Here is a 115,343-nt window from a genome sequence, read left to right as displayed (position 1 = left end):
GCGCGGCCCGGGCTGGACCCTCGCCGAGGGCACCACCGGGCTGATCGCCGACCAGGACGGGTCGATGCCCGCCCTCTCCACGCTGGACGTCGGCGCCCTCGTCACCGACACCGAGCAGGGCCCGGAGCTCACCGCGCGCCTCGCCTTCCCCGCGGGCCTGCTCGCGAAGGAGGACGTGGAGGAGCTCGCCGAGCTCTGGAGCACCGCCCTCCAGGCCCTGGCCCGGCACGCCGCACGGCCCGCCGCGGGCGGTCTGACCCCCTCGGACGTGCCCCTGGTCCGGGTGACCCAGGGCGAGATCGAGGCCTGGGAGGAGAGCTACCCGGGCCTGGCCGACATCTGGCCGCTGACCACCATGCAGGACGGGCTGCTCTTCCACGCCCAGCTGGCCGGCTCCACCTTCGACGCGTACCAGATGCAGCTGGTCTTCCACCTCTCCGGGCAGGTCGAGCCCGCCCGGATGCGGGCCGCCGGCCAGGCGCTCCTGGACCGGTACGCCAACCTCCGCACCGCGTTCGTCTTCGACGCGGCGGGGGACCGGGTGCAGGTCGTACGGGACCGCGTGGAGCTGCCCTGGCAGTACCTCGACCTGAGCGGGTTCGGCGAGGAGGGCCGCGAGGAGGCGCTGGGGCGCTTCCTCGCCGAGGACCACGACTCCCACTTCGACCTGACCCGGGCCCCGCTCGTACGGATGTCGCTGGTGATGCTGGCCCCCGACCGCTGGGAGCTGGTCTTCACCGCGCACCACGTCCTCTTCGACGGCTGGTCGATCCCGGTCCTCATGCAGGACCTGCTGCGGCTCTACGGCTCCGAGGGCGACGCGTCCGCGCTGCCGCGCGTGCCCGGCTACCGCGACTTCCTGGTGTGGCAGGCCGGCCAGGACCGCGAGGCCTCGGCCCGCGCCTGGGCCGCGGAGCTCGCCGGAGTCGAGTCGCCGACCCTGATCGCACCCGACGCCGCCCTCGCGTCCGACCCGGCCGGCATCGGCCAGATCGACATCCCGCTGTCCGCGGACGACGCCCGCGAACTGGGCCGGCGCGCCGCCGAACTGGGCCTCACCCTCAACACCCTGGTCCAGGGCACCTGGGCGCTCGTCCTCGCCGGGCTCACCGGCCGCCAGGACGTGGTCTTCGGAGCGACCGTCTCCGGCCGTCCGCCCGTCGTGCCCGGCGTGGACGCGATGGTCGGCCTGTTCATCAACACCCTCCCGGTCCGGGTGGAGTGCGGTCCCGGCGCCACGCTGGGGGCACTCCTGCGCGACCTGCAGAACCGGCAGAGCGCCCTGCTCGACCACCACCACCACGGGCTGCTGGACATCCACCGCTCGGTCGGGCTGAACGTCCTGTTCGACACCCTCGTGGGCTTCGAGTCGTACCCGATCGACGGCGTCGCCATCAAGGAGGCGAACTCCGCCGCCGGCATCACGGTCACCGGTATCAGCCCGCTCAGCGGCGCCCACTACCCGCTGGTCGTGATGGCCTTCGCCGACCCGCACCTGCGCGTGGCGCTCCAGTACCAGCACCACCTCTTCGACCCGGCCGCCGTCGAGGGCATCGCCGTCCGCTTCGCGCGGATCCTCCGGCAGCTCGTGGCCGACCCGGACGCCCGCGTCGGTTCCGTGCACGTCCTGGAGTCCGCCGAACGCGAGCGGCTGCTCGGCGAGTTCAACGACACGGCCGTGCCCGCCCCGCGGCGGACCGTCCCGGCCCTGTTCGAGGAGCGGGCCGCACAGACCCCGGACGCCGTCGCCGTCGCCTTCGGCGACCGGACCCTGACCTACCGCGAGCTGGACGCCGACGCGAACCGGCTGGCCCACCTGCTCGCCGCGCGCGGCGTCGGCCAGGAGTCCGTCGTGGGCGTGGCCCTGCCGCGCTCGCCGGAACTGGTCGTGGCCCTGCTGGCGGTCCTGAAGGCCGGTGGCGCCTACCTGCCGGTGGACCCGGAGTACCCGGCCGAGCGCATCGGGTTCATGCTGCGCGACGCCGCCCCCACGTTGCTCCTGACGGACTCCGAGATCGTCGCCGGCCTGCCCGCCGGCACCTGCCCGTACGTGGTCCTGGACGACGCGGACACCGCCCCGGCCGTCGCGGCTTCCTCCGCCGAGGCCCTGCCGGCCGCCGCTCACGAGCGCGTGGACCAGCTCGCGTACGTCATGTACACCTCCGGCTCCACCGGTGTGCCCAAGGGCGTCGGCGTCACCCACCGGGCCGTCTCCGGCCTGGCGCTGGACCGCCGGTACCGCGGAGGCGCCCACGAGCGGGTCCTCGTCCACTCCGCCCAGTCCTTCGACGCCTCCACCTACGAGCTGTGGACGCCGCTGCTGGGCGGCGGCACCGCCGTGATCGCCCCCGTCGGCAAGCTGGACGCCGCGGCGCTGGCCGCGGTCATCGCCGAGCAGCGGGTCACCGCGCTGTGGCTGACCGCCGGTCTGTTCAAGGTGATCGCCGACGAGAACCCGGAGTGCTTCGCCGGCGTCCGCGAGGTGTGGACGGGCGGCGACGTCGTCTCCCCGGCCTCGGTGACCCGCGCCCTGCGGGCCTGCCCCGGCCTGGAGGTCGTCGACGGCTACGGCCCGACCGAGACCACCACCTTCGCCACCACCCACCCGATGCCCGACCCCGAGCGGGTCGGCGAGCCGATCCCGATCGGCCGCCCGATGGACAACATGCGCGTCTACGTCCTGGACGCGGCCCTGCGCCCGGTGCTCCCGGGCGTGGCGGGCGAGCTGTACATCGCGGGTGCCGGCCTGGCCCGCGGCTACGCCCACCGCTCCGCACTGACCTCCGAGCGCTTCGTGGCCTCCCCCTTCGGCGAGCCCGGCGAGCGCATGTACCGCACCGGCGACGTGGTCGCCTGGAACCCGGACGGCGAACTCGTCTTCCAGGGCCGCGTGGACACCCAGGTCAAGATCCGCGGCTTCCGCATCGAGCCCGCCGAGGTCGAGGCCGCCCTGGCCGGGCACCCCGGCGTGGCCCAGGCCGTGGTCACCTGGAACGAGGACCGGGCCGGCGAACGGCGGCTCGTCGGGTACGTGGTCCCGCGCGTGGACGGCTCCGACACCTCCGGTGCCGCGGAGCAGGTCGACGAGTGGGAGGAGATCTACGACGACCTCTACGCCGTGTCCCACGCCCGCTGGGGCGAGGACTTCACCGGCTGGAACTCCAGCTACACCGGCGGCCTGCCGATCGCGCTGGACGAGATGGCCGTATGGCGCGACGCCGCCGTGGAACAGATCACCAACTGGTCCCCGCGCCGCATCATGGAGATCGGCGTCGGCACCGGCCTGCTGATGTCGCAGACCCTCGGACAGGTCGAGGAGTACTGGGGCACCGACATGTCGGCCGCGGTCGTCGACCGGCTGCTCGTGCAGGTGGAGCAGACCGGCTTCGGCGACCGGGTGCACCTGCGGCACCAGAACGGCGACGACATCTCCGGTCTGCCGCGCGAGCACTTCGACCTCGTGGTCATCAACTCCGTCGTCCAGTACTTCCCCGACGCCGAGTACATGGACCTGGTCCTGGCGGGCGCCATGGAACTGCTGGCCCCCGGCGGCCGGATCCTGATCGGTGACGTCCGCAACGCCGCCACCCTGCGGCTCTTCCGCAGCGGGGTGCAGCGCGCCCTGCACCCCGAGGCCTCCGCCTCGGTGAGCCGCGCCGCGGTCGCCCGCGCCATCCTGATGGAGAAGGAACTCGTCCTCGACCCCGAGTGGTTCACCCGGTGGGCCGAGCGGCACGGTGCGGGCGGTGTGGACATCCGGCTGAAGGCCGGCCGGCCGCACAACGAGCTGACCCGCCACCGCTACGAGGTCCTGCTGCACAAGGCGCCCGTGGCCGCGCTCCCGCTGGGCGAGGTCCCGGCCGCGGCCTGGGGCCGCCAGGTCGAGGACTTCCTCGGCCTGGAGGAGCTCGTCCGCAGCCACGGCGAGCAGCCCGTGCGCGTCACCCGCATCCCCAACGCGCGTCTCGCCGACGAGGTCGAGGCCGCCGCCGCGATCGGTGTGATCTCCGCACCCGCCGCCGCCGTCCCGGTCCTCGACCCGCAGGACCTGCGCGAGTGGGCCGCCGAGCGAGGCTGGGGTGTCGTGCTCACCTGGTCGGCCGCCGCGGCCGAGTGCTTCGACGCGGTGATCCTCCCGGCCGGGCCCGTCACCGACCAGGTCCTGACCGGCGGGTTCACCCCGTCGGGCCGGGCCGACCGGCAGCTGGCCAACGAGCCGGCCGCCGCGGGCCGGATCGGGGCCCTGGTCGGCTCCCTGCGCGACTGGCTGGGGGACCGGCTGCCGGACCACCTGGTGCCGTCCTCCGTCGTCGCCATCGCCGAGGTTCCGCTGACCCCGAACGGGAAGCTCGACCAGCGGGCCCTGCCCGCGCCGGACTTCGCCGCGGCGGCCACCGGCCGGGCTCCGCGCACCCCGCAGGAAGAGGTCCTGTGCGGCCTGTTCGCCGCGGTGCTCGGCCTGGACCGGGTCGGCATCGACGACGACTTCTTCGCCCTGGGCGGGCACTCCCTGCTCGCCACCCGCCTGGTCAGCCGGATCCGCGAGGCCCTGGACGTCGAACTGCCCATCCGGGTCGTGTTCGAGGCGCCCACCGTCGTGGAACTGGCCCTGCACCTGGCGGCGGGCGCGCCGGTCCGGCCGCCGCTGCGCCGCACGATCGAGCGCCCGGAGTCCGTACCGCTGTCCTTCGCGCAGCGCCGGCTGTGGTTCATCGACCGCTTCGAGGGCCCCTCGGCGACGTACAACGCGCCCTTCCCGCTGCGCCTGACCGGCGAACTGGACCTGGCGGCGCTCGAGGCCGCGCTGCGCGACGTCGTGGCCCGCCACGAGAGCCTGCGCACGCTGATCGTCGAGGACGCCGACGGCGTCCCGGCCCAGCGCGTGCTGCCGGCCGACGAGGCCGAGCTGCACGTCCCGCTCGTGGAGGTGGCGCAGGGCGGTCTCGACGACGCCATGGCCGAGGCCTCGGCGTACCTCTTCGACCTGGCCACCGAGATCCCGGTACGGGCACCCGTGCTCCGGCTCGGCGACCGGGAGCACGTCCTGGTCCTGCTGATCCACCACATCGCGAGCGACGGGTCCTCCATGGCCCCGCTGGCCCGCGACCTCGCCACCGCGTACGCGGCCCGCAAGGAGGGCGGCGCCCCGCAGTGGGCGGACCTCCCGGTCCAGTACGTCGACTACACGCTGTGGCAGCGCGAGGTGCTCGGCGACGAGGAGGACCCGGCCAGCGCCCTCGCCGCGCAGGTGGGCTACTGGCGCCAGGAGCTGGCGGGCGTGCCGCAGCCGCTGCAGCTCGCCTCCGACCGGCCGCGCCCGGCCAAGGCCTCCCACCGCGGCGACGCCGTGGAGTTCGCCCTGGCCCCCGAGGTGGCGGCCGCGGTCGAGGAACTGGCGCGCCGGCACGGCGCGACCTCCTCGATGGTGCTCCAGGCCGCCCTGGCGGTCCTGCTGCACGGGCTCGGCGGCGGTGACGACCTGACGATCGGCTCCCCGATCGCCAACCGCACCGACGAGGCCCTCGCCGAACTGGTCGGCTTCTTCGTCAACACCTGGGTGCTGCGCGTCGACCTGTCGGGCAACCCGGCCTTCACGGAGCTGCTGGAGCGGGTCCGGGGCAAGTCCCTGGCCGCGTACGACAACCAGGACGTCCCCTTCGAGCGGCTGGTGGAGGTGCTGAACCCGGAGCGGTCCACCGCCTACTCCCCGCTCTTCCAGGTGATGTTCGCCTGGCAGAACTTCGCCCGGAAGGACTTCGCCCTGCCGGGTCTGCAGGTGGAGTTCGAGCGGGTCCGCACCGAGACCGCGAAGTTCGACCTGTTCTTCAACATGGCCGACCTGCCCGGCATGGGGGTGGTGGGCCTCCTGGAGTACGCCACCGACCTGTTCGACCGGGAGACGGCCCGGGCCGTCGCCGACCGCTTCGTCCGCGTGGTGGGCCTGCTGGCCGCCGCGCCCGAGCAGCGGGTGGCCGCGGTCGAGCTGGTGCGGCCGGACGAGCGCGAGCTCGTGCTGCACGGCTTCAACGCCACCGAGCGGCCCACCCCCGAGGTGAGCGTTCCCGCGCTCTTCGAGCTCCAGGCCGCCGAGCGGCCCGACGCGGTCGCGCTGGTCTGCGGCGAGGAGTCGCTGACCTACCGCGCACTGGACGAGCGCGCGAACCGGCTGGCGCGCGAGCTGGTGCGCCGCGGAGTCGGCCCGGAGACCGTGGTGGGCGTCGCCCTGCCCCGCACGGCGGACCTCGTCGCCGCGCTGCTCGCGGTACTCAAGGCCGGCGGCGCCTACCTGCCGATCGACCCGAAGTACCCGAGCCGGCGCCTGGAGCACATCCTGGCCGACGCCCGGCCGAAGCTGGTGCTGACGGACGCGGCCACCGCCGATGTCCTGCCGGACTCCGGGATCACCCGGCTGTACCTCGGTGACCTGGCCCTCGGCGGCTCCGCGGACGCCGGCGCCCCCTTCGGCGACGCCGACCGCCCGGCGGCCCTGCTGCCGGACCACGCGGCCTACGTCATGTACACCTCCGGCTCGACGGGCGTGCCCAAGGGCGTCACCGTCACCCACTCCAACGTGGTCAACGGCGTGCTGCGGCTCGCCTCCACGATCGGCGTGGACTCCGGCACCCGTACCCTCGCCGGCGCCTCCGTCAACTTCGACGTTTCCGTCTTCGAGGTCTTCACCACGCTGGCGGCGGGCGGCACGGTCGAACTGGCCCGTGACGTCCTGGTCATCGGCGAGCAGGGCGGCTGGACCGGCGGCGTGATCAGCACCGTCCCCTCGGTCCTCGCCGAACTCCTCGACCAGGTCAACGGCAAGATCACCGCGGATGCGGTGGTCTTCGCCGGTGAGGCGCTGCCCGCGTCCCTGGTCCGCCGGGTCCGCGAGGCCGTCCCCGGGGTCCGCGTCATCAACGCCTACGGCCAGACCGAGAGCTTCTACGCCAGCACCTTCGCCCTGCCGGCCGACGAGGAGTGGGACGGCACGCACACCGCCCCGATCGGCGCGCCGCTCGGCAACATGCGCGCGTACGTCCTGGGAGCGGGCCTCGGCCCGGTGCCCGTGGGCGCGGTGGGCGAGCTCTACGTGGCGGGCAACGTCTCCCGCGGCTACCACGGCCGCACCGCCCTGACCGCCGAGCGCTTCGTCGCCGACCCGTACGGTGCGCCCGGATCGCGGATGTACCGCACCGGCGACCTGGCCCGCTGGCGGGCCGACGGGCAGCTGGAGTACGTCGGCCGCGGCGACGCCCAGCTCAAGATCCGCGGGTTCCGCATCGAGCCCGGCGAGATCGAGGCCGCCCTGACGGCGCACCCCGGTGTGGAGCACGCCGTGGTGACCGGCCAGATCGGCCCCGACGGCGCCAAGCGCCTCGTCGGCTACGTCGTCAGCTCCCCGGACTCCGGCGGCCAGGTGGACGCGCAGGGCCGGTTCGAGGCCGACATGACCTCCGGCATCACCATGCGGGAGCTGCGCCGCTTCATCACCGGCCGGCTGCCGGAGTTCATGGTCCCGGCGGTGCTCGTGCCGCTGGACCGGCTGCCCCTGGCCCCCAACGGCAAGCTGGACCGGGCGGCCCTGCCCGAGCCGGACTTCGCCGGGGAGAGCTACCGGGCCCCGCGCAGCCGCACCGAGGAGGTGCTGGCCGGGGTCTACTCCGAGGTCCTCGGCCTCGAACGGGTCGGCATCGACGACGACTTCTTCGCCATCGGCGGCGACAGCATCCGGTCCATCCAGATCGTCTCCCGCGCCAAGGCGCACGGCGTCGTCGTCAACCCGCGGCAGATCTTCGAGCTGCGGACGGTGGCCGAGCTGGCCGCCGCCGCGGGCAGCCAGGACCTCGGCCCGGTCCTCGCGGAGCTGGAGGGCGGCGGCACCGGCTTCATGCCGCTGCCTCCCATCGCCAAGTACATGCTCGAACTCGGCAGCAGCTTCGACCGGTTCTCGATGTCCGCGGCGCTCGACCTGCCCGCCGGCATCGACGAGGACGGGCTGACGGCGGTCCTGACGGCGGTGCTCGACCACCACGACATCCTGCGCTCCCGTCTCGTCCTCGACGGCGACGGCAGCCTGGACATCGCCGCCCCCGGCACGGCCCCGGTGGCCGCGCTGGTCCGGCGCGTGGCCTGCGAGGGCACGTGGGACGAGGCCTGGCTGGAGACGGCCAGGGCCGAACTGGACGCCGCGACCGGCCGGCTGGACCCGGTGGCCGGCACCATGGCCCAGTTCGTCTGGTTCGCCCCGGAGCAGGGGGCCGGCCGACTGCTGGTGGTCCTGCACCACCTGGTCGTCGACGGCGTGTCCTGGCGCATCCTGCTCCCGGACTTCGCCACGGCGTGGGAGCAGATCGCCGCGGGCTCCGCCCCGGCCCTGCCCCCTGTCGGCACCTCCGCCCGCCGCTGGGCGCACGCGCTGCACCACGAGGCGTCCGACCCCGACCGCATCGCCGAACTGGCCCAGTGGTCCGAGATCGTGGACTGCAACGACCCGGTGCTCGGCTCGCGGGCCCTGAACCCCGCGGTGGACGTCATGTCCACCGTGGAGACGGTCTCCCTGGAGCTGTCGGAGCAGGTCTCCGAGGCCCTGCTGACGGCGGTGCCCACCGCCTTCCACGGCGGGGTCAACGACGGCCTGCTGGCCGCCCTCGCCCTCGCGGTGACCCAGTGGCGCGCCGACCGGGGCGTCGAGGAGTCCTCGACGCTGATCCGGCTGGAGGGCCACGGCCGTGAGGAGCAGGTCGTGCCCGGCGCCGACCTGTCCCGTACGGTCGGCTGGTTCACCAGCATGTTCCCCGTACGGCTCGACCTCGCCGGTCACGACGTACAGGAGGCCCTCGCCGGCGGCGCGGCCGCGGGCGCCGTCCTCAAGACGGTCAAGGAACAGCTCGTGTCCATCCCGGACAAGGGCGTCGGCTTCGGCCTCCTGCGCTACCTCAACCCGTCCACCGCGGCCGAGCTCGACTGGCGCGCGACCCCGCAGATCTCGTTCAACTACCTGGGACGGGTCGCCGCCGCGGACACCTCCGACGGACAGCGGGCCACCGGCTGGAGCCTGGCCGCCGACGCGCTGGGTCTCGCCGCCGACCTGGACGCGGACATGCCCGCGCTCGCCACGGTCGAGATCAGCGCCTACGTCACCGACACCGACCGGGGCCCGCGGTTCAACGCCCGCGTCTCCTACCCGGCGGGCGTGCTCGCGCAGGCCGAGGCCCAGGAACTGACCGACCTGTGGGTCCGTGCGCTGGAGGGCCTCGCCCACCACGTCACCACCCCCGCGGCCGGCGGCCTGACCCCCTCCGACCTCCCGCTGGTGCGCATGACGCAGGCCGAGATCGAGAACTGGGAGGCGCAGTACCCGGGCCTGGCCGACGTCTGGCCGCTGACCCCCCTCCAGTTCGGTCTGCTCTTCGAGACCATGCGCCTGGAGGAGAACGCCTTCGACCCGCACATCGTGCAGGTGGCCTTCCACGTCCAGGGCCGGGTCGACGCGGCCCGGATGCGGGTGGCGGCGCAGGCGCTCCTCGACCGGTACGCCAACCTGCGCACCGCCTTCGTCACCGACGCGAACGGGGACCTCACCCAGCTGGTCCTCGACCGGGTCGAACTGCCCTGGCGGGTCGCCGACCTGCGCGGGCTCGACGACGCGGCCCGCGAGGAGGGACTGGAGCGGATCCTCGCCGAGGACCACTACGCGCAGTTCGACCCGGCGAAGCCGCCGATGCTGCGCGCCTCGCTGGTCCAGCTGGCCGAGGAGACCTCCGAACTGGTGCTGACGGTGCACCACGCGCTGTTCGACGGCTGGTCGTTCCCGCTGCTCGTACGGGACCTCGCATACCTGTACGCCTCCGAGGGCGACGCCTCCCAGCAGCCGCGCGTGCCCGAGTACCGGGAGTTCCTGCGCTGGCTGTCCCGGCGGGACGACAAGGCGGCCGCCGCGGCCTGGGCCAAGGAGATGGAGGGCGTCAGCGAGCCCACCCTGCTCACCTCCGAGACCCCGGTGGACGCCGGCGAGGACGCCCGCGTCGGGCAGGTCGACATCCCGCTTCCGCTGGACGAGGCCCGCGCCCTGAAGAAGCGCGCCGCCGAACTGGGCGTGTCGATGGGCACCCTGGTCCAGGGTGTGTGGGCGCTGATGCTCGGGCAGCTCACCGGAAAGCGGGACGTGATCTTCGGAACCACCGTCTCCGGCCGCCCGGCCGAGGTGCCCGGCGTCGACCAGATGGTCGGCCTGTTCGTCAACTCCCTGCCGATCCGCGCCGAGTACGCGCCGAGCGAGACGCTCGGGCAGGTGCTGAAGAACCTCCAGGAGCGGCAGACCGCCCTGCTGGACCACCACCACTTCGGGCTCCACCGCATCCAGCGGGAGGCCGGTCTGAAGGAGCTCTTCAACACCATCGTGCTGTTCCAGTCCTTCCCGGTCGACAAGGAGGCACTGGGCGCGGCCAACACCGCGGCGGGCGTCTCGTTCACCGGGATCCGCCCCTCCGCCGGCGCCGCCTACACGGTGGGCCTGGCGGCCGACGCCGAGCCGTACCTGCGCATGATCCTGCAGTACCAGCGGCAGGCCATCGCCGCGGAGACGGTCGAGCGGATCGCGGAGCGGGTGCTGCACATCCTGCGGCAGCTGATCGCCGACCCGCAGATCCCGGTGGGCGCGCTGGACGTGCTGCACGAGGCCGAGCGCGACCGGCTCCTGTTCGACTTCAACCGGACGCGGACCGAGACCCCGTCGCTGACGCTGCCCGCGCTGTTCGAGCGGAAGGCGGCCGAGGCACCGGACGCGGTCGCGGTGCTCTTCGAGGACGAGAAGGTGACCTACGGGGAACTGGACGCGCGGGCCGACCGGCTGGCGCGGGTCCTCGTCGAGCGGGGCGTCGGACCGGAGACGGTCGTCGGCGTGGCCCTGCGGCGCTCGCCGCAGTGGCCGGTCGCGGTCCTCGCCGTCATGAAGGCGGGCGGCGCCTACCTGCCGCTGGACCCGGCCTACCCGGCCGACCGGCTCACGTACATGGTCGAGGACTCGGCGACCGGGCTGATCCTGACCGACGGCGCCACGGTGGACCGGCTGCCCGACCTGCCCTCGGACCTGCTGAACCTGGACGCCCCGGAGCTCGCCGCGGCCCTGACCGCCGCGGACGGCGCCCCGCTGTCCGACACCTCCGGGTTCCGGCCGGCGGCGGTGGCCAACACCGCCTACGTCATCTACACCTCGGGCTCCACCGGCCGCCCCAAGGGCGTGGCCGTCACGCACACCGGCTTCGCCAACATGGTCGCCGAGGTGACGGAGCTGCTCGGCATCACCGCCGACAGCCGGGTCCTGCAGTTCGCCTCGCCGAGCTTCGACATCTCCGTCGGCGAGATGTGCATGTCCCTCTTCGCGGGCGGCGCCCTGGTCATGGCCGACCCCGACCGGCTCGCCCCGGGAGCCCCGCTCGCCGAGACGGCCGACACGTTCGGGGTGACCCACGCGATCCTGACGCCCACGGTGCTGGCCGCCATGCCGGCGGGCTCGCTCTCCACCGTCGAGTCCCTGATGGTGGCCGGCGAGGCCACCGCACCGGAGCTGGTGGCCACCTGGTCGGCCGGCCGCCGGATGTTCAACGGCTACGGCCCGACGGAGACCACCGTCGGCGCCACGGTCAGCGAACTGCTCGCCGACGCCCCCGTGTCCATCGGACGCCCGATCCGCAACACCCGGGTCTACGTCCTGGACTCGGCGCTGCGACCGGTCCTGCCGGGCGTGCCCGGCGAGCTGTACATCGCCGGCGCGGGCCTCACCCGCGGCTACCTCGGCCGGCCGGAGCTGACCGCCCAGCGGTTCGTGGCCTGCCCGTTCGGCGAGCCCGGCGAGCGGATGTACCGCACCGGCGACCTGGTCGAGTGGACCGGGGACGGCGAGCTGGTCTTCCGCGGCCGCACCGACCACCAGATCAAGATCCGCGGGTTCCGCATCGAACTCGGCGAGATCGAGACCGCGCTGACGGCCCACCCGACCGTGGACCACGGCGTCGTGACCGCCCGGGACAACCTGGCCGGCGACAAGCAGCTCGTCGCCTACGTCATCCCCGCACCGGGCGAGAGCGTGGTGGCCGAGGACCTGCGCAAGCACCTCACCGGCCGGATGCCGGAGTACATGGTCCCGTCCGCCTTCGTCACGCTGGAGCAGCTGCCGCTCACCCCGAACGGCAAGCTGGACCGCGAGGCCCTGCCCGACCCGGAGTTCAAGGGCGGAGCCGACTACCGCGCACCGCGCAACCCGCTCGAGACCACCCTGGCGAAGCTGTTCGCCGAGGCGCTCGAACTCGAGAAGGTCGGCATCGACGACGACTTCTTCGACCTCGGCGGCCACTCGCTGCGCCTGACCCGCCTCATCAGCCGGATCCGCGCCGTCCTCGGGGCCAAGGTCCCGATCCGCGTGATGTTCGGCGCCACCACCGTGGCCAAGCTCGCCGAGTACCTGGAGGCCCAGGTCAAGACCAGCCGGGCGCCGGTCTTCGCCGACCCCTTCGCCGTGGTCCTCCCGATGCGCACCGAGGGCGCCAAGCCGCCCCTGTGGTTCATCCACCCGGGCGTCGGACTGTGCTGGTCCTACGTGGGCCTCGCCCAGCTCCTCGGTGACCGGCCGGTGTACGGCATCCAGGGCCGCGGGTTCGACGGAACGGGCCGGGCCGAGTCCACACAGGCCATGCTCGACGACTACCTGGAGCAGATCCTCGCGGTCCAGCCGGAGGGCCCGTACCACCTGGTGGGCCACTCCACGGGCGGCACCTACGCCCACGCCCTCGCCGCGGCACTGAAGCAGCGGGGACACGAGGTGGCGCTGCTCGCCCTCATGGACAGCCCGCCCAGCGCCTGGTTCCGGCACATCGAGGACCCGGTGAACATGCCGGAGGTCCGCGAGTTCTTCAAGGAGTTCTTCATCGGCTCCGGCGTGGACGAGGACCGCGAGGCGCTGGTGGAGAACGGCAGCCACCTCTTCAAGTCGCACGCCGAGATGCTCCTGGAGTGGGACTCGCCGGTCTACGACGGCGACGCCGTGTTCTTCAACGCCACCCAGAACCCGGACGAGTCCTACGCCGGCATCTGGGCCCCGCACATCGGCGGAACCGTCCGCGAGTACGACATCGACGCCACGCACATGGGCATGCCGAAGGCCGGGCCCGCGGCGGAGATCGCCCGCATCATCAACCTGCACCTCGAGGGGAACTGACCATGACCGGGACATCCGCCGACACGGACGGGACGGAAGCCGCGGCCTTCGTCGACGACCTGGGCATCAATCCGGAGTTCTTCTGGCTGCGGGGCCACCGGCCCGAGCACCCGGTCGAGGTCAACGACTACGGCATCGTCAACGTGTACGGGTACAAGGAGGTGCTGGAGGTCGTCGGCAATCCGGGGACGTACTCCAGCGACGTCGCCGAACTGATCGCCGGCGACGTGGAGATCGACCCGGAGTTCAGCGACGGCACCCTCCTGCAGTCCGACCCGCCGGACCACACCAAGCTGCGCAAGATCATCAGCAAGGCGTTCACCCGCGGCATGGTCGCGGCCCTGGAGCCGCGGATGGTCGAGATCACCCACGAGCTCCTCGACCAGGTCTCCGACCAGGACAGCATCGAGATGGTCGACGACCTGGCCTACCCGATGCCGATCATCGTCATCTCCGAGCTGCTCGGCGTCCCGCAGAGCGACCGCGACCTGTTCAAGACCTGGGTCGACCGGATGGCCCACAGCGCGGTCGCCCTCACCTCCGGCGACCGCGACCTGGACGACGACGTCGACGCCCAGGCCGCCATGCGCGTCGTCCCGGAGATGTTCCAGTACCTGCGCGAGCACGCCGCCGAGCGCCGGATCAAACCCCGCGAGGACCTCCTCACCAAGCTGGTCGAGGCGGAGGTCGACGGCGAACGCCTCAGCGACAACGCGGTGGTGAACTTCGCCAACGAGCTGCTCGTCGTCGGACACGCCACCACCAGCGCCCTGCTCGGCAACACCCTCCTGTGCCTGGACCGCTACCCGCAGCACCTGGCCGCGGTCCGCGGCAACCCGGGCCTGACCCCCGGCCTCGTCGAGGAGTCGCTTCGCTACCTGAGCCCGATCGCGACGGCCTACAAGGCCTGCGTCGCCGAGGGCGAGCTCGCCGGCGTCAAGGTGCACCCGGGGCAGCTGGTCGCCATCTCGCTCTCGGCGGCCAACCGGGACGAGCGCCAGTTCGCCCGCCCGCACCTGTTCGACCCGACCCGCGACCCCAATCCGCACATCGGCTTCGGCCGGGGCATCCACTTCTGCCTCGGCGCGCCGCTGGCCCGGATGGAGGGCCGGATCGCGACGGACATCCTGCTCGACCGCTTCCCGAAGCTGCGGACGGACCCGGACAACCCGCCTGCCTTCCTGCCGCTGCCCCACGTCATCTCGACCTCGGAGCTCCCGCTCCTCGTCCGATGAGGCCCCGACCCGAAGCCCGTGGCCGGGCCGCCGAAGGAGACCCCCGATGAGCACCACGACCAGTCCCGTCGAGAAGTGGGAGATGCACCCGCGGCACTTCTGGCTGCGCGGCATCCAGCCCGAGAAGCCGGTGGTGTACGACCCCGAGGTCGGGATGTGGCACGTCTACGGATACCCGGAGACCCTGGAGATCCTCAGCGATCCCGGGACCTACTCCTCCGCGGTGGCCGCGCGCTACGTCAGCCCCGAACAGGCCGCCGTCGCCTTCGACGGCAACCTGACCCAGGCGGACCCGCCCGAGCACCAGCAGCTGCGCAAGCTGGTCGGCCGCACCTTCACCCTGAAGATGGTGGCCGAGCTCGAGTCACGCATCACCGCCCTCACCCACGAGCTCCTCGACGAGATCGAGGGCGACACCTTCGACCTCGCCGAGGCGCTCGCCTACCCGCTGCCCGTGATCGTCATCTGCGACATGCTCGGGATCCCGCGCGAGGACCGCGACCTCCTCAAGGAGTGGGCGGACCAGTCCCTGATGGCGAGCGCCCAGCTCACCACCCACCAGGGCGACCAGGCACAGGAGGAGTCCCTCGACACCCAGGCCGAAGCGGCCATGGCGATGGGCTTCTACATCCTGGACCTGGTCACCCAACGGCGGGCCGAACCGCAGGACGACCTGCTGTCACGGCTCTGCGAGGCCGAGGTGGACGGGGAACGGCTGACCGACCGGCAGATCGTCAACTTCGCCAACCTGCTGATCTCGGCCGGCCACATCACCACCACCATGCTGCTGGGCAACACGATCCTGTGCCTGGACGCCTTCCCGGACGTCGACGAGCGGGTCCGCGAGGACCGCTCGCTCGTGCCCACCCTGCTGGAGGAGTCGCTGCGCTACCTGAGCCCGCTCGCGGCGGGCTACCGGGTCACCACGCGCGACGTCGAGATCGGCGGAGTGACAGTCCCCGAGGGCGACGTCCTGGAGGTGTGGTTCTCGGCCGCCAACCGCGACGCCCGGGTCTTCGACGACCCGGACGTCTTCGACCCGGCCCGCACACCCAACCCGCAGATCGGCTTCGGCCGGGGCATCCACTTCTGCCTCGGCGCCCCGCTGGCCCGGCTGGAGGGCCGGGTGGCCATGAACATCCTGTTCGACCGCTTCCCGAAGCTGCGCGTGGACCCGGACCAGAAGCCGACCTTCCTCACCTCCCCGGAGTTCACCGGGGTCTGGAAGCTGCCGATCCGCGTCGACTGAGCGGTCCCCGCACCACCCCTCGAACCCCGGCGGCCCGGACCCGGACCCCCCTCCGGATCCGGGCCGCCGGGCCCCGTCCCCCCCCACGCACACGCCACCCCGCGCAGGACAAGGAGCATCTCTTGACCCACTACGACGTGATTGTGGTCGGCGCGCGGTGCGCCGGGGCTCCGGCCGCGATGCTGCTCGCGCGCGCCGGCTACCGGGTGCTCATGGTCGAGCGCGGGACCTTCCCCAAGGACACCCTCTCCACGCTCTACATCCATCAGCCCGGAGTCGCCGCCCTCGCCCGCTGGGGCCTGCTGCCCGCCGTGGTGGCCACCGGCGCCCCCGCCCTCGACCACGTCCGCCACACCCACGGCGACATCCGGCTCGAGGGCTGCTCCTGGGCCGCCGACGGACAGGGCGCCGCCTACGCGCCGCGTCGCTACCTGCTCGACCCGATCCTCGCGCAGGGCGCCGTCGACGCGGGCGTCGAGTTCCGCGAGAACTGCTCGGTCAGCGACCTCGTCTTCGACGGCGACCGCGTCGTCGGCGTCCGGCTCGGCCCCTCCGCGGGCGGCGCCGTCGAGCGGGCCACCCTCGTCATCGGCGCCGACGGAATGCGCTCGACCGTGGCCGCGAAGGCCGGCGCCCCCCTCCTCGTCGAGGACCCGGCCGCCACCTGCGCCTACTACTCCTACTGGTCCGGACTCGAACCCGGCTTCCGGCTGTTCGACACGCCCGGCCACTGGGTCGGCACCGTACCGACCAACGACGGCGCGACTCTCGTGGCCGGCTACTTCCCGCAGGACCAGTTCCACAGCGTCCGCGGCGACGCCCTGAACGCCCTGCTCACGAACGTCGAGAAGACCGCTCCCGAGCTGCGGGAGGAAATGGCGGGCGGCGCCCGCCTGGAGCGCGTCTACGGCACCGGCGACCAGCGCAACTTCTTCCGGCAGGCCACCGGGGCGGGCTGGGCGCTCATCGGCGACGCCGGCCACCACAAGGACTCGATCACCGCACGCGGCATCACCGACGGCTTCCACCAGGCCCAGCTCCTCGCGGACTGCATCGGCGACGGGCTGCACGACCCCGAGCGGCTGCGCGTGGCCCTGGACACCTTCGCCGAGCAGCGGCTGGAAGACCTCCTGCCCCACTACCACGCCACCTTGAAGACGGCCCGCCTGGACCCGCCGCCCCACCACTTGGACCTGCTGCGCGCCATCGCCACCAGCCGGGACCTGACGGACCGCTACTTCTCCACGCTGTCCGGTGTCTGCCCGATCGACGAATTCGTCACCCCCGAACTGCTCGACCTGATGGAAGAGACGGAAATGAAAGGACTGAACGGATGACCGACGGGACGACCGACGGCAGGGCCCACGAGGCGGCCGGCGGCGACCGGCTGCCGCTCACCCTCGGGCAGGAGCTCATCCGGTCCGCCCACCGGCACGGGCCCGGACCCGCAGCGGCGCACACCCGCCACCCGGTCCTCGCCCTCCGGCTGACCGGCAGCCTCGACCGGGCCGAACTGACCTCGGCGCTGCGCCGGCTGGTGGCCCGGCACGAACCGCTGCGCACCACCTTCACCGAGACCGGCGGCGCCCCGGCACAGCACGTCTGGCCGGCCGGGCCGCTGGAGCTGGAGTTCACCGACCTCGAGCCGGTACCCGCCGACACCCGGCCGGAGCGGCTCGACGCCCGCATCGCCGAACTCGCCGCGAGACCCTACGACCTCACCTCCGGCCCGCTGCTGCGCTCGCTGTTGATCCGCCTCGGCGCCACCGAGCACGTACTGGTCCTCGCCGCCCACCGCATCGCCGTGGACACCCGCTCCGAGGCCATCCTCACCACCGAACTCGCCGAGCTGTACGCGGCGGCCGTCTCCGGCCGGCCCGCCCGGCTGCCCGAACTCCCGGTCCGCTACGCCCAGTACGCGGCCGAGCAGCGCGCCCGCGTCACCGACGCCGAACTCGCGGCCCAGCTCGACCACTGGCGCGGCCACCTCGCCGGCCTGCCCGCACTGCGGCTGCCCACCGACCGCGCCCGGTCCCGGGCGCGCGGCGCCGCCGCGGCCCGGCACACCTTCCGGGTACCGGAGCACACCGCGCGCGGGATCGCCGAGACGGCCGCCGCGCACGGCGGCACCCTGTTCGCGGGTCTGTTCACCGCCTGCCAGGTGCTGTTCTCCCGGCACACCGGCCAGGAGGACCTGGCCCTCGGCACCCGGGCGAGCGGCCGCACCCGGCCGGTGCTCGACACCCTGGTCGGTGCCTTCGACAACCCCCTCCTACTGCGCGCCCGCGTACGGCCCGAGGCACCCTTCACCGAACTCCTCGCCGGGACCTGCGCCACCCTCGCCGAGGGCCTCGCCCACCAGGACGTGCCCTTCGAACAGGTCCGCCGCACCCTGGGCGAGGGCAAGGACGCCGGCGACACCCCCGGCGTCCAGGTGATGGTCGTGCTGCGCGACGCCGCCGAGGCGGCCGAGCCCGCACAGACCCCCGCACTCGCCGTGCGCGCCTTCCCACCGCCCGGGGTGCCCGCGGAGTTCGACATCACCGTGGAGTTCACCCCAACCACCGCCGGCGACCTGGACGTCGTACTGGACTACGACAGCGCGCTGTTCGACGCCGTCACCGTGGAGGTGCTGGCCCGCCACCTGTCGGTGCTGCTCGGCGCCGCCGCGGCCGACCCCACCCGCTCCGTGGAGGACCTGCCGCTCGCCGACGCGGAAGAACTGCGCCTGCTCACCACCGAATGGGCGGTCAACCGGGCCGACTTTCCCTCGGACCGGTGCGTGCACGAGCTCGTCGCCGAACAGGCCCGGCTGCGCCCGGACGCGGTCGCCGTCACCGCGGGCCTGGAGACGCTCACCTACGCCGAACTGGACGCCCGCGCCAACCAGCTGGCCCACCTGCTCGTCGCCTACGGGGTCGCACCGGGCACCTTCATCGCCGTCTGCCTGCCCCGCGGCCCCGAACTCGTCACCGCGCTGCTCGCCGTCCTGAAGGCCGGCTGCGCCTACCTGCCGCTGAACCCCGACTACCCCGGGGACCGGCTCGGCTTCATGCTCTCCGACGCCGGGGTACCGCTGTGCCTCACCGAGTCCTGGCTGACCGGCAAACTCCCGGTCGCCGACACCCGGATGATCGCGCTGGACGAGCAGTACGCGGCCGTCGCCGAGCTGCCGACCGTGGCCCCGCGGGTCGCGGTCACCGCCGACGACCCCGCCTACATCATGTACACCTCGGGCTCCACCGGCACGCCCAAGGGCGCCGTGATCGGACACCGCTCGGTCGTCCGGCTGTTCTGCAACGCCGACTGGGTCTCGCTCGGCCCGGACGACGTCATGGCCCAGGGCTCCGACGTCACCTTCGACGCGGCCACTTTGGAGATCTGGGGACCCCTGCTCGCGGGCGGCCGGATGGTCGTCATCGACAAGGACACCCTCCTGGACCCGGCCGAGCTCACGGCCGCCCTGCGCCGGCACGGCGTCACCACCCTGTTCGTGACGACCGCCGTGTTCAACCAGATCGTCGCCGCCGACCCGTACGCCTTCGGCGCACTGCGCCACGTGCTCTTCGGCGGCGAGGCGGCCAACTCGGTGCGCGTGTCCGAAGTACTGGCGGCCGCCCCGCCGCAGCGGCTCGTGAACCTGTACGGACCGACCGAGACCGCGGTCCTCGGCACCTGGCACCTCATCCGCGAGGCCGACGAGAACCTGACCGTCCCCATCGGCCGGGCCGTCGCCAACACCACGGCCTACGTCCTCGACGACCGGCTCCGGCCGGCGCCGATCGGAGTGGCCGGCGAACTGTTCATCGCCGGCCCCGGAGTGGCCCAGGGCTACCTCAACCGACCCGAACTGACCGCCGACCGCTTCCTGGACAATCCGCACGGGGAGGCCCCGGACCACCGCATGTACCGCACCGGCGACCTGGTGCGCTGGACCAGCGCGGGAGTCATCGAGTACGTGGGCCGCGCCGACCACCAGGTCAAGGTCCGCGGCTACCGCATCGAGCCGGGCGAGATCGAGCTCGTGCTCCAGCAGCACCCCCGGGTCGGGGTCGCCCTGGTCGTGGCCCTCGCCGACGGCGAGCACAAGCGCCTCGTCGGCTACGTGACCCACGCCGTGCCCGGACAGCCCCCGCAGCCGGCAGAGCTGCGGGAGTTCGTCTCGGACCGGCTGCCCGTCCACATGGTGCCGTCCGCCCTGGTGTGCCTGGAGCAGTTCCCGCTCACCCCGAGCGGCAAGGTCGACCGCAAGGCCCTGCCCGCCCCCGAGCACGCCCCGGCGGCGCCCGCCAGCGCCCTGGAGCCCCGTACCGGCACCGAGCGGCTGCTCGTCCAGATCTGGTCCGACGTGCTCGGCATCCCGACCGTGTCGGTCACCGACAACTTCTACGAGCTGGGCGGGGACTCGATCCTCGGCATCCGGGTGGTGGCCAGGGCGAAGAAGGCCGGGCTGGTGATCTCCGCCAAGGACGTGTTCCGCAAGCAGACGATCGCCGAACTCGCCACCACCGCCGTGCCGGCCGAAGCCGCCGCCTGAGTACTCCGCCGCCGCCACCGCCCACGTCCCCGTCCCCGCCGACCTCCGTCGAAGACCCTTAACGCGCCGCGGGCCCCCGGGCCCGCGGCCCTGGAGGAGACACACCCATGACTGCCCCCACCCTTCCGGTGGCCGAACTCGCCGCCGCGGCCGACCCGGCGGCCCTCGACCTCACCGACCCGCAGACGTTCGACGACAACGACCCCCACGAGATGTGGCGGCCCTACCGCGCCCACAACCCGGTGTTCTGGCACGCCCCCAGGGGCGGCAACCCCGGCTTCTGGGTCTTCACCAAGTACGACGACATCATGGCCGCCTACCGCGACAACAAGCGGTACACCTCCGAGCAGGGCAATGTGCTCAGCACCCTGCTGCTCGGCGAGGACTCCGCCGCCGGGAAGATGCTCGCCGTCACCGACGGCCCGCGGCACCGCGAGATCCGCAACCTGATGATGAAGTCCTTCTCCCCGCGCGTCCTGACCCCCGTCGTGGAGAACGTCCAGAAGCTCACCGACCGGCTGATCTCAGAAGCCGTCGAGATCGGCGAACTGGACTTCGTCACCGCGGTCGCCGACCGGATCCCCATCCACACCATCGGCGACCTCATGGGCATCCCCGCCGAGGACCGCGAACAGCTCGTGGACTGGAACGCGCAGACCCTGTCCCGGTACAGCGCCGACGACGGCGAAGAAGTGTCGCTGATGGCGCGCAACGAGATCGTGCTCTACATCTCCGGCCTGATGGCGGAGCGCCGCCGCAACCCGGGCGAGGACGTCCTCAGCACACTGGCCACCGCCACCATCGACGGCGAACCGCTCAGCGAAGAGGAGATCATATACAACGCCTACAGCCTGATCCTGGGCGGCGACGAGTCGAGCAGGGCCACAGCCTCCGGCATCGTGCACGCCTTCAGCCAGCACGACGACCAGTGGCGCCGGCTGAAGAACGCCGAGGTCACCCTGGAGAGCGCCACCGAGGAGGTCATGCGGTGGACCACCCCCACCATGCACTTCGGCCGGTACGCCCTCGTCGACATCCCGATCCGCGACCACGTCGTCAAGGCCGGCGAGATCGTCACGCTGTGGAACAGCTCCGCCAACTTCGACGAGGACGCCTTCGTCGACCCGTACACCTTCGACCTGGGGCGCACGCCCAACAAGCACGTCAGCTTCGGCCACGGCCCGCACTTCTGCCTCGGCGCCTACCTGGGCCGCGTCCACATGATCTCCATGCTGGAGTCGCTGCGCACCCGGGTCGCCGACATCGAACTGCTGGCCCCGCCCACCCGCCTGTTCTCCAACTTCGCCAACGGCCACGCCACCTTGAAGGTCCGCCTCACCGGCGAGCGCTCCGCCTGACGGCCGTCCTGGCGACGATCGGTGCCTCGTGACGACAACTCTCCTCCGGCCGTTCACCGTTGACCCTGCAGCGCGTCGGCCCCTGCGGCGATGACCTCGGCGAGCCGGTTGGCGAAGGCCGCGTTGCAGCCTCCGAGGCGGACGAAGCCGTGGCCGGCCACCGGCCCGTCGTTGCTCAGGGAAGGAAGGGTGAGGTCTGCGAGGGCGAGCGCAGCCTGGAGGTTGGTGACGGCCTCTTCGCCGGCCCGGTAGGCGGAGTCCTGGCGCCGCTTGTACCTGGTTCGTTCGGCGTGGGTCATTTCGTGGGCCATGCTTGTGATCTCTCGTGATAGGCGTGTGAGGTGTCGGGAGCGGCCCGCGAGCGCTGCTGGGCATGCTCATGCCCAGCGGGGCGTCGTAAGGATGGGCCGCGGTGACCGGACGGCCGGGGGCGCGATGCGGTCTGACCTGCAGCGCGGCGAGCCGGTCCGGGATCGGGCCGCAACGGGAGACGGACATAGAACGTCAGGCTGAGTATGTGTCCGACCCGTGACTATCGGTTTGGATCTTCGTTTCAAAGGTGCAGGCGAGCACCCTTGTGAGGCGTGGGGAAGGAGTGGGGTGTCAAGGAAGCCAGTGGCTGTCACCACCCCACGCGTACGGCTGTCATGCGCCGTACCCGAATCCACGCCCCCCGGACGGAGAGCGGACGGCCTTCCGCTCCGCCGCGGCGTAGCCGGGAGGGACACCGTCCTGGCGGCGCCCGGCCGTGGTCGCGTGCCCGAGCACCGAGGCGGGCGCGTTGCGGTGCCGCGGCGCAGCCTGGCGGGGCGGCCGCGTGAGGGTGATCTGGCGTACCAGCTGCTGGAAGCAGGCCAGGGCGGCGACCGCGGGAAGCGCGGAGGACGTCCCGGCAGCGATCGTTCTGGGCGCCTGGGCCACGCACAGAAGCGTGGCCAGGGTGGAGAACAGCAGCACGATGGACCAGGAATGCAGCGCGCGGCGCTGGTGCAGCGCGGATCTGAGAATGGACAGGGAAGCGACCATCCAGGGGCCGTAGATCAGCAGGGGCCACCAGCCGACCACTGCGCGGGCCGTGTGGAGTCCGGCACTGTGGCGCAGGGTGTCACAGATGGCCAACCCGCTGAGGATGCTCACCACGGCGGCGATGACGGCGACCAGCACGGCTGTGAACAGGCTGCCCGTTCGCAGCAGGGTCACGACCGGTGCCTTCGACGGGCTCCGGCGGTGCCCGCCGGAGGCCTGTTTGGGCGGCCGGGCGGCAGGCGTGTGCTTCAGCCCCGTCACGAGGCCGAGGGTGCTCACCGTGTCACCGGCGTCGTCGTAGCCGCCGCGGCCGAAGGGCTCCGGCCGGCCGGGGGAAGCGCTCTCCTGGAGAAGGATGGCGAGCTCTTCCGCCGGATCCCACGGCCGGTCCGGCTCACCGTGCCCACCGAGCGGTTGTCCGGAGCGATGCTGTAGGTGGTCCGGCCGGCGCCGGAACGCGGTCGTGTCCGGCTGAGGGTGGGCGCCGTGGACGTCTGGGTATCCGTACGGCTCAAACACAGGAACTGCCGCGCGGCTGCTCGTCGACGGACGCCGCGGCCGGTGCGGTGCTCCCCGACCTACGGTCGAACTCGACCTGGATCATGCTCATCGTATGGAGGAAGTCCTCGAGGATCGAGGACGAGTAGCTGAGATCGATCTCCAGGCTCCCTTGTTCCAGCGTTGCGTTCCTGGCCTCGCCGCGCCCTGTGGCGCGCGGGGTGAAAGTCCACTTTCCGACCCGGGTGGCCCCGGCGTGAAAGCTGCCTCCCTGTCCGTCCTCTTCCTCAGGTCTGTGGAAGAGGACGGGGAGCTTTGCTGTTGTCATATTCCATAAACGCCGTCGGTGTTGGTCAGGGTGTGCGCCATCCGGGTGATGGTGGCAGATGAATAGGTGTTGCCTGCCGTTTATCGGTTCTGCAAACACGGCAAGAGTTCGGCACTCAGGTCCTGCCCCGCGGGGTCGCGCCGCAGCTCAAAGGGGCGATGGGCGGCGGGTCGGAGCCGGCTCCGAATCGGGCGGCCACTCGCCCCCCGGCATCCGCTCCGCCGCCCCCGGCCGCCGACCGATCATCAGTTGAAACCATGGGATGCCAGGGCCGTGCCGATTGCTGCGCATGGCTGCAATCGGCGTGGAGGGCGCAACCCTGCATATGCCCCTGCGTTATGCCCACCGATCGCCGGGGCTCCGGTCGTGTGGGCCCCTGGAACCATCAGCCTTCGAAAGGACCAGCTGTGGGAGACATCCTCCTGTGGATCGTGCTGATCTCCGCCGCGCTGGGTACAGGTTGCACCGCGTTGGTGTCATCAGGGACCGGGCGTCTGTGGCATGTGGATGCCCTCGAACTGCGGCGCCAGCAACGCTTCCGGCATGTCCTGTCCTGCCATGTGGATGCCATCCGGCTGTCCCGCCGGGAAGCCGCGGCGTCGGCCCATGAGCGGGTCTGCCGCCCTTCGCACGAGGCCCCTACGGCGGTGCCCCGCCCCCGGCCGACTCCTCAGTGAATTCCTCAAAAACCCCGGCAATCCGCACGCGTTCGGCGACATAAAAACCCCGGCAATTCGTACATTGCTGACTCGCCGTAATATCGGGGTGCGCTAAATTGATTGGCCGCGGCTCGTCCAAATTCCGTTCGATATACTTCTGTGCCCCTTGTTCGGGGAAATGGCGAGAACTGTCAAGAATAAAAGAAATATCATCCTTCTATCGCTGAGGGGTCTCCGGTCGCCAATTCGCAAGGGGGTGCCACCCTTCCCCGGGGCGCCCTCCGGCAGCAAGGTCTATCCGTCCCGCCCCGCGTACGACCACGAGAAAGGCTGCGTGAGCATGGCTTCCTGCGACGGTGACCGATCCGATCGAGGCCCCTGGGCGGCTGCCCGGCGCCGGGTCCGGCCGGCGGCAGTCCGGGTGGTGAGCGCAGTGCGGGCGGCGCTGATGCGGGTTTCACGCCGCCTCGCCGAGGCGGGCGCGGCCCGTGCGGTCGGCTCGGCCCGGACGAAAATACGCTCGTCCCAGGTGCTCCAGGACGAATATCGGGCGGGCTTCTCCCTGCCCCCGCCCCGTCCGGCGAGGGCAGGGAGCGACCTCCACGAATGTCCGTGGTGCCTGTCCCTCGGCACTCCAGGCACTCCCGGCACTCCCGACCCGGACGGCCCCGCCGAGCCCTGACCGGGGATCCGGGCCGGTACGGGCCGGCGGGTCAGCGGCCGCTGCCGACCAGGGAGGCCGCGGCGAAGGCACGCAGGTCCTCCGCCATCGCCCGGGCCACCTCCGGCTCCTGCGACTGCAGGTAGAAGTGGCCGCCCTCGAAGTACCGGACCCTGAACCCGGACGCCGTGTGCTCGCTCCACCGCTCCAGCCCGGCCCGCGGCACGTTGTGGTCCTGCGCGCCCGAGTAGGCGTACAGGGGGCAGGCCAGCCGGGTGCCCGCCGCGCCTCGGTAGCTCTCCGCCGCCTTGAAGTCGGCGCGCAGGGACGGCAGTACGGCCGACATCAGGTCCTTGTCGGCCAGCAGCTCCGGCGGGGTGCCGGACAGGTCGGAGATCGACGAGGCGAGGTCGTCGTCCCCCAGCAGGGACAGGCCCCGGCTCAGGTGGATGGCGGCCGCGGGGCGCCCCGAGACGATCACGCCGATCGGCGCGCGGTCCGGGTGCATGGCCTCCAGCCGCAGCGCCACCTCGTACGCGACGATCGAACCCAGGCTGTGCCCGAACAGGACCAGCGGCCCGTCCACCCGGGGGAGCAGGGCCTCGACGACCCGGTCGGCCATCTCCCCGATGTCGTCGACGCAGCGCTCGCCGAGCCGGTCCTGACGCCCCGGATACTGCACGTTGAGCACCTCGGCGCTGTCGGACAGCGCCGAGGACAGGGTGTAGTAGCCCGTCGCCGAGCCGCCCGCGTGGGGGAAGACCACCAGCGTCGGGGCACCGGCCGGCGGCCGGTGGTACTGCCGCAGCCAGCCCGTCGGGTCGGAGCCCGGCCCGTAGGTGCGCTTCATCGCCGTTCTCCGTTCTCCGGGGTCCCGCTGGACCCGGGGGCGTCCGAGGTGGTGCGCGCGAGGGGGTGCGTACCGTACGCACCCACGGGCTCGCGCGGGAAAAGCAGCCCGGGGCCGACGTCCGCGAGGGACGCGCAGCCGGTGAGGGCCAGGGCCAGGCCGAGGTCGGTGAGCAGGCAGCGCAGGACGTGCTCCACGCCGCGCCGGCCGTCGAGCGCGAGCCCGTACACGTACGGCCTGCCGTACAGGACGGCGTCCGCGCCGAGGGCCAGGGCCTTGACCACGTCACTGCCGGTACGGATCCCGGAGTCCAGCAGCACCGGTACGTCCGGGCCGACCGCGGCGCGCACCCCGGGCAGCGCCTCCAGGGCGGGCACGCCGCCGTCGAGCTGGCGGCCGCCGTGCGTGGAGACCACCACGCCGTCCGCGCCGTGCTCCAGCGCCAGCCGGGCGTCGTCCGGGTGCAGGATGCCCTTGACCAGCAGCGGCAGCCGGGTCAGCCGCCGCAGCCGGGCCAGGTCCGCCCAGGTGAGGGTGGGGTCGGTGGAGATCTGCGCCCAGCGCAGGACGGTCGCGGTGGCGTCCGCCGCGGCGGGCAGCGAGGCCCGGAAGGCGGGGTCGGCCGTGAAGTTCGCGATGCCGGTGCCGCGCAGGAACGGCGAGTAGCCGCGGTCGAGTTCCGCCGGGCGGAAGCCGAGATGGGTGGCGTCGACGGTGACGACGATCGCGCTGTAGCCGCTCGCCTCGGCGCGCCGTACCAGGGACTCGCCCACCGCCCGGTCCGAGGGCAGGTACAGCTGGAACCAGCGCGGCCCGTCCCCCGCCTCCGCGGCCACCTCCTCCAGGGTCCGGGAGGCGAAGGTCGACAGCACCATCGGCACCCCGGCGGCCGCGGCCGCCCGCGCCGTGGCCGTCTCGCCCTCGGGGTGCGCCACCTGCTGCGCGGCCAGCGGCGCCAGCAGGACGGGCACCGGCAGCCGCTGCCCGAACAGGGTCACCGAGGTGTCCGTGCGGCGCGTGCCGCGCAGCATCCGCGGGACGAGCCGCACCCGGTCGAAGGCCTCGCGGCCCGCGCGGCCGGTCGCGCCGGACCCGGCGGTGCCCGCCACGTAGGCGTAGGCGTCCGGGGACATCACCTCGCGGGCCGCGGCCTCCAGGGTGGTCAGGTCGGTGGACAGCTTCGGGGCGCGGCCTTCGAGACCGTCGAGCAGGATCTCCCGCACCAGGTCGGCCAGGGGTTCCTTCCGGGCCGACGCGTCCGCCGACGCGTCCGCCGGGGCGGGCACCTGCTCGGCCCGTGCCAGGTCCGCACGGATGTGGTGGGTGAGGATCGGCCCGCTCTCCCCGGGGCGTTCGACGAGCGAGAAGTGCCCGCCGGACAGCGTCACGAGGTCCTGCCCACCGGTGGTGTGCCGGGCCCAGTCGGCCATCTGCTCCAGGGAGTTCTTCGGGTCCGCCGCCGCGAGCAGCACGGTGACGGGGGCCGCCACGGCGGTCCCCTCCGGGCAGCGGTGGCGCAGCAGCGCCCGGTGGTCGGCCCGCAGCAGCCGCAGCACCTCGGCGACGATCTCCGGGTCCCGCAGCAGCGGTTCGGGGATGCCGCCGAGCTGCCGCAGCCCCGCCACCAGCTCCTCGTCACCGACGAGGGTCAGGTCGGGTTCCTCCCAGTCCTGCGCCGGCGGCCGGGCCGCCGACACGAACAGCCGTGCCACACGGCCGTGTTCCTCGAGGAGGCGGGCCGTCTCGAAGGCGACGAGGGCGCCCATGCTGTGGCCGAGGAGGAACAGCGGCCGGTCGGACCGGGAGGCGAGGGCCGCGGCCACTCCGGCGGCCAGCTCGGAGACGTCCTCGGCGCAGGGCTCGGCGCGCCGGTCCTGGCGGCCGGGGTACTGGACGGCGAGCAGCTCGATGTCCTCGGGCAGCCCCGCCGACAGCGCGGTGAAGGCGTTCGCCGCCCCGCCCGCGTGCGGGAAGCACACGAGGCGGGCGGTCGCGTCCGGCCGGGCGTGCGGGGTGCGGATCCACCCGGAGGTACGGCCGGCCGGCGCCGACGGGGCCGGCGGGGCCGTGGTGGTGTTGGTCATGCCCACGCGGACTGATCCTCCTTCGTAGAACCCAGTTCGGTCAGCAGCTCGCGCAGCCGCTCGCTGACGACGGCGCTCTGCGCGTCGCTCAGCGGCCGGTCGGCGACGGCCGCCTCCAGCCGGGCGATGTCGGCGAGCAGCGCCACGGTGCCGGCCCCGCCTTCCCCTCCGCCCTCGGCCCCGCTCGCTGCGGCCGTCTCCTGCGGGAGTTGGTCCCGCAGGTGGACCACCAGCTCGGCCGGGGTCGGCCAGTCGTAGATGAACGTGGCGGGCAGCCGGACACCGGTGGCGGCGGCGAGGCGGTTGCGCAGCTCCACCGCGGTCAGCGAGTCGAAGCCCAGCCGGTCGAAGGCTCCGTCCCGGTCCACGGCCGCACCGGAGGTGTGCCCGAGGACGGCCGCGACCTCGTGCAGCACCGCGTCCAGCAGCCGGTCGCCGGTCGGCGAGGCGTCGGCCGCCTCCGGCCGAACCGCCGCCCCGGGCGCGGACCGCGCCCCCGCGGCCGGCGCCGGGGCGGGCACCAGGCCGCGCAGCAGCGGCGGCACCGCCGCGCCCTGCGCGATCCGGGCCCGCAGCCCGTCGAGGTTCCAGCGCGCGGCCACGGCCACCGGGCGGTCCCGGCGCACCGCCGCGTCCAGCAGTTCCAGACCCTGCTGCGAGGTGAGCGGAGCCACGCCCACCCGGGCCATGCGGGCGACGTCCGCGTCGGTGAGCCCGGCGCCCATGCCGCCGGCCCCCTCCCACAGCCCCCACACCACGGACACTCCCGGGCGGCCCACCGAACGCCGGTACTCCATCAGCCCGTCGAGGAAGGCGTTGCCGGCCGCGTAGCCGGCCTGCCCCGGGGCACTGAGCGTGCCGGCGAGCGAGGAGAACGCCACGAAGGAGTCCAGGCCGAGGGGCTCCGTGAGCTCGTGCAGGTTCAGCGCCGCGTCCACCTTCGGGCGCAGCGTCCGTTCCAGGCTCTCGGCCGTCAGCGAGGTCAGCAGACCGTCGTCCAGGACGCCCGCCGCGTGCACCACCCCGCCGATGCGGACGCCGTCCCCGGCCAGCCCGGCGAGAGCTCCGGCCAGCGCGTCCCGGTCGGCCGCGTCGCAGGGCACCGTACGGACGTCCGCGCCCAGGCCGCGCAGCTCGGCGATGTCACGGGCGGCGTCCTCGCCCGGCAGCCCACGGCCCATCAGGACCAGCTGCCGCACGCCGTGTTCGGCCACCAGGTGCCGGGCGGCGAGGCGGCCCAGCCAGCCGAGACCGCCGGTGATCAGGACGGCCCTGGTGGTGTCCCAGCGCTCCGTCCCGTCCGCCAGGTCCAGGACCACCTTGCCGATGTGCCGGGCCTCGCTCAGGTGGCGGAAGGCCTCGGGGGCCCGCCGCAGGTCCCAGGCCGCCACCGGCGGCGCCTGGAGCGCACCCCGCTCGAACAGGTCGAGGAGCTCGGCGAAGATCTCCTGGATCCGGTCCGGCCCGGGGTCGCGCACGTCGTACGTCCGGTAGGTGACCCCGGGGTGAGCGGCGGCCACCTCGGCGGCGTCGCGCCGGTCGGTCTTGCCCATCTCCAGGAACCGCCCGCCGTGCGGCAGCAGCCGCAGCGAGGCGTCCGCGAACTCCCCGGCGAGGGAGTTCAGCACCACGTCGACGCCGTCGCCCCCGGTCCCGGAGAGGAAGGCCTCCGCGAAGTCCAGCGTGCGGGAGGAGGCGATCCGCCCGTCCGGGACCCCCGCGCCGCGCAGCGCGTCCCACTTGGCGGGGCTCGCCGTCGAGTACACCTCGGCGCCGAGGTGGCGGGCGATCTGGATCGCCGCCGTGCCGACGCCACCGGTGCCCGCGTGCACGAGCACCTTCTCGCCCGCGCGCAGGTCCGCCAGGTCCACCAGGCCGTAGTAGGCCGTCAGGTAGGTGACGGGAACCGCCGCCGCCTGCCGGAAGGACCAGCCCTGCGGGATCCGGGACACGAACCGCCGGTCGGTGACCGAGGTCGGACCGATGCCGTAGAACAGGCCCATCACCCGGTCGCCGGGCTCCAGGTCGTTGACCCCGGGGCCGACCTCCACGACGATGCCGGCGCCCTCGCCGCCCTGTCCGGAGCCGCCCGCGTGCCCGTCCACGGACGGCGGGATCACCCCGAGGGAGAGCAGCACGTCGCGGAAGTTCAGCCCCGCGACGCGCATCCGGACCCGTACCTGGCCCTCCTCCAGCGGGGCCGCCGCCTCCGGCCAGGGCTTCAGGGCCAGGTTCGCGAAGGTCCCCTTGGCCACGTAGTCGAGGTGCCAGTACGGGGTGTCCGCGGGCGGGGTCAGCAGGGTCTCGGTGTCCGTGGCGGTCAGCGAGGGCCGGTAGGCGGTGCCGCCGCGCAGGGCGAGCTGCGGTTCACCGGTGGCCAGTGCGGCCGCCAGTGCCCGCCGGGAGGTGGGGGTGCCGTCCTCGTCGACGACCGTGAAGCGGTCGGGGTGCTCGGCCTGCGCGGAGCGCAGCAGCCCCCATACGGCCCGGTGGGCGAGCTCGCCCGGGTGCTGCTCGCCGCCCAGGGTGACGGCGCCCCGGGTGAGGACCGCCAGCCGGGTGCCGGAGAGCCGCTCGTCCCCGACGAGGAGTGCGACCGTGTCCAGGACCTGGTGCAGGGCGGTGCGCACGGCCGCGGCGCCGGTGCCCGCCGGGAGCGCGCAGGGCAGCAGGAGCAGCGAGGGCGCGGCTGCGCCGGCGGCCAGCGCGTCGATCAGGGCCGCCGCGTCGGCCAGGGCGCCGCCGAGGCCCAGTTCGTGCTCGTGCGCGTGGGTGCCCAGCAGCGACCAGTGGTGCGTGGCGGGTGCGGCGGGCAGTTCGGGGAGCTCTTCCCACGTCGGCAGCAGCAGGCCGTCGCCAGGCCCGGCCGCCGCGTGCAAGGCCCCTGCCGGGAGCGGGCGCAGGACCAGGGAGCCGATCGATGCCACCGCCTGCCCGGAGGCGTTCGCGACGTCGATGCTCACCGCGTTCACCCCGGCCGGCGCGAGCCGGACCCGCAGCTCCGTCCCGGATCCGCCGTGCGTGCGGACGCCGGACCAGGCGTACGGCAGGAAGGTCCGCTCGTCCCCCTCGTCCCCCTCGTCGATCAGTCCGCCGAGCGCGATGGGGTGCAGCGCCGCGTCGAGCAGCGCCGGGTGCAGGCCGTAGAGGCCGGCGTCCCGCCGGCCCTCACCGGGCAGCGCCACCTCGGCGAAGACCTCCCGGCCGCGCCGCCACACGGCGCGCACGCCGCGGAAGACGGGACCGTAGGCGAGGCCCTTGACGCCGAGTGCCGCGTACAGGTCGGCCACCGGCGTGGTGTCCGGCTCGGCGCCCCGGGGCGGCCAGACCGAAGCCAGGTCGGCGCATTGCGCCCCGCCGGAGTCCTCCCGTACGACCGTGCCCTGGGCGTTGCGGGACCAGCCCCGCCCGTCGGCCGCGCCCTGGCCCGCGCCGGCGCCCGCGTCCGCGTCCTCGGGGCGGGAGTGGACGGAGACGGTGCGGCGGCCGGAGCCGTCCGGGGCGGCCAGGGACACCCGCAGCCGGACCTCCCCCTCCTCCGGGACGACCAGCGGCGCCTCCAGGACGAGTTCCTCCACCAGGGCGCAGCCCGCCTCGCGGGCGGCGCGCGTCACCAGGTCCAGCAGACCCGTGCCCGGCAGCAGCACCCGGCCGCCGACCCGGTGGTCGGCCAGCCAGGGGTGACGGGCCAGGGAGAGCCGTCCGGTCAGCAACAGGCCGTCGCTGTCCGGTAGTTCGGTGACCGCGCTCAGCAGCGGGTGGTCGACCGCGGTGAGCCCGGCCGACCGCACGTCCCCGGCTGCGGCCGCCGGCAGGTCGATCCAGTACGGACGGTGCTGGAAGGCGTACGTGGGCAGTTCCACCCGCCGCGCCCCCCGGCCCCCGAACACGGCGGCCCAGTCCACACCGCCCCCGACGGCGTGCACCCGCGAGACCGCCGTGAGCAGCGCGGTCACCTCCGGGAGGCGCCGCCGCAGCGAGGGGATCAGCGTGTGGCCCGCGGGGCGCCCGCCCTCCGCCGCCTCCAGCGCCTCCAGGCAGTCGGCCGCCATCGAGGTGAGATCGGTACCCGGCCCGACCTCCAGGTAGCGGCCGCAGCCCAGCTCCGCGAGGGCGCCCACGCCGTCCTGGAAGCGGACGGCGCTGCGCGCGTGCCGGACCCAGTACTCGGGGTCCGCGAGCTCCTCCGCGCCCGCGGGCCGGCCGGTCAGGTCCGAGACGAAGGTCAACTGCGGCTCGTGGAAGGTCAGCCGGGCGACGACGGACCGCAGCTCCGCCAGGGCCGGTTCCATCAGAGGGGAGTGGAAGGCGTGGCTGACGCGCAGCCGGGTGGCCTTGCCGCCGGCCGCCTCGAAGCCCTCGACGACGGCGGTCAGGGTGTCGCGGTCGCCGGAGAGCACGGTGGCGGCCGGGCCGTTCACCGCGGCCAGCGATATCCGCCCCTCGTGGCCCGCGAGCAGGGCCCGCGCCTCCTCCTCGGAGGCGCGCAGCGCCACCATCGCCCCGCCCGGGGGCAGTTGCTGCATGATCCGGCCGCGTACGGCGGCCAGCTCGGCGGCGTCCGCCAGCGACAGGGCGCCCGACGTGTGGACGGCCGCGAGGGCGCCGACCGAGTGCCCGAGCACGGCATCGGGCCGGATGCCCCACGACTCCAGCAGCCGGAACAGGGCCACCTCGAAGGCGAACAGCGCCGGCTGCGTGTACTGCGTCCGGTTCAGCAGCTCACCCTCGGGACGGTCGGCGGCCGCGAGGACCACCTCCCGCAGCGGCCGGTCCAGGTGCGGCTCCAGGGCCGCGCACACCGCGTCGAAGGCCGCCGCGAACACCGGGAAGCCCTCGTACAGCTCCTGGCCCATCCGGGCGCGCTGGGCGCCCTGACCGGCGAAGAGGAAGGCGGTCCGGCCCTCCCCGGCGGTGGCCCGGACCACGTCCGGCCCCGGCACGCCGTCGGCCAGCGCCCGCAGCCCGTCGAGCAGTTCGTCGCGGTCCTCGCAGAGCAGCACCGCCCGGTGTGCCAGGTGCCCGCGGGTGGTGGCCAGCGAGAAGCCGATGTCCAGCAGCCGCTCCCCGTCGGCCTCGGTCAGGTGCCGGTACAGCCGGTCGGCCTGCGCACGCAGCGCGGGCTCGCTGCTCGCCGACAGCACCGCCGGTACGGTCGCGGGTGCGGCGGCCGGCCGGTCGGCGGCGGCCGCCGGTTCCGGCGCGGGCGCCTGCTCCAGGATGACGTGCGCGTTCGTCCCGCTGATGCCGAAGGAGGACACCGCGGCCCGGCGCGGCCGGTCCTCCTGGTCGGGCCACGGGATCGTCTCGGTCAGCAGGGAGACGGCGCCGCTCGCCCAGTCCACGTGCGGAGTGGCCTCCTCCACGTGCAGGGTCTTCGGCAGCAGACCCTCCCGCAGCGCCATCGTCATCTTGATGACGCCGCCGACACCGGCGGCGGCCTGGGTGTGCCCGATGTTCGACTTCAGGGAACCCAGGTGGAGCGGCCGGTCCGCCGGGCGGCCCCGGCCGTAGGTGGCCAGCAGCGCCTGCGCCTCGATCGGGTCGCCCAGCGAGGTGCCCGTCCCGTGCGCCTCCACCGCGTCGACATCGGCGGCGCCGAGACCGGCGCCCGCCAGCGCGTCGCGGATCAACTGCTCCTGCGCCGGACCGTTGGGCGAGGTCAGACCGTTGCTCGCACCGTCCTGGTTGACGGCCGATCCGCGGACCACCGCCAGCACCGGGTGGCCTTTGCGGCGCGCGTCCGACAGCCGCTCGACCAGCAGCAGACCGGCGCCCTCGGCCCAGCCGGTGCCGTCCGCGGAGGCGGAGAAGGCCTTGCAGCGGCCGTCCGGGGAGAGCCCGCGCTGCCGGCTGAACTCCACGAAGGGCATCGGCGTCGCCATCACCGTGGCGCCGCCGACCAGTGCCATCGAGGACTCGCCGCGCCGCAGCGAGGCACAGGCCAGGTGGAGCGCCACGAGCGAGGAGGAGCACGCCGTGTCCACGGTGAGGGCCGGGCCCTCCAGCCCGAAGGTGTACGACAGCCGGCCGGAGGCCACGCTGCCGGCGCTACCGATGCTCAGGAAGCCCTCGTACTCCTCCGGCGCGGGCGACAGCCGCGACATGTAGTCGCCGTACATGGTGCCGACGAACACACCGGTGCGGCTGCCGCGCAGCGTGGCCGGGTCGATGCCCGCGTTCTCGAAGGCCTCCCACGCCGTCTCCAGCAGCAGCCGCTGCTGGGGGTCGATGCTGTGCGCCTCGCGGGGCGAGACACCGAAGAACTCGGCGTCGAACTGCGCCGCCCCGTACAGGAATCCGCCCTCGCGGGTGTACGAGGTGTGCGGCCGGTCCGGGTCGGCGTCGTACAGTCCCGCCAGGTCCCAGCCCCGGTCGGCCGGGAACGGGCCGACGGCGTCCACCTCGTCGGTGGCCAGTCGCCACAGGTCCTGCGGGGAACGGACCCCACCCGGGTAACGGCAGGCCATCGCCACGATCGCGATCGGCTCCTGCTCGCGTTCGCGGAGGTGGGCCCGGTCCGCCTTGAGCCGCTCGTTCTCCTTCAGCGCGGCCCGCAACGCCTCGACGACCTGCTGTTGGGTTGTGGAAGCCATCCTGTTCTCTCCGTACTTTCCCGTTGGGGTCTGGGTCTGGTGGTGGGTTGTGCGGCCGGGCCGGGCTAGTGGTCGCCCAGGGCCAGGCGGACCAGGTCGTCGGCGCTCATCGTGTCGAGCGCGCTCCCGCCGTCCGGCAGGTCCGTGCCGTCGGCGGCGTCCGTGCCGTCCGTGCCGTCGGTGCGGTCGGCGGCTTCCCCGGGGCTGTCCTGCGCCGGCAGGTCGGGTGCCAGTGCGGCCCGCAGCCGGTCCGCCAGGGCGCCCGGCGTCGGGTGGTCGAAGACGAGCGTGGGCGGCAGCTTGACGCCGGTCGCCGCCGTCAGCCGGTTGCGCAGCTCGACCGCGGTCAGCGAGTCGAAGCCCAGGTCCTGGAACCGGCGGTCGGCCGGCACCCGGCCCCGGCCCGAGTGGCCCAGGACGGCCGCCACTTCGGCCCGTACGGTCTCGAGCAGCAGGTGGTGGTGCTCCCGCCGGGGCGCCCGGGCCAGCCGGTCGCGCAGGGCGGCAGCCGTGTTCGCGGCCTTCGGCGCGGCGTCCTCGCGGCGGCGGGCCGGAGCCAGCCCCCGCAGTACGACCGCCACCGCGTCCGGATCCACCGTCCGCAGGTCCAGGTGCGCGGCCGTCAAGACGGCGGCGCCGGAGGCGACGGCCGCGTCGAACAGGTCCAGGCCCTCCTCCGCGGACAGCGCCCCGATCCCGGAGCGGGCCAGCCGGTTCAGGTCCGCCGCGCCCAGGTCGCCGGTCAGGGCGCTCTCCTGCGCCCACAGGCCCCAGGCCAGCGACAGGGCCGGCAGCCCTTCGCCGCGGCGCCGCTGCGCCAGGGCGTCCAGGAAGGCGTTGGCCGCCGCGTAGTTGCCCTGACCGGCCGAGCCCAGGGTGCCCGCCAGCGAGGAGAACAGCACGAAGGCCGTCAGGTCCAGGTCCCGGGTCAGTTCGTGCAGGTGGAGGGCCGCGTCGGCCTTGGGCCGCAGCACCCCTGCCATCCGCTGCGCGGTGAGCCCCGCCAGGACCGAGTCGTCGGTCACGCCCGCGGCGTGGACCACCGCCGTCAGCGGCCGGTCCGCCGGTACGGTCGCCAGCAGGGCGGCCAGCGCAGCCCGGTCGCCGGTGTCGCAGGCGGCCACGGTCACCTCGGCGCCCAGCGAGGCCAGTTCGGCGGTGAACTCCTGCGCCCCCGGTGTCGCCGCACCGCGGCGGCCGGTCAGCAGCAGCTTCCGTACCCCGTGCTGCTTCACCAGGTGCCGGGCCAGCAGCCGGCCCAGGGTGCCCAGACCGCCGGTGAGCAGGACGTGGCTGTCCGCGCCGAAGGCGACCCGGTCGGCCGCGGCGGATGCGGCGTCGCCGGCGCCGCCCGTGGCCGGCCGGTGCCCGCGCAGGGCCGGTGCCGACGCCCGTCCGGCGCGTACCGCGAGCTGCGGCTCCGCCGAGGCCAGGGCCGGGGCGAGGGCGCGTACGGACTCGGGCCGCCCGTCGGTGTCGACCAGGGTGAACCGGCCGGGCTGCTCCGACTGGGCGGAGCGGATCAGACCCCAGACCGCCGCCAGCGCGGGATCCGGTCGCTCGGTGTCCGCGGCCGCCACCGCGCCCTCGGTGAGGACGGCGAGCCGGGAGTCGGCGAACCGCTCGTCGGCCAGCCAGCGTTGGGCCAGCTCCAGGACGGCGAGCACCCCGGACCCGCCGGACACGGGAGCCAGCACCACGGACGGCACCGGAGCTCCGGCGTCGACCGCGGCGCGCAGCGCGTCGAGGCCCGCGTGGGTCCGTACCGCCACACCGGCGGCGCGCACGGCATCCGCGACGGCGGAGTCCGCGTCGTCCAGGACGGCCCACGGACCGGCCGGTACGGGAGCGGAGCGGCTCACGGGCGACCAGTGCAGGTCGAACAGGGCGGCCCCGTGCACCGGACCGGCGGCGGCCGCCGCGTCCGCCGGGAGCTCGCGCACCGCGAGGGCCTCGGCCTCGAACACCCGGGTGCCCGCCGGGTCCGTGATCAGCAGGGAGTAGCTGTCGCCGCCCGGGGCGCGACGCAGGCGGACCCGTAGCTCGGTGGCGCCGGTAGCGCCCGGGGTCAGGCCGCTCCACGCGAAGGGCACCAGGAGCCGGTCGCCGGCTCCGGCCCCGACGAGGGCGGTGTGCAGGGCGGCGTCCAGAGCGGCGGGGTGCAGGCCGAAGCCCGCGCCGTGCGGGCCGCCGGCGCTCTCGGGGAGGACGACCTCCGCGTACAGGTCGTGGCCGTGGCTCCAGACGGCCCGCAGGCCCTGGAAGGCGGGGCCGTACGCGTATCCGCGCTCGGCCAGCCGCGTATAGAGGTCGCCCACCGGGATCTCGGTGGCTCCGTCCGGAGGCCGGACGCCTTCGCCGGCCGGGTCGGCCGGGTCCGCCGGGTCCGCCGCCCGTACGGGAACCACCTCCTCGGCCAGCACACCGGAGGCGTGCCGCACCCACGCGGCGTCCGGCACCCCCTCGGGCCGTGCGTGCAGGGCGACCGTGCGCGTCCCGTCCCCGCCCGGGCCCACCATGAGCTGGACGGTGACGCGCCCGTCGAGCGGCAGCGGCTGTTCGAGGGTCAGCTCGGCGACCTGCGCCGCACCGGTCCGGCGCGCCGCGTACAGGGCGAGCTCGGCGACGGCCGCCCCGGGCAGCAGCGGCCGGCCCTGGATGGCGTGCTCCGCCAGCCACGGATGGACCTCGGCGTCGAGCGTGCCGGTGAACAACCAGCCCTGCCCGGCGGCGAGTTCGACGGCCCCGTCCAGCAGCGGATGCCCGCCGGCCGGCCTGGCGGCCACCGCGGCCGCGGGGGCGCTCAGCCAGTAGCTGTCCCGCTGGTAGGGGTACGTGGGCAGGGCGACGGCCCGGCCACCGGGCAGCAGCCCGTCCCACCGGACGTCCGCCCCGCTCACGTAGGCGTGGGCGAGCGCCGCCGCGAGGGTGTGCCCCTCGGGGTGCCCCGCGCGCAGCAGCGGGAGCGCGGTGAGCGGTGCCTCCGGCTCGCCGGAGCCCAGGATCGTCCGGACCATCGCGGTGAGGGTGGGGTCGGGGCCGAGTTCGATGTAGGTGGTGATGTTGTGGTGGTGGTGGAGGTGGTGGATGGCGTCGTTGAAGCGGACGGTGTGGCGGAGGTGTTGGACCCAGTAGTCGGGGTTGGTGAGTTGTTGGGTGGTGGCGGTGGTGCCGGTGAGGTTGGAGATGAGGGGGATGGTGGGGGTGTGGTAGGTGAGGGTGGTGGCGGTGGTGCGGAATTGGTTGAGGATGGGGTCCATGTGGGGGGAGTGGAAGGCGTGGCTGACGTTGAGTTGTTTGGTGCGTCGGCCGTTGCTGCGCCAGGTGGTGGCGAGTTGGTGGGCTGCGTCGTGGTCGCCGGTGATGACGGTGGAGTTGGGGGTGTTGATGGCGGCGATGTCGAGGTGGCCGTGGTGGGTGGGGAGGGTGTCGCGTATTTCGGTTTCGGTGGCTTCGATGGAGATCATGGCGCCGCCGGTGGGGGCGGTTTGCATGAGGCGTCCGCGTGCGGCGACGAGGGTGCAGGCGTCGTCGAGGGAGAAGACCCCGGCGACGTGCGCGGCGGCGAGCTCACCCACCGAGTGCCCGACGACGACGTCGGGGATGAGGCCGTAGTGCTCCACCAGCCGGAACAGCGCGACCTCGACGGCGAACAGGGCGGGCTGGGTGTACTGCGTCCGGTCGAGGAGCGCGGCCTGCTCGCTCCCCTCCTCGGCGAGGATCAGCTCCTTCAGTGACCGGCCCAGGTGTACGTCCATCCGCGCACACACGTCGTCGAGCGCCCGGGCGAAGACTGGGTGGGTCGCGTACAGCTCACGGCCCATGCCGGGACGCTGACTGCCCTGGCCCGTGAACAGGAACGCGATTCCGGGGGACGCGTTCGCCCGGCCCGGGTCACCGCTCACCAGCTGCGGCGCGGATTCGCCGCGCGCCAGGGCGTCCAGGCCCGCCACCAGAGCCGCCGGGTCCTCGGCGAGTACGACGGCACGGTCCGCGAGGGCTGCGCGGGTGGTGGCCAGCGAGTGGCCGATGTCCAGGTGCTCCGGGCCGAAGCCGCCCTCGGTGCCCGCCTCGGCGGCGAGCCGGCGCAGCTGTCCGGCCCGGGCGCGCAGCCCGTCCGTGCCGCGCCCGGAGACCACCCACGGCACGAGGCCGGCGGTCACCGGTTCGCGGGGTTCCGCGGGTTCGGTGGTGGGGGCTTGTTCCAGTACGACGTGGGCGTTGGTGCCGCTGATGCCGAAGGAGGACACGGCGGAGCGGCGCGGCCGGTCGGTCTCCGGCCAGGGAGTGGCCTCGGTGAGCAGGGACACGGCGCCGCTCGACCAGTCCACGTGCGGGCTCGGCGCATCCACGTGCAGGGTGCGGGGGAGGACTCCGTGTTGCATGGCCATGACCATTTTGATGACGCCGCCGACGCCGGCTGCGGCTTGGGAGTGGCCGATGTTGGATTTGAGTGAGCCGAGGTGGAGGGGGTGGTCGGGGGTTCGGTTCTGGCCGTAGGTGGCGAGGATGGCTTGGGCTTCGATGGGGTCGCCGAGGGTGGTTCCGGTGCCGTGGGCTTCGACGGCGTCGATGTCGGTGGGAGTGAGTCCGGAGGCGGTGAGGGCTTCGCGGATGACGCGTTCCTGGGAGGGTCCGTTGGGGGCGGTGAGGCCGTTGCTGGCGCCGTCCTGGTTGACGGCGGAGCCGCGGACGACCGCGAGGACCTGGTGCCCGTTGCGGCGGGCGTCGGAGAGCCGCTCCAAGAGCAGGATCCCGACACCCTCGCTCCACGTCGTACCGTCCGCGGAGGCGGAGAACGACTTCACCCGCCCGTCGGGTGCGAGCCCGCGCTGCCGGCTGAACTCCACGAAGGGCCGGGGCGTGGCCATGACGGTGGCACCACCGGCGACCGCCAGGGTGCATTCGCCCGTGCGCAGGGCCTGGGCGGCCAGGTGCAGGGCCACGAGCGAGGAGGAGCAGGCGGTGTCGACCGTGATCGCCGGACCCTCCAGCCCGAAGGTGTACGACAGCCGGCCGGAGGCGACACTGCCGGCGCTGCCGGTGCTCAGGTAGCCCTCGTACTCGACCGGTACGGAGGACAGGCGGGAGGCGTAGTCGTCGTACATGGTGCCGACGAACACGCCGGTGCGGCTGCCGCGCAGGGTGGCCGGGTCGATGCCCGCCTGCTCGAAACCTTCCCAGGTGGTCTCCAGCAACAGGCGCTGCTGCGGGTCGATCGCAAAGGCCTCGCGCGGCGAGACACCGAAGAATTCGGCGTCGAACCGGTCGGCGTCGTACAGGAAGCCGCCGTGCCGCGTGTAGCTCTTGCCGGCGCGGGTGGGGTCGGGGTCGTACAGGTTGTCGAGGTCCCAGTCGCGGTTGGTGGGGAAGGGGCCGATGGCGTCGACGCCGTCCGCCACGAGCTGCCACAGGTCGTCGGGGGAGCGGGTGCCGCCGGGGTAGCGGCAGGCCATGCCCACGATCACGATCGGATCGTCGTCCCGGGCGATGCCGGTGGTGGCCGCGGCAGCGGAGTCCGGCGAGGGGCGGGCAGCCGCCTCACCTGCGATCCGGGCGAGCTCGGCGAGTACGAAGTCGGTGAGCGCACCGGGCGTGGGGTGGTCGAAGACGGCCGTCGCGGGAACCGCGATGCCGGTGTCCGACGCCAGCCGGCGGCGGAGCTCCATGCCGGTGAGGGAGTCCATGCCCAGCTGGATGAACGGTCCGCCGTCGTTGACGGCGGCGGGTCCGGCCAGCCCGAGCACGGCCGCGACGGTGGCCCGTACGAGCTCACTCGCGGCGCGGCGGCGGTCGGCGGGGGGCAGGGCGGCGGTGCGTTCGGCCCACGAGGACCCGGTGGCGGCCGCGGCCCGGCGACGCGGGGCACGCACCAGCGTGCGCAGCAGGGCCGGGGCGGTCTGCTCCGGGGACCGCAGCGCCTTGAGGTCCAACTCGATGGGTACGAGACCCGGTTCGCCGGAGGCGAGCGCGGCGTCGAACAGCTCCATTCCGCGCTCGGGGGTCAGCGCGAGGATGCCCTTGGCCGCCCACCGCTTGATGTCGGCCTCCGAGAACTGGGCGGCCATGCTGCCCGTGCTCGTGTCCCAGAGTCCCCAGGCGAGGCTGGTGGCGGGGAGGTTGTGGTGGTGGCGGTGGTGGGCGAGGGCGTCGAGGTAGGTGTTGGCGGCGGCGTAGTTGGCCTGGCCGGGGTTTCCGATGAGTCCGGCGATGGAGGAGAAGAGGATGAAGGCCGACAGGTTCAGGTCGCGGGTGAGTTCGTGGAGGTGGTGGGCGGCGTCGGTCTTGGGGTGGAGGACTTGGGTGATGTGGTGGGGGGTGAGGTTGTGGAGGGTGGCGTCGTTGAGGGTGCCGGCGGCGTGGATGACGGCGGTGAGGGGGTGGGCGGCGGGGACGGCGTCGATGGCGTCGGCGAGCTCTGCGCGGTTGGAGGTGTCGCAGGCGGTGATGGTGATGTGGGCGCCTGCGGTGGTGAGTTCGGTGGTGAGTTCTTGGGCGCCGGGGGCGTTGGGTCCGCTGCGGCTGGTGAGGAGGAGGTGTTTGGCGCCGTGGTGGGTGACGAGGTGGCGGGCGAGGATGCGGCCGAGTCCGCCGGTGCCGCCGGTGATGAGGATGGTGCCTTCGGGGTCGAAGGGGACCGGTGCCGGGCCGGCGAGCGTGGTTTCGAGGCGGGGGGTGTGGAGTTGGCCGTCTCTGAGGGCGAGTTGGGTGTCGGGGGTGTGGGCTGCGGTGTGGGCTGCGGTGGTGAGGTGTTCGGTGGTGTCGATGTCGAGGAGGGTGATGCGGCCGGGGTGTTCGTTCTGGGCGGTGCGTATGAGGCCGGTGAGGGCTGCTGCGGGGAGGTTGAGGATGTCTTCGTCGGTCGTCAGGGCGGTGGCTCCGCGGGTGAGGACGACGATGGGGGTGGAGTCGAGTGTGGTGTCGGCCAGGAGCTGCTGGAGCGTGGCCAGGGTGCCCTGGACCGCCGAGTGCACCTCGGTGACGTCCTCGGACAGGCCGATGAACAGCGGCAGTTGAGCGCCCGCTGCGATCGCGGCCCGAAGCGCGGCGACGTCGGCGTACACATCCCCGGAGACGGCGGGGCCCAACCCGTGCGGGTCGGAGCCCAGCACCGCCCAGGGACCCGTAGCGGCATCGGCATCCGTGGTCGTCGGGAACGGCTTCCACACCATCCGGTACAGCCCGTCCTGCGTTCCGCCGCGGCCCCGGAGGTCACCGGCCGGGCGCAGGGCGATCTCGTCCACCGTCAGCACCGGTCGGCCGTCGGCGTCCGTGGCCGTCAGTGACGCGGAGCTCGTACCGTCCTTCGGCACCAGGCGCACCCGGAGCGCGGTCGCACCCGCCGCGTGCAGGGTGACCCCGTTGAAGGAGAACGGGACGTCCACCTCGTCGGAGTCCTCGATCAGCAGACCGTGGAGAGCGGCGTCCAGCGCGGCCGGGTGCAGGGCGAACGCGTCGCCGTCGATGCTCTCCGGCAGTGAGATCTCCGCGTACAGATCCGTACCGCGTCTCCACGCCCGCCGCAGGCCCTGGAAGGTGGGGCCGTACGTGTATCCGCGCTCGGCGAGCCGCGGGTAGAGGTCACCGACCGCCAGCTCCTTCGCACCCTCCGGCGGCCAGACGGCAGCGTCCGGCGCGGGGGCCGGACCGGCCTCGGCGAGGACACCGGAGGCGTTCCGGGTCCACTCCTCGTCCGCCCCGCCCTCGGCGCGGGAGTGGATGGTGACGGATCGGGTGCCCGACTCCTCGGCGCCGAGGGCCACCTGGAGGTGGATCCGACCGTCCTCGGGGACGATCAGCGGCGCCTCCAGGACCAGTTCCTGGAGCCGGTCGTAACCGAAGCGCTCGCCCGCCGCGACGGCCATCTCGACGAACGCCGTGCCCGGCAGCAGTACGGTCCCGGAGACCGCGTGCTCGGCGATCCACGGATGGGTGTTCCGCGAGACGCGGCCCGTGAACAGCAGTCCCTCCCCGCCGGCGAGGCTGGTCACCGCGCCGAGCAGCGGGTGCTCGGCCGGCGTCAGGCCCAGACTCGCCACGTCCTCCGCCGTGGCCGGGCTGTTCAGCCAGAACCGGGTGCCCTGGAAGGCGTACGTCGGCAGTACGGCCCGCCGCGCACCGGGGAAGAGGCGCTCGGCGTCCAGTGCCGCACCCCGCAGGGCCGCGTGGGCCAGGGCGACCGCCAGCGTCCGCACCTCGGGGCGGCCCTTGCGCAGCACGCCCACGGCCGTCACCGCACCCCGGGCGATGTCCTCCCCGAGGATGCTGGTGGTCATCGCGGTGAGGGTGGGGTCGGGGCCGAGTTCGATGTAGGTGGTGATGTTGTGGTGGTGGTGGAGGTGGTGGATGGCGTCGTTGAAGCGGACGGTGTGGCGGAGGTGTTGGACCCAGTAGTCGGGGTTGGTGAGTTGTTGGGTGGTGGCGGTGGTGCCGGTGAGGTTGGAGATGAGGGGGATGGTGGGGGTGTGGTAGGTGAGGGTGGTGGCGGTGGTGCGGAATTGGTTGAGGATGGGGTCCATGTGGGGGGAGTGGAAGGCGTGGCTGACGTTGAGTTGTTTGGTGCGTCGGCCGTTGCTGCGCCAGGTGGTGGCGAGTTGGTGGGCTGCGTCGTGGTCGCCGGTGATGACGGTGGAGTTGGGGGTGTTGATGGCGGCGATGTCGAGGTGGCCGTGGTGGGTGGGGAGGGTGTCGCGTATTTCGGTTTCGGTGGCTTCGATGGAGATCATGGCGCCGCCGGTGGGGGCGGTTTGCATGAGGCGTCCGCGTGCGGCGACGAGGGTGCAGGCGTCGTCCAGGGAGAAGACCCCGGCGACGTGCGCGGCGGCGAGCTCACCGAGGGAGTGCCCGACGACGACGTCGGGCGTGAGGCCGTGGTGTTCCAGCGTGCGGTAGAGCGCGACCTCGGTGGCGAAGAGTGCTGCTTGGGTCCACATGGTCTGGTGGAGGGGTGAGGCGGGGTCCTCGTCGGCGAGGATCAGGGTCTTGAGGGGGACGGCCTGCTCGAGGTGCCGGTCGAGGTGGGTGCAGACCTCGTCGAGGGTGGCGGCGTAGACGGGGTGGGTCGCGTACAGCTCACGGCCCATGCCGGGACGCTGACTGCCCTGACCCGTGAACAGGAACGCGGTCCTGCCACCGCCACGACCCGCCGGCGGGCCCGCGATCACATCGGCGGATTCCTCACCCGCGGCCAGCGCGGCCAGCCCCCGCAGGTAGCCGTCCCGGTCCTCCGCGACCACGGCCGCCGAATGCGCCAGCAGCCCCGGAACCTCGGCCAGCGTCCTGCCGATGTCGGCCAGCGAGACGGACGGCTCTCCCTGCGCGCTCTCCTCGTCCGATGTGGACGCGGAGACGAAGGCCAGCAGCCGGCCGGCCTGGGCCCGCAGGGCCGCCTCCGTGTGGCCCGACAGCAGCCACGGGCGGGCGGCCGGCAGGGCCGCGGGGGCTTCCGCCGTACGCTCCGCGGGTTCGGTGGTGGGGGCTTGTTCCAGTACGACGTGGGCGTTGGTGCCGCTGATGCCGAAGGAGGACACGGCGGAGCGGCGCGGCCGGTCGGTCTCCGGCCACGGGGTGGCCTCCGTCAGGAGGGACACCGAGCCCGTGCTCCAGTCGACGTGCGAGGTCGGCCGGTCCACGTGCAGGGTGCGGGGGAGGACTCCGTGTTGCATGGCCATGACCATTTTGATGACGCCGCCGACGCCGGCTGCGGCTTGGGAGTGGCCGATGTTGGATTTGAGTGAGCCGAGGTGGAGGGGGTGGTCGGGGGTTCGGTTCTGGCCGTAGGTGGCGAGGATGGCTTGGGCTTCGATGGGGTCGCCGAGGGTGGTTCCGGTGCCGTGGGCTTCGACGGCGTCGATGTCGGTGGGGGTGAGTCCGGAGGCGGTGAGGGCTTCGCGGATGACGCGTTCCTGGGAGGGTCCGTTGGGGGCGGTGAGGCCGTTGCTGGCGCCGTCCTGGTTGACGGCGGAACCGCGGACGACCGCGAGGACCTGGTGCCCGTTGCGCCGGGCGTCGGAGAGCCGCTCCAACAGCAGCATGCCGACACCCTCGCTCCAGGCGGTGCCGTCCGCCGCGTCCGCGAAGGACTTGCAGCGGCCGTCCGTCGCCAGCCCGCGCTGCCGGCTGAACTCCACGAACAGATCGGGCACGGCCATCACGGTCACGCCACCCGCCAGCGCCAGGGTGCATTCGCCCTGGCGCAGCGCCTGGGCGGCCAGGTGCAGGGCCACGAGCGAGGAGGAGCAGGCCGTGTCGACCGTGATCGCCGGACCCTGGAGGCCCAACGCGTACGAGACGCGCCCCGAGGCGACGCTGAGCGTGTTCCCGGTCGTACGGTAGGCCTCCACCGCCTCCGGCGCATTGCGCAGGTGGGAGGCGTACTCGCTGTACATGGCGCCGTTGAAGACACCGGTACGGCTGCCGCGCAGCGTGGCCGGGGCGATGCCCGCGTTCTCCACCGCCTCCCAACTGGCCTCCAGCAGCAGGCGCTGCTGCGGGTCCATGGCCGCCGCCTCGCGCGGGCTGATCCCGAAGAACTCCGCGTCGAAGCGGTCGGCATCGTGGAGGAAACCACCGTGGCGGGCGTACGAGTGGCCCGCCTGGTTCGGGTCGTCGTCGAACAGCCGGTCCAGCGCCCAGCCGCGGTTCGTGGGGAACGGGCCGATGGCGTCGACGCCGTCCGCCACGAGCTGCCACAGGTCGTCGGGGGAGCGGGTGCCGCCGGGATAGCGGCAGGCCATCCCCACGATGACGATCGGGTCCTCCGGGTCGGAGCCGCTGCGCGCCACGATCGGCTGCCCGGGCCGGACGACGACCTCGGTCTCACCGGCCAGCTTGGACAGCTCGCCCGCCAGGAAGCCGGCGAGGGCGTCCGGGGTGGGGTGGTCGAAGACGGCGGTCGCGGGCAGCGTGACACCGGTGACCGCGACGACCCGGCGCCGCAGCTCCAGGCCGGTCAGCGAGTCCATGCCGAGGGTCTTGAACGCCGCGTCGTCGTTGACGGCGTCGGGCCCGGCCAGCCCGAGTACGGCGGCGACGGTGGCCCGTACGAGCTCACCGACGGTACGCCGGCGGTCGGCCGGGGGAAGGGCGGCGGTGCGCTCGGCCCAGGAGGAATCCCCCTTCGCGGAGACGGCAGCGGCCGCGGCGCGGCGGCGGGGGGCGCGGACCAGCGTGCGCAGCAGCGCGGGCGCCGACCGGTCCGGGGAACGCAGGGTCGCCAGGTCCAGGTCGGCCGCGGCGAGCAGCGGCTCGGACGAGGCGAGGGCCGCGTCGAAGATCTCCATGCCGCGCTCGGCGGAGATCGGCCGGACACCCTTGCGGGCCCACCGCTTGATGTCGAGCTCGCTCAGTCCGCTCGTCATCGCACTGGAGGTGTCCCAGAGTCCCCAGGCGAGGCTGGTGGCGGGGAGGTTGTGGTGGTGGCGGTGGTGGGCGAGGGCGTCGAGGTAGGTGTTGGCGGCGGCGTAGTTGGCCTGGCCGGGGTTTCCGATGAGTCCGGCGATGGAGGAGAAGAGGATGAAGTGGGTGAGGGGGTGGTTCTGGGTGAGTTCGTGGAGGTGGTGGGCGGCGTCGGTCTTGGAGTGGAGGACTTGGGTGATGTGGTGGGGGGTGAGGTTGTGGAGGGTGGCGTCGTTGAGGGTGCCGGCGGCGTGGATGACGGCGGTGAGGGGGTGGGCGGCGGGGATGGTGTTCAGGAGTCGTGCGGTTGCTTCGCGGTTGGAGGTGTCGCAGGCGGTGATGGTGATGTGGGCGCCTGCGGTGGTGAGTTCGGTGGTGAGTTCTTGGGCGCCGGGGGCGTTGGGTCCGCTGCGGCTGGTGAGGAGGAGGTGTTTGGCGCCGTGGTGGGTGACGAGGTGGCGGGCGAGGATGCGGCCGAGTCCGCCGGTGCCGCCGGTGATGAGGATGGTGCCTTCGGGGTCGAAGGTTGTGTTCGTGGTGTTTGTGGTGGGGGTGGTTTCGAGGCGGGGGGTGTGGAGTTGGCCGTCGCGTAGGGCGAGTTGGGTGTCGGGGGTGTGGGCTGCGGTGTGGGCTGCGGTGGTGAGGTGTTCGGTGGTGTCGATGTCGAGGAGGGTGATGCGGCCGGGGTGTTCGTTCTGGGCGGTGCGTATGAGGCCGGTGAGGGCTGCGGCGGGGAGGTTGAGGATGTCTTCGTCGGTCGTCAGGGCGGTGGCTCCGCGGGTGAGGACGACGATGGGGGTGGAGTCGAGTGCGGTGTCGGCCAGGAGCTGCTGGAGCGTGGCCAGGGTGCCCTGGACCGCCGAGTGCACCTCGGTGACGTCCTCGGACAGGCCGATGAAGGAGGGAAGTTGTGCGCCGTCGCCCAGGGCGGTGCGCAGCTCGGCGGCATCCGCGTACGTGTCCCCGGAGACGGCCGCGGCCAGCCCGTGCGGGTCGGAACCCAGCACGGCCCAGAGCCCGGTCGTGCCCTGCACGCTCTGCGGGAGCGGCTTCCAGCCGATCCGGTGCAGGCCCGCCCGCTGCTTGCCGCCGCCGCGCGCCCGGAGGTCGCCGGCCGGGCGCAGCGTGATGGAGTCGATCGTCACGACGGGCTGCCCGTCGGGGTCCGTGGCCGTCAGTGAGGCGCTGTTGGCGTCGACGGGGATCACGTGCACCCGCAGCGCGGTCGCACCGGTGGCGTGCAGGGTGACCCCGTTGAAGGAGAACGGGATGGTCAGCCCGGTGCCGTCCCCGACGAGCATCGCGTGCAGGGCGGCGTCGAGGAGCGCCGGGTGCAGGGCGAACACCGCGGCGTCGGCGTGCTGCTCCTGGGGGAGGGAGACCTCCGCGAAGCGCTCGGCGAACGGCTCCGCGCCCGACTGCCAGACCCGGCCCAGGCCCTGGAACACCGGCCCGTACTCGTAACCGCGGTCGGCGAGACGGTCGTAGGCGTCGTCGAGGGCGACGGGCCGCGCTCCCTGCGGCGGCCAGGCCGTCGTCGCGGCAACCGGTACCGCCTGCTCGCCGGCGGTCAGCAGGCCGGAGGCGTGCAGGGTCCACTCCTCCTCGGCCCCGCCGGCCCCGTCCGCGCCGCCTTCCGGGCGGGAGTGGACGGTGACGGAGCGGGTGCCCGACTCCTCGGCGCCGAGGGTCACCTGGAGGTGGATGCCGCCGTCCTCGGGGACGATCAGCGGTGCCTCCAGGACCAGTTCCTGGAGCCGGTCGTGGCCGAAGCGCTCGCCCGCCGCGACGGCCATGTCGACGAGGGCGGTACCCGGCAGCAGGACCGTACCGACGACCGCGTGGTCGACGACCCAGGGGTGGGTGCGCCGGGAGACGCGGCCGGTGAAGAGCACGCCCTCACCACCGGCGAGGGTGGTCATCGCGCCGAGCAGCGGGTGCTCGGCCGGCGTCAGGCCCAGGCCGGACGGGTCCTCGGCGGTGACCGGGGTGTCGAGCCAGAAGCGGGTCCGCTGGAAGGCGTACGTCGGCAGCGGGACGCGGCGGGCGCCCGTACCGTCGAACACGGCGGACCAGTCGACGTCCACGCCGTGGCAGTGCGCCTCGCCGAGTGAGAGCAGCAGCCGGTTCGCCTCGTCCTCGTCGCGGCGCAGGGTGCCGAGGGCGGTGCCGCGCGTACCGGCCTCGTCGAGGGCGGCCTGCACCCCGATGGTCAGCACCGGATGCGGGCTGACCTCGATGAAGGTGTGGTGGCCGGCTGCGAGCAGTTCGCCGACGGCCGACTCGAACTGCACGGTCTCGCGCAGGTTCTGGTACCAGTACCCGGCGCTCATCACCTTGGCATCGGGCAGCAGCGCCCCGGTCAGTGAGGAGTAGACCGGGACATCGCCCGGACGGGCCTCGATGCCGTCGAGGATCCGAGCCAACTCGCCCTCGAGTTCCTCGACATGGGCGGAGTGGGAGGCGTAGTCCACGTCGACGAGTCGGGCCCTCGACCCGCCCTCCTTGCACTGGGCGAGGAACTCGCGGAGCGCGTCCGGGTCACCGGAGACCACGGTCTGCGCCGGGCCGTTGACCGCGGCGACGGAGATCCGGCCCCGCCAGGCCCCGATCCGCTCCCGTACCCATGCGGCCGGTTCGGCCACGGACATCATGCCGCCCCGGCCCGACAGCACGGTCAGGGCGCGACTGCGCAGCGCCACCACGCGGGCCGCGTCCTCGACGCTGAGCACGCCGGCCACGCAGGCCGCGGCGATCTCGCCCTGCGAGTGGCCGATCACGGCGGCCGGCTCGACGCCCAGCGAGCGCCAGACCTCGGCCAGGGACACCATCACGGACCACAGGACGGGCTGTACGACGTCCACGCGCTCGAAGCCGGGGGCTCCTTCCGCCCCGCGTACGACGTCGAGGAGCGACCAGTCCACCAGCGGCTCCAGGGCCGCCGCGCACTCGGCCATCCGGCGCGCGAACACGGCGGAGGACTCCAGCAGCCCGGCGGCCATGCCCACCCACTGCGCGCCCTGACCGGGGAAGACGAAGACGGGGCGGGTGGCGGGCCGGCTCTGCCCGGTCACCAGGCCGCGGTCGGTGGCGCCGTCGGCCAGGGCCCGCAGGCCCTGCTCCAGCCCTGCGAGGTCGTCGGCGACCACGGCGGCCCGCCGGTCGAAGTGGGCGCGGCCGAGCGCGAGGGAGTGGCCGATGTCCGCGAGCCGGACGCCGGGGTTCTCCCGGAGGTGGTCCAGGAGCCTGCCGGCCTGGGCCCGCAGCGCCCGGTCGCTCTTGGCGGAGAGCACGAAGGGGACGGAGGTCGCGGAGGCCATGGGGGCGGCAGCCCCGTCCGCATCGGACCCCGGCGTGGACACCGGCGGCGCGGACACGGGCCCGGACGCCTGTTCCAGCACCAGGTGGGCGTTGGTGCCGCTGACGCCGAAGGAGGACACGCCGGCCCGCCGGGGCCGGTCGGTCTCCGGCCACGGAGTGGCCTCGGTCAGCAGCGAGACCGCGCCGCTCGACCAGTCCACGTGCGAGGTCGGGGTGTCCACGTGCAGGGTGCGGGGCAGCAGGCCGTTGCGGATCGCCATGACCATCTTGATGACGCCGCCCGCTCCCGCGGCGGCCTGGGTGTGCCCGATGTTGGACTTCAGCGAGCCCAGGTACAGCGGCCGGTCGGCCGCGCGCCCCTGACCGTAGGTGGCCAGCAGGGCCTGCGCCTCGATGGGGTCGCCGAGCCGGGTGCCCGTACCGTGGGCCTCGACGGCGTCCACGTCCGCGGCCGACAGCCCGGATGCGGCGAGGGCCTCCCGGATGACCCGTTCCTGGGAAGGGCCGTTGGGGGCGCTGAGCCCGTTGCTCGCGCCGTCCTGGTTGACGGCCGATCCGCGGATCACGGCGAGCACCTCGTGCCCGGCCCGCTCCGCGTCGGAGAGCCGCTCCAGGAGCAGCATGCCGACGCCCTCGCCCCAGCCCGTGCCGTCGGCCGCCTCCGCGAAGGACTTGCAGCGCCCGTCCACGGACAGGCCGCGCTGACGGCTGAACTCCACGAACATGCCGGGGCTCGCCATCACGGTCACACCGCCCGCGAGGGCCAGGTCGCACTCCCCGGCCCGCAGCGCCTGCGCAGCCGTGTGCAGGGCCACGAGGGAGGCCGAGCACGCGGTGTCGACGGTGACCGCGGGGCCCTCCAGGCCGAGGGTGTAGGAGGCACGGCCGGAGACCACGCTGGTGTAGGTGCCGGTCAGCAGGTAGCCGCCGACGCCCTCACCGGCCTCGTGCAGGCGCGGGCCGTAGTCCTGGGCCATTGCGCCGACGTACACGCCGGTGCCGCTGCCGCGCAGGGCGGCCGGATCGATCCCGGCCCGCTCCACGGCCTCCCACACGGTTTCGAGCACCATGCGCTGCTGCGGGTCCATGGCGGTGGCCTCGCGCGGGCTGATCCCGAAGAACTCGGCGTCGAACCGGTCGACGTCGTGCAGGAACCCGCCCTGCCGGGTGTACGAGGTGCCCGCGCGGTCGGGGTCGCCGTCGAAGAGGGTCTCCAGGGCCCAGCCGCGGTTGCCGGGGAACTCGGAGACCGCGTCCCGCTCCTCCACGAGCAGCCGCCACAGGTCCTCGGGGGAGGCCACGCCCCCCGGGAAGCGGCAGGCCATGGAGACGATCGCGATGGGCTCGTCGGAGCCGGGGGTCCGGCGGGCGAGGGCCCGCGAGACGGGTTCGTGCGCGGCGACGACGCCCGACAGCTCGGCCAGCCGGGCCACGAGCTTCTCGGGGGTGGGCCGGTCGAACAGCAGGGTGGTCGGCAGCTTCAGGCCGGTCGCGGCGACCAGCCGGTTGCGCAGTTCCACGGCGGTCGCCGAGTCCAGGCCGAGATCGGTGAAGGAGCGGGTCGGGTCGATGTCGGCGCCCTTGCCGCGCCCGAGGACGAGGGCCACCTCGGAGCGCACCAGATCCATCAGGAACCCGGCCGTGCGCTCGGGGTCGCCGCCGTTCCCGAAGGGGGCCGGAGCGGCCTCGGGCGTGTCCCGCCCGAAGGGGTACGTCGGCAGGTCGACCACCGCGGCGTCCGCCGGGAAGGCGGGACTCCAGTCCACCGGGGCGCCGTGCGCGTACGCCTGCGCCACGGAGGTCAGGAACCGGTGCGGGCCGTCGGCGTCGCGGCGCAGCGAACCGACCACGAGGGCCGTGGAGTCGGTGGTCTCCAGGATCTGCTCGACGGGCAGGGTCATCACCGGGTGGGGGCTGATCTCCACGAAGAGGTCGTGATCGGCGAGGCAGCGGATCTCGTTCTCGAACAGCACGGCCTCGCGCAGGCTGCGGAACCAGTACGAGGCGTCCAGCGAACGGGTGTCGAGCTGTGCGCCCGTGAGACCGGAATAGAAGGGGATGCTCCCCTTTCGAGGGCGCAGCGGGGCGAGGACGGTGAGCAACTCCTCGTGGATCTCGTCCATGTGGGCGCTGTGCGGTGCGTAGTCGATGGCGACCCGCCGGGCCCGTACCCCTTCGGCGGTCAACTCCTCCTGGAGGCGCTCGATCGCGTCCACGTCGCCGGACACGGCGATCGACCGCGGACCGTTGATCCCGGCCACGGACAGCTTCCCGTCCCATGCCGCGAGGCGCGTCCGCACCTCGTCGAGGGGCAGCAGGACCGAGAGCATGGAGCCGCGGCCCGCGAGCCGGGCCTGCGCCCGGCCCCACAGCGCCGCGGCCCGCGCGCCGTCCTGCGGACTCAGCCCGCCCGCGACGACGGCCGCGGCGAGCTCGCCGATGCTGTGGCCGACCACGGCGGCGGGTTCGATGCCGAAGGAGCGCCAGAGGGCGGCGAGGCCGAGCGCGGTCGCGAACAGGGCCGGCTGGATGACGTCGATGCGGTCCAGCCCGGGCGCGCCGGGCACCTCGCGCAGGACGTCCTCCAGCGACCAGTCGACGTACGGGGCGAGCGCCTCGGCGGTGGCCCGGATGCTGGCGAGGAACACGTCGGAGGTGTCGAGCAGGTCCGCGGTCATACCGGCCCACTGCGAGCCGTGGCCGGGGAAGACGAAGACGGCCCGGTCGCGGGGGGTGGCCGTGCCGCTGATGCGGGCGGAGCCGCGGCGGCCCTCGGCGAGCGCGGTCAGCTCCTCGGCGAACTCCGCCTCGGTGGAGGCCAGCAGGACCGAGCGATGGGTGAAGGCGGTGCGCGAGGTGGCCAGGGAGTGGCCGATGTCGCCGGGGCGGGGGAGCGGGAACGGGCGTGCCGTGCCGTCGGCGTGCTCGGCGTGCTCGGCGTGCTCGGCGTGCTCGGGGTGTTCGGCGTTCGACGTGAGCTGCGCGAGGAGCCGCTGCGCCTGCGCGCGCTCGGCCGCGACGGTGTGGCCGGAGAGCACCCAGGGGAGCGTCCCGCCGCGGAAGGCGGCCGGGGCCGGGGCGCCGGATCGTTCCTGCCGGCTCGCGGTGTCCCCGGCGGCCACCCGGGCGGCGGCGGGGTCCAGAGCCTCGACCAGTGCGGCGAGCCCGGTGGGCGCGGCCGTACCGCCCTCGGGGAGGACGCCGCGCACGCGGTCGCCGTCGGCCAGGGCCCGCGCCAGGGTCTTGAGTACGAGAACGGCCCCGCCCGCGGGCGCCCGGCCGGTGCGGGTCCCGGTCCCGCCCGCGAGCGCGATCCCGCTCTGGCCGGTGCGCAGGCTCTCGCACGCCAGGCGTACGGCCGCGAGGGCGGACGCCGGGCCGTCGGCCACGGTCCGGCCCGGACCGCTCAGCCCCAGTACGGTACGGAGATCGCCGGCGGGACCTGCATCCTCCGTGGCCTCCGTGCTGTCCGCGCCGTCCGCGCCGAGGAAGACCCCGGTGTCGCCGCCGCGCAGTGCGGCCGGCACGATGCCGGCGTGTTCCAGCGCCTCCCAGCCCAGTTCCAGCAGGAGCCGCCGGGGTGCGTCCATCGACACGGCCGCGTCGGGCGCGATGCCGAAGAAGCCCGCGTCGAAGCCCTCGGCACCCTCGGCGCCCTCGCCGCCTTCGGCGTGCGCGTCCGGGAAGCGGCAGGACAGCCCGATGACGGCAACGGGCTCGGCATCGCGGCGGGTGGTCTCGACAGACATGCGGATCCTCACTCCAAGTCCAAAGGTGTTCCAGGAAGCAGCACTTCATGGGGGACGCCCGGAACACCCGGGAGGCGACCCGCCTGTACGACCGGCCTGCGCGGAGCCGCTACCACTCCACCAGCAGCCGGGACAGCCCGCGGGTACCGAGGCCGTCCTTCCAGACCACCGCCTCGGGGCCGGAGGCCAACCGCAGTGCCGGGAACCGCCGTACCAGGCGCTCCAGCACGATCCGCACCTGGAGGCGGGCCAGCGGCGCGCCGAGACAGCGGTGCACGCCGTGCCCGAACGTCAGGTGCGCGGCGTCGTGTCCCTGCGGGTCGAGCCCCTCAGGGTCCGTGAACGTCGTTCCGTCCCGGTTCCCGTGCAGCAGCGAGACGATCACGCCTTCCCCGGCCTGGACCGTGACACTGCCGAGCGGCACCGGCTCCACCGCGACGCGCGGGAAGCTGATGGGGGTGGAGGGGGTCAGCCGCAGCAGCTCCTCGACCGTCGGCGCCAGTTCCTCGGGCCGGTCGCGCAGGTCCGCGTACGCGGCGGGGTCGGACAGCAGTGCGTGCACCGACAGGCCGAGCTGCCCGACGACGGTCTCGTAGCCGGCCATCAGCAGGGTGAGTCCCATGGTGAGCAGTTCGCCCATGGACAGCTCGCCCTGCTCGTGCGCCTCGATCATGGAGGTGAGCAGGTCGTCCTCGGGCCGCCGGCGCTTCGCGTCGATCAGGTCGGCCATGTAGTCGATGAGTTCGAGGCGGCGGCGGGCCTTCTCCTGCGGGGTGCTGGCGGAGATGTCGAAGAGCACCTCGACCCAGTCGCGGAACCGGGTGCTGTCCTCGGGCGGGACCCCCAGCAGCGAGCACAGGACGGCCAGCGGCAGCGGCGCGGCAAGACCCTCGATCAGGTCGGTGCCCGGTCCCGATGCCTCCATGGCGTCCAGGTGCCGGTCGGCGAGCCGCTCGATGGCCGGTGCCATCGCCGTGGTCCTGCCGGTGGTGAACGCCTTGGTGACGACGCGGCGCAGCCGCGAGTGGTCGGCGCCGTCCATGCTCATCATCGAATTGGGCACGGGCTGGGCGTCGTTGAGCTTCGGGGCGTGCGCGGTGACCGCCTCGGCCCGGCTGAACCTCTTGTCGGTCAGGACCCGGCGCGCCAGCGCGTAGTCGCACACCAGCCACATCTTGTCCCCGGCGGGCGTGAAGAACGGGACGACGTCGATGCCGTCCGGAATGTGTCCCTCCGCGGCCACGTACTGCCCAAGGAACTCCGGAAGCGGGCCCAGCGGGCCGGCGCTGCGGTGCTTCATGCGTGTCCTCCCCCGTTGTGTTCGGCGGTCAGATTTCCGGACCTCCCGGTACGGCGGAATCGATACCGAATCAGCCGAATGGAGAGGTGGCGTGCTGCGGGTGTGCGGATGTGCGGGAAACAGAAAAGGAGCGGTGCCCCGGCCCGCTGTCCGCTTTATCTCCGACCGTCTCGTGAACAAGCCGAGTCGGCGGCGATTCGAGAATTCAGATGTGCCGCAGCGAAGAAACTCTGGCCGAGAATGAACATACCTCCCGCCCGGGAGGCGGAGAACAGAAAGACGCCGACAACGACCGGCGGCTGTTCAGTTGTTCGACGAGCTCTCCGGCGGTGTCCCGTCGACGGGACGGGCCGTGCGCCGGCGCGGCGCGGCGGCTGCCCGGAAAAGGGCTCCGACAGGGCTCTGACAGGGCTCCGACAGGGCTCCGCCGGGGCCGCTTTGGCCTGCCTTTAGCACGGGCTGCGAGCCTCCACACCTGTTCTGGAGGGACCCCTTCACATGGAGGCACGATGGCGATTCAGGCCGGCGACATCGAGGGATCGAGAATCGGGCAGATCCGTACGGGCCCGGACCTGGCGCCCCGGCAGCGCAGGCCCATGGGCGAGGATCCGCGCCGCGGGCAGGTGCTGACCACGAAGGTCGGTCTGCAGATGCCCGCCGGGATGTCCTTCGACGACTGGGAGAAGGCCGGACGCCAGCTGTCCGGAATTGTTGATTCCTCCTCGTGGTGGCTCGGCGACTGGCTCGTGTACGGCAAGGACCACTACACCGACCGCTACCAGCGCGGGATCCGCGCCGCCGGACTCCAGTACCAGACCCTGCGCAACTACGCCTGGGTCTCCAGGCGGTTCGACTTCAGCCGCCGACGGGGCGCCCTCAGCTTCCAGCACCACGCGGAGCTGGCCTCCCTGCCGCACGACGAGCAGGAGTCGTGGCTGGACCGCGCCGAAGCGCGGAAGTGGACCACCAAGCAGCTGCGCAGCGCCATCCGTGCCGCACGCGAGGACGAGGCGCAGGTCAGGCTGCCCGCCGAGCCGACGCGTCGGCTGGAGGTACCGGGCAGCCGGCTCCAGTGGTGGCACAAGGCGGCGGAGCGGGCCGGGGTCGACTTCGAGCGCTGGGTACTGGTGACCCTGGACAGCGCGGCCAAGCAGGCCCTGGCGGAGCTGGAGCGGCTGGGGGAACGCGAGGACCCGGGCGAACCCCGGGACGCGTCCGCGGAGCAGGGCGCGTCGGAAACGGATGAAGTGGGGGAGCCGGAGGCGGTCAAAGGGCCTTCGGACGCGGCCGGCGCCGGCCGGCGGCTGGCCATCGAGGCCTGATCCCGCGGCCGTCGGAGCCCCGCCGCCGTCGGAGGTTCTTTCAGGGCCCGCACTCCCTCCGGAGTGGGGCCCTGAAGTCCGTCGGGCGCCGCGCGCCGCCCGGCGGATCAGGCGGGCAGCTGGCGCATGAGGTCGGCCGTCTCGCGCTGCCGGGTGCACCCGCTCCCGGTGAACGAGTCCAGTACGCGGCCGCGTACCGCGCCGGGCTGCTCCTGGCTGAGCTTGAACATGCCCTCGGCCCCGGAGACGGTGACCCGGAAGGCGCCGACCGCGGGCACGATCTGCCGGAAGTAGCCGATCGACTCGCTCATGTCCCAGCCGGTGCCGAACTTCGAGCCCTCGAAGGCCGCGACGGTGGCCTGCACCACGCCCATGGTCTCCTCGATCGAGTCGATCTTCTCCACCACTCCGCGCACGTGCACGGAGGTGAAGTTCCAGGTCGGCGCGGCCGGCGACTTCTCGTACACCGTCGGCGAGACATAGGAATGCGGGCCGGTGAAGGTCAGCAGGATGACGCTGCCGTTCTCGATCGCAGCCCAGTGCGGATTGGCCCTGTTCATATGGCCGAGCAGTTTTCCTCCGGAGAGGTCGGGCGCCCATTCATCGGGGGCCTGCGGGTCCGTGATGACCGGCAGATGGGTCGCGAACGGGCCGTCCTCCGCCGTCCCGTTGATCACGGCCAGGGCCAGCGGATTATCGCGTATCAGATCGGTCATCCACGAACTGTCCGGTTCGCGGTAATTACTGGGGACGAACATCCGGAATTCACCCTTTCGGTCGGCGCGGAGCGCCAGGACATGGAAATCCGGACCGACCGTACCGCTGTCCTGTCGGCCGGACACCGATATTCACTCATCGGCCCGTACCGGGGTCGCTCGAATTGCCTTCCCGGCGCTTTCAGGTTGGCGCCGGGACGTTCTGCGGCGCAATACTGAATAAAGGTCTCCCGGATCACCGGTCGAGATTCCAAGACGCTAGCGGGAGAATTGTCTATGGGTACAACGGGTACGCATGAGCACGAGATATACGACGTGGTCGGCATCGGCTTCGGCCCGTCCAACCTGTCGCTCGCGATCGCACTGGAAGAGCACCGGGCCAATGTTCCGGAGCACCCGGTCAAGGCCGCGTTCTTCGAACGGCAGGCCTCGTTCGGCTGGCACCGCAACATGCTGCTGCCGTCGACGACCATGCAGATTTCGTTCCTGAAGGACCTGGCCACTTTCCGCAATCCGGTGTCCCGGTTCAGTTTCGTATCGTATCTGCACGCAGCGGGCCGACTGGTGCAGTTCGTCAACAACCAGGACTTCTTCCCGACGCGCCAGGAATTCCACCAGTACCTGGAATGGGCGGCGTCGAGCCTGACGGACCAGGTCTCCTACGGCTCCGAGGTCACCGCGATCCGGCGCGCGGAGGAAGCCGGCCCCGGAGCCACCGAGTGCCTGCAGCTCGACGTCCGTGAGGCCTCGGGCGGTGTCCGCCGGGTCGGGGCGCGCAACGTGGTCATCTCGACGGGGCTGGTTCCGCGCATGCCCACGGGCGTGGCCCGCGACGAACGGGTCTGGCACAGCTCCGAGTTCCTGGAGCGGTTCCGCGGCCTGGACCCGCACGAGCTCAAGAGCGTGGCGGTGGTCGGAGCCGGCCAGAGCGCGGCCGAGATCACCCGGTTCCTGTACGACATGCTCCCGCACGCGCGGGTCTCGGCGATCCTCCCCTCCTACGGGTACTCCGTCGCCGACGACACCCCCTTCGCCAACCAGGTGTTCGACCCGGCCGCGGTGGACGAGTACTACTTCGGCACCGACCAGGCGCGGGAGGCGTTCTGGCACTACCACCGGAACACCAACTACTCGGTGGTCGACGACGAGGTCATCCGCGACCTGCACCAGCGCTCGTACGACGACGAGGTGCGGGGCGCCAAGCGGCTGCACTTCCTCAACCTCACCCGGGTGGTCGACGTCGCCCGGACGGGCAACGAGACACGGCTGACCCTGGGCGCGATGCTCGACAGCGAGCCGCAGGAGCTCGACGTCGACGCGCTCGTCTTCGCCACCGGCTACGAGGGCATGGATCCGGCGCGTCTGCTCGGCGACTTCGACCGGGAGTTCCTGCGCGACGACACGGGCCGGCCCCGGGTGGAGCGCGACTACCGGCTCGTCAGCGCGTCCGGACTGTCCTGCGGCGTCTACCTCCAGGGAGGCACCGAGCACACCCACGGCCTGTCCTCGTCCCTGCTGTCGAACATCGCCGTCCGCAGCGGCGAGATCGCCGACTCGATCGTGCTGCGGCGGGCCGAGCGGGAGCTCGGCGGGGCGCGCAGCGTCCAGGTCGCGGGAGCCGCCGCCGGCCGGGCCTGACCCGGCTCCCCCCGGTCATGGCCGAAGGGTGGGCCCCGGTGCTGGACGAACAGCACCGGGGCCCACCCTTCGGCCTTCTTCGGTCATTCCGCGGAATGCCGCATTCACCTCACGCGGCGCCGGCGGAAACCCGGTCCGCGGCCATCGCGTCGCGCAGGCTCTTCGGCCGCAGGTCGGTCCAGTTGGCCTCGACGTGTTCCAGGCACTGCTGGCGGCTTTCCTCGCCGAATACGATGCGCCAGCCGGCGGGAATCTCGGCGAAGGACGGCCACAGCGAGTGCTGTTCCTCGTCGTTCACCAAGACGTAGAACCGGCCGTCAGCGTCGTCGAACGGGTTGCTGCTCATGAATCCACTCCAATTCAAGCCGTTCACGATCCGATTTCCGGACGGGAACCGGATCGTCATCCATTAGTGGGGATGGAGTTGGCGAGACCGCCGTGCCCGATCATGGCATCTTTCGGGCGCCCCGTGGAGACCGGTGTGCGGATGACGTGCTCCACCGGACGCCGATGTGCCTTCCCCCGCCGTCCTGTTGACGGGACAGCGCTCACACACTGCCCTGAATCTCCTGCGTTCTGCACCGAGTTCGCAGGAATGGCCTTCCGGTCCCGGCTTGCCGCACGCGATGCTGAACGGGCGACCGCGGCCCGTTCCGCGGCCCTTTCACGTTCCCGGGGAGTCCGGAGCCCTCCACAGAAGGAGTTGTGCCGATGAGCGTCACCAGCGCGGCCGGCGTTCTCTTCACCCTGCGCGCGAGGTTTTCATGACGACCCGTCAGCATCCCGCGATGGCCAAGGCGCAGTCCCTCGGCGACGCGCTGCCGTGGCTGACCCGCCACCAGGACCGGACCGTCGTCATCAAGCTCGGCGGACACGCGATGGTCGACGACCGGTTGACGGCCGCCTTCGCCCGCGACGTCGTCTTCCTGCGCTACGCCGGGCTGAAGCCCGTGGTCGTCCACGGAGGCGGCCCGCAGATCGGCGCCGAGCTGGAACGACGCGGCCTGGCCAGTGAGTTCAAGGCGGGCCTGCGGGTCACCTCGTCCCGCGCGATGGACGTGGTCCGGATGGTGCTGGCCGGCCAGGTGCAGCGCGAACTGGTCGGGCTGATCAACGCCTACGGCCCGCTCGCCGTCGGCATGACCGGCGAGGACGCCGACACCCTGACCGCGGTCCGACACGTGCCGTGGATCGACGGCGAACCGGTGGACATCGGCCGGGTCGGCGACATCACCCGGGTGAACACCGGCGCCATCGAGGGGCTGCTCGCCGACGGCCGCATTCCGGTGGTCTCCTCGATCGCCCGCAGCGCCGAGGACGGGCACGTCTACAACGTCAATGCCGACACCGCGGCCGCGGCGCTGGCCACGGCGCTGCAGGCCCAGGCGCTGGTCATGCTCACCGACGTCGAGGGCCTGTACGCGGGCTGGCCGCTGAGCGACGAGGTCATCGGCCGGCTCACGGCCCGCGAGCTGGAGAAGCTGCTGCCGGAGCTGGCCGACGGGATGGTCCCCAAGATGACCGGCTGCCTGCACGCGGTGCGGGGCGGCGTCGGAACGGCGCGGGTGATCGACGGGCGGGTGCCGCACGCGATCCTCCTGGAGATGTTCACCGACGAAGGGGTCGGCACGGTGATCGTGCCGGACCTCGACGAGGCGGACGTGCTCGCGTGAGCGGGTCCGCCGGGAGTGGCAGCTCGGCCCTGCCGGCGCCATGGTGGCGCCATGGGTGCCGCAGTGGCGCCGGGGTGGATGGCGGGATCTCATGAGGTGCCGCGACCGTCGAAGACGGCTTCCAGAAACCTGTACCGACCTTTGCGCGCACGGGGTTTCCGCGTCGTTTCCCGTGGTGGGCGCCTCGGTAGACCGCCCGTTCCGCACCCCGGCGGAATGCCTTGCCCCGCGTCGGGCGGACGGCATTTTTCGGCCGACCCGCCAATCTGGCCCCGATGTGGCGCGACAGTGGCGCCATATGTGTGCCATGATGGCGTCACGGACCTCGGCGGCGCCGCCCGCACCGCCGGGGGTGAGACGCCCACCGTCCCCACTGCCGACCGCCGGCCGTCCCGACCGGCAGCTCTGACCCGAATCACCCGCTCGTTCTGTACCGATTCACACAGGAGTTCTTTCGCTATGGCCACCTTCCTTTACAAAGTGGGGCGTCTCGCCTTCCGGCGACGAGGCCTGGTGTCACTGCTGTGGCTCGCCGTCCTCGTCGGGGTCGGGTTCGCCGCCTCCACCGCACCGCCTCCGCCCACCGACACGTTCTCGATGCCGGGCACGGAATCGCAGAAGGCATTCGACCTGCTGAAGGAGAAGTTCCCGACGATGAGCGTGGACGGTGCGACCGCCCGCGTGGTCGTCCGGGCGCCGGCCGGCGCAAAGCTCTCCGATCCCGCCGAGAAGGCCAAGGTCGAAACCCTCGTCGGCGCGCTCGGCAAGGCGCCGGACGTCGTCTCCGCCTCCGACCCCTTCAAAACCAACGCCCTGAGCCAGGACGGCACCACGGCGTACGCCGTTGCCACTTATAAGGTGTCCGCCCTCAAGGTGACCGACGAGGCGCACAAGGGCCTCGACAAGGTGCTCGAGGACGCCCGGACCACCGGGCTCGTCGTCGAGGCCGGCGGTGACGCGGTCAAGGTGGACGGAGCACCCGGCGGCGGCGCGGAGGGCATCGGCATCCTCGTGTCCGCCATCGTCCTGGTCCTCACCTTCGGCTCGATGATCGCCGCGGGCATGCCCCTGCTGACCGCCATCATGGGCGTCGCCATCGGCGGCGCGGCCATCACCGCACTCGGCAGCACCCTCGGCCTGTCCAGCACGACCTCCACCCTCGCGCTGATGATCGGCCTCGCGGTCGGCATCGACTACGCCCTGTTCATCGTCTCCCGCTACCGCTCCGAACTCGCCGAGGGCCGCGAGCGCCAGGACGCCGCGGGACGGGCCGTCGGCACGGCCGGCTCCGCCGTCGTCTTCGCCGGTCTCACCGTCATCGTCGCCCTCGCGGGCCTCAGCGTGGTGAACATCCCGATGCTCACCAAGATGGGCCTCGCCGCCGCCGGCACGGTCGCCGTCTCCGTCCTCATCGCGATCACCCTCGTCCCGGCCCTCCTCGGCTTCGCGCCGATCAAGGTCATGCCCCGCCGGGAGCGCAAGAAGTACTACGGCAAGCCGCTCACCGAGCGCCAGCAGCGCAAGGCCGACAAGCGGGCCGCACGCCAGAAGCCGAACCTTGGCACCCGCTGGGCGACCTTCGTCGTCCGCCGCCCGCTGGCCGTCCTGCTGCTCGGCGTCGTCGGCCTCGGCGTCGTCGCGGTACCCGCCGCCTCCCTCCAGCTCGGCCTGCCGGGCGAGGGCACCATGGCTCCGGACACCACGCAGCGCAAGGCGTACGACATGCTGTCCGAGTCCTTCGGGGCCGGCTTCAACGGGCCGCTGATGGTCACGGTCCAGGCCAAGGACGCGGCGAACGCCGCCGCCGCCGTCGGCAAGGAGCTCGGCAAGGTCGAGGGCGTCGCTGCGGTCACCCCCGCCACGCCCAACGACAAGGGCGACACCGCGGTCCTCACCCTCATCCCGAAGACCGGCCCCGCCGAGCACGAGACCGAGGAACTGGTCGGCGAGATCCGGGGCATCACCGGCGGCCTCGGGGCAGCCAACGGCGCCGAGATCCTGGTGACCGGTCAGACCGCCCTGTTCATCGACTTCTCCCAGACCCTCGACGACGCGATGCTGCCGTACCTGGGGCTGGTCGTCGGTCTCGCCTTCGTCCTGCTGGTGCTCGTCTTCCGCTCGCTGCTCGTCCCGCTCAAGGCGGCCCTCGGCTTCCTGCTCTCCGTCAGTGCGGCCCTCGGCGCGGTCGTGGCCGTCTTCCAGTGGGGCTGGCTCGCGGACGTCTTCGGCATCGACCAGCCCGGCCCGATCATGAGCACCCTGCCGATCTTCATGATCGGTGTGGTCTTCGGTCTCGCGATGGACTACGAGGTCTTCCTCGTGACCCGGATGCGGGAGGCCTACGTCCACGGCGCCCAGCCCGACGAAGCCGTGGTCACCGGATTCCGCTACGGCGGCCGTGTGGTCGGCGCCGCCGCGATCATCATGGTCAGCGTCTTCTCCGGCTTCATCATGGAGGTGAACGTCTTCGTCAAGATGGTCGGCTTCAGCCTCGCGATCGCCGTCCTCTTCGACGCCTTCATCGTCCGCATGGCCCTGGTTCCCGCCCTGTTCGCCCTGCTCGGCCGGTCGGCCTGGTGGCTGCCCCGCTGGCTCGACCGACTGCTGCCGAACATGGACGTCGAGGGCGAGAAGCTCAGCCGTACGACCGGCACCCCGGTCCTGCCCACCCAGCGGCGCCAGGAGCAGGAAGCCCACATCCCGGGCTGATGACCCCCGGGCGCACAGCCCGTACGCCGGCGGCCACGAGCCGCCGGCGTACGGGCCCTTTCGCTGCCGGGCTCAGGACGCGCCCGGGTCCGGACGTGCCGGGGCCCGTACGTGCCGGGGCCCGGCAGCGCCGGTGGTCCGCGCGCCAGTGGTCCGCGCGCCGGTGGTCCGCGTACGTCAGCGGAAGTCGACGGGCAGGCCCTGGGGTTCCTTGATGCGCTTCATGATGATCTGCGAGTTGACCTCGGTGATGCCGGTGAGGGCGGTCAGCTTCTCGATCCACAGGCGCTCGTACGCGCGCAGGTCGGCGACGGCGATCCGCAGCAGGCAGCCGGGGCTCCCGAAGAGGCGGTAGGCCTCGATGACGTCCGGGATGTCCTGGAGGGCCGCCTCGAAAGCCTCGACGGCCTCCCGGTCGCGGCGCACCTCGACCGAGACGAGCACCTCGAACCCCCGCCCGACCGCCTCGGGGGAGATCACGGCCCGGTAGCCCTGGATCACCCCGTCCTGCTCCAGCTGCCGCACCCGCCGCATGCAGGGGGAGGGGGTCAGTCCCACCCGCTGGGCGAGCTCCTGGTTGCTCAGGCGGCCGTCCGCCTGAAGCTCGCGCAAGATATCTCGGTCAATGGCGTCCATGGCGCAATTATCACCCAACGTTTGTGAACGGGCCTGGTGGAATACGCAATCACATTGCGCATAGATCGCTCTATCATTGCTGCTTTGAGCACATATGTACGAGTGACCTATGAGTGACACGAGTGAACACGAGTGAAGGGCGGCCACGGCCGATGGGACGGATCGTCGTCATCAGCACCGGCGGGACGATAGCCAGCCGCTGGCAGGGTTCAGGCTTCGCGGCGGACGCCGACGGGAACGAGGTGATCGCCACCGCACCGCTCCCCGAGGGCATCAGCGTCGAACTGGTCGACCTGTTCAGCGTGAACAGCCCGCGACTGACCACCGCGCACCAGCTCACGCTGCTGCGCACCGTGCACGAGGTACTCGCAGACCCCGGCGTGGACGGCATCGTCGTCACGCACGGCACCGACACCCTCGAGGAGTCGGCCTTCCTCCTCGACCTGCACCACCACGACCCGCGCTCCGTGGTCTTCACCGGCTCGCAGCGCCCCATGGGCACCGCCGACGGGGACGGCCCGGGGAACCTCTACGACGCCCTGCTCACCGCCGCGAACACGCGCGGGCTCGGCGTGCTGATCGCCTTCGCCGGACGGGTCCACGCCGCCCGCGGCACCGTGAAGACGCAGGCCGTGGAGCTGGACGCGTTCGCCGACCCCTCGAAGGAACTCTTCGGGAAGATCGGCTTCGGCAAGGTCACCATCCTGCGCACCCCGCAGCGCCCGGCGGCCCTCCCGCTGCCCGCGATGCCGCAGATCCCCCCGCGCGTGGACGTGGTCGTGCACCACGCCGACGGCGACCCGGTCCTGCTGAACGCCGCCGTCGAGGCCGGCGCGCGCGGCGTCGTCCTCGTCGGGACCGGCGCGGGCAACGCCACACCGGAGATCGTGGACGCCGTCCGGGCCGCCGTCGCCCGCGGCGTACTGGTCGCGCTGACCACCCGGGTCATGGCCGGACCCGTCACCGAGATCTACACGCACGGCGGCGCGGTGGACCTCGTGGCCGCCGGAGCCGTCCCGACCGGCACCCTGCGCGCCGGCCAGGCCCGTATCGCCGTCCTGTCCGCGCTGCTCGCCACCGACAACAAGGTCGAGCAGACCCGCATCCTGCGCGAGGCGCTGGGCGCCGGCGGCCCGGTACTCGTCGGGGCGTAACCCTCCGGTGCAGCGTGTGCGGCCGCTACGATCCGGGTAACGGTCGCTACGCTGCGGGGGGTTGCATGGAGCCCGGGACCATCGGCATCCGGCTGGCCTCGGCGGCCATCGGGCCCCTCGTCAAGAAACTGTTCGTCACCGAGGGCGCCGGGGCAGGCCTCGTCGACAAGCCGATCCGCATCTCGGGCCACGTTTCCTTCACGGGCGAGAAGCGCTCGCTCACGGAAACCGACCTCCGGACGCTCGCCGCCAAGCTGGTGCAACAGGCCCTGCGCACCGGCGAGCGCCCGATCACCGCGGACGAACAGCAGGCCGTCACCGACGCCCTCGCGCAGACCCTGCGCGGCCTCGGCGAGCTGACGATCACCGACCTGGACGCCGTCCGGCTCGGCTCCGCGGCCTTCGCCCGGGAACTGCGCGCCGTGAGCGGCCGCCCCGAGCGGGAACTCAGCGCCGACGCCACGTACTTCTACGAACGGCTCGTCGACGCCGCGTCCCTGCACATCCTGCAGTTCTTCACGCAGCGCTCGACGTTCGTGGCGCACGCCCTGGTGCAGCAGACCCGGGGGATCGCCGAGCTGACGGCCAAGGTCGACGAACTGATCCGCCGCGATCCGCTGCCCGGAGCCGAGGACGCGGCGTTCGAGCAGCTGTACCTCCCGTACGTGGAGAAGAAGCACGGCAGGCTGACCATCTACGGCATCGACCTCAGCAACACCCCGACCCGGTGGCCCCTGGACGCGGCGTACCTGAGCCTGGAGGCGACGTCGGCCCCGCTTGCGCAGCGGCTGACGGACCGGCAGGACCAGGACCGCCCGGCCGCTGCGCCGAGGGCGGAGCGCGCGGCGGTCCTGCAGAACATGTCCGCCTTCTTCTTCGAGCACGGGATCAGCCGGTCGGTGGCGCCCGCACCCGCCGATCAGGCGCTGGCCGGCAGCCCCCGGGTGCTGCTCCGGGGCGAAGCGGGCTCCGGGAAGTCCACCCTGGTGCAGTGGCTGGCCGTGACCGCCGCCCGCCAGGACCTCGCGCCGCAGATGGACTACCTCTACGACCGCATCCCCTTCGTCCTGCCCCTGCGCACGCTCACCCGCCACGGGGAACGGCTGCCCGCTGCCGCGGAGTTCCTGGCCTCCTCCGGCTGCCCGCTCGCCGCCGAGCAGCCCCACGGCTGGGCGCACCGCGTCCTGACGACCGGCCGCGGCCTGATCCTGATCGACGGCATCGACGAGATCCCCGACCAGGAGCGGGAGCGGGCCCGTGGATGGCTGCGGGACCTGATGGACACCTACGGCGGCGACAACCGCTGGCTCGTCACCTCCCGCCCCTCCGCCGTCGGGGCAGACTGGCTCGCGGAGGAGGACTTCACCGAGCTGACCCTGTCCGCCATGGGCCCCGCGAACATCGCCACCTTCATCAAGCGGTGGCACGGCGCGGCTCGCGACGGCGGGGACGAGGACCAGGGCCTGCGCACGTACGAGACCCAACTGCTCACCGCCGTGCGGATCAAACCCGATCTCGGGCTCCTCGCCACCAACCCCCTGATGTGCGGACTGATCTGCGCCCTCCACCGGGACCGGCACGGCTACCTCCCGCAGGGCCGCAAGGACCTCTACGAGGCGGCGCTCTCCATGCTGCTCAGCCGCCGGGACCGCGAGCGGGACATGAAGGTCCCGCAACTGCGGGAGGAGCCACAGCTCGACCTCCTGCAACGCCTCGCGTACTGGCTGATCAAGAACGGCCGTACCGAGATGGACCGGACCCGTGCCGAGGACATCATCGCCCGGGCCCTGCCGTCGGTCCCGGAAGCGGCCGTCCTGGGTCAGGCACCCGCGGTCTTCGAGCACTTCCTCCAGCGCAGCGGGCTCCTCCAGGAACCGGCTCCCGACACGGTGGTCTTCATCCACCGCACCTTCCAGGACTTCCTCGGCGCGCGGGCCGCCGTGGAGGAGGGTGACTTCGGCCTGCTCGTCTCCCGTGCCGACGACGACCAGTGGGAGGACGTCATCCGCATGGCGGTCGCCCTCGCACGGCCCGCCGAGCGCGTCACCCTGCTGCGGGACCTGCTCGCCCTGGGAGACGATGCGTCCGACCCGCGCACCCGCGCCCGCGTCTACCTGCTGGCCACCGCCTGCCTGGAGCACGCGACGACCCTCGACCCCGACACGCGGGCGGCCGTCGAGGAACGCACGGCCACCCTCATCCCGCCGTCGAGCCCCACCCAGGCGCGCGCTCTCGCGGAGGTCGGTCCGCTGATCCTGGGCCTGCTCCCGGGACCGGAGAAGCTCGACCACGCGCAAGCGGTCCTCGTGGTCGTCGCAGCCTCCCACGTCACGTCGGACGCCGCGATCAGGTTCCTCGCCCAGTTCGCCACGCACCCCTCGCTCGAAGTCCGGTCCCAGCTCCTGTGGTCCTGGTCGCGCTTCGACTGCACCGACTACGCCGACGAGGTGATTGCGCAGCTCGATCCGTCGGACCTCAGGTACTCGATCCGTTCGGACGAGCAACTGCACCAACTGGAACGCCCCGGACTCCGGCCGACCAGTCTGGACGTCAGGAGCGAGGTGTCACTGGAAGCCCTGGCCGGCTACATCGGCCGGTACGGCCTCACCGAGCTGATCCTCGCGCATCCCACGGTGTCCGACCTGGGCTTCCTGAGGGGGCAGTCCGCCCTGCGGGACCTCGGCCTCAACCACTGCCCGGAACTGGCCGACCTCTCCGGCATCGACGGCCTGCCGATCAGGCGGCTGGGCGTCAAGAGCTTCCGGCCGGACGTCGGCCTGGAGGTGGTGGCCCGGCTCGGGGAGCTGGAGGAGTTCGCGTTGAGCGGCCCCGCGGGGATGACCTGGTCGCCGCAGTTGCTGCCGTCCCACGCCCCGCTGGGTGTGCTGATGGTGACCGGGGCGGTGGCTCCCGCCGCGGGCCTCGGGGGGCTCGGCGCGTTCTCCACGCTGCGCGAGCTACGCCTCAACGCGGCGTCCAGCCCGGCCTCCGAGGCCGACTGGTGCGAGATCCGCGACCTGCGCTCACTCGTCCATCTGACGGTGTCGGCCGCGTCCTTCGCGTTCCTGCCGGCCGGCGCCACCCTGCCCACCGTGACCGCCCTGACCCTCGTGGGCGCGGAGGGGGACGGCGCGATGTCCGAGGCGATCGAGCGCCTGGGCGCGGTGTTCCCCCGGCTGACCGCGTGGGACGACGCGCAGGAGTGGGACTTCTCCACAGACTGACCGGCCGGCGGCGGCGCCGGAAGGCGCACCGCCGGCCCGCCGTCAGTTCCCGGGGTTCCCGAAGGCCGCCAGGATGCGGTCCGCCGCCGATGTCGGCGTGACCGTGCCCGCCCGGACCGCGGACTCCAGGCCCGGCGCGAGGTCCCGTACCGCCGGGTTCGCCCGCAGGCGTTCCAGCAGTTCGTCGCGGACCATCGACCAGGTCCACTCCACCTGCTGGTCCGCCCGCTTCGCCGCCAGCCGGCCCCCCGCGTCCAGCAGGGTCCGGTGCTGTTCGAGGCGGTTCCACACCTCGTCCAGCCCGGTCGACTCCCGCGCGCTGCACGTCAGCACCGGCGGGGTCCAGGCCGCGTCCACCGGGTGCATCAGCCGCAGCGCGCCCGAGAGTTCCCTGGCCGCGGCCTTCGCGTCCCGCTCGTGCGGGCCGTCCGCCTTGTTCACCGCCAGGACGTCCGCCAGCTCCAGGACGCCCTTCTTGATGCCCTGCAACTGGTCGCCCGTACGGGCCAGGGAGAGCAGCAGGAAGGAGTCGACCATTCCCGCCACCGTGGTCTCCGACTGGCCCACGCCGACGGTTTCGACGAGGACCACGTCGTAGCCCGCCGCCTCCATCACGATCATCGACTCGCGGGTGGCCTTGGCGACCCCGCCCAGCGTGCCCGCCGAGGGCGATGGCCGCACGAACGCCGCCGGGTCCACCGACAGCCGCTCCATCCGGGTCTTGTCGCCCAGGATGGAGCCGCCCGTGCGCGTCGACGACGGGTCCACCGCGAGCACCGCCACCCGGTGGCCGAGCCCCGTCAGCATCGTGCCGAAGGCGTCGATGAAGGTGGACTTGCCCACCCCCGGCACACCGCTGATGCCGATCCGACGGGCCCGCCCCGCATGCGGCAGCAGCTCTGTCAACAGGCCCTGCGCCAGCACCCGGTGAGCGGGCAGGGTGGACTCGACCAGAGTGATCGCGCGCGCGATGAACGCGCGCTTCCCGTCGAGGACCCCCTTCGCATAGGCCTCGATGTCGATCCTCGCCATCGCGGCCGGCCTACAGCTCGTGGCCCAGGTCCGCGGCCAGCCGCGTCACCAGGTCGTGGGCCGCGTCCGGGATCACCGTGCCGGGCGGGAAGACCGCCGTCGCGCCCATCTCCAGCAGCGTCGGGACATCCGCGGGCGGGATCACCCCACCCACGACGATCATGATGTCCTCGCGGCCCTCCTCCGCCAGCTGCTCGCGCAGCGCCGGTACGAGGGTCAGGTGGCCGGCCGCCAGCGACGAGACGCCCACCACGTGGACGTCCGCCTCGACGGCCTGGCGGGCCACCTCCGCCGGGGTCTGGAACAGCGGGCCGACGTCCACGTCGAAGCCCAGGTCGGCGAAGGCGGTCGCGATCACCTTCTGCCCGCGGTCGTGCCCGTCCTGGCCCATCTTCGCGACCAGGATGCGCGGACGACGGCCCTCCGCCTCCTCGAACCGGTCGACGAGCGCACGGGTGCGCTCCACGGACGGGGACTCGCCTGCCTCGTTTCGGTACACGCCCGCGATCGTACGGATCTGGCTGGCGTGCCGTCCGTACACCTTCTCCAGTGCGTCCGAGATCTCACCCACGGTGGCCTTGGCGCGCGCCGCGTCCACCGCCAGGGCGAGGAGGTTGCCGTCGCCGCGCTCGGCGGCGTTCGTCAGCGCCCGCAGGGTGTCCTGGGTGACCGCCTCGTCGCGCTCCTCGCGCAGCCGCCGCAGCTTGGCGATCTGCTGGCTGCGCACCGAGGAGTTGTCGACCTTGAGGACGTCGATCGCCTCGTCGTTCTCCACGCGGTACTTGTTGACGCCGATCACCGGCTGGCGGCCCGAGTCGATCCGCGCCTGCGTCCGGGCGGCGGCCTCCTCCACGCGCAGCTTCGGGATGCCCGCGTCGATGGCCTGCGCCATGCCGCCGGCCGCCTCGACCTCCTCGATGTGCTGCCAGGCACGGCGCGCCAGGTCGTACGTCAGCTTCTCGACGTACGCGCTGCCGCCCCACGGGTCGATCGACCGGCAGGTCCCCGACTCCTGCTGGAGCAGCAGCTGCGTGTTGCGGGCGATGCGCGCCGAGAAGTCCGTCGGCAGCGCGAGGGCCTCGTCGAGGGCATTGGTGTGCAGCGACTGGGTGTGGCCCTGGGTCGCGGCCATCGCCTCGATACAGGTCCGCGTCACGTTGTTGAAGACGTCCTGAGCCGTCAGCGACCAGCCCGAGGTCTGCGAATGCGTGCGCAGCGACAGCGACTTGGCGTTCTTCGGGTCGAACTGCTTGACCAGGCGCGCCCACAGCAGGCGGGCCGCGCGCAGCTTCGCGACCTCCATGAAGAAGTTCATGCCGATCGCCCAGAAGAACGACAGGCGCGGCGCGAACGCGTCCACGTCCAGCCCGACCGCCTGACCCGCCCGCAGGTACTCCACGCCGTCGGCGAGGGTGTACGCCAGCTCCAGGTCGGCCGTGGCCCCGGCCTCCTGGATGTGGTAGCCGGAGATGGAGATCGAGTTGTACCGCGGCATCTTCTGCGAGGTGAACGAGAAGATGTCGGAGATGATCCGCATCGAGGGCTTGGGCGGGTAGATGTAGGTGTTGCGGACCATGAACTCCTTGAGGATGTCGTTCTGGATGGTCCCGGCGAGCTTGTCGGGGGAGACGCCCTGCTCCTCCGCCGCCACGATGTACAGCGCGAGGACCGGCAGCACCGCGCCGTTCATCGTCATCGACACCGACATCTTGTCCAGCGGGATCCCGTCGAACAGCTGCCGCATGTCGTAGATCGAGTCGATCGCCACGCCCGCCATGCCCACGTCGCCGGTGACCCGCGGGTGGTCGCTGTCGTAGCCGCGGTGCGTCGGCAGGTCGAAGGCCACGGACAGGCCCTTCTGGCCGGACGCCAGATTGCGCCGGTAGAAGGCGTTCGACTCCTCGGCCGTGGAGAAGCCGGCGTACTGCCGGATCGTCCAGGGCTGGTTGACGTACATCGTCGGGTACGGGCCGCGCAGGTACGGGGCCACGCCCGGGTACGTCCGCAGGAAGTCCAGGCCCTCCAGGTCCCGCCCGGTGTACAGCGGCTTGACGCCGATGCCCTCGGGGGTCTCCCACAGCAGGTCGGCGGCCGCGGTGCCGGTGGACTCCTTCACCGCGGAGCGCCACTGCTCCTCGGAGACCCCTGCGACGGCGGTGGGGTCGAGCGCCAGCTCGGAGAAATCGGGGATGCTCAAGACGGCACTCCCATCCGGTCGAGTACGGAGGACAGCACGGCGACGGCGTCACAGCCGGCGAAGACGTACTCGTCCACGGAAGCCTCTGCGGTGCCCGGCCGGCCGGCGAGGAAGACGGTCGTGGCGCCCGCCGCGCGCAGCGCCCCGGACACCGCCGCGGCCTGCTCCTCGTACAGCGCGTCGCTGGAGCAGAGCACGGCCATGCCGTCCGCGCCGCTCGCCGCGTAGGCCGCGGCGGCCGTCGCCGGGTCCACCGACACCGGATCGTGCACCGGTTCGATGCCGCCCGCCTGGAACAGGTTCGAGGCGAAGGTGGCGCGCGCGGTGTGCGCGGCCGCCGGGCCCAGCGCGGCGAGGAAGATCCTCGGCCGGGCCCCGGTCGCCGCCAGGTGCGCGTCGCTGCGGGCGCGCAGCGCCTCGTACGCCTCGTCGCGCCGCACGCGCGGCAGTCCGCCGGTGGGTCCGGCGGGCGCGGGCTCGCGCACGACCGGCTTCTCCGAGAGCAGCGGGAACTCGCTGACGCCCGTGATCGGCTCGCGGCGCTTGGCCAGCTTCTTGGAGCGCTCGGCCCAGGTGGCGGCGAGCCGGTCGGCGACCAGCCCGGAGCGCAGGGCGGCGGCCTGGCCGCCGGCCTTCTCCAGGGTCCGGAAGAACTCCCAGGCCGCGTGCGCGAGTTCGTCGGTGAGGCGCTCCACGTAGTACGAGCCGCCGGCCGGGTCGATCACCCGGGCCAAGTGCGACTCCTCCAGCAGGATGGTGGAGGTGTTGCGGGAGATCCGGCGCGCGAAGGCGTCCGGCAGGCCCAGCTCGTTGTCGAAGGGGAGCACCGTCACCGAGTCCGCGCCGCCCACTCCCGCGGCCATGCAGGCCACGGTGGTGCGCAGCATGTTCACCCACGGGTCGCGGCGGGTCATCATCACCGGCGAGGTCACCGCGTGCTGGAGCTGGGCACCCGCCTCCGGGGCCCCCGAGGCCTCGGCGATACGGGCCCACAGCCGGCGCGCGGCGCGCAGCTTGGCGATGGTCAGGAACTGGTCCGCGGTGGCGGCGTAGCGGAACTCCAGCTGCCCGAGGGCGGCCGCCGTGCTCAGCCCGGCCTCGGTGAGCGCACGCAGGTAGGCGACGCCGGTGGCCAGGGACAGGCCCAGCTCCTCGGCGGCGCTGCCGCCGGCCTCGTGGTACGGCAGCGCGTCCACGGTCAGGGCGCGCACCCCGGGCCACTCGGCGGCGACGTCCCGGGCCAGCCGGGCGGCGCCGGCCACGTCCAGTGCCTCGCCCGTGCGGGCCTCGTGGCCCAGCGGGTCGGCGCCCAGCGAGGCCCGAGCGGCCTCGGGGGCCACCGCGCGCTCGGTGAACAGGCGCAGCAACGCGTCCGCGGCTTCGGCGTATTGGGCTCCGGCGTCCAGGGCGACGGGGGCGAGGTCCAGGTAGACCCCCTCCAGCGCCCGGGCGAGGCCCTCGACCGGGAGACCGCCCCCGCCCACCGTGAGCCAGAGGGAGGTGACCCCGTTCTCCAGGTCGGCGAGGGCCGCCTCGTTCAGCCGGACCGGATCGGCGCCCGCCAGGCGCTGGCGCACGTCCCAGCCGTTCGCGGTGGTGCCCTCCGGCCTGCCCCCGCGGACGAACGGGGCGAAGCCGGGGAAACCGGTGTCGGGAGCCGTCCCGTCGGGCGGCGCGGTGTACAGCGGGCGCGTGGTGAGCCCGTCCTCGATAGGGGTGGACAACGCGTCTTCTGCGGCCTCGCCGGAGACTTCCTTGCCCGACTTGCGCAGTACGCCTTCTACAAGGCGCTGCCACTGCTCATGCGTCGCGTCAGGGAACTCGGCGGCCAGGGAGAGCCCGTCGTCAGGCAGGACCGTCATGGCTCGAATGTAGGGGAGGGCGCTCAGGTGGCACCATACCGGTGGGTGTGATCTCGCCCTCTCGGGCCATGCCGAAGGGATCCTGGAACACCTGGCTGAGCAGCACGGTTGCCGCCGCCTCCGGAAGGACGGCCGGACCCGCGTGCGGGCCGACGATCCGCTCGGGGTCGTCGCACACGTGCGAGAGCTCCATCGCGGCGGCCCGGATCTCCTGGAGGTATCCCTCGTCCAGGACGCTCGCCAGCTCGGTCACGACCATGACCGCCGGATTGAAGACATCCAACAGAAGGGCCGCCGCCCGGCCCACCGCGCGGGCGCGCTCGCGCAGCAGCCGGTCGGCGCGCGGGTCGCCGGTGGCGGCCGCGTCCACCAGCAGGTTGACGGAGGGGTCCGGCACGATGCCCCGGCGCACCGCCTCGGCGCCGAGCGCCGTGTCGGACGCGGTCGCCTCCAGGCAGCCGGTACGCCCGCACGCGCACGCGGCCGTCGACCGCGGCACCGGCAGATGGGCCACATCGCCGGCGGCCGCGCCCGGACCCTGGTGCACGGTCCCCTCGATCCCGAAGGCGGCGTCGACGACCCGGCCGATGAACAGGTGCACGAGGCTGCGCCGGGCCGCAGGGCGGCCGAAGAGGATCTCGGCCCGTGCGACGGCCCGGGCGTGGTTGTCCACCCGTACCGGCAGTCCGAGCGCGGTCGACAGCTCGGCGGCGAGCGGCTTGCCGCTCCAGCCCAGCGCGGGGTGCCGTACGACGATCCCGTCGTCGGGGCTGACCCAGCCGCCCAGGGCGGCGCCGACGCCGAGGAGCGGCCGCCCGGAGTCGAACGCGTCGAGGAAGCGGCGGAGTTCGGCGGTGATGGCCGGGGAGAGGCCGGCGCCGGGCACTCCCTCGTGCGGGAAGGCCCGGCGGGCGAGCAGCTGCCCCCGCAGGTCGACGAGGCTGAAGGTCGAATGCGGCACCCCGATGTGCAGCCCGGCGGCGACGGGCCCGCCGACGGCCCCGGTGTGCAGGTCCACCGGGATCCGCGGCCGCCCCACGCCGCCGCCGGGCCCGGGCAGCTCGCGCAGCAGCCCGCCGCGGAGCAGCCCGGTGGTCTGCCGGGACACGGCGGCGGGGCTCAGCCCGGACAGCGGGGCGATCCCGCTGCGGGCCACCGGGCCGTGGTCGAGCACCGTCCGCAACACGGTCGCGGCATTGGCGGAGGCCCGGCTGTCGCCGGCCATACGCGTCACGCGGTCTCCTCGGGGGTGGGGTGTGTGTCCCCCGATCATGCCGGGTCCGCCCGGGCGGACCCGTACCCCGGCGAACGCGTGGCGGCCGCGTTGCGGGGGCGTGAAATCAGGCCACGGTTTTCGGCCGGGGGACAGGGGTGGCGGGCGGTGCGGGGTACGGGCGAAAGCGCAGGTCGTAGGGGGTGTGCGGGGTGGGCCGGGGGCCCGGGTGCGGGAGGGTTCGGCGGCTGCGGACGGGGGTTGACCGGGGGTCGGGGCCGCTGACAGGCTCCGGGACATGACCGCGAACGCATTCCTCGCCCCGCGGCTCCACACCCCCGGCCTCTGTACCGAGCCGGGCGAGTGTCCGGGCCGCTGTCCGGCCCCCGGCCACCTCTGACCCACTGATCCCGTCCGGGAGTCGCCGCGCCCCGCGGATGCCCTGCGGGCGGGCCCCTTCACGGAGGACGTTCCACGGCCGCCCACCGACGCTCCTTGCGGAGCCGTCGCCTCCCGGGGGACGCTCCACCGGGTTCTTGCGGGGGCGACCCCCGGCGCGGAGACGCTCCACGGGCGCCCACCGGCAACCCCTACGGAGCGTCGCCCCGCCCTTCGCCGGTGCGTCCCGGGTAGACCCACGGGGCAACGCCTGCGGGGCCCCTCCGGGGGACTGCCATCGGGCGGTTCCGTCCGGTCAGCCGGACCGGCGCACCTGCCGGGGTTCCCGCGGGGACTGCCTCTGGGTGATTCCGCCCGGGGTGCTGCCCACCGGTTCCCCGGACGGAATGCCTGCCCGGGTCGCACCTGAGGGTGGCCCGCGGGGCACTCCTCCGGGAGAGATCCTCGCGGGGACTGCCGCTGGGCGGTTCCGTCCGGGGAGCCGGGGCGGCGCACCCGCCGGGGTTCCTGCGGGGGCTGCCTCTGGGTGGTTCCGTCCGGGGAACCGGGGTGCGGGGTTCCGCCTGGGGTGCTGCTCACCGGTTCCCCGGACGGAATGCCTGCGCGGGTCGCACCTGGGGGTGACCTGCCGGGCGCTCCTCCCGGAGGGATCCCCGCGGGGGGCGCCTCCGGAGGTAGCCCGTAAGGCCCGCCGGCGGTACGCACGCCGCCGCTGGGAGCACCGCTCTCCGGGATCCCCGGCCACCCGAGGGGCCTCCGCGCCCTCGGGAGGTCCGGTGCCCGCACCGTCGCCCGACCCCGCACGACCCTGTACCCGTACCGCACGCCCGAGCCCGCATCAACCTCGTACCCGCACCGCACAGCTGAACCGCACCGCCGGCGCAGCGAACCCGCAGCGAAGCCGCGGCGCTTCGTACGTCCATTTCTTCCGCTGCGGAAATAATCCCGCCGCAGCCCCGACCAGGGAGTCCTCATGGCCACTGCCACCGCTACTGCTACTGCCACTGCCGTCACCGTCACCAAGATCGGCGGCCGTATCGGCGCCGAGATCGGGGGCGTACAGCTCGGCGGCGAGCTGCCCGACGGCACCGTCGCCGAGATCCGGGCCGCCCTCCTCGCCCACAAGGTCGTCTTCTTCCGCGGGCAGGACCACCTCGACGAGGCCGGGCACGAGGCCTTCGCCCAGTTGCTCGGTGCGCCCGTCGCGCACCCCACCGTCCCCTCCGCCGACGGCCGTTACGCCCTCGGCATCGACTCCCACCACGGCGCCCGCGCCAACCAGTGGCACACCGACGTCACCTTCGTCCCCGCCTACCCCGCCTTCTCCATCCTCCGCGCCGTCACCCTCCCCCCGTACGGCGGCAACACCCTCTGGGCCAACACCGCCACCGCCTACAGCCACCTCCCGGAGCCGCTCCGCGCCCTCGCCGACAGCCTGCGCGCCGTCCACTCCAACGAGTACGACTACGCCGCCCTCAAGCCCGACGCCCTCCCCGAGGCGCTGGCCCAGTACCGCGAGGTGTTCACCTCCACCAAGTTCCTCACCGAGCACCCGGTGGTCCGCGTCCACCCCGAGACCGGCGAACGCACCCTGCTCCTCGGCAACTTCGTGCAGCGGATCAGCGGCCTCACCGGCCGCGACTCCCGCGCCCTGCAGGACCTCTTCCAGTCGCACATCGAGAGCCCCGAGAACACCGTCCGCTGGCAGTGGCGGGCCGGCGACGTCGCGATCTGGGACAACCGGGCCACCCAGCACTACGGCGTGGACGACTCCGACGACCACGAGCGCACCCTGCGCCGCGTCACCGTCGACGGCGATGTCCCGGTCGGCCCCGACGGCGAGCCGTCCCGGCTGATCAGCCCGGAGGCCGTCCCGGACCCCTCCTTCGGCATCGCCTCCGGAGCCTCCACCTCCACCTCCGCCTCCGCCGAAGCCGCCGCAGCCCCCGCCCCCACCGCCACCGCCTGACCTCGAAGGAGCGCCCCGTGCCCCGCCTGCTCGCCATCACCGGCAGCCCCTCCGCCCACTCCCGCACCGCCGTCGTCGCCGACCACGTGCTGCGCCGCCTGTCCCACTCCGGCTTCGAGACCGCCCACCTGTCCGTGCGCGATCTCCCCGCCGCCGACCTCCTCGCCGCCCGCCGCGGCGAGCCCGAGATCCGCCGGGCGCTCGAAGCCGTCGCCGAGGCCGACGGCCTGGTCATCGCGACCCCGGTCTACAAGGCCTCGTACACCGGACTGCTCAAGGCCTTCCTCGACCTGCTCCCGCAGGACGGCCTCGACGGCAAGACCGTCCTGCCGCTGGCCACCGGCGGCAGCCTCGCCCACGTCCTGACCATCGATTACGCGCTGCGCCCCGTGCTCGCCGCCCTCGGCGCCCGCCACGTCACCGCCGGCCGGTTCGTCCTGGACTCCTCCGTCGAGCGCGGTTCGGGCCCCGACCGGCTGCGGCCCGAGGCCGAACTGGACCTCTACCAGGCCGTCGACGAGTTCGCCGCCGCCCTGCGCTCCGCCCCCGTGGCCGCGGCGCCCGCGGCCCTCACCACCGCCCCGTAGCTCCGCCGCCACCCGGCACCCGCACCCCGCACCGACAAGGACCCGTCATGCCCGCAGCCTTCACCTCGACCACCACCTCCCGACGCCAGTTCCTCGCCCTGCTCGGCATCTCGGCGGCCGCGGTGAGCTGCGGCACGGCCACCGCGCGCGGCGGCGGTTCCGGCGCCCAGGTCAAGACCCTGAAGTACCAGGGCTCGGTCGGCGCCGTCACGCTCCCGGAGCTCGCCGCCGACCTCGGATACCTGGGCGACCTCAAGCTGGAGTGGGTCGGCAACACCATCAGCGGTCCGCAGGACATCCAGTCCGCCGCGACCGGCCAGACCCACTTCGGCGGCGCCTTCAACGGAGCGATCGTCAAACTCGCCTCCAGCAAGGCCCCCATCAAGGCCGTCATCTCCTACTACGGCGTCGACGAGCACGCGTACAGCGGTTACTACGTCCTGGAGGACAGCCCGATCCGCTCCGCCCGCGACCTGCTCGGCAAGAAGGTCGGCATGAACACCCTGGGCGCGCACTCCCAGGCCGTCCTCGACATCTACCTCAGCCGCAACGGCCTCGCCAAGGCCGACTCGTCCAAGGTGGAGTCGCTCGTCGTACCGCCCGTCAACACCGACCAGGTGCTGCGCCAGAAGCAGATCGACGTGGGCGTGCTGGGCGGCGTCCTGCGCGACAAGGCCGTAGCGGCCGGCGGGATCAGACCGCTGTTCAGCGACTTCGACCTGCTCGGCAAGTTCAGCGCCGGCTCCTACATCATGACCGACCGGTTCATCAAGGAGAACCCGGACACCGTACGGACCTTCGTGACCGGCGTGGCCAAGGCCATCGAGTGGGCCCGCACCACCCCGCGCGAGGAGGTCATCGCCCGGCAGACGGAGATCGTCAAGAAGCGCGGCCGCAACGAGGACACCACGACCCTCCAGTACTGGCGCTCGTACGGCGTCGCCGAGACGGGCGGCCGGATCGAGGACAAGGAGTTCCAGCTCTGGCTGGACTGGCTCGGCGAGCGCGGCGACATCAAGAAGGGGCAGCTCAAGGCCGCCGACCTCTACACGAACGAGTTCAACGGCTTCGGGAAGGGCTGACCGGCATGGCGAAGATCGTGTTCGAGGAAGTGACCAAGACCTTCCCGACCAAGGACAGGAAGAACAGGAGGAACAGGGAGGAGTTCACCGCGCTCGACGGCATCGACCTGGAGATCGGGGCGGGGGAGTTCGTGGTGGTCGTGGGCCCCAGCGGCTGCGGCAAGTCCACCCTCCTGGACCTGCTCGGCGGTCTGACCCGGCCGACGTCCGGGCGCATCCTGCTCGACGGGAAGCCCATCACCGGGCCGGGCCTGGACCGGGGCATCGTCTTCCAGCAGTACGCCCTGCTGCCGTGGCGGACGGCGCTCGGCAACGTCGAGTTCGGCCTGGAGGCGACCGGCGTGCCGCGCCGCGAACGCAAGGACCGGGCCCGGGAGTTCCTGGACCTCGTCGGGCTCACCGGCTTCGAGGACCGGCATCCGCACGAACTCTCCGGCGGGATGCGCCAGCGCGTCGCGATCGCCCGCTCGCTCGCCTACGACCCGGACGTGCTGCTGATGGACGAGCCGTTCGCCGCCCTCGACGCGCAGACCCGCGAGTCCCTCCAGGACGAGCTGCGGCGCATCTGGCAGCGCACCGGCAAGACCGTCGTCTTCATCACGCACGGCATCGAGGAGGCGGTCTACCTCGGCCAGAAGGTGGCCGTCATGACCTCCCGCCCCGGCCGCGTCAAGGAGATCGTCCCGGTCTCCTTCGGGGCCCGCGGCGCCGGCCTCCAGGGCGAGGACCTGCGCTCCAGCCCCGAGTTCGCCCGCTACCGCCACGAGATCTGGACCCTGCTCCACGACGAGGTGGCCCGTGCCCAGCAACTGGAGAAGGAGGAGGCCACCGTATGACCACGCACATCACCACCCCCGCCACCGATGCCCCGGCCGAGCAGGAGACCGTACGGGAGGCCCCCGCACCCGCCCTTCCGGCCGCACCCGCAGCCCCCGCCGCCCCTGCCGCACCCGCGGCCGACGCTCCCGCGACCGGCCCGGCGGCCGGGCCCGCACCGAAAACCGGCTCCGCCCCGTCCCCCCTCGGGAGGGCCGCCCGCGGCCTCGGCCGTCGGCTGCGCGCCCTCGCCGTGCGCTCCGCGGCCCTCGTCGCCCTGCTCGCCCTCTGGGAGACGGCCCCCCGCCTCGGCCTGGTCGACGCCACCTTCCTGCCCCCGGTCAGCGAGGTCGCCACGGCCTGGTGGGAGCTCCTGGGCAACGGCCAGCTCGGCCAGCACACCCGGGCCAGCCTCGCCCGCTCCTTCGGCGGCTTCGGCATCGCCGTCGCCGTCGCGGTCCCGCTCGGCCTGCTCATCGGCTGGTACCGGCCCGTCGCCGCGCTGCTCGGCCCGCTGCTGGAGGTGTTCCGCAACACCGCAGCGCTGGCCCTGCTGCCGGTCTTCGTGCTGCTGCTCGGCATCGGCGAGACCTCGAAGGTCTCGATCGTCGTGTACGCCTGCGTGTGGCCGGTCCTGCTGAACACCATCAGCGCGGTCGGCAACGCCGACCCCACCCTCGTCAGACTGGCCCGCTCGATGGACCTGTCCACCCCGAGGCTCTTCCAGAAGGTGATCCTGCCGTCCTCCGTGCCGGCCATCTTCACCGGCATCCGGCTGGCAGGCGCCGTCTCCATCCTGGTCCTGGTGGCCGCCGAGATGATCGGCGCCAAGGCGGGCCTCGGCTACCTGATCAACGCCTCGCAGTACAACTTCGCGATCCCGCAGATGTACGCGGGGATCATCACCATCTCCGCCATCGGTGTGGCCTTCAACCAGCTGCTGGTCACGATCGAACGCCGCCTCAGCACCTGGCGCGTCCCCGCCTGACCCGCGCGCAGCGCCCCCCGCCGCACCGCCACCGAACACGAGGAACAGCCATGACCGCGAACCGGACCCTCCACCTCAACGCCTTCCTGATGAACGCCGGTCACCACGACGCGGCCTGGCGTCACCCCGACAGCCGGCCCGACCTGATCACCGACGTGCGGTACTTCCAGGACCTGGCCCGCACCGCCGAGCGCGGCCTGCTCGACTCCATCTTCTTCGCCGACGGGGTCGCCCTGTGGGGCAAGGCCCGCCACAACGCGCTCGGCGGATTCGAGCCGCTCACCCTGCTCTCCGCCATCGCCGCCGTCACGGAGCACATCGGGCTGATCGCCACCGTCTCCACCACCTTCAACGAGCCCTACAACCTGGCCCGCAAGTTCGCCTCGCTCGACCACATCAGCGGCGGCCGGGCCGGCTGGAACATCGTCACCTCGGGCACCGTCGACGAGGCCCGCAACTTCAACCGCGACGAGCACCTCGAACACCACCTGCGCTACGAGCGCGCCCGCGAGTTCCTCGACGTCGCCACCAAGCTCTGGGACAGCTGGGAGGACGACGCGATCGTCCTCGACCGGGAGCGCGGCATCTACGCCGACACCGACAAGCTGCACCCCGCCGCCCACCGCGGCGAGTACTTCGGGGTGGCGGGACCGCTCAACGTGCCGCGCTCCCCCCAGGGCCACCCGCTGCTCGTGCAGGCCGGTTCCTCCGAGGACGGCAAGGAGTTCGCCGCCCAGTACGCCGAGGCCGTCTTCACCGCCCAGCAGACCCTCGCCGACGGCCAGACCTTCTACAAGGACCTCAAGTCCCGCCTCGCCAAGTACGGCCGCGCCGAGGGCGACCTGCTCGTCCTGCCCGGCATCGCCCCCGTCATCGGGTCCACCGAGGCCGAGGCGAAGGCCCTGGAGCAGGAGCTCACCGACCTCCAGGTGCCGGAGTACGGGCTCGCCCAGCTCTCCGGGATGCTGAACGTGGACCTCACCGGGCTGCCCCTGGACGGCCCGCTCCCGGACCTGCCCGAGGAGCGGGACATCAACGGCAACAAGAGCCGCTTCACCCTCGTCGCCGAGCTGGCCCGCCGCGACGGGCTCACACTGCGGCAGCTGATCGCCCGCCTCGGCGCGGGCCGCGGCCACCGCGTCTTCGCCGGCACCCCCGAGCAGATCGCCGACCAGCTCCAGGAGTGGTTCACCGAGGGCGCCGCCGACGGCTTCAACATCATGGCGCCGGTCCTGCCCACGGGCCTGACCGCCTTCGTCGACCACGTCGTGCCGATCCTCCAGCGGCGCGGTCTCTTCCGCACCGAGTACACCGGTGCCACCCTCCGCGAGAACTACGGCCTGGCCCGCCCGGCCAACCGGTACACCCGGGAGAGTTCATGACCGAGTACGCCACCGACGTCCTCGTGGTCGGCGGTGGACCGGCCGCCACCTGGGCCGCCCTCAAGGCCGCCGAGGCGGGAGCCCGGGTCGTCCTCGCCGACAAGGGGTACTGCGGGACGAGCGGGGCCACGGCCGCCGGCGGTACCGGTGTCTGGTACGTCCCGCCCGAACCCGCCGCCCGGGAGGCCGCCATGGCCTCCCGGGAGGGACTCGGCGGGTACCTCGCCGACCGCCGCTGGATGGCCCGGGTCCTCGACGAGACCTACGACCGGATGAACGAGCTCGCCGTGCAAGGCCGTTACCCGTTCCCCAGCGGCCCGGACGGGCAGCCGCTGCGCGGCGGCCTGCAAGGCCCCGAGTACATGCGGCGGATGCGCATCCGGATCCGCCGGGCCGGGGTCCGCGTCCTCGACCACAGCCCGGTCACCGAACTGCTCACCGACGCGGACGGGGCCGTAGCGGGCGCCGCCGGCTACCGCCGCCAGGTGCGCGAGTCCTACCGGGTACGGGCCGGCGCCGTCGTCCTCGCCACCGGCGGCTGCGCCTTCCTCAGCGGAGCGCTCGGCACCAACACCAACACCGGGGACGGCGCGCTCTTCGCCGCCGAGGCCGGGGCGGAGCTCTCCGGGATGGAGTTCTCCAACGCCTACGGGATCGCCCCCGAGGGCACCTCGGTCACCAAGACCGCCTTCTACTCCTTCGCCACCTTCTACCGGGAGGACGGCGAGGTCCTTCAGGGCGCGGCCAGCCAGGGCGGCCGCTCGGTGATCGCCCGCGAACTCCTCACGGGCGCCAAGGTGTACGCGCGCCTCGACCGCGCCGACGAGCCCGCCCGGGCCGCGATGCGCCTCGCGCAGCCCAACTTCTTCCTCACCTTCGACCGGCTCGGCATCGACCCCTTCACCGACCGCTTCGCCGTCACCCTGCTCGCCGAGGGCACCGTCCGCGGCACCGGCGGCATCCGCATCACCGGCGACGACTGCGCCACCGGCGTCCCCGGCCTGTACGCGGCCGGGGACGCGGCCACCCGCGAGGAGATCTGCGGCGGCTTCACCGGAGGCGGCAGCCACAACGCCGCCTGGGCCATCTCGTCGGGCAGCTGGGCCGGCCGGGGCGCCGCCGGACACGCCCTGTCCACGGGCTCCCGCCACGCCGCCCACCGCACCGTCACCGGGGCGGGCGGGGCGGGGCTGCGCCCTACGGGGCACCGGGCCCGTCCCGGCGGGCACCGGGCGGCCGTGGAACTCGTACAGGCGCAGGTCCTCCCGTACGACAAGAACTACCTGCGCCGCGGTGAGGTCCTGGCGGCTTCGCTGCGGGTCCTCGACGCGGCCTGGTCCGAGCTGCGGGCCACCCTCCACGGCGAGGGGGCCGAGCTGGTGCGGGCCCGGCAGGCGGCGGCGATGACGGCGCACGCGCGGTGGATGTACGCGGCCGCCCTCGCCCGGACCGAGAGCCGGGGGATGGCCAGGCGCCTGGACCACCCGCACCAGGACCCGGGGCAGCACCACCGGATCCTGGTGGGCGGCCTGGACCGGGTGTGGACCCGGCCCGCGGCCCCGGCAGCAGCGGGGGCCACCGGATGATCGAACTGATCTCGGACGCCCGGTGCATCGCCTGCGACAAGTGCATCGAGGTGTGCCCGACGGACGTGTTCGAGCGGGGACCGGAAGGGATCCCGCGGCTCGCCCGGCACGAGGACTGCCAGACCTGCTTCCTGTGCGAGGCCAACTGCCCGGTGGACGCGCTGTACGTGTCCCCGCTGACCCGGCCGCTGCCGCAGGACCCGGCCGTTCGGGACGAGGCGGGGCTGGTGGGGCGCGGGCTGCTCGGCAGCTACCGGCGGGAGATCGGCTGGGGCGAGGGGCGGACGCCCGGTGCGCTGCGCGCGGTCGGACCGGCACTGGCGCCGGCGGCGCCGCCGATCACCTCCTGACTGCGGGGGCTCGGGGGCTCGGGGGCTCGGGGGCTCGGGGGAGGCGGGGGAGGCGGGCCGGCCGGGACCGGGCCGGCCCGCCCCTCCGCACGTGCCTGCTCAGACCGTCAGGACGATCTTGCCCCGGGTGCGGCCCGAGGCGCTCAGCTCCCAGGCCCTGGCGGCCTCGGCGAGCGGCACCGCGTGCTCCACGTTGACCGTGAGCTTCCCCGCCTCGGCCAGTTCCGCCAGGAACGTGAGGTCGGTGGTGTCGGGGCGCACCCACAGCTGGTGGGCGCCCTTGGCGGCCGCCTCGTAGTCGGCGATGGAGACCACCCGGTGGCGCTCCTTGACCAGGGACTGGAGCGTCTCGATGACGCCGTCGCCGTAGAAGTCGAGGCCCGCGTCGACCCCTTCGGGCGCCAGCTCGCGGATCCGGTCCGCGAGGCCCTCCCCGTACAGCACGGGCTCCGCGCCGAGGGAACGCAGGTAGTCGTGGTTGTGCGCGCCCGCCGTGCCGATGACCCGCAGGCCGAGTGCGACCGCGATCTGCACGCCGAAGGACCCGGTGCCGCCGGCCGCGGAGTGGATGACGACGGTCTCGCCGGCCTTGAGGCCCGCCCGCTTGAGCGACTGGTAGGCGGTGAGTCCGGCCAGCGGGATGCCCGCGGCCTGCTCGAAGGTCAGCCCGCCGGGCTTGCGGGCGAGGGTGCGCACGGGGGCGGACACCAGCTCGGCGTACGTGCCGAGTTCGACCCATTCCTTGCGGACGTAGCCGTAGACCTCGTCGCCGACGGAGTAGTCGAAGGTGTCCTCGCCGACCGCTTCGACGACTCCGGCCACGTCCCAGCCGGGTATGACCGGGTGGCGGACCTCCAGGATCGGGTCGAGGTATCCGGCGGCGAGCTTCCAGTCCACCGGGTTGACGCCGGCGGCCTTGACGCGGACGAGGACCTCGCCCGGGCCGACTTTGGGCTTCGGTACATCAACGAGCGTGAGGGTGGCGGGAGTTCCGTATGCGCTGTATGTGATGGCCTTCATGATCATCCCCAACGCGGGGCCACGGCCGGGTATTCCGGCCCGTCAGGCCGGCAGGGTGTTGCGGTGCGAGTTCCGCCGGGCCGCGCTGAAGAGCGCCTGGATCTGCGCGCCCGCCTGCTCGACGTCGTCGAGGGGTGAGGGGAAGGGCAGCCGTACGTCGCGGTGGCCGCGGCGCTCCTCCAGCCGCAGGGTGATCCCGTACCGGTCCATGGCGACCGGCAGCGCGCGCAGCACGGCGGCGGTGGGCAGCGGCCGGACCAGCCGCAGCAGGAGGGTGACCAGGTCGTGGTGGTCGTCGAGCAGGTGCGTGAGCATGCCCGCCTCGTACGGGGCCAGCGGGTCGGGGCAGGCCGCGTCGAGCTCTTCGAGGCCGACGTGCGAGCGGCCCTCCGGGGTCTCCAGGACGGCCCGGTCGAATTCCATGCAGGTGGAGTTGACGCCGGAGTCGTCGGCGAGGTCGGAGTAGGGGGTGAGCAGGCGGCCCAGCACGGTGACGCGGGCGCGCACCCGGTCCCGTACGGGAGTGGGGGCCACGTCGGTGAACTCCAGCCGGATCGCGGGCCGGTACTCGGACTCGCCGCCGGGTTCGGCGGGGTGCAGGTGCAGCCGCCCCATCGGGTCGCTTCCGTCGAGGTGGCGGACCTCCGACCGCAGCCCGTCGGTGACCACGTTCATGGAGTGGGCGGCCGTCAGGATCGACCGGATCCGCTCGGCATCGGTGGGCCGGGCGGCCGGGGTGGCGGGGGCACCGAACAGGCGCATGCGGATCTCTCCATCGTCCAGGTGACTTAGGTATGCCTAACCTAACCTATCTGGCTCTCCGGGAGTACCCGGCACGCTCGTGTCGTTGTTGGGCTGAACGGGTGAAACGCGAGAGGATGGGGGGATGCACATGAAGCGCACGGCCGAGGCGGCCCGGTGAGCAGGTACGACGTCACCGACGAACAGTGGGAGGGGCTCGCGCAGGTGGTCCCCCTGCGCAGTCGCAACGAATGGCCCTCCCGGGTGGACCACCGCACGATTCCCACGGCGCCCGGGGCGTCGGCGGCGGAGCAGCGGCGCTTCGTGGTGATCAGAGTCCAGATCTTCGCGGACGCGCGGGAGGTGGCGGAGTACCTGATCGCGCAGATCCCGGTGCTGCTCGACCTCACCGGCGCGGACAGCGAAGTGGCCAAGCGGATCCTCGACTTCAGCAGCGGCGTGGTCTTCGGCCTGGGCAGCGGCATGCACCGCGTGGACCGGAACGTCTTCCTGCTCGCCCCGGTGGGGACCGAGGTCGAGGGGATCGCGGCCGCCGCCGTCCCCCGATCGTAGGAAGGTCCGCGCGAGGGAACGGTTCGCCGGAGCCGCGGGGGGTCCGGCGGGCCGTACCGTCCCGCGCATGGACGCCACTTCGGACGCGACGGCGGTGGGCACCGCCGCCGCCGTCGCGTTAGCCGACACCCGAACCGATCCCTCGGGAGCAGGACCGGCCGGTGCCACGGGAGGCCCGCCCACCCCGGCGCCCCCGCCCCCGACGGGCCCGCCCGGCACGCCGACCGCTTCCGCGGGTCCGGCCACGGCTCCGGCGGGCACGCCGACTGCTTCCGCGGACCCGGCTCAGGCCCCGGTTCCGGCGGGGTCGGCCGGTACGCCGACCGCTTCCGCGGCCACGGCTCCGGCGGGCCCGCCCGCCACCGCGCCCCCGGCTCCAGTGGGCCCTCCGGCCCCGGCGCCGGGCGGGCCTCCCGGGGCGGCGGCCCGGACCGCGCCCGACCCGGTCGTGCCGGGGCAGGCGGGGCCCCGGGACGCCGGTCGCCCTGCCGAGCCCGCGCAGCGGTATCCGCGGCCCGTGGTCACCGAGCTGCGGCTCTCCGCCTTCGGACCGCACCGCTCGGCGCTCTTCCCGCTGGGCCCCCTCACCCTCTTCGCCGGACCGAGCGGCAGCGGCAAGTCCCAGGCCCTGGAGGCCTACGCGGCCCTGGCCGGGCTGGCTTCCGGGGCCACGCTGGAGGAGGCCTTCCCGGACCCGTGCGCCCGCATCCCCGACCGCGCCGTCCCCGACGCGCAACGGCGCCGCGGATTCCGCCTCGGCGTCACCGTCGAGGGCCCCGCCGGCGCGGTCCGGCTCGACCTCGCGGTCCAGGCCGAGCCCACGCTGCGGATCGTCGGCGAACGGCTTTCGCAGGGCGGGCAGATCCTGCTCGCCACCGCCCTGCGCGATCCCGGCCGGCGCTCGGTCCAGGCCGCCTGGCTGACCGGCGGGGCCATCGGCGTCACCCGGGCCCCGCTGCCCGACGACCGGCTCGGCACGGCCCTGCTCCCGCTGCGCGTCGCCGGGTCCACGGCCGGCCAGCGCCAGGTCCTGGCCGCCGCCGAGCAGGTGGTCGTGGCCCTGCGCGCGGTCTTCCCCTGCGACCCCCGCCCGGACCGGATGCGCGCGGCCGTCCCGCCGGGCGAGGGCCGGCTGCTGGGCGACTGCGCCAACCTGGCCGACGTACTGCGCCGCACGCGCAGCGAGTGCGGCACCCGCCACGCGCTGCTGGCGGAGGCGGCCCGTACCGGCTGTGCGGGGCCCGTCCTGGGGCTGGACGTACGGGCCCCCTCGGGCGGCGGCCCCGTCGCGGCGGTCCTGGACCGCGGCCCGGACCGGCCCGCCACGGAACTGGCCCGGCTGGCCGCGGGCGAACTCCGCTTCCTGGCGCTGGCGCTGGTCCTGCTCACCGGGCCGGGGGTGCTGGCCATGGACCCGGCCGCAGAGCTGCTCTCCGCGCGGCAGGCCCTGACGGTGCTGGCCGACGACTTCGACCGCGGCCTGGACCGGCGCCAGAGCGCCGAACTGCTGCGGCTCGCCCTGCTGTCCTGCGGCCGGGGCCACATCAGGCTGGTGGCGGCGGTGGGGGAGGGGACCGCGGCCGCCGCCCGCGACCTCGAGGGGGTCGCGGTGGTAGACCTGGGGGCATGAACGAGACGCAGGAGCCGCCCCGGTCGCCCGAGCGGCGGCCGGAGGAACGGCTGGACCGACTGCAGCGCCGGCTCGCGCAGTTCGCGGCGGCGCGCGGCTGGGAGCCGTACCACACGCCCAAGAACCTGGCCGTGGCGCTGAGCGTGGAGGCGTCCGAACTGGTCGAGATCTTCCAGTGGCTGACCCCCGAACAGTCGGCGAAGGTCATGGAGAAGCCGGAATCCGCCCATCGCGTGGCCGATGAGGTGGCCGACGTGCTGGCGTATCTGCTGCAGTTCTGTGAGGTTCTCGGGGTGGATGTGCTCGATGCGCTCGCCGCGAAGATCGAGAGGAACGAACTCCGCTTCCCCGTTCCGGGCCCATCGAGGCCGAATCGTCACTCTTCGGAGTGATGGACTCATCCACAATCACGTTTCTGTCCACATTTTCCGAATACCCCTGGCTTTACTGACTCGTTGCCCTCACTCTGGGTAGTGGTGAGGATGGCGGATGTCGTGCGGACGGGGGACGGCATATGGATGCGGTACGGCTCATCGCGGCCGGCCGGCACGCGCTGGCACAGAGTGGGGCTGCGTGGGACATCGTGGGCGAGGCCTGGCAGGCGCAGGCGCTCGCACAAGGCGTAGGGAGCTATCTGGCGGTCACCGGGCCGCCGGAGCTGAGATCGGAGGCACGGGGACTGGGGGAAGCGGGAGGAAGAGGCTGCGGGGTGCTCGACCGGGCGGCCCTGCGCGGAGAGGGCAGCGCGCCCGAGTATCCGCCGCGGGCAGCGCAGTTGAGCGAGGTGTCGGACATCCGGCAGGCACTGCTCGGACTCCAGGCGCTGCTGGGCGAAGTGGGGATAGCCCTGGTCGGGGTGGCCTGCGGGACGGACGACGAGTCCTTGTACTGGCAGTGCATAGAGTCGATCGACGCGGCGGACGAATCGAGCGACCGGGTGCGGGCGATCCTGCGCCGCATGACGGTCCGCGAGCGGGGGTCGGCCTCGGGCGTGGCCTGAGCGGCGGCACAGGTGGGGTCCCGCCGTGCGCGGCGGGACCCGTACGGTCAGGACGACCGGGAGGACGGCCGCTCGCCCTCGGGGGTGCGGTCCGTGGAGGCCTGGAGATCGGCGTCGAGCTGTGACAGGTCGGCGTTCAGCGCCGCCATCAGTTCTTCCATCTGCTGCAGCAGGCCCTGCGGAGCGGCGCCGCCCTGAGCGGGTACCGCGGGCTCCTGACCTGCTTCGTCGTGTGCTGCCTGTCCGGTCGGTCCGGTGTGTCGGCGGGTCTCCGGCACGGCCTCGTGGGACATGGCGGCCTCCTCGGCCCTGGCCCTTCCAAGGCGGAAGGGGGCGGTGGACGCACCGGCGGGACGCCGCCGGCGCGCGGGCCGGGCGGTCCGGCTCCGTCCGAGCAAACGATCCCCGTCCGGGCCGGTCACTGGCGCGCCCGGGGGTGGACCGTCCGGTTGACGGAGATTCACCCTGCCGGGGCGGGAGGGCAGGATGGGGGTATGGATCTCCGCATTTTCACCGAGCCCCAGCAGGGCGCGAGCTACGACACCCTCCTGACCGTCGCGAAGGCCACCGAGGACCTGGGCTTCGATGCGTTCTTCCGATCCGACCACTATCTGCGGATGGGCTCCGCCGACGGCCTGCCCGGACCCACCGACGCCTGGATCACCCTCGCGGGCCTGGCCCGGGAGACCAAGCGGATCCGCCTCGGCACGCTGATGACGGCCGGCACCTTCCGGCTGCCCGGCGTCCTCGCCATCCAGGTGGCCCAGGTCGACCGGATGTCCGGCGGCCGCGTCGAACTGGGCCTCGGCGCGGGCTGGTTCGAGGACGAGCACAAGGCGTACGGCATCCCCTTCCCGGCGGACCGGATGTCCCGGCTGGAGGAGCAGCTGGCCGTCATCACCGGTCTGTGGGCCACCGAGCCCGGTGCCACCTTCGACTACGCGGGCAAGCACTACCGGGTGGAGAACTCGCCCGCGCTCCCCAAGCCCGCCCAGACCAAGGTGCCCGTCCTCATCGGCGGCCACGGCGCCCGGCGCACCCCGCGGCTCGCCGCGCAGTACGCGGACGAGTTCAACATGCCCTTCGCGTCGATCGCGGACAGCGAGCGGCAGTTCGGCCGGGTCCGGGAGGCCGCCGAGGAAGCCGGCCGCAAGGCCGACGACCTGCGCTGCTCCAACGCCCTCGTCGTGTGCGTGGGCAAGGACGACGCCGAGGTGGCCCGCCGGGCCGCCGCCATCGGCCGCGACGTGGACGAGCTCAAGGCCAACGGCCTGGCCGGCTCCCCGGCCGAGGTCGTGGAGAAGATCGGCGCCTACGGCGCCATCGGCTCCTCCCGCATCTACCTCCAGCTGCTCGACCTGGACGACCTGGACCACCTGGAGCTGATCTCCGCCCACGTGCTCGCCCAGCTCCGCTAGGCCGTGCCGATCGGGCCGGGCTCGCGGGGCGCGGCACCGCGCCTCGCCGCGCTGTCCTCGGTCGGCGATGCTCCGCATCGACTCCCTCGTCCGCCTTGCGATCCTTCCCCTCGGCCCTGGCGGGCCCGGGGAGACCCCATGGCTCCGGACCCCGCTCCCTGATCCGGCCCGATCGGCACGACACCCCCAGGAGGCAGCAGTGCCCCGCGCATCCGGCCCGCTCGCCCGGGCCCTGGCCCACCGGGCCTTGCTCCTGGACGGCGGGCTCAGCAACCAGCTCGCCGCCCAGGGCTGCGACCTGTCCGGCGGCCTCTGGTCGGGCCGGGTGCTCGCCGAGCGCCCGGACCAGGTGGAGGCCGCCCACACGGCCTACGCCCGGGCCGGCGCCGAGGTACTGATCACCGCCAGCTACCAGGTCGGTTACGAGGCCTTCGCGGCCCACGGCCACGACCGCGCCGAGACCACCGCCCTGCTGCACCGCAGCGTGCACCTCGCCGCCCGGGCCGCCGAGGCCGCCGACCACGAGGTGTGGGTGGCCGCCTCCGTGGGCCCGTACGGTGCGGTGCTCGCGGACGGCTCCGAGTACCGCGGCCGGTACGGCCTGAGCGTGCGGCGGCTCGCCGCCTTCCACCGGCCCCGCATCGAAGCCCTGCTCGCCGCCGGCCCCGACGTCCTGGCCGTGGAGACGATCCCCGACACCGACGAGGCCGAGGCGCTGCTCACGGTCCTCGCGGAGACCGGCGCCCCCGCCTGGCTCTCGTACACGGTGGCCGCCGGCCGCACACGGGCCGGCAACCCCCTCCCGGAGGCCTTCGCCCTCGCCGCCGCCTCCCCCCAGGTCATCGCGGTCGGCGTCAACTGCTGCGACCCCGCCGATGTGCTGCCCGCCCTCCGCGCGGCGGCCGCCGTCACCGCCGGACCGCTGCTGGCCTACCCCAACGACGGCTCGGTCTGGGACGCCGCCACCGGGACCTGGCACACCCCCGAAGCCCCCGCCCCCTGGCCCCTGCAGGCCTGGCGCGCCGCCGGCGCCCGCCTCGTCGGCGGCTGCTGCCGCATCGGACCGGAACACATCGCCGCCCTCGGAGCCCTCCTGCCGGACCGGCGGCCGTAGGGCCGGGCCGGGCCGGAGGGAGCCGAAAAAGCAGAGGCAGGCGGGGCGGTTGACCAGCCACAATCGGTCGTGTGTTCCTGACGATCTCCACCACCGGCTCCCCCGAACGACCCGCGACCGACCTGGGCCATGTGCTGCACAAGCACCCCGGGAAGACGCAGGCGTTCTCCACCTCCCACGGCACCGCCCACGTGTTCTACCCCGAGGCCTCGGTCCAGCGGTGCACGGCGGCCCTCCTGCTGGAGGTCGACCCCGTCGCGCTCGTGCGGCGCGGCCGGGGCAAGGGCCGTGGCGGGGCGCCGGACGCCGCGCTCGCGCAGTACGTGAACGACCGGCCGTACGCCGCGTCCTCGCTGCTCGCCGTCGCGCTCGGCGGAGTGTTCCGCACCGCCCTCCAGGGCCGGTGCGCCGCCCGCCCGGAGCTCGCGGAGCAGGCCCGGCCGCTGCGCATCGAGGTCCCGGTCCTGCCCGCCCGCGGAGGCGCGCAGCTGGTGCACCGGCTGTTCGAGCCGCTCGGCTGGGACCTCGTACAGGCCGAGGCCGTACCGCTCGACGAGCAGTTCCCCGAGTGGGGCGACTCCCGCTACGTACGGCTCGTCCTGGAGGGCGAACTGCGCCTGGCCGACGCCCTGCGGCAGCTCTACGTGCTGCTGCCGGTGCTCGACGACGCCAAGCACTACTGGATCTCCCCGGACGAGGTGGACAAGCTGCTGCGCGCCGGGGACGGCTGGCTCGCCGCCCACCCCGAGAACGGGCTGATCACCTCCCGCTACCTGGCCCGCCACAAGCGGCTGACCCAGGAGGCCATCGAGCGCCTGGAACTGGTCCGCCTCGCCGAGGCCGACGGCAGCGAGGTCGAGGAGCTCGACAACGCCGTGGACGAGAACCGCGACACGGAGGAGCGGCCCGTGCCGCTCGCCGTGCAGCGGCGCGAGGCGATCCTCGCCGCGCTGCGCGCCGCCGGCGCCCAGCGGGTGCTGGACCTCGGCTGCGGCCAGGGACAGCTGCTCCAGGCACTGTTGAAGGACCCGGCCCACACCGAGATCGTCGGTATGGACGTGTCCGTGCGGGCGCTGAACATCGCGGCCCGGCGGCTGCGGCTGGATCGGATGGGCGAGCGCCAGAGCTCGCGCCTCACGCTCCTGCAAGGCTCGCTCGCCTACACCGACAAGCGGCTGGCCGGCTACGACGCGGCCGTGCTCAGCGAGGTCATCGAGCACCTGGACCCGGAGCGGCTGCCCGCGCTGGAGTACGCGGTGTTCGGCTCGGCCCGCCCCCGGACGGTGCTCGTCACCACCCCGAACGTCGAGTACAACGTGCGCTGGGAGACGCTGCCCGCCGGGCACGTCCGCCACGGCGACCACCGCTTCGAGTGGACCCGCGAGGAGTTCCGCGCCTGGGCCGACGAGGTCGCGCGGCGCCACGGCTACGGGGTGCGGTACGTGCCCGTCGGCGACGACGACCCCGAGGTGGGGCCGCCGACGCAGATGGCCGTCTTCACCCAGCACGACACCAGCGACACCACCGAATCCGCCGAATCCACCGACGCCGCGGGCTCCGCCGCAGGCACCGGCACCGATACCCCGAAGGAGGGCGAGGCAGCATGACCAGCACCGAGACCCCCCGTACGCGCACCCTTCCCGTCACCGACCTGTCCCTCGTCGTCCTGATCGGAGCCACCGGATCGGGCAAGTCCACCTTCGCCCGCAAGCACTTCAAGCCCACCGAGGTCATCTCCTCCGACTACTGCCGGGGCCTGGTCAGCGACGACGAGAACGACCAGAGCGCCAGCCGGGACGCCTTCGACGTCCTGCACTACATCGCGGGCAAGCGCCTCGCCGCCGGCCGCCTCACCGTCGTCGACGCCACCAGCGTCCAGGCCGACGCCCGCCGGCAGCTGATCCGGCTCGCCCGCGAGCACGACGTCCTGCCGATCGCCATCGTCCTGGACATGCCCGAGCAGGTCTGCGCCGAGCGCAACGCCGGCCGCCCCGACCGCGCCGGCCTGCCCCGCGCGGTCATCCAGCGGCACCGCCGCGACCTGCGGCGCTCGCTGCGCGGTCTGGAGCGCGAGGGCTTCCGCAAGGTCCACGTGCTGCGCTCGGTCGAGGAGGCCGAGACCGCGGAGGTCGTCCTGGAGAAGCGGTTCAACGACCTCACCCACCTCACCGGCCCCTTCGACATCGTCGGCGACATCCACGGCTGTTCCTCCGAACTGGAGACCCTGCTCGCAAAGCTCGGCTACGAGGACGGCGTCCACCCCGCGGGCCGCACCGCCGTCTTCGTCGGCGACCTCGTCGACCGGGGCCCCGACAGCCCCGGCGTCCTGCGCCGCGTGATGGGCATGGTCAAGTCCGGCAACGCCCTGTGCGTGCCGGGGAACCACGAGAACAAGCTCGGCCGTTACCTGAAGGGCTCCAAGGTCCAGCGGACCCACGGCCTCGCCGAGACCATCGAGCAGCTGGAGGGGGAGCCGGAGGAGTTCGTCCAGGAGGTACGGGAGTTCATCCGCGGCCTCGTCAGCCACTACGTCCTCGACGGCGGCAGGCTGGTGGTCTGCCACGCCGGTCTGCCGGAGAAGTACCACGGCCGCACCTCCGGCCGGGTCCGCTCGCACGCCCTGTACGGAGAGACCACCGGCGAGACCGACGAGTTCGGCCTGCCCGTGCGCTACCCGTGGGCCGAGGACTACCGCGGCAAGGCCGCCGTGGTCTACGGTCACACCCCGGTCCCGGACACGACCTGGATCAACAACACCATCTGCCTCGACACCGGCGCCGTCTTCGGCGGCCGGATGACCGCCCTGCGCTGGCCCGAGCGCGAACTGGTCGACGTACCGGCCGAGAAGGTCTGGTACGAGCCGGTCAAGCCGCTCGCCGCCGAGGCGCCCGGCGGGCACGACGGACGGCCGCTCGACCTGGCCGACGTGCACGGCCGCCGGGTCGTGGAGACCCGGCACCTGGGCAACGTCACCGTGCGCGAGGAGAACGCCGCGGCGGCCCTGGAGGTCATGAGCCGCTTCGCCGTGGACCCCCGCCTCGTCCCGTACCTGCCGCCGACCATGGCGCCGACCGCGACCTCGCGGGAGGACGGCTACTTGGAGCACCCGGCCGAGGCCTTCGCGCAGTACCGCGCGGACGGCATCGCCCAGGTGGTGTGCGAGGAGAAGCACATGGGCTCCCGCGCCACCGTCCTGGTCTGCAAGGACGCCGACGCGGCCCGCAACCGCTTCGGGGTCGACGGCCCGACCGGATCGGTCCACACCCGCACCGGGCGGCCGTTCTTCAAGGAGCCCGAGGTCACCGAGGAGGTCCTGACCCGGCTGCGCTCGGCGATCACCGATGCAGGCCTGTGGGAGGAGCTCGGCACCGACTGGCTGCTGCTCGACGGGGAGATCCTGCCCTGGTCCCTGAAGTCCGCCGGCCTGCTGCGCAACCAGTACGCCGCCGTCGGCGCGGCCTCCGGCGCCGTCTTCCCCGGCGCCCTCGCCGCTCTGGAGGCGGCCGCCGCCCGGGGCGTCGACACCGGCGACCTGCTGGAGCGCCAGCGGGGCCGGGCCACCGACGCGGCCGCCTTCACCGAGGCCTACCGCCGCTACTGCTGGACCACCGACGGGCTGGACGGCGTACGCTTCGCGCCGTTCCAGCTGCTGGCGGTGGCCGGGCGGTCGCTGGCCGCCGTGCCCCACGACGAGCAGCTGTTCTGGCTGGACCGCCTGGTGGCCGCCGACGAGGCGGCCGGCACCGGACTGCTGCGCCGCACCGGCCGGATCCTGGTGGACACCGCGGACGAGGACTCCGTACGGGCCGGCACCGACTGGTGGCTGGAGCTGACGGCCGCCGGCGGCGAGGGCATGGTCGTCAAGCCGCTCCAGGCGTACGCCCGGGACGGCAAGGGCCGGCTGGTCCAGCCCGGGGTGAAGGTGCGCGGGCGCGAGTACCTGCGGATCATCTACGGCCCGGAGTACACCCGTCCCGACCAGCTGGAGCGGCTGCGCGACCGGTTCCTCGGGCACAAGCGCTCGCTCGCCCTGCGCGAGTACGCGCTCGGGCTGGAGGCGCTGGACCGGCTGGCGGCCGAGGAGCCGCTGTGGCGGGTCCACGAGGCGGTGTTCGCGGTGCTCGCGCTGGAGTCGGAGCCGGTCGACCCGCGCCTGTGAGCCGGTATCGGCGCCGGTGCGGCCGCGGTCCGCGGGCCGCGCGTCAGCACAGTCCGTAAAGGAGGGGCCCCCGTACGGCTGCTAATTAGGTCGTATGGGGGAACTTTCGCGGAGAACGCCGGGAAAACCACCGGCGGGATCGTTCATCCAGGGCAGCGGAATGTCCGCGACCCTGGAAGGACGGAACGTCACCTATGAAGATGACCGCGCGCGGAAGCATTGCGGCACTCATGACCTGTATGGCCGCGGCCGGCGCGGCCACCCCGGCCGTGGCCCAGTCGGTGCCGGTCGGTGTCCCGCTCGACGCCGTGAAGACCACGCTGGGCGTGGACACCCCGCGCGTGGGCACCGGCGTGCCGGTGCCGGTCGTGGGAGCGCCCGAGGCGCCCCGCTTCCACAAGGGGAACATGCTCCCGACGCCCCTGCTCCCGTCGGTCCCGCTCGGCACCGAGCTCGGCAGCACCCTCGTCACCTCCCCGGTGCCGAACCTGCTGGGCAAGCCGGAGACGGACGGCGAGGGTTCCGTCGAGGCGCCGGCCACCGACCTGCTCGCCCGGACCCCCGGGCTGGTCGCCGGCGGCCTGCTGACGATGCCGGACGCCTCCAACTCCGGTGTGCCGAACCTGGTCGCGCCCGAACTGGGCCTGACCGCCCCGGAACTCACCGGCGCCCCCTCGGCACTTCTCGGCCTCGCCACCCCCCGCTGAGCGGACGCCGGGTCAAAAAGCCGTTCGGTCTGGGAATGTGTACGTCATGGGATTCCATGTCGACTCCGAGACCGGGCGGCTCCGCCGCGTCATCCTCCACCGGCCCGACCTGGAGCTGAAGCGGCTCACACCGAGCAACAAGGACGCGCTCCTCTTCGACGACGTGCTGTGGGTGCGCCGGGCCCGCCAGGAGCACGACGGATTCGCGGACGTGCTGCGGGACCGGGGCGTGGAGGTCCACCTCTTCGGGGACCTCCTGTGCGAGGCCCTCGACATCCCGGAGGCGAGACACCTCGTCCTGGACCGGGTCTTCGACGAGAAGGAGTACGGGCCGCTCGCCACCGACCACCTGCGGTCGGTCTTCGACGGGCTGTCCTCGGCCGATCTGGCGGAGGCGCTGGTCGGCGGGATGACCAAGCGGGAGTTCCTGGAACGGCACGCCGAGCCGGTGTCCGTGCGCTTCCACGCGCTGGACCTGGACGGCTTCCTGCTGGGCCCGCTGCCCAACCACCTCTTCACCCGGGACACCTCCGCCTGGATCTACGACGGGGTGTCCATCAACGCGATGCGCTGGCCCGCCCGGCAGCGCGAGACGGTCCACTTCGAGGCGATCTACAAGCACCACCCGCTCTTCACCACCTCCGGCGCCTTCCACTACTGGTCGCAGGGGCAGGCGGACTACCCCTCGACCATCGAGGGCGGGGACGTGCTGGTCATCGGCAACGGCGCCGTGCTGATCGGGATGAGCGAACGGACCACCCCGCAGGCGGTGGAGATGCTGGCCCGGGGCCTGTTCGCGGCCGGTTCGGCGAAGACCATCGTGGCGCTCGACATGCCGAAGTCGCGGGCGTTCATGCACCTGGACACGGTGATGACGATGGTCGACGGAGATACGTTTACTCAGTACGCGGGGCTCGGCATGCTCCCCTCCTACACGATCGAGCCCGGCGGCGGCCCGCACGAGCTGAAGGTCACCGACCACCCCGAGGACCACATGCACCGGGCCATCGCGGGGGCGCTCGGCCTGGACTCGATCCGGGTGCTGACCGCGACGCAGGACGTGCACTCGGCGGAGCGCGAGCAGTGGGACGACGGGTGCAACGTGCTGGCCGTGGAGCCGGGAGTGGTGGTGGCGTACGAGCGGAACGTGACGACGAACACGCACCTGCGCAAGATGGGCATCGAGGTCATCGAGATCCCGGGCAGCGAGCTGGGGCGGGGCCGGGGAGGACCGCGCTGCATGAGCTGCCCCGTCGAGCGGGACGCCGTCTGACGCGGGCCGGGTCCGGGGGCGGGGCCCCGGGCCCGGGAGGGCCGACGGGGCCCGGAGCGGTTTCTGGGCAGGCCCGGTCTGTATATCAATACAGAGGATCGTATAGACTTCCAGCATCCCCTGTCACCGTGACGCTGGAGCGACCCCATGGCCACCGACCTCGCAGGCCGCAGTTTTCTCAAGGAGCTGGACTTCACGGCCGCCGAGTTCCGCAGCCTGATCGCGCTCGCCGCCGACCTGAAGGCGGCCAAGAAGGCCGGGGTCGAGCAGCGTCTGCTCCGGGGCAGGAACATCGCCCTGATCTTCGAGAAGACCTCGACGCGGACCCGCTGCGCCTTCGAGGTCGCCGCCGCGGACCAGGGCGCGCACACCACGTACCTCGACCCCGCAGGCTCCCAGATGGGTCACAAGGAGTCGGTCAAGGACACCGCGCGCGTGCTGGGCCGGATGTTCGACGGGATCGAGTACCGGGGTGACAGCCAGCAGGCCGTCGAGGAGCTCGCCGCCCACTCGGGCGTCCCCGTCTTCAACGGCCTCACCGACGACTGGCACCCGACCCAGATGCTGGCCGACCTGCTCACCATGACCGAGCACACCACCAAGCCGCTGGAGCGGATCGCCTTCGCCTACCTCGGCGACGCCCGCTTCAACATGGGCAACTCCTACCTCGTGACCGGTGCGCTGCTGGGCATGGACGTACGGATCGTCGCGCCCCGCTCCTACTGGCCCGCCGAGTCGGTGGTGGCCGCGGCGCGGGAGCTCGCGGCGGAGAGCGGCGCGCGGATCACCCTGACCGAGGAGGTCGCCGAGGGGGTCGCCGGGGCGGACTTCGTCGTGACCGACATCTGGGTGTCCATGGGGGAGCCCAAGGAGGTCTGGGACGAGCGGATCGCGGCCCTGTCGCCGTACGCGGTGACCATGGACGTGCTGCGCGCCACCGGGAACCCGGACGTGAAGTTCATGCACTGCCTGCCGGCCTTTCACGACCTCGGCACCAAGGTGGCCCGGGAGATCCACGAGCGGCACGGGCTCGAATCCCTGGAGGTGACGGACGAGGTGTTCGAGTCGGAGCACTCCGTCGTCTTCGACGAGGCCGAGAACCGGCTGCACACCATCAAGGCCGTACTCGTCGCCACGCTCGGCCGGCCCGGCCGCAGTGACGCATAGTCATACGCAGGGTCGGCTCCGCGGCGTGCTCCGGGTCATGCCCCGGCGGGGCCGGTCCGCTGTGCGGGCAGGGTGAACCACACGGCCTTGCCGTGCGGGGTCGGGCGGTGCCCGCAGTCGGAGCTCAGGCTCCGGATCAGCAGCAGTCCGCGGCCGTGCTCCTGCCAGGGGTCGGGCCGGTCCGCTCCCGGGCGTGCCGACAGGCCGCCGGGCGGGTTCGGATCGCCGTCGTGGACCTCGACCTGACAGCCGTTCGCCAGCAGTTCCACGACCAGCTCGATCGGGGCGCCGGAGCGGGTGTGCGCCACGGCGTTGGCGACCAGCTCCGCCGTCAGGAGCTCCGCGGTGTCCCGGTCGGCGGGTGCGTCGGTGTCGGCCAGCGCCGTACGGACGAGGGCGCGGGCGAGGGGTACGGCGGCCGCCGTGTGGGGCAGGGCGATCCGCCAGGCGGAGGTGTCGGGCAAGGAGGACCATCCGTTCCGGGTCGGGTGTCGTTCGGGGTCGAGGCCGGGGTCTTGGTCGGGTCGGTCGGCGGGGGAAGTGAACTACCGGTTTCAACGATACGAAGTCGAATTCTGATCCCGTGCGGCACCCCGGCAGCACCGCGACGGCCGACCGGACGAATATGTCGCGCTTCTGTGACGGCAGTCACGATCTGGTGATACCTTCGGTGGTGTGAGCCCCTTCACCGGTTCCACTCCAGCGACCGAACGGTGGCACCACCTCCGGGTCACCCGGCAGGACGGCGTCGCCACCGTCACCTTCGACCGCCCCCAGAAGCTGAACGCGCTCACCTTCGGCGCCTACGCCGACCTGCGCGATCTGCTCGGCGAACTGTCCCGCGAGCGATCCGTGCGCGCCCTCGTCCTGGGCGGCGAGGGACGCGGCTTCTGCTCCGGAGGGGACGTGGACGAGATCATCGGCGCCACCCTCGCCATGGACACGGCCCAGCTCCTCGACTTCAACCGGATGACCGGCCAGGTCGTGCGCGCCATCCGCGAATGCCCCTTCCCGGTGATCGCCGCCGTACACGGGGTGGCCGCCGGAGCCGGCGCCGTCCTCGCGCTCGCCGCGGATTTCCGGATCGCCGACCCCACCGCCCGCTTCGCCTTCCTCTTCACCCGCGTCGGCCTCTCCGGCGGGGACATGGGCGCCGCCTACCTGCTGCCCCGCGTCGTCGGCCTCGGCCACGCCACCCGGCTGCTGATGCTCGGAGAGCCCGTACGCGCCGCCGAGGCCGAGCGGATCGGCCTGCTCAGCGAGCTCACCGAGGAGGGCAAGGCCCACGTACGGGCCGCCGAACTCGCCGCGCACCTGGCCGCGGGACCCGCCCTCGCCCACGCACAGACCAAGGCGCTGCTCACCGCCGAGCTCGACATGCCGCTGGCCGCGTCCGTGGAACTGGACGCCAACACGCAGGCCCTGCTCATGCACGGCCAGGACTACGCGGAGTTCCACGCGGCCTTCACCGGGAAGCGGGCGCCGGAGTGGAAGGGCAGGTAGCCACATGACTCCTGGTGCCATGCGGGTCGCCGTCGTCGGCGGGGGACCGGGAGGGCTGTACGCCGCCGCGCTGCTGGCCCGCCAGGGCCACCGGGTGGAGGTCTGGGAGCGCAACGCCCCGGACGACACCTTCGGCTTCGGCGTGGTCCTCTCCGACGAGACCCTCGGCGGCATCGAGCGGGCCGACACCGTCGTCCACACGGCCCTGAGCGCGGAGTTCGTGCGCTGGGACGACGTGGACATCGTGCACCGGGGGCGGCTGCTGACCTCCGGCGGCCACGGCTTCGCGGCCATCGGGCGGCGCCGGCTGCTGGAGATCCTGCACGAGCGCTGCGCCGGGCTCGGCGTCCGGCTCCGCTTCCGCTCCGCGGCCCCGGCCGCCGCCGAACTCGCGGCCTCCTACGACCTGGTGGTCGCGGCCGACGGGGTGCACAGCGCCATCCGGGAGGCGGACGCGGCGCACTACGGCCCGACGCTGACGAGCGGACGCTGCCGCTACATCTGGCTCGCCGCCGACTTCGCCTTCGACGCCTTCCGCTTCGAGATCGCGGAGACCGAGCACGGGGTCATGCAGCTGCACGCCTACCCCTACTCGGCCGACGCCTCCACGGTGATCGTCGAGATGCGCGACGAGGTGTGGCGGGCCGCCGGCTTCGACCTGTGCGACGAGAACGAGTCGGCGGCCCGCTGCGCCAAGATCTTCAGCGAGGCCCTGCGCGGCCGCCCGCTGCACGGCAACCGCTCCACCTGGACCCGGTTCCGTACCGTCGTCAACACGCGCTGGTCCCACGGAAATGTCGCGCTCCTCGGCGACGCGGCGCACACCGCCCACTTCTCCATCGGGTCCGGGACCAAACTGGCCGTGGAGGACGCGCTCGCCCTCGCCGAGGCCGTGGGCGCCGCACCGGGCGATGTCCCGGCGGCCCTCGCCGCGTACGAGGCCGCACGCCGCCCGGCGGTCGCCAGCACCCAGCGGGCGGCGGCCGCGAGCCGGCACTGGTTCGAGGAGATCGCCGGATACGTGGACCAGCCCGCCCGGCAGTTCGCCTTCAACCTCCTCACCCGCAGCCGCCGGGTCACGCACGACAACCTGCGGCTGCGCGACGAGCGGTTCACCCGGGCCGTCGAACGGGACTTCGGCTGCCCCGCGGACGAGCCGGACGAGCCGGACGGGGCGCGGACCCCGCCGATGTTCACCCCCTTCACCCTGCGCGGGCTGACCCTGCGCAACCGGGTCGTCGTCTCGCCGATGGACATGTACTCGGCCGAGGAGGGCGTACCGGGCGACTTCCACCTCGTGCACCTGGGCGGGCGGGCCCTCGGCGGGGCCGGCCTGGTGATGACGGAGATGGTCTGCGTGTCCGCCGAGGGCCGGATCACCCCCGGCTGCACCGGCCTCTACACCCAGGAGCAGGCGGCGGCCTGGAAGCGGATCGCCGACTTCGTCCACACCTCCGCGCCCGGCACGGCCCTCGGCGTCCAGCTCGGCCACGCCGGCCGCAAGGGCTCGACACGGGTGATGTGGGAGGGCATGGACGACCCGCTGCCGGAAGGGAACTGGCCGCTGGTGGCCGCCTCCGCGCTGCCCTACCGGCCCGGCGTCTCGGCGCTCCCGCGCGCCCTCGGGCGCGAGGACCTGACGGCGCTGCGCTCCGAGTTCGCGGCCGCCGCCGTCCGCGCCGCCGACTGCGGATTCGACCTGCTCGAACTGCACTGCGCCCACGGCTACCTGCTCTCCGGCTTCCTGTCCCCCCTGACCAACCACCGCACGGACGAGTACGGCGGCTCCCTGGAGAACCGGCTGCGCTTCCCGCTGGAGGTCTTCGACGCGGTCCGCGCGGTGTGGCCCGAGGACCGCCCGATGACGGTCCGCCTCTCGGCCACCGACTGGGCGCCCGGCGGCACCTCGCCCGAGGAGGCGGTGCGGATCGCGGCCGCCTTCGCCGACCGCGGCGCGGACGCCATCGACGTCTCGACGGGCCAGGTCGTCGCGGACGAGGCCCCCGAGTACGGGCGCTCGTACCAGACCCCGTACGCAGACCGGATCCGCAACGCGCTCGGCGTCCCCGTCATCGCCGTCGGAGCCATCTCCTCCTGGGACGACGTGAACTCCCTGCTGCTGGCCGGCCGGGCCGACCTCTGCGCGCTGGGCCGCCCGCACCTCTACGACCCCCACTGGACCCTGCACGCCGCCGCGGAGCAGTCCTACGCCGGACCGGCCGCGCCCTGGCCGGCCCCCTACCGCGCGGGCAGCCGCACCCCACCCACGGGCCGCGGCTAGGCCGCCCGCTCCCGCACGCACTAGCCCTTTCGGACCTGGGTGTTCTGGCAGACGGTCAGGAGCCAGCGGCCGTCGTCCTGCTTGGTCATCACGTACGTCGGGACGCCCTCGTCCCCGGGGCCGTCGGCCGAGAGGTAGACCTGGCTGACCTTGACCGCGGCCACGTCCGGGCGCAGGAACTGGAGGTGGGTGACGGTGTAGCTCACCCGGCCGTCCCAGCTCGCGCCGGGCAGGACCGCGCGGGTGAACTCGGAGATGGCGTCGAGGCCGATGAGGACCTTGCCGGCGCCGGTGGTCCACAGGGCGTCGGGGTGGAACAGGGAGAGGAAGGCATCGGGGTCCTTGGCCTGCTGGGACGCCTCGACGGCGGCCACCACCTGGTGGATGGCCTCGATGTCGGCGGTCCGGGCTGCGCTCTGTGTCGTCATGCGGAACACGATCCGACCTCAAGCGCCCTTGAGGTCAAGACCCGGCTCGTGACCGGGCGCCGGGCCCCGCCGGGCCCGGGCCGTCACACCGGGATGATCTCGGCGCGGTCCTCGACCGGGGCGTAACCCAGGCGCAGGTAGATGCCGTTGCTCGTGGGGTTGGCCAGGTCCGTGAACAGCAGCACCTCCGTGGCGCCGGCCGCGTACGCCGCTTCGCTCGCCGCGTGCGTGATCCCGGCGGCGTAGCCGCGCCCGCGGTGCTCGGGCGGGGTGTAGACCGGGCCGACGCGGGAGGCCGAGCCGATCGTGCGGGAGAAGGCGGCCAGGGAGACGGGAGCGCCGGCGTGCTCCCAGAGCAGGAAACCGCCGTAGGAGATCCGGTCGCGGAGGAAGGTCTCGGAGGCCTTGCCCGGAACACCTGCCTCCGCGTTGAAGGCCGTGATCCACTCCAGCAGCAGCGGCAGGTCCGCCTCGGTGGCGGGCCGCGCCCTCCCGGCCGGGGCGGGGTCAGGGGCGACCAGGCCGGCCAGCCGGTACAGGCGCAGCTCCTCGGCGACCCGGGTGGGCCGCCCCCAGGCCTCGGCCAGCGTCTGCGCGTCCGGGCGGAGGGCGTTGAACCCGTGGGCCGCGGCGAGCAGCGGCTCGGTGGCGAGCGCGGCCCCCAGCGCACGGACCGCCTCCTCGGGCAGCACGGCGAGGACCACCGGGTAGGGCGGGGTGCACAGCAGGCCGCCGGCGACCGTGCCGTCGGGCCCGGTCCACCAGCCGAAGAAGGGGGTGTCGTCGCCGTAGGCGCCGGATCCGCGCCGCAGCAGGGAGTCCGTCACCGTCAGCATCAGGGTGTTGGAGACGGGCCGTGCGGCCACGGCCGGTCCCGCGGCGCTCACGTAGGCCGCCAGGTCGGTGGTGAAGGTCCAGGTCATGGCCCATCCTGGCCCGGCGTGCGGAGCCCCCGCACCCCGTTTTCCACCGCCCGCCCGGCGGCCGGGCCGTCCGCCGGCCGGTCACGGTCGCGCGAACAGGGCCCCGTTCCGGCGCAGCCGCTCGTGCAGCTCGGAGAAGACGGCCGCCGCCCGGTCGCCCGGCCAGCCCGCCGGGAGCAGCTTGCGCGGCAGGCCAGGGTCGGCGTACGGCAGCCGGCGCCAGGTGTCCAGCGCGAGCAGGTAGCCGCGGTAGGCCTCCTCCGGGCTCGGCTCCGGGCCCGACTGCAGGGCGCGCAGGACCGGTTCGTGCGCGTCGAGGAACTCCTCGTGCTGCTTGGCCAGGGCCGCCAGGTCCCACCAGCGGGCCACCGCCTCGGGGGTCGGGGCGAAACCGAGGTGGGCCCCGCGGAACAGCTCCACGTACGGGGTCAGGTGCAGCCGCTCCAGGGTGTGCACGGTCTCCTGGTACAGCCGGGCCGGGGCGATCCACACGCCCGGTGCCACCGCGCCGAAGCCGAGCCGGCCCAGCCGCGAGCGCAGCAGATGCCGTTTGCTGCGCTCCTGCTCCGGGACGGAGAACACCGCCACCAGCCACTCCTCCGACAGCTGCGGGCTGCCGTAGATCCGCCGGTCACCGTCGTCCAGCAGCTGCCGCGCCTCCTCGGAGAGCCCGTACGCCGCGGAGCCGTCCGCCGCGCGGCCGGGCACCAGGAAGCCGCGCCGCTTCAGCCGGGACACCGACGAGCGGACCGACGGGGCGTCCACGCCGGCCGCGCCCAGCAGGCGGATCAGCGCGGACACCGGGACCGGGCCCTCGAAGGCCCGCCCGTAGGCTCCGTAGAACGTGACGATCAGGGATCGCGGGGTGTGCTGCTCGACCACGGGTTCACTCTAGGCCGTCTCTTGCGGATCTTGCCGGGCGCCGGGATCGCGCAGCCGGAAGCGCTGCAGTTTGCCCGTCGCGGTGCGGGGGAGCGCGGGCAGGAGGACGAAGGACCGGGGGCACTTGTGCGGGGCCAGCTCCGCCCGCATGAAGGTGCGCAGGATCTCGTCCGTCAGCACCGCACCGTCGCGTGCCACGGCGTACGCCACCACGATCTGCCCGCGCCGTTCGTCCGGGAGGCCCACCACGGCCGCCTCCGCCACGTCCGGGTGGCGCAGCAGGGCCTCCTCCACCTCGGGGCCCGCGATGTTGTAGCCCGCGGAGATGATCATGTCGTCGGCCCGGGCGACGTAGCGGAAGTAGCCCTCCGGATCGCGTACGTACGTGTCACCGGTCAGGTTCCACCCGTCCTGTACGTACTCCCGCTGCCGCGGATCGGCCAGGTAGCGGCAGCCCACCGGGCCGCGCACGGCCAGCAGCCCCGGCTCGTTGTCCGGGACCGGCCGGCCGGCCCGGTCCACCACCCTGGCCTCCCAGCCCGGGACCACCCGGCCCGTCGTACCGGGCCGGATGTCCTCGTCGGCGGCGGAGATGAAGATGTGCAGCAGCTCGGTCGCCCCGATGCCGTTGATGATGCGCAGCCCGGTGCGCTCGTACCAGGCCTGCCAGGTGGCGGCGGGCAGGTTCTCGCCGGCCGAGACGCAGCGCCGCAGCGCCGACAGGTCGTACATGCCCACGTCGTACGGGCCCAGGGCGTCCAGCATCGTGCGGTAGGCGGTGGGCGCGGTGAACAGCACCGTCACCCGGTGCTCCGCGAGCGCGGGCAGCAGCCGGCGCGGGACCGCCTCCTCCAGCAGCAGTGCCGAGGCCCCGGCCCGCAGCGGGAAGACGACCAGCCCGCCCAGGCCGAAGGTGAACCCGAGCGGCGGGCTGCCCGCGAAGACGTCGTCCGGGCGGGGCCGCAGCACGGTGCGGGAGAAGGTGTCGGCGACGGCGAGCAGGTCCCGGTGGAAGTGCATGCAGCCCTTGGGCCGTCCGGTGGTCCCGGAGGTGAAGGCGATCAGGGCGACGTCGTCCGCGGAGGTCGGGGCGGCCGGGAACGGCTGCGGATGTCTCTCGGCCAGCCGGAGCAGATCGTCCGGGGAGCTGCCCCCGTACACGGTGATCCGCAGCCCCGGCACCTCCGCCTTGACCAGGTCGTCCAGTACGTCGGCGTGGCACAGCGCGTGCCCCACCCGGGCCATCGCGCACACCGTGGCCAGCTCCTGCGCGCGCTGCTGGGGCAGTACGGTGACCGCCACCGCGCCCGCCTTCATCACCGCGAGCCAGCAGGCCGCGAGCCAGGGGCCGGTGGGCCCGCGCAGCAGCACCCGGTTGCCGGGGACCACGCCGAGGTCGGCGGTGAGGGTGTGGGCGAGGCGGTCCACGCGCTCGCGCAGCCCGCCGTACGTCCACACCTCGCCCGACCCGCTGCGGAAGGCCGGGCGGTCGGCGCCCGCGGGACCGAACCGCTCGATGGTGGCGTCCAGCAGCTCGGCCCCGCAGTTCAGGCGGTCCGGGTAGGCCAGTTCGGGCAGATCGAAGACGAGCTCCGGCCAGGTGTCCGCGGGTGGCAGATGGTCGCGGGCGAAGGTGTCGGTGTGAGCGGAAGGCTTGAGGTCCAAGGCGGGTGGCCCCCTTGCAGCGGTCCGGGGTGGGGTGGAGCCGGCCGTGCGGTAGTTCCCCCAGCCACCGCTGGAAGGTCCTTCCAGGAGCGTATCGTGATGGTGACGGCAGTCAACAGGACGCGATAGATGCGGGGATGTTCGGATGACCGGATTCGCGCTCGGGGTGGACCAGGAGGAGTGGTGCGGGCAGTTGCGCGCACTGGCGGTGGAGCGGCTGAGGCCGCTGGCCGAGAAGGGGGAACCGGGGCGGGTCAACCGGCCGCTGCTCGCGGCGCTGGGTGAGCTGGGCCTGCTGGAGCGGGTGTTCGCCTCGGGCGCGCTGGACCTGTGCCTGTTGCGGGAGTCCCTCGCCTACGGTTGCACGGAGGCGGAGACGGCGCTCGCCCTGCAGGGGCTGGGCGCCCACCCGGTCCTGCGGGCGGGCAGCGAGGCGCAGCGGGAACGGTGGCTGCCGCAGGTACGGGCCGGGCGGGCGGTGGCGGCCTTCGCGCTGAGCGAGCCGGGGGCCGGCTCGGACGCGGCGGCGCTGGCGCTGGCGGCGACGCCGGACCCGGGGGGCGGGGCTGCGGGCGGGGGCGGTTGGCGGCTCAACGGTGAGAAGTGCTGGATCTCCAACGCCCCCGAGGCGGATTTCTACACGGTGTTCGCCCGAACGGGCGAGGGGCCGGGCGCGAAGGGGATCTCGGCCTTCCTGGTCCCGGCGGACCGCCCGGGACTGTCCGGCGCGGCCCTGGACATGCTCTCCCCGCACCCCATCGGCTCCCTCGCCTTCGACGGGGTGCCGGTCGGCCCGCGGGACCTGCTGGGCGAGCCGGGGCGGGGCTTCCGCGTTGCGATGGACACGCTGAACCTCTTCCGGCCGAGCGTCGGCGCCTTCGCGGTGGGCATGGCCCGGGCCGCGCTGGACGCGACGCTCGCGTACACGGCGGACCGGACCGCCTTCGGCGGAACGCTGAGCGACCTCCAGGCCGTGGCGCACCGGGTGGCCGAGATGGCCACCCGCACGGAGGCGGCCCGGCTGCTGGTCTACGCGGCGGCCGGGGCCTACGACCGCGGGGCGGGGGACGTCCCGCGCCGGGCGGCCATGGCGAAACTGCTGGCCACGGAGACGGCCCAGTACGTGGTGGACCACGCGGTCCAACTCCACGGCGCGGTCGCCCTCCAGCGCGGCCACCTGCTCGAGCACCTCTACCGGGAGGTACGGGCACCACGGATCTACGAGGGGGCCAGCGAGGTGCAGCGCACCATCATCGCGAAGGAGCTGTACGGGGCGGTGGCGGCGCGATGAGCCTGGACCGGATCAACCCGGCGGAGCTGTCGCCCGCGACGGGCTTCTCGCACGCGGTCGCGGCCACCGGCACCCGGCTGGTCTTCCTGGCGGGCCAGACCGCACTGGACGGCGCGGGCAAGGTGGTCGGCCAGGGCCTGCCGGAGCAGTTCGAGATCGCCCTCACCAACCTGCTGACGGCCCTGGCCGCGGCGGGCGGCACCCCGGCGGACCTGGCCCGGGTCACGGTGTACGCGGTGGACGTGGCGGCGTACCGCACCCACGCGGCCGAACTGGGCCGCATCTGGCGGCGGGTCGCGGGCCGCGACTACCCGGCGATGGCCGTCATCGGCGTGGTCCGCCTCTGGGACGACCAGGCCCTGGTCGAACTGGACGGCACCGCGGTCCTCCCCTGACCCCGCCCGAACACCGCCCGGCCACCCCGCCGCTGCCCACACGCGGCGGCCCATCTGCCGTGGCGCGTACGGTAGGTGGCGGACGGGCCGGCCCGGGCGGACGGGGCGGACCGGACGGTCGCCGTGTATTGCGGGCGTATCGAAAACCGCATACGCCCCCGCAACGGGCCCGCGTTTCCCATGGGGGCATGAACCACACTGCATTCCCCTCGCCGCCGCCCCGCCGCGCGGGCAGGATCCTGCTCCTCGGCCTGGCGCTCCTGGCGGCGGCGAGCGCCCTGTTCGTGCTGCGGCGGCCGCTCATGATGTCCGCTCCGGCGTGCATGGCCGGGCGCTGGCACGGCTGCCTCGACACCTTCAACGGTGTGGTGCTCATGACGCTGGTCACGCTGCCGGTGGCCGTGCTGGTGGCGTGGGTACTGGCCCGCCGCCGCCGGGCCGTCGCGGGCACGTCGGCGTGGCGGATGTCGCTGGCCGAGGTGGGCATGGTTCACGGGACGGTGCCGTTCGTGTGGATGACCATGACGCCGGGCGGCGGGGCCGGCATCGTGCCCGCCCGGGTGAGCCTGGTGCCGCTGCGGGACCTGGCGACGATGGGGCCGCTCGGCATCGGCGGCAATCTGCTGGTCCTCGCGGCGCTGGGGTTCTTCGCCCCGATGCGGTTCGCGGCCCTGGCGTCCGTACCGCGGATCCTGGCGCTCGGGGCGGGCAGCTCGGCCCTGATCGAAACCGCCCAGTACGTCCTGCAGCTGGACCGGGTGTCGTCGGTGGACGACGTGCTCGTCAACGCCGCGGGCGCCGTCCTGGCCGGGCTGGCGTCGCGCCGCTGGTGGCGCACCACGGCGCAGGACCCGAGCGGTATGTCCGGCGTGTCCGGCGGGTCCGGTGCATCCGGAGTGTCCGCGTCCCCGCATGCGTCGGCCGCCGGCCGTGCTGCTTAGGCTGCGGACATGCGCGTACTGATCGTGGAGGACGAGCCCTACCTGGCCGAGGCCGTCCGTGACGGTCTGCGGCTGGAGGCGATCGCCGCCGACATCGCGGGCGACGGCGACGCGGCCCTGGAACTGCTCAGCGTCAACTCGTACGACCTCGCGGTCCTCGACCGCGACATCCCCGGCCCGTCCGGCGACGAGGTCGCCCGGCGCATCGTGGCCTCCGGCAGCGGTATCCCGATCCTCATGCTCACCGCCGCCGACCGGATCGACGACAAGGCCTCCGGATTCGGGCTCGGCGCCGACGACTACCTCACCAAGCCGTTCGAGCTGCGGGAGCTGGTCCTGCGGCTGAGGGCGCTCGACCGCAGACGCGCCTACGCCCGGCCCCCGGTCCGCGAGATCGCGGGACTGCGGCTCGACCCCTTCCGCCGGGAGGTCTTCCGCGACGGACGCTACGTCGCGCTCACCCGCAAACAGTTCGCCGTGCTGGAGGTACTGGTCGCTGCCGAGGGCGGGGTCGTCAGCGCCGAGGAACTGCTGGAACGGGCCTGGGACGAGAACGCCGACCCCCTCACCAACGCCGTGCGCATCACCGTTTCCGCCCTGCGCAAACGGCTCGGCGAACCATGGATCATCGCCACGGTGCCCGGCGTCGGCTACCGGATCGACACCGCCACGGCCCCGACCGCCACGGACACCACCGCCGCGGACCCCACCGGCCCGGCGCATGCGTAGGAGCCCGGGGCCGAGCGCCCGGCTGAAACTCACCCTCAGCTACGCCGGGTTCCTCGCGGTCGCAGGCGCCCTCCTGCTGGCCGTGGTGTGGGTGTTCCTGCTGCGCTACGTACCCGACAACTCCCAGGGGCTGCTCGGGATCTCACCCAACCGCTACCTCCTGGTACGCACCTTCGCCCCCGCCGCGGCCGTGGCGATGGCCTTCCTGCTCGTGTTCGGCCTCGTGGGGGGATGGATCCTCGCCGGCCGGATGCTGGCACCGCTCGCACGGATCACGGACGCGGCCCGCAAGGCCGGCGCCGGCTCGCTGTCCCACCGGATCCGCATGAAGGGCCGCCGGGACGAGTTCCGTGAACTCTCCGACGCCTTCGACTCGATGCTCCGGCAACTGGAGTCCCACGTCGCCGAGCAGCAGAGGTTCGCCGCGAACGCCTCCCACGAACTGCGCACCCCGCTGGCCATCTCGCGCACGCTCCTCGACGTCGCCGGCAAGGACCCCACGCGGGACCGGGGCGAGCTCATCGAACGGCTGCAGGCCGTCAACACGCGGGCGATCGACCTCACCGAGGCCCTGCTGCTGCTCAGCCGCGGCGACCGCGGAGACTTCCGCCCCGAGAGCGTCGACCTCTCGCTCGTCGCCGAAGAAGTCGCCGAAACGCTGCTCCCCCTCGCCGAGCAGCGCGGGATCACGCTCGACGTCACCGGCGGGACGGCCCGGACCGGCGGCTCCGCGGAGCTCCTGCTGCGGATGGTGACGAACCTCGTCCAGAACGCCGTCGTCCACAACCTCCCCGCCGGCGGCACGGTCTCGGTCCACACCGAGGCGTCCGCGGACACGAGCGTGCTGCGGGTCGAGAACACGGGCCGCCCGCTCCCACCGGACCTGGTGGCGACCCTCACCGAGCCCTTCCGGCGCGGAACGGAACGCGTACGCACCGACGAGCACGCCGGCGTCGGCCTCGGGCTGGCCATCGTGGACAGCATCGTCCGCGCCCACGACGGGACCCTCGAGCTCGCCGCCCGCCCCGCCGGCGGCCTCCTCGTCACGGTCCGGCTGCCCGGCACCCCGTAGGCCGGGGTGCCGGGCCGATCACGCCGGCGGGGGAGGGGCTCAGCGCTCCAGCAGCCGGCCCATCCACTCCTCGATGCCGGCGACCGTGCGCGGCAGCGCACCCGACATCAGGCGGGCGCCGTCCGCAGTGATGACCAGGTCGTCCTCGATGCGGACGCCGATGCCGCGCAGCTCCGCGGGGAGCGTCTCGTCGTCGGGCTGGAGGTAGAGGCCCGGTTCCACCGTCAGGACCTGGCCCTCCTCCAGGACGCCGTCCAGGTAGGTCTCCGCACGCGCCTTCGCGCAGTCGTGCACGTCCAGTCCCAGCATGTGGCCGCTGCTGCACAGCGTGTACCGCCGGTGCAGGTCGCCCTCCGCGTCCTTCAGTACGCCCCACTCGGCCAGGCCCTCGGCGATCACCCGCATGCCCGCCCGGTGGAAGTCCCCGAAGCTCGCCCCCGGGCGGAGCGCCGCGATGCCGGCCTCCTGGGCGGCCAGGACCAGCTCGTACACCTGGCGCTGGACGGGGGAGAAGCGGCCCGACAGCGGCAGGGTGCGGGTGATGTCCGCCGTGTAGAGGGTGTCCGTCTCCACCCCCGCGTCCAGGAGCAGCAGTTCCGACCCGTTCAGCCGGCCGTCGTTGCGGATCCAGTGCAGGGTGCAGGCGTGGGCGCCGGACGCGGCGATCGTCTCGTACCCGGTGCCGTTGCCCTCGGCCCGGGCGCGCAGGCCGAAGACCCCCTCGATCCACCGTTCCCCGCGCGGATGCGCCAGTGCGCGCGGCAGGGCCCGTACGACGTCCTCGAAGCCCGCCGTCGTGTGGTCGACGGCCAGCTGGAGCTGTTCGACCTCCCACGCGTCCTTCACCAGGCGCAGTTCCGAGAGCGCGGAGGCGAGTTCGGGGTCGGTGGCCGCGTTGCGGCCGGCCGGTGAGCCGAGTCCGTCCAGGTGGGCGCAGCGGATGCCGGTGAGGCGTTCGGCCTCCGCCAGGTCCGGGCGGCGGCCCACCCAGAACTCCCCGTACCGGCGGTCCCGGTAGAACTCCCCGTCCCCGTCCGCGCGCGGCGAGCGCGGCCGCAGGTACAGCACGGCCTCGTGGGCGTGCGGGCCCGAGGGCTCCATGACGAGGACGTGGCCCGCCTGGTCCTCGCCGGTGAGGCCGGTCAGCCAGGCGTACGCGCTGTGCGGGCGGAACCGGTGGTCGCAGTCGTTGGTGCGGACCTTCAGCTCACCGGCCGGGACGATCAGCCGCTCGCCGGGGAAGCGGGCGGAGAGCCGCGCCCGGCGGGCCGGGGTGACGGCGTGGCCGGGGACACGGGCGGAGTCGGGCAGCGGGCTCGCGGCCCAATGCCGCGCCATGTACCGGGACAACTCGGCGGATACGGGGCGGTCGTGACTGCCCGTGTTGAGCCGGGCGGGGGTGGGGGCGGAGGCGTCGGCGGGGGCGTCGGTCACGAGGACTCCCTCAAGAAAGAGCGAACTGGTGGGCGCACAGGTCTTGTCAGTGCAATTTCACATTACTATGTTACAGCTCACACCGCGGCGCATTAACCCCCGTCAAACGCCGTGTGACGCAGGGCAGTTCACGCACCACCCCCCACCTCACCTCTCCCCATCAGGAGTTCTCGGTGCTCAAGCACAGAGCTGTGCGCTCTTCCCTTCTTGCCTCCGCCGTGGCCGTGACCCTTCTCGCCACCGCGGGACAGGCCGCCACGCAGGCCGCCGCATCCGCGGCCCCGGCCACCTTCACCGGCGCACAGGCCGCCCCGGCCGCCCCCGCCCCCGGCCCCACGGGGAACCCCTTCGACGAGGTCGACCGCCTGGCCAACCCGAAGGACAACACCCCGGCGCCCGCCCCGGCCCCGGGCGGGCAGAACATCACCGGCCAGGTCCCCGGCGCGGCGACGGCCGCCGCACCCGCCGACGACCTGCAAAAGCGCGGCAAGGCGCCCAAGGCGGCCCCCACCGCGAAGAGCGTCGCCGCGGGCGTCCCCTGCACCCTCGACGGGATCACCGGCCTCACCCCCGAGCAGTTCGCCGACTTCCTCGGCGACCAGGCCGTCCTCGCCGACGGCTGTCTGCGCGGGCTCATCTGGACCTGGGACGCCCGCCTGACCCCGGTCATGTCCGACGCGCACGTCCAGGCCGTCTCCCGCCGGATATCCAGCCTGGCCGCCGCCCACGACGGCCGTAACTCCTCCCACCTGGAGGAGATGTTCACGTACCTGCACGCGGTCGCCTACCACGACCACTCGCGCTCCGAGATCGACGTCACCGACGCCCCCACCGTCGATGCCATGCGCCGGGCCATCGCCGACTTCGCGGGCGCCGCCCGCACCTTCGACGTGACCCCCAGCAACGCCCGCACCCTGCGCGAGGCCCTCTACGCCGGCAGCGCGCCCGGCCTGCGCCAGCACCAGCTGGGCCTCATCAAGAAGGTCCTGGCCACCATGGACCCGGCCCACCCGGCCACCCATCTCGACGCCGGCTGGGCGGGCGCCGCCCTCGCCGCCCTGTCCGTCTCCTACCTGGGCGTCTACCCGGGCAACCAGGACGCGGCCTTCCACTCCGCGGTGGCCGCCGACCCCGCCTACCGCGACACCTTCAAGGCCTTCTCCACCTACACGCACCTCAAGGGCACCGGCAACGCCTGGGTGGTGCGCGACGCGCTGAGCGAGTACGCCCGCTTCGGCCAGGTCGAGGGCCTGCGGGACCGGGTCGTCGCCGACCTCGGCGCGATGCTCGGCCCCGTCCGGGCCGCCTTCGGCGACGGCAGCGAGCCCTGGGCCAAGATCGTCTCCTGGCTCAACGTCTACGAGGCCTGCAAGCAGTACGGGGTGTGCAAGGAGGACATCGAGAAGCAGCTCTTCCCCTACACCTACACCTACGACAACGGCGCCATCAAGGTCCGCACCGCCCTGGACCGCGCCACCGTCGACCAGCTGTACTACGCGAGCAAGCAGGTGAAGGCCCAGTACCACCGCGTGCTCGGCACCGACCAGCCGCTCGCGGGCGACCCCAACACGACGCTGAACATCGTGCTCTACGCCTCCCGCGCCGACTACGTGAACTACCACCCGATCCTGACCGGCTACGACACCAACAACGGCGGCATCTACATCGAGAACGGCGCCACCTTCTACACCTACCAGCGCCGCGTCCCGCAGGACTCCTCCCTCACCCTCGAGGAGCTCTTCCGCCACGAGTACACGCACTACCTCAACGGCCGTTTCGCGGTGCCCGGCTTCTTCGGCGAGGGCGAGTGGTACGAGGGCGACCGGACGACCGCCATGGACGAGGGCACGGCCGAGTTCTTCGACGGCGCCACCCGCGACAACGGCATCGCCGTCCGCAAGTCCCTGGTCAAGAGCATCATCAGCGACACGGCCGGCGGCGGCCCGCGCATGAGCGTCGAGCAGCTGCTGAACGCCACCTACGACGGCGACGGCTTCCGCTTCTACAGCTACGCGGGCACCTTCTTCGAGTTCCTGTGGACCGAGAAGCCCACCCTGCTGCGCGAGATGTACACGCACCTGCGGGCCGACGACGTGGTCGCCTACGACGCCTGGCGGCACCGGATGGGCTCCGACGCCTACCTCCAGCGCGACTACGACCGCTTCCTGGACGCGCAGATCGCCAAGGTCGACCAGCTCTTCGTGCCGAACACCTCCTTCACCCCGAACGACCGGCTGCGCGACTCGGCGCTCGCCTCGGTGAAGTCGTCCTTCGCCGCAGCCACGTACAACACCCCGGACTGCGTGGAGAACGGCGACCCCGGCAAGCGCCGCTTCACCTGTACCGGCCGGATCACCGCGAACCTGAAGAACTGGCGCAACAACGACCAGGTCTTCAAGGACATGTCGGAGACGGTCGACTACTTCATCCTCGACCGGGCGGGCGCGGCCTCCAACAACCTCGCCGACATGAACTGCTCCTTCGGGGCGGTGGAGATCTGGTCCAACAAGGTCGCGGGCACCTCCAGTTACAGCTGTGAGGGTCCGCTGCGCAGCTGACCGCCGCCGGTCCGCCGCCGACCCCGGCCCGGCGCCGGACCGGTCCCGCATCCGAGGGGGGTGCGGGACCGGTCCGGGCGTCTGGGCAGGCCTTAAAGAATGTGACATATTACTGCCGTGCTCAAGAGACACTCCCTGGACGTCGTGATCATCGGCGCCGGCGTCGTCGGGGCGGCCTGCGCGTACTACGCGGCCCGCGCCGGACTCTCCGTGGCCGTGGTCGACCGGGGCCCCGTCGCGGGCGGCACCACCGGCGCCGGCGAAGGCAACCTGCTCGTCTCCGACAAGGAGGCCGGCCCCGAACTCGACCTCGCCCTGCTGTCCACCCGGCTGTGGACCGAACTCGCCGCCGCCCTCCCGCCGGAGGTCGAGTACGAGCCCAAGGGCGGGCTCGTCGTCGCCCCCGACGAGACCACCTTCAAGGCACTGCGGACCTTCGCGGAGGGCCAGCGCGCGGCCGGCGTCGACGCCGTCGAAGTGGCGGCCGGCGCCCTGCCCGAACTGGAACCGCACCTGGCCCCGGGCTCGGCGGGCGGCTTCCACTACCCGCAGGACGCCCAGGTGCAGCCCGCGCAGGCCGCGGCCCGGCTGCTGGCCGCCTCGGGAGCCCGGCTGCACCTCGGCGAGGAGGTGACGCAGGTCCTGCTGGACCGGGGCGCCGTACGCGGGGTGCGCACGCCCCGCCGTGAACTCCTGGCCCCCGCCGTGGTGAACGCGGCCGGCACCTGGGGCGGCCACATCGCCTCACTGGCCGGGGTCACCCTGCCCGTTCTCCCGCGCCGCGGCTTCGTCCTGGTGACCGAACCCCTGCCCAGGGTGGTCCGGCACAAGGTCTACGCCGCCGACTACATCGCGGACGTGGCCAGCGGCTCCGCCGCCCTGCAGTCCTCGGCGGTCGTCGAGGGCACCCCGTCGGGCCCGGTCCTGATCGGCGCCACCCGGGAACGCGTCGGCTTCGACCGCACCCTCTCCACGGAGGCCCTGCGCCGGCTGGCCTCCCAGGCGGCGGCGCTCTTCCCCGTCCTGGCGGACGTCCGGGTGATGCGCACCTACCACGGCTTCCGCCCCTACCTGCCCGACCACCTCCCGGCGATCGGCCCGGACCCGCGGCGCCCCGGACTGCTGCACGCCTGCGGCCACGAGGGCGCCGGCATCGGCCTCGCCCCCGCCACCGGACTGCTGGTCGCCGCCGCCCTGACGGGGGACGAACCGCCGCTCCCCGCCCACCCGTTCCGCCCGGACCGCTTCGCCGCCGGCCCGGCCGCCGCCGACACCCCCGAGGAGCAGCACTGATGCGCCGCAGCCCCCGCTCGCTGGTCGGCGGTACGCCGGTGGCCGCGTACGAGATCACCTTCGACGGGCGGGAGCTGCCCGCCCTGCCCGGTCAGAGCATCGCCGCCGCCCTCTGGGGCGCGGGCGTCCTCGCCTGGCGGACCACCCGCGAGGGCGGCGCCCCGCGCGGGGCGTTCTGCGGGATCGGCAGCTGCTTCGACTGCCTCGTCACCGTCAACGGCCGCCCGAACCAGCGGGCCTGCCTGGTCCCCGCCCGGCCCGGGGACACCGTCACCACCCAGGAGGGAACCGGCCGTGCCGACTTGGCCGTCTGAACCCGCCGGCTGCGCGGACCGCGTGGACCGCGCGGGCCGCGCGCATCCCGAGAGCCCGGCAGGCCCTGCCGCCGTGCCCGCGCCCACGGACGGGCCCGCGGCGGCCCGGACCGATCTCGCGATCGTCGGCGCCGGCCCGGCCGGACTGGCCGCCGCCGTCACCGCCGCCGGCCTCGGGCTGCGGGTGGCCCTCCTCGACGCGGGCGACCGCCCCGGCGGCCAGTTCTACCGCCACCCCGCCC

Annotated in this window: 64 protein-coding genes and 3 pseudogenes (2 of these 67 cut by a window edge); 42 read left to right on the top strand and 25 right to left on the bottom strand. The window is 73.2% G+C overall.

Annotated features, from left to right (window positions below):
• The 6 genes from B6R96_RS09145 to B6R96_RS09120 all read left to right on the top strand — a co-directional run.
• Window positions 1-13,207 carry the 3' portion of a non-ribosomal peptide synthetase gene (locus B6R96_RS09145; RefSeq protein WP_159396307.1) on the top strand. It extends 4,421 nt beyond the left edge of the window, so 13,207 of the gene's 17,628 nt are visible here — the last part of the coding sequence; its start codon lies beyond the left edge, outside the window; its stop codon occupies window positions 13,205-13,207.
• Between the two features lie 2 nt (window positions 13,208-13,209).
• Window positions 13,210-14,442, top strand: a complete 1,233-nt coding sequence (locus B6R96_RS09140; RefSeq protein WP_081522218.1) for a cytochrome P450 — start codon at window positions 13,210-13,212, stop codon at window positions 14,440-14,442.
• Window positions 14,443-14,488: 46 nt separating this feature from the next.
• Window positions 14,489-15,691, top strand: coding sequence for a cytochrome P450 (locus tag B6R96_RS09135; protein WP_081522217.1), 1,203 nt, complete (start codon window positions 14,489-14,491; stop codon window positions 15,689-15,691).
• A gap of 122 nt (window positions 15,692-15,813) precedes the next feature.
• A complete protein-coding gene (locus B6R96_RS09130; protein ID WP_081522216.1) occupies window positions 15,814-17,028 on the top strand; it encodes an NAD(P)/FAD-dependent oxidoreductase in 1,215 nt (404 codons plus the stop codon).
• Window positions 17,025-20,228 carry a non-ribosomal peptide synthetase gene (locus B6R96_RS09125; protein ID WP_081522215.1) on the top strand — a complete coding sequence of 1,068 codons (3,204 nt, stop codon included), beginning with the start codon at window positions 17,025-17,027 and terminating at the stop codon, window positions 20,226-20,228. Before B6R96_RS09130 ends, B6R96_RS09125 begins: the two co-directional genes overlap by 4 nt.
• 107 nt (window positions 20,229-20,335) lie before the next feature.
• The gene (locus tag B6R96_RS09120; RefSeq protein ID WP_030385734.1) at window positions 20,336-21,586 is read left to right on the top strand and encodes a cytochrome P450; all 1,251 of its coding nucleotides are present in this window, start codon (window positions 20,336-20,338) and stop codon (window positions 21,584-21,586) included.
• Between the two features lie 53 nt (window positions 21,587-21,639).
• On the opposite strand, the gene B6R96_RS09115 is transcribed toward B6R96_RS09120, so the two are convergent.
• The 9 genes and pseudogenes from B6R96_RS09115 to B6R96_RS09080 all read right to left on the bottom strand — a co-directional run bounded on the left by B6R96_RS09115 (window position 21,640) and on the right by B6R96_RS09080 (window position 54,055).
• Window positions 21,640-21,897 (bottom strand): hypothetical protein, encoded by a 258-nt coding sequence (locus B6R96_RS09115; protein WP_081522214.1) that lies wholly within the window; start codon window positions 21,895-21,897, stop codon window positions 21,640-21,642.
• 334 nt (window positions 21,898-22,231) lie between these two features.
• The gene (locus B6R96_RS09110; protein ID WP_237291385.1) at window positions 22,232-22,873 is read right to left on the bottom strand and encodes a DUF2637 domain-containing protein; all 642 of its coding nucleotides are present in this window, start codon (window positions 22,871-22,873) and stop codon (window positions 22,232-22,234) included.
• A 1,937-nt stretch (window positions 22,874-24,810) separates the two neighbouring features.
• Window positions 24,811-25,608 carry a thioesterase II family protein gene (locus tag B6R96_RS09100; RefSeq protein ID WP_081522211.1) on the bottom strand — a complete coding sequence of 266 codons (798 nt, stop codon included), beginning with the start codon at window positions 25,606-25,608 and terminating at the stop codon, window positions 24,811-24,813.
• Window positions 25,605-27,692, bottom strand: coding sequence for an alpha-hydroxy-acid oxidizing protein (locus B6R96_RS38770; RefSeq protein ID WP_203351609.1), 2,088 nt, complete (start codon window positions 27,690-27,692; stop codon window positions 25,605-25,607). Before B6R96_RS38770 ends, B6R96_RS09100 begins: the two co-directional genes overlap by 4 nt.
• Entirely contained in the window at window positions 27,689-36,118 is an 8,430-nt protein-coding gene (locus tag B6R96_RS09090; RefSeq protein ID WP_443069887.1) for a type I polyketide synthase, read from the bottom strand. Before B6R96_RS09090 ends, B6R96_RS38770 begins: the two co-directional genes overlap by 4 nt.
• Before the next feature lie 98 nt (window positions 36,119-36,216).
• Window positions 36,217-39,999 (bottom strand): annotated as a pseudogene (locus B6R96_RS38980) (type I polyketide synthase); the annotation flags it as partial.
• 384 nt (window positions 40,000-40,383) lie between these two features.
• Window positions 40,384-48,666: pseudogene (locus B6R96_RS38975) on the bottom strand (SDR family NAD(P)-dependent oxidoreductase); the annotation flags it as partial.
• Window positions 48,667-48,837: 171 nt separating this feature from the next.
• Window positions 48,838-52,755, bottom strand: a pseudogene (locus B6R96_RS38970) (beta-ketoacyl synthase N-terminal-like domain-containing protein); the annotation flags it as partial.
• Window positions 52,756-52,864: 109 nt separating this feature from the next.
• Window positions 52,865-54,055 carry a cytochrome P450 gene (locus tag B6R96_RS09080; RefSeq protein ID WP_081522207.1) on the bottom strand — a complete coding sequence of 397 codons (1,191 nt, stop codon included), beginning with the start codon at window positions 54,053-54,055 and terminating at the stop codon, window positions 52,865-52,867.
• A gap of 509 nt (window positions 54,056-54,564) precedes the next feature.
• Here B6R96_RS09080 and B6R96_RS09075 point away from each other — a divergent pair.
• The gene (locus tag B6R96_RS09075; protein WP_203351608.1) at window positions 54,565-55,377 is read left to right on the top strand and encodes an LmbU family transcriptional regulator; all 813 of its coding nucleotides are present in this window, start codon (window positions 54,565-54,567) and stop codon (window positions 55,375-55,377) included.
• Between the two features lie 107 nt (window positions 55,378-55,484).
• On the opposite strand, the gene B6R96_RS09070 is transcribed toward B6R96_RS09075, so the two are convergent.
• Entirely contained in the window at window positions 55,485-56,135 is a 651-nt protein-coding gene (locus tag B6R96_RS09070; RefSeq protein WP_081525039.1) for an FMN-binding negative transcriptional regulator, read from the bottom strand.
• Between the two features lie 234 nt (window positions 56,136-56,369).
• Here B6R96_RS09070 and B6R96_RS09065 point away from each other — a divergent pair, with 234 nt between their 5' ends.
• Window positions 56,370-57,731 (top strand): lysine N(6)-hydroxylase/L-ornithine N(5)-oxygenase family protein, encoded by a 1,362-nt coding sequence (locus tag B6R96_RS09065; protein WP_081522206.1) that lies wholly within the window; start codon window positions 56,370-56,372, stop codon window positions 57,729-57,731.
• A gap of 109 nt (window positions 57,732-57,840) precedes the next feature.
• Here the strand turns inward: B6R96_RS09065 and B6R96_RS09060 are convergent, their stop codons facing one another.
• Entirely contained in the window at window positions 57,841-58,077 is a 237-nt protein-coding gene (locus tag B6R96_RS09060) for an MbtH family protein (protein ID WP_030386169.1), read from the bottom strand.
• 418 nt (window positions 58,078-58,495) lie between these two features.
• On the opposite strand from B6R96_RS09060, the gene argB reads away from it, so the two are divergent.
• Both argB and B6R96_RS09050 read left to right on the top strand, forming a co-directional pair.
• A complete protein-coding gene (gene argB / locus B6R96_RS09055) occupies window positions 58,496-59,404 on the top strand; it encodes an acetylglutamate kinase (RefSeq protein WP_081522205.1) in 909 nt (302 codons plus the stop codon).
• A gap of 459 nt (window positions 59,405-59,863) precedes the next feature.
• Window positions 59,864-62,113, top strand: coding sequence for an MMPL family transporter (locus B6R96_RS09050; protein ID WP_081522204.1), 2,250 nt, complete (start codon window positions 59,864-59,866; stop codon window positions 62,111-62,113).
• A 177-nt stretch (window positions 62,114-62,290) separates the two neighbouring features.
• Here B6R96_RS09050 and B6R96_RS09045 read toward each other — a convergent pair whose 3' ends face one another.
• Window positions 62,291-62,749, bottom strand: coding sequence for an Lrp/AsnC family transcriptional regulator (locus B6R96_RS09045; protein ID WP_053703441.1), 459 nt, complete (start codon window positions 62,747-62,749; stop codon window positions 62,291-62,293).
• 152 nt (window positions 62,750-62,901) lie between these two features.
• Between B6R96_RS09045 and B6R96_RS09040 the strand changes: the two genes are divergently transcribed.
• Window positions 62,902-63,903 (top strand): asparaginase, encoded by a 1,002-nt coding sequence (locus tag B6R96_RS09040; protein ID WP_081522203.1) that lies wholly within the window; start codon window positions 62,902-62,904, stop codon window positions 63,901-63,903.
• A gap of 65 nt (window positions 63,904-63,968) precedes the next feature.
• The gene (locus tag B6R96_RS09035; RefSeq protein WP_081522202.1) at window positions 63,969-67,127 is read left to right on the top strand and encodes an NACHT domain-containing protein; all 3,159 of its coding nucleotides are present in this window, start codon (window positions 63,969-63,971) and stop codon (window positions 67,125-67,127) included.
• Between the two features lie 42 nt (window positions 67,128-67,169).
• Here B6R96_RS09035 and meaB read toward each other — a convergent pair whose 3' ends face one another.
• The 4 genes from meaB to B6R96_RS09015 are packed head-to-tail and all read right to left on the bottom strand — an operon-like array spanning window position 67,170 to window position 73,443.
• Entirely contained in the window at window positions 67,170-68,159 is a 990-nt protein-coding gene (gene meaB, locus B6R96_RS09030) for a methylmalonyl Co-A mutase-associated GTPase MeaB (RefSeq protein WP_030386163.1), read from the bottom strand.
• Between the two features lie 10 nt (window positions 68,160-68,169).
• A complete protein-coding gene (scpA, locus tag B6R96_RS09025) occupies window positions 68,170-70,356 on the bottom strand; it encodes a methylmalonyl-CoA mutase (protein WP_030386162.1) in 2,187 nt (728 codons plus the stop codon).
• A complete protein-coding gene (locus B6R96_RS09020; RefSeq protein WP_081522201.1) occupies window positions 70,353-72,218 on the bottom strand; it encodes a methylmalonyl-CoA mutase family protein in 1,866 nt (621 codons plus the stop codon). The genes scpA and B6R96_RS09020 overlap by 4 nt, the downstream gene beginning before the upstream one ends.
• Complete coding sequence (locus B6R96_RS09015; protein ID WP_107085041.1) at window positions 72,202-73,443, bottom strand: ROK family protein; 1,242 nt, start codon at window positions 73,441-73,443, stop codon at window positions 72,202-72,204. The genes B6R96_RS09020 and B6R96_RS09015 overlap by 17 nt, the downstream gene beginning before the upstream one ends.
• Window positions 73,444-74,803: 1,360 nt before the next feature.
• Here B6R96_RS09015 and B6R96_RS09010 point away from each other — a divergent pair.
• Genes B6R96_RS09010 through B6R96_RS08975 form a run of 8 tightly spaced genes read left to right on the top strand, consistent with a single transcriptional unit; the run spans window position 74,804 to window position 82,590 of the window.
• Window positions 74,804-75,799: a TauD/TfdA dioxygenase family protein gene (locus B6R96_RS09010; protein WP_081522199.1), complete on the top strand. Its 996-nt coding sequence runs from the start codon at window positions 74,804-74,806 to the stop codon at window positions 75,797-75,799.
• Between the two features lie 17 nt (window positions 75,800-75,816).
• The gene (ssuE, locus tag B6R96_RS09005; protein WP_081522198.1) at window positions 75,817-76,386 is read left to right on the top strand and encodes an NADPH-dependent FMN reductase; all 570 of its coding nucleotides are present in this window, start codon (window positions 75,817-75,819) and stop codon (window positions 76,384-76,386) included.
• A 47-nt stretch (window positions 76,387-76,433) separates the two neighbouring features.
• Window positions 76,434-77,468 carry an ABC transporter substrate-binding protein gene (locus B6R96_RS09000; RefSeq protein WP_081522197.1) on the top strand — a complete coding sequence of 345 codons (1,035 nt, stop codon included), beginning with the start codon at window positions 76,434-76,436 and terminating at the stop codon, window positions 77,466-77,468.
• Between the two features lie 5 nt (window positions 77,469-77,473).
• A complete protein-coding gene (locus B6R96_RS08995; RefSeq protein ID WP_053703435.1) occupies window positions 77,474-78,304 on the top strand; it encodes an ABC transporter ATP-binding protein in 831 nt (276 codons plus the stop codon).
• Entirely contained in the window at window positions 78,301-79,272 is a 972-nt protein-coding gene (locus B6R96_RS08990) for an ABC transporter permease (protein WP_081522196.1), read from the top strand. Before B6R96_RS08995 ends, B6R96_RS08990 begins: the two co-directional genes overlap by 4 nt.
• Window positions 79,273-79,322: 50 nt before the next feature.
• Window positions 79,323-80,654 carry an LLM class flavin-dependent oxidoreductase gene (locus B6R96_RS08985; RefSeq protein WP_081522195.1) on the top strand — a complete coding sequence of 444 codons (1,332 nt, stop codon included), beginning with the start codon at window positions 79,323-79,325 and terminating at the stop codon, window positions 80,652-80,654.
• Window positions 80,651-82,240, top strand: a complete 1,590-nt coding sequence (locus B6R96_RS08980; RefSeq protein ID WP_081522194.1) for an FAD-dependent oxidoreductase — start codon at window positions 80,651-80,653, stop codon at window positions 82,238-82,240. Before B6R96_RS08985 ends, B6R96_RS08980 begins: the two co-directional genes overlap by 4 nt.
• Window positions 82,237-82,590 carry a 4Fe-4S dicluster domain-containing protein gene (locus B6R96_RS08975; RefSeq protein WP_030386152.1) on the top strand — a complete coding sequence of 118 codons (354 nt, stop codon included), beginning with the start codon at window positions 82,237-82,239 and terminating at the stop codon, window positions 82,588-82,590. Before B6R96_RS08980 ends, B6R96_RS08975 begins: the two co-directional genes overlap by 4 nt.
• A 99-nt stretch (window positions 82,591-82,689) precedes the next feature.
• Here the strand turns inward: B6R96_RS08975 and B6R96_RS08970 are convergent, their stop codons facing one another.
• Both B6R96_RS08970 and B6R96_RS08965 read right to left on the bottom strand, forming a co-directional pair.
• The gene (locus B6R96_RS08970; protein ID WP_081525038.1) at window positions 82,690-83,610 is read right to left on the bottom strand and encodes an NADP-dependent oxidoreductase; all 921 of its coding nucleotides are present in this window, start codon (window positions 83,608-83,610) and stop codon (window positions 82,690-82,692) included.
• Window positions 83,611-83,652: 42 nt separating this feature from the next.
• Window positions 83,653-84,372, bottom strand: coding sequence for a DUF2470 domain-containing protein (locus B6R96_RS08965; protein ID WP_053703432.1), 720 nt, complete (start codon window positions 84,370-84,372; stop codon window positions 83,653-83,655).
• Between the two features lie 156 nt (window positions 84,373-84,528).
• On the opposite strand from B6R96_RS08965, the gene B6R96_RS08960 reads away from it, so the two are divergent.
• The 4 genes from B6R96_RS08960 (at window position 84,529) to B6R96_RS08945 (ending at window position 87,554) form a co-directional block, all read left to right on the top strand.
• Window positions 84,529-84,924 (top strand): cell division protein SepF, encoded by a 396-nt coding sequence (locus B6R96_RS08960; RefSeq protein ID WP_030012729.1) that lies wholly within the window; start codon window positions 84,529-84,531, stop codon window positions 84,922-84,924.
• A 517-nt stretch (window positions 84,925-85,441) separates the two neighbouring features.
• On the top strand, window positions 85,442-86,554 hold the full coding sequence (locus B6R96_RS08955) for a biotin transporter BioY (protein ID WP_081522193.1): 1,113 nt from the start codon (window positions 85,442-85,444) through the stop codon (window positions 86,552-86,554).
• Entirely contained in the window at window positions 86,551-86,946 is a 396-nt protein-coding gene (locus B6R96_RS08950; RefSeq protein ID WP_081522192.1) for a nucleotide pyrophosphohydrolase, read from the top strand. Before B6R96_RS08955 ends, B6R96_RS08950 begins: the two co-directional genes overlap by 4 nt.
• A gap of 122 nt (window positions 86,947-87,068) precedes the next feature.
• Entirely contained in the window at window positions 87,069-87,554 is a 486-nt protein-coding gene (locus B6R96_RS08945) for a DUF6099 family protein (protein ID WP_030386147.1), read from the top strand.
• 47 nt (window positions 87,555-87,601) lie between these two features.
• Here the strand turns inward: B6R96_RS08945 and B6R96_RS08940 are convergent, their stop codons facing one another.
• Window positions 87,602-87,847: a hypothetical protein gene (locus B6R96_RS08940; protein ID WP_081522191.1), complete on the bottom strand. Its 246-nt coding sequence runs from the start codon at window positions 87,845-87,847 to the stop codon at window positions 87,602-87,604.
• A gap of 201 nt (window positions 87,848-88,048) precedes the next feature.
• On the opposite strand from B6R96_RS08940, the gene B6R96_RS08935 reads away from it, so the two are divergent.
• The 7 genes from B6R96_RS08935 to argF all read left to right on the top strand — a co-directional run bounded on the left by B6R96_RS08935 (window position 88,049) and on the right by argF (window position 97,392).
• Entirely contained in the window at window positions 88,049-88,972 is a 924-nt protein-coding gene (locus B6R96_RS08935) for an LLM class F420-dependent oxidoreductase (RefSeq protein ID WP_081522190.1), read from the top strand.
• 199 nt (window positions 88,973-89,171) lie between these two features.
• Window positions 89,172-90,086, top strand: a complete 915-nt coding sequence (gene mmuM / locus B6R96_RS08930) for a homocysteine S-methyltransferase (RefSeq protein WP_237291383.1) — start codon at window positions 89,172-89,174, stop codon at window positions 90,084-90,086.
• Window positions 90,087-90,157: 71 nt separating this feature from the next.
• Entirely contained in the window at window positions 90,158-91,693 is a 1,536-nt protein-coding gene (locus tag B6R96_RS08925) for a 3' terminal RNA ribose 2'-O-methyltransferase Hen1 (RefSeq protein ID WP_081522188.1), read from the top strand.
• Window positions 91,690-94,245, top strand: coding sequence for a polynucleotide kinase-phosphatase (locus B6R96_RS08920; protein WP_081522187.1), 2,556 nt, complete (start codon window positions 91,690-91,692; stop codon window positions 94,243-94,245). Before B6R96_RS08925 ends, B6R96_RS08920 begins: the two co-directional genes overlap by 4 nt.
• Before the next feature lie 200 nt (window positions 94,246-94,445).
• The gene (locus B6R96_RS08915; protein WP_237291382.1) at window positions 94,446-94,952 is read left to right on the top strand and encodes a hypothetical protein; all 507 of its coding nucleotides are present in this window, start codon (window positions 94,446-94,448) and stop codon (window positions 94,950-94,952) included.
• Window positions 94,953-94,998: 46 nt separating this feature from the next.
• The gene (locus B6R96_RS08910) at window positions 94,999-96,225 is read left to right on the top strand and encodes an arginine deiminase (protein ID WP_081522186.1); all 1,227 of its coding nucleotides are present in this window, start codon (window positions 94,999-95,001) and stop codon (window positions 96,223-96,225) included.
• Window positions 96,226-96,372: 147 nt separating this feature from the next.
• Window positions 96,373-97,392, top strand: a complete 1,020-nt coding sequence (argF, locus tag B6R96_RS08905) for an ornithine carbamoyltransferase (RefSeq protein WP_081522185.1) — start codon at window positions 96,373-96,375, stop codon at window positions 97,390-97,392.
• Between the two features lie 35 nt (window positions 97,393-97,427).
• On the opposite strand, the gene B6R96_RS08900 is transcribed toward argF, so the two are convergent.
• On the bottom strand, window positions 97,428-97,856 hold the full coding sequence (locus B6R96_RS08900) for an ATP-binding protein (RefSeq protein WP_030386138.1): 429 nt from the start codon (window positions 97,854-97,856) through the stop codon (window positions 97,428-97,430).
• A 211-nt stretch (window positions 97,857-98,067) separates the two neighbouring features.
• Here B6R96_RS08900 and B6R96_RS08895 point away from each other — a divergent pair, with 211 nt between their 5' ends.
• Together B6R96_RS08895 and B6R96_RS08890 are read left to right on the top strand one after the other, a co-directional pair.
• A complete protein-coding gene (locus B6R96_RS08895) occupies window positions 98,068-98,895 on the top strand; it encodes an enoyl-CoA hydratase family protein (protein ID WP_030386137.1) in 828 nt (275 codons plus the stop codon).
• Between the two features lie 4 nt (window positions 98,896-98,899).
• Window positions 98,900-101,176 (top strand): bifunctional salicylyl-CoA 5-hydroxylase/oxidoreductase, encoded by a 2,277-nt coding sequence (locus B6R96_RS08890; protein WP_081522184.1) that lies wholly within the window; start codon window positions 98,900-98,902, stop codon window positions 101,174-101,176.
• Window positions 101,177-101,196: 20 nt separating this feature from the next.
• On the opposite strand, the gene B6R96_RS08885 is transcribed toward B6R96_RS08890, so the two are convergent.
• The 4 genes from B6R96_RS08885 to B6R96_RS08870 all read right to left on the bottom strand — a co-directional run bounded on the left by B6R96_RS08885 (window position 101,197) and on the right by B6R96_RS08870 (window position 105,074).
• A complete protein-coding gene (locus B6R96_RS08885) occupies window positions 101,197-101,604 on the bottom strand; it encodes an SgcJ/EcaC family oxidoreductase (protein ID WP_081525037.1) in 408 nt (135 codons plus the stop codon).
• A gap of 83 nt (window positions 101,605-101,687) precedes the next feature.
• On the bottom strand, window positions 101,688-102,527 hold the full coding sequence (locus B6R96_RS08880) for a GNAT family N-acetyltransferase (protein WP_081522183.1): 840 nt from the start codon (window positions 102,525-102,527) through the stop codon (window positions 101,688-101,690).
• Window positions 102,528-102,608: 81 nt separating this feature from the next.
• A complete protein-coding gene (locus tag B6R96_RS08875) occupies window positions 102,609-103,409 on the bottom strand; it encodes a PaaX family transcriptional regulator (RefSeq protein WP_030386133.1) in 801 nt (266 codons plus the stop codon).
• 9 nt (window positions 103,410-103,418) lie between these two features.
• On the bottom strand, window positions 103,419-105,074 hold the full coding sequence (locus B6R96_RS08870) for an AMP-binding protein (protein ID WP_053177320.1): 1,656 nt from the start codon (window positions 105,072-105,074) through the stop codon (window positions 103,419-103,421).
• Window positions 105,075-105,219: 145 nt separating this feature from the next.
• Between B6R96_RS08870 and B6R96_RS08865 the strand changes: the two genes are divergently transcribed.
• From B6R96_RS08865 to B6R96_RS08845, 5 genes are all read left to right on the top strand, one after another.
• Window positions 105,220-106,365 (top strand): acyl-CoA dehydrogenase family protein, encoded by a 1,146-nt coding sequence (locus B6R96_RS08865; protein ID WP_081522182.1) that lies wholly within the window; start codon window positions 105,220-105,222, stop codon window positions 106,363-106,365.
• On the top strand, window positions 106,362-106,760 hold the full coding sequence (locus B6R96_RS08860) for a RidA family protein (RefSeq protein ID WP_030386130.1): 399 nt from the start codon (window positions 106,362-106,364) through the stop codon (window positions 106,758-106,760). The genes B6R96_RS08865 and B6R96_RS08860 overlap by 4 nt, the downstream gene beginning before the upstream one ends.
• Window positions 106,761-106,948: 188 nt before the next feature.
• Window positions 106,949-107,701 carry a VanZ family protein gene (locus B6R96_RS08855; RefSeq protein WP_081522181.1) on the top strand — a complete coding sequence of 251 codons (753 nt, stop codon included), beginning with the start codon at window positions 106,949-106,951 and terminating at the stop codon, window positions 107,699-107,701.
• Between the two features lie 9 nt (window positions 107,702-107,710).
• Window positions 107,711-108,430, top strand: a complete 720-nt coding sequence (locus B6R96_RS08850) for a response regulator transcription factor (RefSeq protein ID WP_081522180.1) — start codon at window positions 107,711-107,713, stop codon at window positions 108,428-108,430.
• Window positions 108,423-109,502, top strand: a complete 1,080-nt coding sequence (locus tag B6R96_RS08845) for a sensor histidine kinase (protein WP_081522179.1) — start codon at window positions 108,423-108,425, stop codon at window positions 109,500-109,502. The genes B6R96_RS08850 and B6R96_RS08845 overlap by 8 nt, the downstream gene beginning before the upstream one ends.
• Window positions 109,503-109,541: 39 nt before the next feature.
• Here B6R96_RS08845 and B6R96_RS08840 read toward each other — a convergent pair whose 3' ends face one another.
• Window positions 109,542-110,936, bottom strand: coding sequence for an aminopeptidase P family protein (locus B6R96_RS08840; RefSeq protein WP_081522178.1), 1,395 nt, complete (start codon window positions 110,934-110,936; stop codon window positions 109,542-109,544).
• 173 nt (window positions 110,937-111,109) lie between these two features.
• On the opposite strand from B6R96_RS08840, the gene B6R96_RS08835 reads away from it, so the two are divergent.
• From B6R96_RS08835 to B6R96_RS08820, 4 genes are all read left to right on the top strand, one after another.
• On the top strand, window positions 111,110-113,494 hold the full coding sequence (locus tag B6R96_RS08835) for a collagenase (protein ID WP_081522177.1): 2,385 nt from the start codon (window positions 111,110-111,112) through the stop codon (window positions 113,492-113,494).
• Between the two features lie 117 nt (window positions 113,495-113,611).
• Entirely contained in the window at window positions 113,612-114,787 is a 1,176-nt protein-coding gene (locus tag B6R96_RS08830; protein WP_053703516.1) for an NAD(P)/FAD-dependent oxidoreductase, read from the top strand.
• Window positions 114,787-115,101, top strand: a complete 315-nt coding sequence (locus B6R96_RS08825) for a (2Fe-2S)-binding protein (protein WP_030386123.1) — start codon at window positions 114,787-114,789, stop codon at window positions 115,099-115,101. The genes B6R96_RS08830 and B6R96_RS08825 overlap by 1 nt, the downstream gene beginning before the upstream one ends.
• Before the next feature lie 73 nt (window positions 115,102-115,174).
• On the top strand, window positions 115,175-115,343 hold the beginning of the coding sequence (locus tag B6R96_RS08820) for an FAD/NAD(P)-dependent oxidoreductase (RefSeq protein WP_081525036.1). Its footprint extends 1,298 nt past the window's final position; only the first 169 of its 1,467 coding nucleotides appear in the window; its start codon is at window positions 115,175-115,177; its stop codon lies off the right edge, out of view.

The organism is Streptomyces sp. Sge12 (assembly GCF_002080455.1).
GTDB lineage: Bacteria > Actinomycetota > Actinomycetes > Streptomycetales > Streptomycetaceae > Streptomyces.
This window is presented reverse-complemented; position numbering and strand designations above follow the sequence as displayed.

Bases quoted from the DNA above. Each gene is read 5' to 3' on its own strand.
- B6R96_RS09140 (WP_081522218.1), top strand. From the start codon at position 13,210: ATGACCGGGACATCCGCCGACACGGACGGGACGGAAGCCGCGGCCTTC.
- B6R96_RS09135 (WP_081522217.1), top strand. From the start codon at position 14,489: ATGAGCACCACGACCAGTCCCGTCGAGAAGTGGGAGATGCACCCGCGG.
- B6R96_RS09125 (WP_081522215.1), top strand. From the start codon at position 17,025: ATGACCGACGGGACGACCGACGGCAGGGCCCACGAGGCGGCCGGCGGC.
- B6R96_RS09120 (WP_030385734.1), top strand. From the start codon at position 20,336: ATGACTGCCCCCACCCTTCCGGTGGCCGAACTCGCCGCCGCGGCCGAC.
- B6R96_RS09115 (WP_081522214.1), bottom strand. From the start codon at position 21,897: ATGGCCCACGAAATGACCCACGCCGAACGAACCAGGTACAAGCGGCGC.
- B6R96_RS09100 (WP_081522211.1), bottom strand. From the start codon at position 25,608: ATGAAGCGCACCTACGGGCCGGGCTCCGACCCGACGGGCTGGCTGCGG.
- B6R96_RS38770 (WP_203351609.1), bottom strand. From the start codon at position 27,692: ATGACCAACACCACCACGGCCCCGCCGGCCCCGTCGGCGCCGGCCGGC.
- B6R96_RS09080 (WP_081522207.1), bottom strand. From the start codon at position 54,055: ATGAAGCACCGCAGCGCCGGCCCGCTGGGCCCGCTTCCGGAGTTCCTT.
- B6R96_RS09075 (WP_203351608.1), top strand. From the start codon at position 54,565: ATGGCGATTCAGGCCGGCGACATCGAGGGATCGAGAATCGGGCAGATC.
- B6R96_RS09070 (WP_081525039.1), bottom strand. From the start codon at position 56,135: ATGTTCGTCCCCAGTAATTACCGCGAACCGGACAGTTCGTGGATGACC.
- B6R96_RS09065 (WP_081522206.1), top strand. From the start codon at position 56,370: ATGGGTACAACGGGTACGCATGAGCACGAGATATACGACGTGGTCGGC.
- B6R96_RS09060 (WP_030386169.1), bottom strand. From the start codon at position 58,077: ATGAGCAGCAACCCGTTCGACGACGCTGACGGCCGGTTCTACGTCTTG.
- argB (WP_081522205.1), top strand. From the start codon at position 58,496: ATGACGACCCGTCAGCATCCCGCGATGGCCAAGGCGCAGTCCCTCGGC.
- B6R96_RS09050 (WP_081522204.1), top strand. From the start codon at position 59,864: ATGGCCACCTTCCTTTACAAAGTGGGGCGTCTCGCCTTCCGGCGACGA.
- B6R96_RS09045 (WP_053703441.1), bottom strand. From the start codon at position 62,749: ATGGACGCCATTGACCGAGATATCTTGCGCGAGCTTCAGGCGGACGGC.
- B6R96_RS09040 (WP_081522203.1), top strand. From the start codon at position 62,902: ATGGGACGGATCGTCGTCATCAGCACCGGCGGGACGATAGCCAGCCGC.
- B6R96_RS09035 (WP_081522202.1), top strand. From the start codon at position 63,969: ATGGAGCCCGGGACCATCGGCATCCGGCTGGCCTCGGCGGCCATCGGG.
- meaB (WP_030386163.1), bottom strand. From the start codon at position 68,159: ATGGCGAGGATCGACATCGAGGCCTATGCGAAGGGGGTCCTCGACGGG.
- B6R96_RS09020 (WP_081522201.1), bottom strand. From the start codon at position 72,218: ATGACGGTCCTGCCTGACGACGGGCTCTCCCTGGCCGCCGAGTTCCCT.
- B6R96_RS09015 (WP_107085041.1), bottom strand. From the start codon at position 73,443: ATGGCCGGCGACAGCCGGGCCTCCGCCAATGCCGCGACCGTGTTGCGG.
- B6R96_RS09010 (WP_081522199.1), top strand. From the start codon at position 74,804: ATGGCCACTGCCACCGCTACTGCTACTGCCACTGCCGTCACCGTCACC.
- B6R96_RS09000 (WP_081522197.1), top strand. From the start codon at position 76,434: ATGCCCGCAGCCTTCACCTCGACCACCACCTCCCGACGCCAGTTCCTC.
- B6R96_RS08995 (WP_053703435.1), top strand. From the start codon at position 77,474: ATGGCGAAGATCGTGTTCGAGGAAGTGACCAAGACCTTCCCGACCAAG.
- B6R96_RS08990 (WP_081522196.1), top strand. From the start codon at position 78,301: ATGACCACGCACATCACCACCCCCGCCACCGATGCCCCGGCCGAGCAG.
- B6R96_RS08985 (WP_081522195.1), top strand. From the start codon at position 79,323: ATGACCGCGAACCGGACCCTCCACCTCAACGCCTTCCTGATGAACGCC.
- B6R96_RS08980 (WP_081522194.1), top strand. From the start codon at position 80,651: ATGACCGAGTACGCCACCGACGTCCTCGTGGTCGGCGGTGGACCGGCC.
- B6R96_RS08975 (WP_030386152.1), top strand. From the start codon at position 82,237: ATGATCGAACTGATCTCGGACGCCCGGTGCATCGCCTGCGACAAGTGC.
- B6R96_RS08970 (WP_081525038.1), bottom strand. From the start codon at position 83,610: ATGAAGGCCATCACATACAGCGCATACGGAACTCCCGCCACCCTCACG.
- B6R96_RS08965 (WP_053703432.1), bottom strand. From the start codon at position 84,372: ATGCGCCTGTTCGGTGCCCCCGCCACCCCGGCCGCCCGGCCCACCGAT.
- B6R96_RS08950 (WP_081522192.1), top strand. From the start codon at position 86,551: ATGAACGAGACGCAGGAGCCGCCCCGGTCGCCCGAGCGGCGGCCGGAG.
- B6R96_RS08945 (WP_030386147.1), top strand. From the start codon at position 87,069: ATGGATGCGGTACGGCTCATCGCGGCCGGCCGGCACGCGCTGGCACAG.
- B6R96_RS08940 (WP_081522191.1), bottom strand. From the start codon at position 87,847: ATGTCCCACGAGGCCGTGCCGGAGACCCGCCGACACACCGGACCGACC.
- B6R96_RS08935 (WP_081522190.1), top strand. From the start codon at position 88,049: ATGGATCTCCGCATTTTCACCGAGCCCCAGCAGGGCGCGAGCTACGAC.
- B6R96_RS08920 (WP_081522187.1), top strand. From the start codon at position 91,690: ATGACCAGCACCGAGACCCCCCGTACGCGCACCCTTCCCGTCACCGAC.
- B6R96_RS08915 (WP_237291382.1), top strand. From the start codon at position 94,446: ATGACCGCGCGCGGAAGCATTGCGGCACTCATGACCTGTATGGCCGCG.
- B6R96_RS08910 (WP_081522186.1), top strand. From the start codon at position 94,999: ATGGGATTCCATGTCGACTCCGAGACCGGGCGGCTCCGCCGCGTCATC.
- argF (WP_081522185.1), top strand. From the start codon at position 96,373: ATGGCCACCGACCTCGCAGGCCGCAGTTTTCTCAAGGAGCTGGACTTC.
- B6R96_RS08890 (WP_081522184.1), top strand. From the start codon at position 98,900: ATGACTCCTGGTGCCATGCGGGTCGCCGTCGTCGGCGGGGGACCGGGA.
- B6R96_RS08885 (WP_081525037.1), bottom strand. From the start codon at position 101,604: ATGACGACACAGAGCGCAGCCCGGACCGCCGACATCGAGGCCATCCAC.
- B6R96_RS08880 (WP_081522183.1), bottom strand. From the start codon at position 102,527: ATGACCTGGACCTTCACCACCGACCTGGCGGCCTACGTGAGCGCCGCG.
- B6R96_RS08865 (WP_081522182.1), top strand. From the start codon at position 105,220: ATGACCGGATTCGCGCTCGGGGTGGACCAGGAGGAGTGGTGCGGGCAG.
- B6R96_RS08860 (WP_030386130.1), top strand. From the start codon at position 106,362: ATGAGCCTGGACCGGATCAACCCGGCGGAGCTGTCGCCCGCGACGGGC.
- B6R96_RS08855 (WP_081522181.1), top strand. From the start codon at position 106,949: ATGAACCACACTGCATTCCCCTCGCCGCCGCCCCGCCGCGCGGGCAGG.
- B6R96_RS08850 (WP_081522180.1), top strand. From the start codon at position 107,711: ATGCGCGTACTGATCGTGGAGGACGAGCCCTACCTGGCCGAGGCCGTC.
- B6R96_RS08845 (WP_081522179.1), top strand. From the start codon at position 108,423: ATGCGTAGGAGCCCGGGGCCGAGCGCCCGGCTGAAACTCACCCTCAGC.
- B6R96_RS08825 (WP_030386123.1), top strand. From the start codon at position 114,787: ATGCGCCGCAGCCCCCGCTCGCTGGTCGGCGGTACGCCGGTGGCCGCG.